Origin of the sequence: Bradyrhizobium sp. HKCCYLRH3059 (genome assembly GCF_051168035.1) — a bacterium.
Lineage (GTDB): Bacteria > Pseudomonadota > Alphaproteobacteria > Rhizobiales > Xanthobacteraceae > Bradyrhizobium.
On the sequence record NZ_JBNPUF010000004.1, the window covers coordinates 56508 to 166752 of the forward strand.

A 110245-nucleotide genomic window follows, 5' to 3' on the forward strand; every position below is an offset into this window, starting at 1 on the left:
CCGAGGAGGATCTCAAGCTGCGTGGCGAAGGCGACGTGCTCGGCATCCGCCAGAGCGGCCTGCCCGGCTACCGCATCGCGCGGCCCGAGGTGCATGCCCAACTGATCACCCAGGCCCGCGACGAGGCGCTGCGGATACTCAAGGAAGACCCGAAGCTGAAGGGCCCGCGCAGCGATGCGCTGCGCTGCCTGCTGTATCTCTACGAGCGCGACGAGGCGATCCCGCTGCTGACGGCGGGTTGATCAGCAGAAGGTGCATCAACAAACTCACCTGTCGTCCCGGCCTTGAGCCTGGACCCATAACCCCAGGGAGCAGTTTGAGGCAGGGTGGCGATTGGCTTTTTCGCACCTCACAACCGCCGCGGAGTATGGGTCCGGGTCTGCGCCACGATGGGCTATCGCGCGTCGTGGCTCGCACGGGACGACGAGCTGAAATCGTCTACTTCGTTTTGCAACTCTCGGCGAACGCCACCAGCTGCGCCGCGTCGGTGCCCTCGCCCTGCACGTCCGCCGCAATGTGCTCGAACAACCGCGCAAAGCCCTCGTAGATCAGAGCAGCCGGATGATCCTCGCCGAGGAACCCCGCGATCTCGCGCATTTCGGCGACCCAGCGATAGGCCTTCGGCAGCATGTCCGGCAGTGCGTTGGCGAGACGGGCCTGGACGTGCGGCAGGCTCAGCGCCAGCTCGTCGCGCAGCGCGTCGGCTGCGCCGGCGCGGGTGGCGGCCAGCACCATCGCGGCGCCGAGCCCTGTCAGTCCCTTGTTGATGCCGGCATAGGCCATCTTCAGCGCCGAAGCCGCGCCGATCGGCCCTTCGATCCGGCGCAGATCGAGCCCGAGTTCGCCCAACGCGGCGACATCGGCGGACGCCTCGCCGCTCACATAGAAGGCCGGTCCCTTCGTGCCGGGCTTCGGCGGCAGACCGATGATGGCGGCGTCGACCAGGCGCGCGCCCGACGACAGCACGATGTCCTCGATGGTCCGGATGGTCTCGACGTTGACGGCGTTGCAGTCGACGATGATGGGCTTCTTCGAATTCCGGTTGATGACCGTCGCGAGCTGCTCCGCCAGCGCCACAGCCTCGCCCGGCGGCACGATCGACAGGATGATGTCGGCATTGGCGATCTCGGCGTCGCTGGCGCCGACCATGCCGGATGCGGCCGCCCTCGCCCGCGTCGCCGCGCTGCGCTCCTCGAGCGACGTCAGGACCTTGCAGCCGTGCTCCACGAGACGGGCGGCGATGGCGCTGCCCATGGCGCCGGGCGCGATGACGGCAATGCTGGGAGGCATGATGACGCTCCGATTCCAACGATGGTCTCGAAGACTATGCGCACCCCATGACAAAATTGAAGGCACGAAAACGAAGGGCAGCCCTTCCGGGCTGCCCTCGCCTTGGCCGCAACGTCAACGCTCCCCTCAGAGCCCCCGAGAACGCTGACCGCCGCGGCAGACCTCAGAACGCAATCTTCAAGCCTCCGCTGCCGAAGAAATCGTCGCCACCCGTGCGTCCGATCGTGCGCGACACGTTCACCGTCAGCGCCACATTGCTCCAGAACGGCGCCACGACGCCGGCGCTCACCCGGCCGTAGACGTTGTGCGAGGTGCCGTTCGGAACCGTCCAGTTATTGACGATGACGGGCGCCGAGGTCGCGTTGTACTGAATCAGGCGGCCGTTGCCGATGATGTCGTCATCGAGCGTCAGGTTCAGGTACGGATTGATGACGTTGCCCTGCACCTGGAACGGGGTGCGCAGCTGCACGCCGACGCTGCCGATCAGGGTCTCGGCGGTCTGCGAGCCGACCGCGAGCGTGAGCGCAGGATCGCCGGTCTCAGTGAAGCCGTCGACGCGGGCGCGGGCATAGGTCAGCCCGCCGATCGGGCCGAGCTTCGCCGTGCCTGCATCGAACAGGTAACCGGCTTTGCCGGCCGCGACGAAGGTGGTGCCGCCGGGATTGGAGGTGATGGTGTCGACCACGCCCGGCCGCGTGTTGCGATAGTCCTGATGGCCGATCGTCGCCAGGCCCTCGGCAAACAGGCTGTTGCTGGCCCAGGCGCCGTAGAGGCCGAACTGATAGGAATTGGCATCCGTGGTGCCGGCGCTGTTGAACAGCCTCGCCTTTGGATTGGAATAGTCGAAGGCGGTACCGATCATGGTGTTCGCCGACAGCCGGTACTCGACGCCAATGGTGCCGCCGATGCTGTCGAGATTGAAGCCGTTCGAGGCGGCGCTGCCCTGGCGGTCGCTGACGCCACCATTGCCCTGCATGTAGAACGACCATGGACTGACCGGCGCGAGCGGCGGCGCCTTGGTGTAGGGCGGGCGGCCCATTGCCCCATAGGCGTTCATCGTCGACGGAGCAAAGCCCGCGGTCTCGCGGAACATGTCGAGCTTGCCGAACAGGGTCGAGGCGAAGCCCATCGCGGTGATCGACCCCACCTCGCCTTGCGGCGCGAAGGTCAGCGGCGCGTTGAGGCGGTTGACGATGTACTGCCCCAGCACCTCGAAGCCGTGTGACGTCAGGTGCACGCCATCGACGTAGAACAGATACTGGTTCTGCAGCGCAGGATTGCCGATGCAGGCGATCGGACAGGCGCCGACATTGGTGAAGCCATAGCGCGACGGATTGGCCTGGATCAGCGTGCCGATCAGTCCGGTGTCGACGTACTCGACACGCACGCCCGAACGCGCGACGCCAGCGAGCGACTGCTGCATCAGGCTGTTATAGGTCGTGCTGTAGGCCTTGCCGGCCGGGGCATTGGCGTTGCCAACGGCCTCCGGCAAGGTGCTGACATCGCCGGCCGTGAACACGATACTGCGCGCGCCGTCCCCGACCAGCGCGTTGATGCCGGCCATGGCCTGCTGGGCCGTGACGGCCGCGGCCGTCGGCGCGCCAGCGAGCGAGCCGCCGGCGCGGTAATAGGCCCGCGCATCGTTGCCGCCGACCGAGATCTCGACCAGGTCTGTCGACGAGATCCTGCCGGAGAAGCCCGTCAGTCCGCTCCATTCCTGGAAGAAGCCGGGAATGCCCGGCGCCACCACGTTGGTATCGCCCGCCATGGCGCCGCCGATCGCGTAGTTGAGCTGGGGAATGCCGAGCAGCGCCGAGGTCGTGTCGACGAAATTCGTGCCGCCGCTGAAGCGACCGGTGGGATAGAGCGGCAGCTTGCCGGCGCCGCCGGTGAAGGTCCAGAGATTGCCCGTGTCGGCGTAGCTGTCGCCAAAAGCCTGAATGCGCGTATAGGTGGTCTGGGCCGCTGCCGGCGCGGTCAGTTGCAGGGACGCCGCGGACAGCGCGACCGCACACAACAATGTCGTCCTACTCACAGGCATCCTACGCGCCTCCCCAACGCCCTACTTTTGTTTGCCCGATGTTTCCATGGTGACCATTCGAAACACCACCGCCCGCTGGTTGTAGGAACGACGACATCCGTGGCTGTGCTTTCCGCGCATCATCATGCAGTGCAAAGCGCCGCGATGCGCACGTTTGCCCGCTGGGCGGACCGGACCGCCACCGACCATGCTCACGAAGGCTGCTGACAGAATCTGGCAGAGGGCTCGGCTAGTCGTGTGGCTGAAGCGCCGCAACCGGCGCCGCCACCGGAGAGACGACGATGCCCGACTTCAATTTTCTGATCCTCTATGTCGACAACCCGCCGAGGAGCGCGGCCTTCTATGCGGATCTGCTCGGGCGGCCCGCGGTCGAACAATCGCCGACGTTCGCCATGCTGCCGCTGCGCGAGGGCGTCATGCTGGGCTTGTGGTCGCGGCACACGGTCGAGCCGCCAGCGACGGGCGCCGCAGGCTTCGGCGAGGTCGCGTTCGCGGTCGGCGATGCCGGCGAGGTCCAGAGGCTGCACGACGACTGGAAGGCGCGCGGACTTTCGATCGCGCAGGCGCCGACACGGATGGATTTCGGAACGACGTTCGTCGCGCTCGATCCGGACGGGCATCGCCTGCGCGTGTTCGTTGCGCAGGATGCGGCCTAGCTCTTCCGCGGTGGCTGGCCTTTCGCGCCAGTCGGCCTTTCAGCCTAGTCCGCCTTGGCCGGCTCGGGCTCGCGGTGCGGCGCTGGCTGCGCGGGTGCGTTGGCGAGGCGCGCGGCGTTGGCCATGTTGGCCAGCGCCGCGACCTTTTTCTGCTGGTCCGATCCCGGCTGCACCACGCCGCAGGACATGATCAGCGTCGCCGCGTCCTCGGCGCTCATGTCGACCTCGATGATCTTGCTCCGCGGCAGATAGAAGAAAAAGCCGGTGGTGGGGTTCGGTGCGCACGGCAAGAACACCGAGATCTGCTCGTCGTCACCGGGCAGCCGGCTCGAAATCTCCGCGCTCGGCGGCTGCGAGATCAGGACGATCGACCACATGCCGGGCGAGGGAAACTCGACCAGCCCGACACGGCGCAGGCTCGATCCCTTGCCCGAGAACAGCGTTTCGAACACCTGCTTGAGGCCGCGATAGATCGCGCGCACCGCCGGGATGCGGCCGAGCAGCCGCTCGCCGAGGTCGACCAGGGTGCGGCCGATCAGGTTGGCCGTCAGGAAGCCGAGCAGCGTCAGTCCGATCACGGCCACGATCAGGCCGGAGCCGGGCACGCCGAACGGCAGATAGGTCTCCGGACGATAGACCAGCGGCACGAACGGCCGGACCAGCCCGTCCACCCAGGTCACGAACCACCAGGTGATGTAGAGCGTGATGGCAACGGGACCGGCGACGACGAGGCCGGTCAGGAAATAGTTGCGAAACCGGAACATCAGCCCATGGTGGGGCGTCTCGGCGGGAGCATCGGCCAAGGGATCGGTCTCAGGCGGCAGGTCGTCGCGGGAACTCATGCGAACTTCCGGGTCGGATCAAATCTCACCTAGGGGTCTTAGCAGATTTTTGAAGGGCGAAGGCCCTCTTTCCGACACATGCGCGCTTTGCCGCTGACCTGTGGCCCGGCAGCCGGGCACCAAGTCAACGCGCAAGGCGTCGATTTTTCAATCCCTGCTGCGGCGAGGAGCCACTCATAAGGGCCAACGCGCCGCCCTAGGCGCTACGCAGCGGCAGGGCCAGCCCGACCGCCACGAAGATGCCGCCGCAGACCTGGTTGAAGCGTCGCCCGACCCGGACGAGCCATGGACGAACGCGGGCCGCGGCGCTGGCGATGGCGACCTCGGTCAGGAACTCGGTCACCGTATAGGTGACGGCCACGATGCCGAACTGTACCGCAAGGCTGCGCTCGGGGTCGATGAACTGCGGCAACAGGGCGCTGAAGAACAGCAGGCATTTGGGATTGGTGGCCGCGGTCAGGAAACCCTGGCGAAACAGCACCTGCCCGCTCGCAACGGCGGGCTCACTGCCGGCGTCGACCGCCACCGGCGGCGATCGCCACAGCTTGATGCCGAGCCAGGCGAGATACAGCCCGCCCACCCACTTCAGGACGACCAGCCAGGTGATGGAGGATTGCACCAGCGCGCCGATGCCGAACATGCAGAGCGCGATGATGAGGACGAAGCCGATCAGGCCGCCGGCGATCGTGAACAGCGTCCTGCGCCCGCCATGCAGCGCCCCATGGGTGAGAGCCAGCAGGCCGCTCGGGCCGGGCGTGAGCGAGATACCGATGCTCATGAGCAGGAACAGCAGCCAAGTGTCGAAAGCCATCGTGATCCCCGTGATGGAGCGGACCGCCGAGCACCGTCGGGGACATCGCCTGAAACTGATGTCGGATTGCGGATCAGATGGCAATACGGCCGAGTTTGCACGCTCGTGCCCCCCGTGAGGTGTGGGCGCGAAAAAAACGGTGTCGTCCCGGACAAGCCCGGCAACGCGATAGCGTTGGCGGGCGCAGATCCGGGACCCATAATCCCGAGAGGTCGTTTGAAGCAGGCTGGAGCCGCCGACGCTGCGAACCATTAAGCACGGTGGCTATGGATCCCGGCGTTCGCCGGGATGACAGCGAATGTGCAGATGCCGCGTCGCAACTTACGCCGAACTGGTTCTCAAGGCGATGCGAGAGCATCAGCCAAGAGAAACCCGCTGCTACTCCACCGTGACCGACTTGGCGAGATTGCGCGGCTGGTCGACGTCCGTCCCCATCACCACGGCAGTGTGATAGGCCAGGAGCTGGACCGGGATGGCGTAGACGATCGGCGTGAATGTCGCGGCCATGTCCGGCATGGTGATCGTCACTAGCGAGTCCACGGTCGCCTCCTCGGCGCCCTTGGCATCGGTCATCAGGATGATCTTGCCGCCGCGCGCGGCGACCTCCTGCATGTTCGACACCGTCTTCTCGAACACGCGATCATAGGGTGCGATGACGACGACCGGCATGGTCTCGTCGATCAGCGCGATCGGGCCGTGCTTGAGCTCACCGGCGGCGTAGCCCTCGGCGTGGATGTAGGAGATCTCCTTCAGCTTCAGCGCGCCTTCCAGCGCCAGCGGATAGGAGGTGCCGCGGCCGAGATAGAGCACGTCCTTCGACTTGGCGATCTCGCGGGCGAGCTTCTCGATCTGCGGCTCGGTCGTCAGCGCGGCCGCGATCAGACGGGGCACCTCGACCAGGCCGTGGACCAGCTTGGCCTCGTCGGCCTCAGAGAGTTCGCCGCGGCCGCGGCCGGCGGCGATCGCGAGCGCCGCCAGCACCATCAACTGGCAGGTGAAGGCCTTGGTCGAGGCGACGCCGATCTCGGGACCGGCCAGCGTCGGCATCACGATCTCGCTCTCGCGCGCGATCGTCGATGTCGGCACGTTGACGACGGAGAGCGTATGCACGCCTTGCGACTTGGCGTAGCGCAGCGCCGCCAGGGTGTCGGCGGTCTCGCCGGATTGCGAGATGAAGATGGCGAGATCGCCCTGGCGGAGCGGCGCCTCGCGGTAGCGGAACTCGGAGGCGACGTCGAGCTCGACCGGCACCCGCGCGAAGCGCTCGAACCAGTATTTGGCGACGAAGCCGGCGTAGCTCGCGGTGCCGCAGGCGGTGATCGAGATGCGCTGGATGTCCTTGAAGTCGAACGGCAGCCGCGCCGGCAGCATCACGCGCTCGGTGCCCATGTCGACGTAGCGTGCCAAGGTGTGGCCGACGACCTCCGGCTGCTCGTGGATTTCCTTGGCCATGAAGTGGCGATAGTTGGCCTTGTCGACCAGGAACGACGAGGCGCCGGATTTCAGCACCTCGCGCTTCACCACCGCGCCCGTTGCGTCGTGGATGATGCCGGCGTCGCGGGTGATTTCGACCCAGTCGCCGTCGTCGAGATAGCTGATCGTATCGGTGAACGGCGCCAGCGCGATCGCGTCCGAGCCCAGGAACATCTCGCCGTCGCCATAGCCCATCGCCAGCGGCGAGCCCTTGCGGGCGCCGATCAGGAGATTGCCGTGGCCCTTGAACAGGAAGGCCAGCGCGAATGCGCCCTTCAACTGCGGCAGCGACGCAGCCACGGCCTGTTGCGGCGTGTGGCCCTTCAGCAGATAGGAATTGACCAGATGGACCACGGTCTCGGTGTCGGTCTCGGACGCGAACTTGGCGCCCTGCTTTTCGAGCTCGGCCCGTAGTTCGCGAAAATTCTCGATGATGCCGTTATGCACTACGGCAACGTTGTCAGTCGCATGCGGATGCGCGTTGCTCTCGGTCGGTTTGCCGTGGGTGGCCCAGCGGGTATGACCGATGCCGGCGTGTCCCTTCAGCGGCTGCTGCCCGAGCCGCTTCTCGAGGTTCTTCAGCTTGCCCTCGGCGCGCCGCCGGTCCAGATGATCGCCCTCGAGCGTGGCGACGCCCGCGGAATCGTAGCCGCGATATTCGAGACGTTTCAGGGAATCGACGAGATGCTCGGCAACCGGCCCGCGTCCCAGGATCCCGATGATTCCGCACATCAGCGCCAGTCCCCAAATCGTCGAGAGAGATTCAAAAGCGTGGCATTGTCTTAACGAAAACGGCGCGCTTTCAGGTTCAATAATTATTGCGGATTGCGACAGGGTTAAGTGGGAGCCCTAACCGAGGGCCTGCAGGCAACTCCGGTTCGATGCGGAGGTCCAGTTCGGAGCGCACTTAACGCCAGGTCAACGCTTTTGCGCAGAGACTGTCGCGTCGGAGAGGACGCCATGACCTATAGCCGCCGCCCAACTGATCCCAAGGGCACCAGCCCGCTCAGCCTGTCGCATCCGACGTCCGGGAGCCATCTGGCGCACTGGCCGCCGCCGACCTTGAGCAACGAGCTCAAGCCGATGCCGATCAAGCACCGTACCAACGAGCCGGTCAAGCACGCCACCCGCCGCGGCTGGCGCCTGACGCGTGCGATGTTCGCCGAGTTCCAAGACGACGAAAGCTGACGTCTCAGCTCACTTCTTGTGGCGTTGCTTGGCATTCCGGAAGCGCGCCGCGGCGCCTTCGCGCGTCGTCTGCGGACTGCGCTCCAGCGCCAGCGCATCGTCGGGCACGTCGCGCGTGATTACCGAGCCTGAGCCGATATAGGCGCGCGCGCCGATGTTGATCGGCGCCACCAGCGAGGTGTTGGTGCCGATGAAGGCGCCCTCGCCGATGTTCGTCTTGTGCTTGTTGAAGCCGTCATAGTTGCAGGTGATGGTGCCGGCACCGATGTTGGAATTGGCGCCGACATGGGCGTCGCCGATATAGGACAGGTGATTGACCTTCACGCCCGCCTCCAGCACTGCGGCCTTGGCCTCGACGAAATTGCCGATCTTGGCGCCGTCGCCGAGCGACGTACCGGGCCGCAGCCGCGCGAACGGCCCGAGCAGGCTGTTGCGGCCGAGCTTGGATTGCACGATGTGCGAGAACGAATGCACCACGGCGCCGTCGCCGATCGACACGCCGGGGCCGATCACGACGAACGGCTCGATAGTCACGTCCTTGCCGAACGTCGTATCCGCGGCGAGATAGACGGTCTCCGGCGCGATCAGCGTCACGCCCGCATCCATCGCCGCGCGGCGCAACCGGGTCTGCATCACGGCCTCGGCCTCGGCGAGCTGCGCCTTGGTGTTGATGCCGCGCACTTCGTCTTCAGACGTCTCGATCACGACCGCGCCGAGCCCCTGCTCGCGCGCGATCGCCACCGCGTCAACGAGATAATACTCGCCCTTGCTGTTGGCGTTGCCGATCCGGTCGAGGATCGCGAGCGCGCGACGACCGTCCATCGCCATCACGCCGGCGTTGCACAGCGTGATCGCCCGCTCCGCTTCGCTCGCATCGGCCTGTTCGCGGATCGCGACCAGCTTCGATCCGTCGAGCAGCAGGCGTCCGTAGCCGGTCGGATCGGCGGCGCGAAAGCCGAGCACGGCGAGCGCTGCGCCCTGGGCCAGCGCCGCCCGCAGCCGCGCGAACGTCTCGGCCGTGATCAGCGGCGTGTCGCCGAATGCGACCAGCAGATCGTCTGCGCCGCGCGCGATCGCCTGCCGCGCCGCCAGCACCGCATGCGCCGTCCCCAGCCGGTCGCGCTGGACGAAGATATCCGCATCCGGGCGCAGGCGCCTGGCTTCCTTCTCGACCGCGTCGTGCCCCGGCCCCACCACCACCGCGATGCTGGCGCCATCCCCGTGCGGCGCCGCCGCCAGGACGTGCGCGAGCAGTGATTCGCCGGCGATGGGATGCAACACCTTGGGCACGCTCGTGCGCATCCGGGTGCCCTCGCCTGCCGCAAGCACGATGGTCAGACTGGATCGAGCGGTCATGAAACACCTGGGATGAAGGGAGCGCATAGGTCGCGCTGTCATAATGCGTTTTCTGCGCGGGGCAAACCGCACCGGCTAAAGCCCCTGGTGGTTTTCCTGTTAATGTTCGCTTCGTGATTCGATTAAGGCAGGTTCATGGCTAAGGACTCCCGCAAATCCGCCGGCGCAAATGCAGCTGAGAAGACGGGCACCACTCTGTCTGGACTGTTTGCCGACGAGAACGAGTTCGATCGCCGCGCGCTGTGGCGGCTCGGCTGGTGGGGGGCTGGCGCCGTCGGCGCCGTCGGCCTGGCCGTTTTCACCAATCAGGCCGCACAGGGATGGCGGCAGGACCGTGTTTCCGCGGCCGATCTGTCGCGCCAGGCGCAACTGCTGCAGTCGCTGGCCCGTGAGACTCAGGGCGAGGCGCGCCAGCTCGGCGCGGCCATCGAGACGCTCAACACCGATCGCGACCGGCTGTACGCGCGCGTGACGGTGCTCGAGCAGGGATTGGACTCGGTGACCGGCGCGCTGGCCAAGCAGAGCGCCCAGGCGACTGCGAATACCGCCCCCGGCAGCAAGGCGGCCCCCGCGCCACAGATCGCTGCCGTCGAGTCCCAGGCCCCGGTGGCGGCCGCGTCGGGTTCCCCGCCACCCGGCCCCTTGCCCGCATACGCGAACGCGTCGCCATTCATGCCGGTTCCCAACGGGGCGGCCGGAACCAGTCCAGCCCAGCCGAGTACCCTGCCGGCTGCCGCGAGCGCCGACAAGACGAAGCAGGAGCAGGCCAAGCCGATGTCGGCCGGGCTATCGGCGGCTTCGTCATCGCCGGTCTCTTCCGCCCCGTCGCCGACACCGTCAGCCTCGTCCGCATCGCCGGCTGCGACCGGTTCCAAGCCGACTGGTGGTGGCTCGGACCCGGCCGGCAAGCCGGCCGAGACCGACAAGCTCGCAAAAGCCGAACCCGCAGAGGCCGCCGGCGCCAAGGGCAGCGACAGCACCGACGCCGCGGTCACGGCGGTCCAGAAGACCGAATTCGCCGTCGATCTCGGCGGAGCCAACTCGCTCGGCGGCCTGCGGGCGCTGTGGCGGGATCTCGTGAAGACCCATGCCGACCTCGCCTTGCTCAGGCCGATCATCATCCTGAAGGAAGGCCGGAGCGGTCCGGGTATGCAACTGCGGCTCGGCGCCGGCCCATTGGGCGACGCGGCGACGGCGGCGAAGATCTGCGCGGTCCTCGCCGAGAGCCAGCGCGCTTGCGAGACCACCGTCTATGACGGCCAGCGCCTCGCGGTCCGCGAGGAGCCGGAGGCGGCCAAGCCGGCCGCTCCCGCGGCTGCCGCCCAGAAGCCGGTGCAGCGCCGGCGCACCTATCAGCCGCAGGCCCAGCAGCAGCGTCACGGCAAGCGCGAGGAGCCGCCGGCTGCGGCCGCGCCCGCACCGCCGCCGGCAGAGGCGCCCAAGCCCGAGCAGCCGTCGGCGCTGTCGTCGTTCTTCCGCCGCTCCTGAGGCTCGAATCGACGTGCGGCCAAAGCCGGTTGGGACGGATTGTGAAAGCAGTCCGCGAACCGGCTTTGCGGCTTGTCCGCACGTCCTTTCCGCAGCATAGTCCCGCGCATGAAAAAGACCCCGTTCCGCCTCTCGCCCTATCAGGTGCAATGGCTCCTGATCATAGGCTTCGTCACCGTCGGCTATGCCCTCTATCTGCGCTATCTGGCGATCGAGCTGTCGAGCGTCGCGCTCGCCTGCGACGCCGGCCTGCAGACGCTGGCCTGCAAGAGCCGGGCGGTTGCGACCACGCTGTTCAAGAATTCGGTATTCGGCGCCACCGCGCTGGTGATCGCGGTGCTGCACGTGATGCGGCCGTCGATCGTGCTGCTGACCGGCGGGCTGATCGCCGCCGGCCTCGGCATCGTGCTCTACAACATCGTGCTGTCGGGGCTGGCGATCGGCCTGCTCATCCTCGGCTTTGCGCGGCCCGCGCCCGCCACAGCGTGAACGCCAGCAGCAGATACATCGCGCAGGTCCACATCGCCTGCCAGTTGTCGCGGCCCTCGTTGTAGATCACGTAGACCGAGGAGATCGCGAGCAGGCCGGCGAAGCTGGCCTCGGCGATCGGCCGGGGACCCTGCGCCGGACGATTGCCGAGCAGCATCGCGAACGGCACCACCGCCATGGTCAGGCTGGCGAACGGGAAATCGCGGTAGCGCGGGTCGAACACGAAGCCGAGCGCCGTCTCGGCCGCAATCAGCACCGTCACGACGAGGACCAGGCCCAGCAGGTAGGTGATCTTCAACTGCTTGCGGCCGTCATTCGGTCCGAGCAGGTCGAGGAAGGTCGGCAACGGCCGCCCGGCCATCGTCGCATTGGCGCTGAGGATCGGCGCCAGGACGCCGGCCGCGAGCAGCGCCCCCCAATGCAGCCAGCCGCCGGCACCGAGACTCTCATAGAACATCTTGTCCGCGGCCATGCCGAACAGCACGCCCGCCGTCGTCGCGGAGATCCCGACCCCGACCCAGGCCGAGAGGTGCGGCGGCCAGGGCCGGCGCCGCACCGTCAGCCAGCCGGCCAGGAACACCACGAAGGACAGGATCATGCCGCCGCCCATCTGCAGCTTCCACAGCGGATAGTTGCTGACCGGTTCGCCCGGCGGATATTTCAGCGCCCGCGTATCGTCGCTGATCAGGCCCCAATAGCCGCCGACCGTGCCTTCGAGCTTGCGCTTCCACGGCTGGTCATAGGCCTCGATCAGGTTGACGCGGAAGTTCTCGCGCTTGGCGAGGCTGAGGATCTCCGACACCACGCGGGCCTGGTTGGCCCGCGACGGCAGCGCGCCCTCGCGCATGCGCCCCTCGCTCGGCCAGCCGGTCTCGCCGATCAGGATCTCCTTCCCCGGAAAGGCGACGCCGACCTGCTGGCGGATGGCGTCGACATGGGACGCGGCGAATTTCGCGCGCACCGGGATGTCCTCCCAATACGGCAGGATATGAACCGTGACGAAGTCGACGATGTCGTAGAGCTCGCGGTTGCGCAGCCAGAACTCCCAGACGTCGGCATAGGTGACGGGAATCGTGACCTGCGCCTTGACGCTGCGGATGGTCGCGGCCAGATCGGCTGATGTCATCTCGCCGCGCAGCAGCACCTCGTTGCCGACCACCACGGCCGTGATCACCTTCGGGTAGCGCTTGATCAGGTCGACCGCGATGCCAATCTGCTGCTGGTTCTTCAGCTTGTTGGAGCCGAGCCAGATGCCCTGGATCACCTTGATGCCGACGCGGGCGGCGATTCCCGGCACCTGGTCGAGACCGTTCTCGATCGAATAGGTGCGCACGCATTCGGAGATCTTGGCGAGCTGCACCAGGTCCTGCTCGATCTGCTCGGCGTCGATATGGGTGGTCGGATCCAGCGGGCTCTGCTGGCCGCGGAACGGCGCATAGGACACGCACTGCAGCTTCGAAGCTGGCTCGATCGGCGCGCGCGCGAGCATGATCGGCTGGGCCAGCCACCACCACGCGGCGGCGATGACACCCAAGGATATGAGCAGAAGCGCCAGCGGCGTAGGAAGGGATTTCAGTTCCGTGTCTCCAGGCAGGGTGGTGTCGATTACCCGGTCGGCGGCGATCTGCCAAGTAGGCGATCGGGCCCTCCGGCGCTCCCGGCGTACCTGCTCCACATCGCCCTTTTACGATGACGCGAGAAAGTTGGTACGTTGCTGGACAAAATCCGAGATTCCGGTCATTGGGAATCCCGGTTGACCCCGGCCGTCGCAACGTCGCAACCCAGATTGGGCCCCTGCGCAAGCGCCCGTTAGGAACGCTCTGCGACAGTCGGAATCAATCTCCCGCCGCAATCGGGGCTGATTTGATCGGCATCAACACTGCGTCCGTCAGGGGACGGCACGAAGGCAACAATCGGGGAATTTATGGGTCGACGCGTGCTCCACTCCAAGTTTTCGGTTTCGCGCCTGTCGGCGACTCTGGGCCTCGTGCTCCTCATCGGCGCGCCCGGCGCGCTCGCCCAGAGCGGCAGCGACCATCCCCAGGACCAAAAGCCGCAGGCGGCCAATCCGGCCGACGTGTCGAAGGAGAACCAGCGCAAGGCCGACGAATTCACCGAAGCGTCCCAGGCGCTCAGTGGCGGCCCGGCCGGCAATCCCGAATGCGTCTGGCTCGGCCGCCGCGTCGTCCAGTTGATGTACAACGACGACCTCGATACCGCCTTCCGCCACCTCGATCTCTATGACCGGTTCGGCTGTCCCGGCGGCCACGTTCAGGCCGCCTTCCGCTGCCTGACGCGTTTCATCCCGCAGATCGATCCGAAGGTGCCGAACTCGCTGAACAACCACGTCCACGGCTGCTGGATCAATCCGGACGCCAAGCCGCAGGTGGCTGCGGCGCCTGCGCCGGGCCCGGCCTCGACCCCGGCCGCGCAGGCTTCGCCAGCACCGACGCAGCAGCCCGCTCCCCAGGCCTCGCCCTCACCCGCGCAGCCTCCGGCGAAGTGACCGGCGCCTGAAGGCAGGCGGGACGCACGATCCCGACGACCGGACGCCATGCGCGGCTGCGGCATGACAGCGCTCCGATCACGTGGCAGGATACGGCCGAGATACGATCGAGGTCGTCGACGCGCGCCTGAGCTTCGCCCCGGTTCAGGCAACGTTCAGCAGGATTGGGCTCTGTTGGGATGACATATGATGTCGCGGCCTTCGGCTGTGACGGCGTGAGAATGATCGCCTTCGCCGCTCGTCGTCGGACGTCGCCCGCGAACGTGATCCCGGTAGCATCGCATACCCGAGATGGAACGGCGATCGACCGCTCCGCTTCACCGCTGACTTGATCCTAGGAATGGTTGCCCCTCCAATGCGTGCCGTTGTCGCCGTCCTGCTCCTCGTCACCGCTGTGCACGCCGCCCTCTGGGGACTGCTGCAGGACAAACAGGAGGCCCCCAGTTTTACCGGCCTGCTGCAGAGCGTCTCCTACGATCCGCATGAAGGAACCGGGGCTCCCGGCGCCAACACCGTGGCCTCGCCGGAACGCATCCGCGCCGACATGAAGAAGCTCGCCACGATGACGCGGGCCATCCGGCTCTACTCGTCTACCGGCGGCCTCGAGATCGTGCCGCCGCTGGCGGCGGAGGCGGGGCTGAAGGTGATGCTCGGCGCCTGGATCGACAAGGATCCGGACCGCAACGAGCGCGAGATCCAGTCGGCCATCACCCTTGCCCGCCGCAACAGCAATGTCATCGGCATCGTGGTCGGCAACGAGACCATCCTCACGGCGACCCAGAAGGTCGATGAGCTGATCGAGAAGATCAAGCGCGTGAAGAAGTCGGTCAACGTGCCCGTCACCACCGGCGACGTCTGGAACACCTGGCGCGACAACCCCGAGCTCGCGGCCAATGTCGACTTCATCGCCGCGCACGTCCTGCCCTATTGGGAATTCTTCACCGACGACCAGGCCGTCGATCAGGCGGTGGATCGCTATCAGCTCCTGAAGAAGCAGTTCACCGGCAAGCGCATCATGATCGCCGAGTTCGGCTGGCCGAGCCAGGGCTACAGCCGCAGCGGCGACGGCCGCGGCCCCGCCGTGCCGGGCCCGCTCCGCCAGGCCAAGGTGCTGCGCAATTTTCTGGCCCAGGCCGCCTCGATCGGCATGGAATACAACATCGTCGAGGCGATCGATCAGCCCTGGAAATATTTCGAAGGCGGCGTCGGCCCGTACTGGGGCGTCCTCAATGCCGCGCGCGAGGCGAAATTCGCCTGGACCGGCCCGATCGTGAATCCCGACTATTGGCAGCTCGCGACCATCGCGCTCCTGGTCGGCGTGCTCTTGTCGCTGCCGATCGTGCGGCTGCGCCAGCCGACCGTGCTGCAGGCGATGATGCTCGCCATCACGGCACACGGCGTCGGCGCCTGGGTCTCCAACGTCTTCGCCTATTGGAACGTGCACTATTTCGTCTGGGGCTCGACCTTCGCGCTGACGCTGGGCCTGATCCTCCTGGTTCCTCTGATCCTCATCGCGATGGCCCGCATCGAGGAGATCGCCGCGATCGCCTTCGGCCGCGAGCCGCAGCGCCTCTTGACCCGCGACAAGGTCGCGCAAGAGCGCGCCGCGATGCCGGAGGGCTATTGCCCGAAGGTGTCGATCCACGTGCCGGCCTATTTCGAGCCGGTCGACATGATGAAGCAGACGCTCGATGCGCTGGCCCGGCTCGACTACCCGAACTACGAGGTCGTGTGCATCATCAACAACACGCCCGACCCGGCGTTCTGGCAGCCGATCCAGGATCACTGCCGCATGCTCGGCGAGCGCTTCAAGTTCATCAACGCCGAGAAGGTCAAGGGCTTCAAGGCCGGCGCGCTGCGCATCGCGATGGAGCGCACCGCTGTCGATGCCGAGATCATCGGCATCATCGACGCCGACTATGTCGTGACGCCGGACTGGCTCTCCGACCTCGTGCCGGCCTTCGCCGACCCCGCCGTCGGCCTGGTGCAGGCGCCGCAGGAGCATCGCGACGAGCACCTGTCGCTGATGCACTACATCATGAACGGCGAGTACGCCGGCTTCTTCGACATCGGCATGGTTCAGCGCAACGAGGAGAACGCGATCATCGTGCACGGCACGATGTGCCTGATCCGGCGCGCGGCGATGGACATGGCCGGCGGCTGGTCGAGCGACACGATCTGCGAGGACACCGATCTCGGCCTCGCGATCCAGGAGCTCGGCTGGCAGACCCACTACACCAACACCCGCTACGGCCAGGGCCTCCTGCCCGACACCTACGAGGCGTTCAAGAAGCAGCGCCATCGCTGGGCCTATGGCGGCTTCCAGATCGTCAAGAAGCACTGGCGCCGCTTCCTGCCCGGCCACAGCCGGCTGACCTCGGACCAGAAGCGCGAGTTCTCGCTCGGCTGGCTCAACTGGCTCGGCGCCGAGAGCCTCGGCGTCGTGGTGGCGATCCTCAACCTGATCTGGACGCCGATCGTTGCCTTCGCCGGCATCGCCATTCCCGACAAGATCCTGACCATCCCGATCCTCGCCGCCTTCGTGGTCTCGCTCGCCCACTTCCTGATTCTCTACCGGCTGCGGGTGGCGGTGAAGCCGTGGCAGATGCTGGGCGCGATGGTCGCGGCGATGAGCGTGCAGTGGACGGTCAGCCGCGCCGTGGCGCAGGGCCTGATCACCGAGCACCTGGCGTTCGCCCGCACGTCCAAGGGCGGCCTGTCGCGGATGTCGATCGAGTTCCAGGCGTTCTGGGAGGCCGTGATCGGCGCCCTGCTCCTGATCGGCGCCACGATTCTGATCGTGACCAACACGCTTGCCATCACCGAGCTCTACATCTTCGCCGCCGTCCTGATCCTGGAGAGCCTGCCGTTCCTCTCAGCGGTCGCCATCGCGCTGCTGGAGATGTCCCGCATCAACTCCTTCGAGTTCTGGCGCCACGCCACCGTCCGCACCGCCGAGCTGATCGGCCTGCGCCCGGTCTGGGTGCCCGAGCTGGCCGGGCCCGGAATGCAACCGGCGCCGCTGAGCGCGGCGGCAACGAAGGCGGCGGATAAGGCGTAGCGCCGAGCGAGGCCTGCGGAAACGTAGGCCGCGTAGCCCGGATGAGCGGACGCCTGGGCCCGAGGGGGCGCAGGCGGCAGCGACATCCGGGGTCATCGCGACGGCCCGTGAGCCCCCGCAGGTCGCCTCCGCCGCCGCTCTCTCGAGCGCCGACGGCGTCTCATGACGGCGCCTCATGGCGGGCTACGGCACCGTCATCGCCGCGCCCGAAACGATCGTCGATCTCCCGTGGTTTCCCCCGCCCGCCCTATTGACCGGAACGGACCCACCCCCTACACAGCGCCCACGACAGCATGCGGCCCAAGGTCGGGGTTTTTTGCCGCCCCGATCTCATGCCGCAGTGAACCACGGCCACGCCTAAAGCGTTCCGATGGGGACCTGCCGACGATCCGGACAGTGACGGCCCTGCCGTCGCACCGCTTCTTGGAAGCGAGCGCGTAGCTCAGCCGGTAGAGCACGTGACTTTTAATCATGGGGTCCCGGGTTCGAGTCCCGGCGCGCTCACCAAGATCCCGAACGATCGAATAGTCAGCCTGGCAGACGCCTCCCTTGGCCACGTCGGCACATCGGTAAGACGATGCGTGGCCTGGATCGCCCGTAAGCGGCAGCCTGAATGCGTCTCGATCGGAACTCGATTTCATACTCGATGAGTCGAACGCCCTCGATCCTCACGCGGCTTTGGATCCTCAGTCATTCCCTTGGCTACGATGCTCGCGCGAAGCTGGCGGGACGTCTCCATGATCTCTTCCACCAAGGCGATGTCACGAAGAAGCTGCCCAATCACCGCGCGTCAGCTCGATCATGTCGGCACCTCCACGTCTGCCGGAATTGCAGTCTGCGCAACCAGGGTGCTAAGGTCGACAACCAAAGGTATCGCAAGTCATTTTCATCGAATTCCAGTAAGGCCTTTTTGGCTAGGCGTTCGCGCCAGTGGAGCCAGCATGTCTGCAAGCTATGGCGCCGTGATCAACCGGCTGCTCAACGGCGTCGGCTTCCAACTCATTCGCCAATCGACGCTCCATCAGCTGGTCTCGTCGGCCCGCAATGCCAGCGAGCAGGACAACGAAGCAGGACCGAACGACGCCGCCGAACTCGATCCCGCGCGATTGGGCAACGAAGGTGAGGATCAAGTCCCACCGGATTCGCAAGCCAGCGAACCGACCGAGACGGTATCGGCCAGCTATCTCCAGAACCTGCAGCGCGAGAGTTTGGCGCTTCGTGAGATGTCGACCGAGCTCATCAAACTCAAGCTGCAACTGGCCGGAGCGAACGACGGCACCAACTCGAGCGAGCCCTCGACTCCGGACGTTGCCGGCCCCCGGCTCTACACACCCGTATACGACTACGCCGGACTGCGAACCGATCCCGCGATCGTGCACAACCATGACTTCATGCGGGATCCCGGCTTCGTCGCCGCCTACGAACGAGGCGCCGCCGCCGAGGGCTATGAGCCTCGCTATTTCTGGCGGACGCATGTTGCACTGTGGTGCGCCAGCATCGGCGTCAGCCTTGGCGGCGATTTCGTCGAATGCGGCGTCTGTCGCGGCATGCTCAGCTCTTCGATTATGCACTATCTCGACTGGAACAACCTCCAACGTCGATTTTTTCTGTTTGATACGTTTACCGGTGTCGACGAGCGCCTCGTCACCGATGAGGAGGTCGCAAGCGGCAACCTCGGCTACTTCAGAGAGATGTACAAGACCGACATCTATGAGGATACCGTTCGCAACTTCTCCGAATACAACAACGTCGAAATCATTCGTGGCAGTGTCCCATCGAGCCTGTCGACCGTCGACATCAATGCCGTCGCTTATCTCTCGATCGACATGAACAACGTCACGCCCGAGATCGCGGCCATCGACCACTTCTGGAGCAAGCTCCAGCCCGGCGCCCCGGTTCTGCTCGACGATTATGGTTTCGTCCGCTACGAAGCCCAGAAGCGTGCATTCGACGCTTGGGCCTCTCAGCATGGCGTCGCCATTCTCGCGCTTCCCACAGGGCAAGGCCTGATCATCAAGCCGCCACCGGCGCCGGGGGCTGTACGCCGGAAGCGGCGCTTCATAGCTCCATTTTTGTGCACCGCCACCGTGAAGCGGTTTTTTGGGATGACGACGGCGTAAGGTTGTCCACATGCCGACTGGCTAGTTCGGCCAATCCAAGGCACAATCGAGCGTTGCAGTCCTTGATTTATTGAATTCGGGAAGTACGGTGACGGTGCACAATATTAGCCGTCGCCTTTCCCGAGGGGGCACCGATCGTTCAACTTGGTGCTCCGTCTTCGTAGTCCAGGGATATTTCGGCGCGTCATTTTTTCTGTATAGACAGCAGCCGTTTCTTTGATTTTGTGCACTCGCATTTGGCATCGCCGCTGATAGAGCTACAGTAGCAATCCGCTCTTTCGCCAGGATCGCAGCTAGTGCTACAGCTGCTTCCATTCGAGCACGACTGACTGCATGACTTTCCTTTTGGCGTAGGTGTGCTCACCTGCTTGTTGCTTTGCTGGGCCAGAATCCAAGTTTCAGCACGACTATTGACCGGCTCAGCCGCCGCTGTAATAGTCAGTGTCGCCGGCAGCAGCAGGATTGCGACGAGCATCATTCCAAAAGTACGCACTTTCGCCCCCGAGAGAATATACGAATTCCACCACCCACCATTTATTCGGCTTGCAGTTGCATCATTGATAGAGATCAAACTTCGATATCATCTTGATTTCAAATTCTCGTTACGGCAGACCAGAGCTTTCCATTAGTAAGCGACGACCGAAGTCCGGAATTACGGTGACAGTGCTGGACTGCCCCCCTGAAGTGAGACACGATAATCTCGGTGACAGAGCGGTTGCCACAACGTGCTATCGTGCTTTGTTTTGCGCGAACGCGGCTTCGAACTCAAGAGGCGATCGGTAGCCGAGCGCCGAGTGCAGGCGTCGCTTGTTGTAGACGTCCGCGATGAAGCGATCGATCCGGCGACGAGCGTCTTTGATGTCGGAGAACGCCTTGCCGTTAACCTCTTCGGCCTTGAGCGTCTTCATGAAGCTTTCAGCCTTGGCGTTGTCGAACGGGTTTCCAGGTCTGCTCATGCTGATCGTGATGTCACGATCCGCCAAGATCTGGCGATAGGCGATCGAGGCGTACTGCACGCCGCGATCTGAGTGATGGATCAGGCTGCCGCGCTCGGGCTTGCGGGTCTCGATTGCCTTTTCCAATGCCGAGATTGCGAGCGAGGCATCGAGCGTGCTCTCGAATGCCCAGCCAACCGCCTTGCGCGAGAACCCGTCGAGTATGACCGCGAGGTAGGCGAAGGTCGTGGCGAGATGGACGTAGGTGATGTCCGCGACCCAGATCTGGTCAGGAGCGGACGGCACCAAGCCACGCACGAGGTTCGGTACGACAACAATGTCCCTTGGCCGCTCTGCCAGCGGCTTCAGGAATGGCACCTTACGCTGCGCGAGAAGATTATCCTCGCGCATGAGTCTAAGCACTTTCTTGGCATTGACGACCATGCCTTTGCGCCTGATGGTGGCTGTCACGCGCCGGTAGCCGTAGAACGGATGCTTGAGGCAAATGCGTTGGATCTGGTCGCGCAACTCGCAGTCGGCCACCTCACGACTGCGTCTGTTGAGATGCCGGTAATAGGTCGCGCGCGGCAGACCGGCCAAGCGGCAGAGCCGTTGCACATCGGCATTGGAGTCCGTCGTCTCCGACGTCATGGCTTGGACGACTTCGACGATGCGGGTGCGGGTTTGCCTTGCGCTACCGGCCGCTCCAATGCGCGCAAGGCTTGCCGAAAAAAATCGAGATCCATCTGCTGGCGGCCGACCAGCCGTTCGAGTTCGACGATGCGGGCATTCGCCAGCGCCAGTGCGGACCGCTTGTCGTCGTAGGTTGCTGGAGCTTTGAGCTTCCGGGGGCCGGGCTTCGGTCCCGGCTTGCGGTTTAAGCCGTCGGGCCCTTGCGCCTTCCAGGCCTTGATCCAGTCGTGCAGGATCTTGCGCGATATCCCAAGCTCTCGCGCCACAGGCAGAACGCCTTCGCCTCGCTCGACACGCTTGATCGCCTTCAGCTTGTAAGCCGTCGGAACTGACGCTTCTTCCCTCTTGCTGCCACAGGTCATCCTCGGAATGCCTGTCACCGAGATTATCGTGTCTCACTTCAGGGGGGCAGTCCAGCACTGTCACCGTAATCCAATGAGGGGGATCAGCGCGAGGGCTCTCATGGCGTGAATGCCTGGCATTGATGTCGCTCCGCAGCATGGCGCCGGCGCGGGGATCGAACGCACTGTCGCCGCACCAACCGGCGATGTCATCACGATTCCGGGCCGGCATGTCCCGTTGATCTGAATGTCCTGACCATTCGGGCGACACCAGGGCGCACGAGGCAACCGGCGAAGATCCCCAGCAGGGCGGCGCCGGCGAGTTGATGATCCCATCGCGCCCCGGCATGCCCCATCGCGTTGACGAGCACCTTGTAGGCGATCAGGAACAGGACGGCGCTGAAGACAAATCGGCGCAAGAATTCTGACCAACGAGAAGAGTGTTCCGAACACCACGCCAACCAGAATGGCGGGCCAATAGGTCGTCAGCCATTCCGACATTCTGCTTCTCCGACCGAGTGCTTCTTGGAGCGGCCAGATTACGGTGACAGTGCACTAAACTTCCATCGACGTCAGGTAACGCGGCCGCACTGCCTTAGCCCCTCACCCGCTCACCGCAAACCCAAGCACCAGCTGCTTCGGGCTCTGCTTGAATTCCTTGATCACCGCGGCCCGGACCTTCTCCGACAGCTCCGACAGCGGCTTGGCGGTGTAGAGCTTGGGGAAGGTCACCATGACCGACGTCAGCGTGCCGTTGTTCCAGTTGAAGCCGACTGCGGGACGCACGCCGGTTTCGGCGAGGAGGTCGGCTTCGACAGCCCGGCTGTAGGCAAGTCCGTTTTGAACGGCGTCGACCATCCCGCAGCCGGCGAGGCATGCGATCAGGGGGATCAGCGCGAGGGCTCTCATGGTCGTACACTCCAGGGTTCAGCGGCCGGCGACGCGCCCTCGCCACGCATGGCGCCTGCCGAGGTTGCAGCGGCCGGCCAGCATGAATGCTGGCCACGGCCGGATCATGGCGCGACGGCGCAACGTTTTCCAGCTTGACGCGCCGGGACAGGTTAGACTGGCGTGAGCCATCCATGAAGGCGGACCATCGTCAGGCATTGGCGTGCATGGTGCTGATCGCTGTCCTGATGGTCGCGCTCCTGTCGGCCAAGTATCAAGTATGACGACTGCCGGTGGCGCGGACAGTCTGAGACCGAGTGCTTGCGGCAGGCCCGGGGACTGCCTCCGGTCGGGCGGCCTTGAGCGAGAATTCCGGTGCGCAAATTTGACCCCGCTACTTGGCGCGGCAGTTTCATGCACCGTCACCGCAACTGCCGTAACCGCCAATGACGAAAAATCCGCTCCCTTACCCGCCGGGGGCATCGGCCTCCAGCACGACCTTCGCCACGGGATAACGCCAGTCGTTCTTCGTGTTGTCGGCGGCGGCATCGATGCCTGCCACGATGACCGCACCAAGGATCCCGCCATTGACGCCGCTGGCCAGACGAGCCTGGCGCGTCGCATCGAAGGGTGCGACCGTGATCATTCGCTTTTGATAGCCGGGCTTTTGGCAGGTCACGGCAAGCGTGCTCGACTGTCCGCGATAGAGCGGCACGCGCACCTTCGCGGGGCTCGTCATGGTTGCGCTGAAACCGGAGGCTTCCAGTGAGCAGGAGGCCCCGGCCATCTCGACCTCGCCTCCTCCGCCGGGATTGTGAAAAGTTCGCACTTCCACAAGCTGGTCACCCGCGAACTCGGGCACGCTTGCGTCGGTTCGGCGCTTCGGCTCGTAGACGTCGATTCCTCGGCTGCCCGTGCTGGACCTGATGTCGGTCACATTGTTGACCGCAAGCGGCGCAGCACACCCGCCAAGGCACGCCCTCCAAGGATGGCCACCCAGGTGGCCATCCAACGCAAATAGTCCATTTGAGCCCCCACAGCACCCCTACTGTTGTTGACTAGCGGTAGCAGGGGCCGATCTGGGGAACAATAGCCGCAACCTTAGGGGGAATAGAGCGACTATCAAAAACCGATGACGTTGCCGACAGGACACAGTCGCTGTCGTCCCCCAGCATCAAATACGTCGGTGGTCATGTGTCAGACGATCGCCAGCGGCGGGAATTCAGGGTCATCAACATGACGCGGTTGCTCCGCCACGACCTTCCTCGCGATCAATGCCAAGGCGGCGCGTTCGGCACCCGCGCAGGTTGCGGTGACCGGTGGGCATTCCCGGATCATGGCGCGACGGCGCTGCGCTTTCCAGCAACATGTGCTGTGAGGATGCGCGGACAAACTTATTTCATCAGGCCGCTCAACACGATCACCTCTGTCCAGTCCGCTTCTGAAAAATATTCCTCTTCCATTTTTCCGAAATTCATGATTGACTGTCCCCATCCCGTGCTCCTCGAGAGGGGCGGATCGCGATCGTCACGGACGTTGGGCGCGGGATGCGGTGGCCGCAGGCGGGTCGCAGCGTGCTTGAGGCGCGCGGACGAACGACCCCGTGCGGACGTGAAATCGCGTGGTCCTGGCGCCCCGAAGCTGGCGCCAAGTCCTGGGGGTGATGATCCCCGAGGGCGACGGTGGCTATCAAGCCGGACACCGGGGAGATCGCGTATAAGCGTGAAGACCATCGCGCGGGGAATGCCGGGTTGATCCGGCTGAACCTGTGGTGACTGCCGCCTGCTTTTTCTTCTGCAGGCGGGCCATGGGTGAGGCCCTCACCCGGCATTCCCCGCGCCCTCTGTTTCATGGGGGCGAGACGACCGGCACAGCTCGGGCGCGCAAGGCGTCGCGACGATGGTTGACCGCGCCCACCTGCCCCGCCCCCCCCTGCAACGTGATGAGGTTCAGATGGTCAGGCCGATAGGTCGTCATGCGGCGGGACTGAGCGACGTCGCCCGTTGCGTCCCTGCGGTGCGGACGCGCGCGGCTTGCAATCACCGGCTGCCGGGAGTGCGCGCACGAACAGCAACAAGATCTTACATGGCGACATCCGACCTGCGCAAAAGCGCCGCGTCCGCGGCGTGTGTTCGCATGTGTGGCCGCCCCCGATCGAACCGATGGCGATCGTCGCGGTGCAGCCGCGATCGCGTCAACCGTATCGTGAGGAAGTCCCGATGTCGTCACCCACGCCAACAGGACGGCGGGCCATGCTCGTCCTGCTCGCCGTTCTCCTCCTCGGCAACATCGCCGCCATCATCGCCTGGCCGTCGCATTGCGGCACGAGCCCACGGCTCACGATCGGCGGGGTCATGCTCGCCGGCTGCGGCGAGGCCGACGCCGCCGGCCCTCGCCTCGAGGCGATGCAGCGGCCGCATCGGGCGTCCGAGCCGGTTGAAATGGCGAGGGCTCCCTGACATCGTGGCCATCACCCGTGTTCAGCGATCAGCAGCCCGCCGAGATCGAGCGCGGCGATGCGCCGAGGCTGCTGCCGCGCCTTGCGGGCTCATGCGCCTCGTCTCGCCTAAGGAGCTTTCCCGATGTCCTACGCCTTCCTCTTGACCTCGCTGATCGTGGTGGCCTCGCCCGGCACCGGCGTGCTCTACACGCTCGCGGTGGCGCTGACGAAGGGATCGCGGATGAGCGTCGCCGCGGCGTTCGGCTGCACGCTCGGCATCATCCCGGCGATGCTCGCTGCGATCATCGGGCTTGCCGCCGTGCTGCACACCAGCGCGCTGGCCTTCGCCGCGCTGAAATGGTGTGGCGTTGCGTATCTCTTGTACATGGCCTGGCAGACGCTCGGTGAGCGTGGCGCGCTCTCGGTGGAGGCCAAGGATGACGCGAAGGACGCGGCGCGCTCGGCCGGGCGCGTGGTGCTGACCGGCTTTCTGATCAACATCCTCAATCCCAAGCTGTCGATCTTCTTCCTCGCCTTCCTGCCGCAGTTCATCGCCGCGGACGAAGTGCATCCGCTCGCCGCCATGCTCGAGCTGTCGGGCACGTTCATGGCGATGACGTTCGCGGTGTTCGTGGTCTACGGGCTGTTCGCCTCGGCGGTGCGCGATCGCGTCGTCAGCCGCCCCCGGGTGATGGCGTGGCTGCGCCGGGCGTTCGCCGGCGGCTTCGCACTGCTCGGCGCGCGGCTGGCGCTGAGCGAGCGCTGAGGTGGTCGCGCTGGGGCGAAGCGGTCGCGGATGACGAGACAATCCTCAGCCACACGAAGTTGGTCAATTTGTTACTCGTCATGCCCGGGCTTGTCCCGCCTGCGCGGCCGAAGCCGCTTCGGCGCGGCGAAGGCCCGGGCATCCATGGCGTTCCAAGGACGCCGATCGACGTGGATGGCCGGGACAAGCCCGGCCATGACGGTGTGGAGCGAGTGCGCCACAAACCTTAAGCCGCGTACGCGACCGCACTCCGCCGTTAGGCGTACCATCAAAAAGCGAGACCCGCCTGAAGCCAATGGCTCCAGACGGGTCTCATCAGTTCAGCAGTTCACCCGGCAGAGATCAGCCGAACTGGTTCATCGTGTTGTGCGCGCCGCCGGCCTTCAGGGCCTTCTCGCCGGCGAAGTACTCCTTGTGGTCGTCGCCGATGTCGGAGCCGGCCATGTTCTGGTGCTTGACGCAGGCGATGCCCTGGCGGATCTCGGCGCGCTGGACGTTCTTGACGTAGCCCAGCATGCCCTGCTCGCCAAAGTACTCGCGGGCGAGGTTGTCGGTCGAGAGCGCGGCCGTGTGGTAGGTCGGCAGCGTGATCAGGTGGTGGAAGATGCCGGCGCGCTTGGCCGAATCCGCCTGGAAGGTGCGGATGCGCTCGTCGGCTTCCTTCGCCAGCGGGGTGTCGTCGTACTCCGCCTTCATCAGCTCGGCGCGGTTGTACTTGCTGACGTCCTGGCCCGCCTCCTTCATCGCGTCATAGACCTGCCAACGGAAGTTGAGGGTCCAGTTGAACGACGGCGAGTTGTTGTAGGCCAGCTTGGCGTTCGGGATCACCTTGCGGATGCGGTCGACCATCTTGGCGATCTGCTCGATATGCGGCTTCTCGGTCTCGATCCACAACAGGTCGGCGCCGTTCTGCAGCGAGGTGATGCAGTCGAGCACGCAGCGGTCCTCACCGGTGCCGGGACGGAACTGGTAGAGGTTGGAGGGCAGCCGCTTCGGACGCAGCATCTTGCCGTCGCGGTTGATGATGACGTCGCCGTTGCGGGCGTTCTCGGGCGTGACCTCCTCGCAGTCGAGGAAGCTGTTGTACTGGTCGCCGAGATCGCCGGGCTGGCTAGAGAAGGCGATCTGCTGCGTCAGGCCGGCGCCGAGCGAGTCGGTGCGGGTGACGATGATGCCGTCCTCGACGCCGAGCTCCAGGAAGGCGTGGCGGCAGGCGCGGATCTTGGCCAGGAAGACGTCATGCGGCACGGTGACCTTGCCGTCCTGATGGCCGCACTGCTTCTCGTCAGAGACCTGGTTCTCGATCTGCAGCGCGCAGGCGCCCGCCTCGATCATCTTCTTGGCGAGCAGATACGTCGCCTCGGCATTGCCGAAGCCGGCGTCGATGTCGGCGATCACAGGGACGACGTGGGTCTGGAAGCCGTCGATCTTGGCGATGATCTCGGTCTCCTTCGCCTTGTCGCCGGCCTTGCGGGCCGCGTCGAGGCTGCGGAACAGGTCATTGAGCTCGCGCGAGTCGGCCTGGCGCAGGAAGGTGTAGAGCTCCTCGATCAGCGCGGGCACCGAGGTCTTCTCATGCATCGACTGGTCCGGCAGCGGGCCGAACTCGGAGCGCAGCGCCGCGATCATCCAGCCCGAGAGATAGAGGTAGCGGCGGTCGGTCTTGCCGAAATGCTTCTTGATCGAGATCAGCTTCTGCTGCGCGATGAAGCCATGCCAGCAGCCCAGCGACTGGGTGTACTTGGTGCTATCATTGTCATAGGCGGCCATGTCGGCGCGCATCACGGCCGCGGTGTAGCGGGCGACGTCGAGGCCGGTCCTGAAGCGGTTCTGCAGGCGCATGCGCGCCACGGCTTCGGCGGTGACGCCGTTCCAGGTCGGGTTGGTCTCGAGCAGCGCACGCGCCGCCTCGACCTCGGCCTGGTAGGACGAGGGGCCCTGGAGAGCCTGGTCGTTCAGTCCACGCGGTTGAAAGTTCATGTCCGTGATCCCTTGGTTAAGGACAACCTGGGACCTGTTGTAAGCACCCGGCGCCGGCGGACCAGACATTGCGCGGAAAACTTGTCACACTTTACAAACTTCTCGTGTATAGCTGTAAGGAGATTACAAGACCGGAATTTGGCCATGACCACCGCCACGGCACGATCGATCTTCATGGGCCCGCGCCTGCGCCGGCTCCGGCGCGAGCTCGGCCTGACCCAGGCCGACATGGCCGCGGACCTCGAAATCTCAGCGCCTTACGTGGCGCTCTTGGAGCGGAACCAGAGGCCGGTGACGGCCGACATGCTGCTGCGGCTGGCGCGGACCTACAAGATCGACCTTGCCGATCTCGCCGGCGACGGCGGGGCCGACCACACCGCGCGGATGCAGTCGGTCCTCAAGGACCCGATGTTCTCCGACATCGACATCCCCGCGCTGGAGATCAGCGATCTCGCCGTCAGCTATCCCGGCATGACCGAGGCGTTCCTGCGCCTCTACACGGCGTATCGCGAGGAGCAGCTCGCGCTGGCCGAGCAGCGCGCTCCGGTGCCGGCCGGCAGCGCGCCCCGCGTTGGCAATGACGGCTTCGACGCCAACGATCCCGTCGCCGATGTCCGCCGCTTCCTCGCCGCCCGCCGCAACAACTTTGCCCAGCTCGACGATGCCGCCGAGCGGCTGGCGCAGGCCATCTTCCAGGGGGCGCCGACGGGGGCTCCGCAGGTCTCCGCCGGGCCGGCCGGCTTCATCGAGCGCTTTCGCGTCCGGCATAATCTCCAGGTCCGCTACATGCCGCCGAACGTGATGCTTGGCTCGCTCAGGCGGCTCGACCTGCACCGCCGGCAATTGCTGATCGAGGACTCGCTGGACAGCGCGAGCCTGAAATTCGAGCTCGCCCGGCAGCTCGCTTATCTCGAGCTCGACACCGAAATCGGCGCGGCACTCGAGGATGGCAAGTTCGCCAGCAAGACCGCCGAGCTGCTGGCGCGCCGCGCGCTCGCGGCCTACGCGGCGGCTGCGATCATCATGCCCTATTCGATCTTCGCCAAAGCCGTCGATGCCAGGGCCTACGATCTCGAGGCGCTGGCGCGGCAGTTCGGCACCAGCTTCGAGCAGACGGCGCATCGCGTCACCACCCTGCAGAAGCCGGGCGCGGAACGGATCCCGTTCTTCCTGATCCGCGTCGATCCCGCCGGCAACGTGTCGAAGCTGCTCGACGGCGCCGGCTTCCCGTTCGCCCGGCATGGCGGCGCCTGCCCGCTGTGGTCGGTGCACGGCATCTTCAAGACGCCGCGCCAGATCGTGACCCAATGGCTGGAGCTGCCCGACGGCCGCCGGTTCTTCTCGATCGCCCGCACCGTGACCGCCGGCGGCGGCTCCTATGGCGCGGTGCGCGTCGAGCGGGCGATTGCGGTCGGCTGCGCCGCCGAGCATGCGGGGCAGCTGATCTATACCCGCGACGGCCACGGGCCTGATGCCGACGCGCCGACCCCGATCGGCGTTGCCTGCCGGGTCTGCCACCGGCCGAAATGCGCGGCACGCTCCGCGCCGCCGATCGGGCGCGAGATCCTGCCGGACGATTTCCGGACGTCGTCGGTTCCGTTCGGGTTTTCGGCGGATTGAGCAGGGGATGGTCGTGGAACCAGGAACTGGTCGGTATGCCTGGCCGCGGGCGATAATCCATCGGATCGGGCTGCAAATCGTCCCGGGACGCCTGGGCCCTTGACGGAACAGCCATAAACCGGACAAAGATTGCGCCAAAATGTCGCGGCGGAGGTTGGCCATGAGATACGTCGACGGCGTTGTGATGTTCCTCAGCCTGTGGCTGCTGGCATCGATGGTTCTGGACGCCGTGACGCCGCCCGAGCTGAACTTCTACATGATCGGCCCGATCATTGCGCCGGCCGCGATCATCACCGGCTTCCTGTACTGGCTCCGCATCCCCTCCCGCGACTTCGTGCTGGCGTCCGCAGCCATCTGGATGGTCTGCGAGATGACGATGGAGATGGTCACCCCCAAGCCGCTGTCGCCGCTGCTGGCGGTGGCCGCCGTCGCGCCGCTGCTGGTGGCCGGCATCCTCCTGCACGTCCAGCACTGGCGCCAATCGCGCGGCCGCTTGCCACCGCCCGCTTCGACGCCGACGACCAATCTGCCAGGCTCCTCCAACGCGATGTCGAGCCGGCGGCCGTTCTGAGCCGCGCGACGCCGCGGCAATGGCGGATAGCGTGCAGATTTTCCGTTGTTCTACGGGATCGAATGTTTACGAGGAAATCAGAAACCCCCTCTTAAGTTCCGCGGGTCCATCTGTAGCCGACACACCAGCCGCACGGGGACCATGCTGAACGAACTTCTCGTGATCGAAGATGCCGACGTTCATCTGTCGATCCTGCGCAAGATCGCCGTGCAGGCAGGCTTTGCGACGACCGGCGTGAACTCGGTCGACGGCGCGATGAGCGTGCTGCGCCGGCGCAATTTCGAATGCATCACGCTCGACCTGAATCTCGGCGAGCGCTCCGGCACCGAGGTGTTGCAGCTGTTGGCGGACATCAAATCCCGCACCCCGGTGCTGATCATCAGCGGCTCCGACGATCAGACCCGCGACGTCACGGTCCGCGCCGGCAAGATCCTCGGCCTGAATGTCTATCCGCCGTTCTCCAAGCCGGTCGACCTCGCTTTGCTCCGACAGACGCTGCGCCAGATCGCCGCCGACACCGACCGGCAGCGCCTCGTCAAAGCCAGCATCCGCTAGCCCGAACGCACGCTCGTTTTCCCGCTTGATCCAGATCAAGGCGCCATACCTCTGCCGCTTGTTGGCTGCAGAGGGGCGAGCGGAAATGAGATGCGATGACGGCAGCGAATTCGGCCAGCGAAGCAGAAGCAGTTGTGAACGAGGCGACGCCCTATGAGCTCGTCGGCGGCGAAGCCGGCGTGCGCCGTCTGGCGGAGCGCTTTTACACCATCATGGACCAGGAGCCCGGCGCCAGCCGCATCCGCGCGATGCACGACGCCGATCTCGGTCCGATCAAGCAGTTGCTGTTCGAATTTCTCAGTGGATGGCTGGGCGGGCCAGCGCTTTATTTCGAGCGGGCCGAACATCGCTGCATCATGTCCGCGCACCGTCCGTATCCGATCGGCGACGCCGAGCGCGACGAGTGGATGACATGCATGCGCCGCGCGATGTTCGATTGCGACATCACCGGCGACATGTATGCGTTGCTGGATCAAGCGTTCCTGCGGATGGCGAATGCGTTCCGGAGCCGCAAGGCGAGCTGACAGGAACGCCCGTCAGCCCGACTTGGTGGCGGCCTCCCGCGCCAGACGCTCGGCCCTGAGCCGCTCGCGGTTGGCGTAAAAGGCCCGCTGGGCCGCCTCGTGATCGCGCATGGCCTGCTCGGCATCAGCCCTGCGGGTGGCGTCACGCGCCCGACGCTCTTCCGGCGTGAGGACGCGAGGCTGTCTGTCTGTGCTATCGTAAGGCATGGGCAGATAACGCCCAAGCGGCCGGGATGTTCCCAGCATACGATGGTTCAGTCCGACTTTCGTGGAAACAGCTGGTCGCGGATGTAGCGCGACGTCGGCGTCAGGCTGAGTCCGTAGGGCTTTTGCCACACCGCGCGGTCGATCTCCTTCTTGTCTCCGATCTCCAGGCGCCCTTTGGCATGCTTGGCGATGAAGATGGCGTCGCTCATCTTGCGACCCGAGCGCTTGTTTTTGGCGGTGACTTCCTTCCATAGCCGCAGCCGGCCGAGCTTGAGCTTGGGAAGCTCCTCCTTGATTTCGCGCTTCAGGCAGTCCTTCGCCGTCTCCTGCGCGCGTTTGCGGCCACCCGGAAACATCCAGCGCCCGTCGGCCCGGCGCCGGACCAGGAGAACCCTTCCGCCCTTGGCGGCAACCAGCTTGGACGCCTTGGTCATGGCCCCGGAGCTCTCACCTCTCGAACAGTGACGAACAATGAAGTGGAGTCTATCAAGATTCGCTCCAACTCCCGCTCCGGAGCTTTGCGGAGATTCGGCCAGAGCTCCGCAGCGGCCAACCAAGCTCACTGCAGCGCTCCGACCGTCGGCAGCGCTCAGTAGCAGGAGCGCGGATCGACCGCCACATACTCTCCCGACGGATATCGATAGTAGCAATTGCCCTGCGACAGATAGTAGCCTGGTCGCGCCGCAGCCGTAGCGCCGGCGATCGCGCCGGTGGCACCACCAAGCACGGCGCCCGCCGCGGCACCGCCCGCCTTGCCGGTGAGGATACCGCCGAGCACCCCGCCGATGATCGCGCCCCCGAGCGCGCTGGCGCCCGGATCGACTTCGGCCGGAGGCGGCGCCGGCTCGTAGGCAACCGGCGGGGGCGCCTCGTAGGCCGCCGACGGCGCATAGACCACATCGTCAGCATAGTCCTCCGACACGTAGGTCGGCGGCCCTTCCATGGGCTCGGGATAATAGTACCAGACGCCGCCGACGTCCCACCACCAGCCCGGGCGGCCGTTGTGAACCTCGTGCCGCCATCGGCCACCCTCCCAGCCGACGCGGCCGCGATAAGACTGCCCACCATAGTCGCGCACCGCGACCCGGCCGTGCGCATAACGCGCATCCGGTCCCCGCCCGGCCATCGCCGGACCAGGGCCCGGGCCGTGGCCCGCTGCGAAGCCCTGACCGGCTCCCGGCGGACGTCCCTGAGGGCCAACGGCAGCCCGCGGCGGTGCGCCCGGCTGTGCTCCCTGCGGCTGGCCGGCCATGGGGCCGGCTTGCCGCGGGATCTGGACATGGGGCTGGCCGGCCGGTTGCCCACCCTGGGTCGGCGCTTGGCGAATGACACCCGGCGGGCGGGCCTGGGGCGAATGCCCGGCGCCAGGACCAGCCTGGTCCTGGGTTTGCGCCCAGGCTTGGGCGGGGATCACGACCGCGGTCAGGATCGCGATCGCGGGCAGCCACCGTGTGCTCTGGTTGGACAACGTCATTCTCCCCTACCCTTGATCGCCCGCCGTCTGCGCTGGTTGCCGCGCACGCGGGGTGTGATGCGGATTGATGATCCCGGATCGCCGGCTTCGGCGTGGATGGTCCGGACACACCATAGTTTGCGCGACAAACGGGTAAAATCCCGACGATTTTGCGGCCAAGTCAACCTGCTGCCGTCAACCTGCTGCCGTCAGGTTAACCGAGACGCCGGCTGATTCGCCGCTCCGATCATGCAAACTCGCCGGCGCGGCCTTGCCGATCCGGTACGGGCAGATCGGCGGTCACCGGTCGGGCACGATCACATTGCAGTTGGTTCGTCCCGACATCAGGCAGTCCTGCATCCGGCTTGCGGAGGTCAGGCTGCGGGCCAGCCACAAGCCGAAGGCCACGACGAGCGCCGCGAACACGAGTGCCGCCACGGCGCCACGTCTATCCGGCCCCTGCGTACTCATCGCCGGTGCGCCTAGGCGGCACGCAGGCCAGCGGCCTCACCGTGCGGTTGCTGCTGCTGGCGCGATGCCGGCGAGATCGATTCGATCCGGGTACAGCTCGTCACCCAGAACAGCTGCCCGCATTCCCATTCGGAACCCAGCACACCGGCCGAAACGGGCCTCGGGCGGGCGAGGACCGCCGTCATCACGCATGCGCTGACCACGAGAGCGACGAGCGCGAGGCCGAGCGCCATGCGCCCGCGGCGAACAGAGGTCATGCCGGTCAACTCCGTTGGATGTCGCACCCGGGCGGTGCGCTGGTGCCCGCGAGGCGTGAAGCGACTCACGGCCGGCCGACCTGCGTCAGCGACGGGGATGGTTACATAGCCTCCGGCGAGCGCCATGCAAGCGCCAGGCAGGACGGATGTGGAGGAGCGGCGATAAAGCATTTGTCATCGACGCATGCGATCCTATACACACGGGCTCGCGTCGGCCTCCGCTCGTGTTCACGAACTCGTGGAAGAATTGCCTGGCGGCGCGTGCAGCCCCTGACCGACCACACCCTGATCGAACACCCAAATAGCGAAGTGACGACGTCTCCATGAGAGGATTCAAGGAACCTGGATTTGCCGATCGGCAGAAGGCCGCGCAGCAGGCCCGCCAGAGCATCGTGCAGAAGTTCAAATCGCAGCCGGGACCGGACGATCCCGAAGTCGTGAAGCGACGGCAGGAGCGCGAGGCCGCCGCCACCCGCCGCGAGCAGCAGCGATTGGAGCGCGAGGCCGCCAAGGCTGAGCAACAGCGTCTCGAGGAAGAGGCCAAGGCCGCCGAGAGTGCCCGGCTTGCGCGCGAGGCGGAAGAAGAAGCCGCCCGCTTGGCCGAGATGGAAGCTGAGCAGAAGGCGAAGCGTGATGCGCGCTACGCCGCGCGCAAGGCCCGTGGAAAGAAGAAGTAAGCAGCGACGCCGCCGCCACGAGACCTGCGTGTCGTCGCGTCCGGCATCGCGCGACTCCTCAATTCATCGGCGATGGGACTGATACGGTCGTCCCATCGCACGATGCCGTGCGAGACGAGCTAGTTCTTCTTCATCATGCCGTCGTCCTTCTTCATCCCGTCCTTGGACATGGCATCGTCCTTCTTCATGGCGTCTTTCGCCATCGAGTCCTTCTTCATGCCGTCGTGGGACATCGCGCCCTTTTTCATCCCATCGTCCTTGCTCATCTTGTCCTCCGCGAAGGCCGCCGGCGCGACGGCCACGTTGAACGCGAGGGCGGCAGCGGAGATACCGAGGATGAGGCGGCTACGATTGGTCATGATGATCGCTCCTTCGTATGACGGGGTTCGACGGCGACGGACGCGCCGTTCTTGGATATCGACGTTCCGATGAAGGCGATTGTTACGAGCGCGGGCGAGAATTTTGTTCGATCAAATTTGACTCGAATGCGTCCCGTTCCGGAATCGAGGACACAATTTTGCCCGGCAAGATCATGTTAGTACAACCGCGCAAGGGATTCACAGGCCGGTACGTGCGCCGCAGCAATATGTCGCTTCCCATGCATTTGGCCTCGAACGAACTGTCTAGTTCGGCTAGAGGTAAGCTCGACAGATTGGCTGGTATAAGTCACGCCAACGAACCGGGTCGGGAACCCAACCAGAAGTTGTTCAGGGGAAATCTCATGCTCACACGCCGTCATGTCATCGCATCCGCGCTCGCTGCGCCGGCCATGCTGCGTTTTGGAACCGGTACGGCCCACGCAGCAACGACGCTGAAGATCTCTCACCAGTTTCCCGGCGGCACCATTGACAAGGGCGATTTCCGCGACCGGCTCTGCCGGGTGTTCTCCGAAGAGGTTGCGAAGCGCTCCGGCGGCGAGATCGCGACCGAGATCTATCCCAACTCCTCGCTCATCAAGACCGTCGCGCAGTTCTCGGCCATGCGGAAGGGCGCGCTCGACATCAGCCTCTATCCGATGCCTTACGCCGGCGGCGAAGTGCCTGAGACCAACATCGCGCTGATGCCGGGTCTGGTCACGACCTACGACCAGGGCATGCGCTGGAAGAATGAGCCGGTCGGCAAGACGCTGAGCGATTTTCTGGCCGACAAGGGCATCATCCTGCTGACCTGGGTCTGGCAGGCGGGCGGCGTTGCCAGCCGATCGCGGCCGCTGGTGACGCCGGAGGACGCCAAGGGCATGAAGGTGCGCGGCGGCTCGCGCGAGATGGACATGGTGCTGCAGACCGCCGGCGCCTCGGTGCTGTCGGTGCCATCGAACGAAATCTACACCGCGATGCAGACCGGCGCCTGCGATGCCGGCATCACCTCGTCGACCAGCCTGATCTCGTTCCGCCTGGAGGAAGTGTCGAAGGCCCTGACCTCCGGCGCCAAGGCGTCGTACTGGTTCATGCTCGAGCCGCTGATGATGTCCAAGGCCTCGTTCGACAAGCTGCCGAAGAACCAGCAGGACATCCTCCTGGCGGTCGGCGCGGAGATGGAGGCGTTCGGGCGCAAGGGCGCGCAGGACGACGACATCGAAGTTGCCAAGGTCTACGAAAAGGCGGGCGCGAAGGTTGTGGAGCTCGATGTCCAGACCGTCAACAAATGGCGCGACATTGCCCGTGACACGGCCTGGAAGGACTATGGCGGCAAGTCTGCGAACTGCGCCAAGCTCCTCAAGCTCGCTTCCGACGTCGCGGCCTGATTGATGCACGCGCCCGTTATCGATACCGAGGCCACGACAGCCATCGGCGCCAGCGGTCCGCTGGCGCCGCTCCAGCGTGTTGTCTCGCTGCTCAATCGCATCATCGTGGTTCTGGCCGCGTTCGCACTGGTCGCGGCCTGCCTCATCCTGAGCTACAGCGTGGCGGGCCGTGCACTGTTCAAGGCCGCCAACTACTGGCAGGACGAAGCCGCCGTGTTCTTGCTCGTCGGCGCCACCTTCATGACTGCGGCCTATGTGCAGGAGCATCGCGGCCACGTCAGCATCGAAGCCTTCGTTGGGCTGATGTCGCCGCTCGCCAACAAGATCAGGCTCTGGCTGGTCGACGTCGCGAGCTTTTTGTTTTGTGCCTTCTTCACTTGGAAATCCTGGACCCTGACACATGAGGCCTGGGTCGATGGTCAGGTCTCGAATTCGATGTGGTCGCCGCCGCTGGCGATTCCTTACGGCCTGATGGCCGCCGGGATGACCCTGCTGTGCCTGCAGATGCTGCTGCAGATCGTGGCTCCGCTGACCGGAGCGCGTCGATGAGCGTGTTCGGGATTGGGGTTGCCTACGGACTCTCGACCCTGTTTGCGATGTTCGCGGGCATGCCGATCGCGTTCGCGCTCGGCGCCGTGGCCGTCGTGTTCATGGCCATCTACATGCCTGCCGCGTCGCTCGATACGGTCACGCAGAACGTCTACGAGGAAATGGCGTCGATCACGCTGCTGTCGATCCCGCTGTTCATCCTCAAGGGCGCGGCGATCGGCCGCTCCCGCGCAGGCCAGGACCTCTACTCGGCGCTGCATGCGTGGCTGCATCGCGTGCCCGGCGGATTGGGCGTCGCCAACGTGTTCGCCTGCGCGCTGTTCGCGGCGATGGCGGGATCATCCCCCGCGACCTGCTCGGCGATCGGCTCGGCCGGAATTCCCGAGATGCGCAAGCGCGGCTATTCCGGGGGCTTCGCCGCCGGCATCATCGCGGCCGGCGGCACGCTCGGCATTCTGCTGCCGCCCTCGATTACGATGATCCTGTTCGCGATCGCGGCGGAGAAATCGCTGGGACGGCTGTTCCTGGCCGGTATCGGCCCCGGGCTGCTGCTGGTGACCCTGTTCGGCGTCTATTCGGTGGTGCGCTTCCGGCAGGAATATGCGCGCGCGAAAGCCGTCTATGAGAAATCGGGCGCGTGGTCGGACATCCTGACCAAGGACGATTTTACGATGGCGCAGCGCTTCTCCGTGCTGCCACGCGTGATTCCGTTCGTGCTGCTGCTGACCGGCGTCATGGTCGCGCTCTATGGCGGCCTCGCCACGCCATCGGAAACAGCCGGTCTCGGCGGTATCCTCGCGCTCGTGCTGATCGCGATCATCTACCGCGTCTGGAGCCCGGCCGATCTCGCGCCCATCATGAAGGCGACGCTGCGCGAATCGACCATGCTGATGCTGATCATCGGCATGTCGCTGCTGTACTCCTACGTGATGAGCTACCTGCACATCTCGCAGTCGGTGGCGGAGTCCATCGTGGCGATGCACCTGCCGCGCTGGGAACTGTTGTTCGCGATCCTGCTGATGGTGGTCGTGCTCGGCTTCTTCCTGCCGCCGGTATCGATCATCCTGATGACTGCCCCGATCATCCTGCCGCCTCTGCGGGCAGCAAACTTCGACATCATCTGGTTCGGCGTGGTGATGACGATCGTGATGGAGATGGGCCTGATTCACCCGCCGGTGGGTCTGAACATCTTCGTCATCAGGAACGTCGCGCCGGACATCCCGCTGCGCGAGGTGATCTGGGGCACGCTGCCGTTCGTCCTGCTGATGATGGCCGCCGTGCTGCTGCTCTGCTTCGTGCCGCAGATCTCGACGGCGCTGCCGGATCTCGTGATGGGGCCGGATCTGAGCCGCTGACGCGGCCCGTGAATGGCGAATAGGCATTAGCGAATAGGGATCTAGCGAGTGGGCCCCCTATTCGCTACTCGCCATTCGCTATTCGCCTGTTCTTCGCGTTCAGCGCCGCTGCAACACGGCTGACGGGTGGCCGACCGAGCAGCCGGCTCATGTCGTTGGTGGCGGCCAGCAGTTTCGTCATGTCGACGCCGGTGCGGATGCCCATGCCTTCGAGCATGTAGACGACGTCCTCGGTCGCGACGTTGCCAGTCGCGCCCGGCGCAAACGGGCAGCCGCCGAGGCCGCCGGCCGCGGCATCGATGACGCGGACGCCCTCCTCCATGCCCGCATAGAGATTGGCCAGCGCCTGGCCGTAGGTGTCGTGGAAATGCATCGCCAGATGCGTCACCGGCACATCGTCGCAGACGGCGCGCAGCATCTGCTTGGCCTTGAGCGGCGTCCCGACACCGATCGTGTCACCCAGCGAGACCTCGTAGCAGCCCAGATCCCACAGCGCCTTGGCTACGCCGGCTACGGCCTGCGGCTTGATCTCACCTTCATAGGGACAGCCAAGCGCGCAGGAGACGTAGCCGCGCACCTTGATGCCGTCGGTCCTGGCGTGGGCGATCACCGGCTTGAAGCGCTCCAGCGACTCCGCGATCGAACAGTTGATGTTGGCGCGGGAGAAGCTCTCGGAGGCCGCAGTGAACACGGAAATCACCCTGGCGCCGGCGGCGCGCGCGGCCTCATAGCCCTTCACATTGGGCACCAGCACATGGAATTCGCCGGGCAGTGCAGCCACGCTGCGCATGACCTCGTCCGAGCCCACCATCTGCGGGATCGCCTTGGGCGAGACGAAGGCGCCGACCTCGACCGTGGTCAGGCCCGCCGCGACCAGCGCGCGGATGAAGGCGATGCGATCGGCGACGCTGATCGACATCTTCTCGTTCTGCAGGCCGTCCCGCGGGCCCATTTCGATGATGCGCACGCTCTCGCTCATGCCGACCTCTTCGGTTCGAGGATCAGGCGGACGGTTCGAGGTCCGCCAGTTCGACGCCTTCCTGCACGATGTCGCCGACCTTGCACTTGATCGCCTTGAGCCGGCCTGCGAACGGCGCCCGCAGGGTCTGCTCCATCTTCATGACTTCGAGCGTCAGGATCGCCGCACCCTTCTCCAGGACGGCGCCTTCCTGCGCAAGCAGCGCCACGACGGTCCCCGGCAACGGCGCCACGATCTTGTCCTCGCCGGCCTGCTCCTCGTCGTCACCGCCGAACGGATCGATCCAATGCAGATCGAAACGGCCGTTGCGGGTCCGCAGGTACAGCTCATGGCCCTCGATGACGGCCACCACATGGGATTTGACGCCGTCGCACACAAGGTCGAAGCCGCCGTCATCAGTCGGAAGTGCCGAGAACGAGGTCTCACGGCCCTCGATCGACAGGCGCTGCACGCTGGGACCATAGGCCAGCGTGGCGGTCCGCGGTTCATTCCCAGCGCTTTGGCGGAACGAGAACACGCGCTGCCGCAGCCCCACCGGCATCCAACCGGATGCGCGCCACGGCGAGCCTTGCTCCTTGGCCGCAGTCTGCTCGCCGATGAGAATGGCCGCGACGGCTGCACTGAGCTCGAGGTCGCCGGCCACCGCCCCCGACGGGGTCAGATGTGTCAGATGGCGCTCGATGAAACCGGTGTCGATCGCGTTCGCCACGACGTCGGGATGCGTTAGCAGCGACGACAGGAACGGGATGTTGCTGACGATACCTCGGACGTCGGTGTCCTCAAGGCCGCGGTTGAGCCGCTCGATCGCGACCTCGCGGGTCGGCGCCCAGGCGATCATCTTGGCGAGCATCGCGTCGTAATAGGGCGAGACCACATCGCTCTCGCGATAGCCGGCATCGATGCGCAGGCCGCCGGTTTCAGCGGGAAGCCGCCAGGTCTTGATCGTGCCGACCGAGGGCATGAAATTCTTGGCGGGATTCTCCGCGTAGACGCGTGCCTCGATGGCATGGCCATGCAAGCGGATCTGGTCCTGCGTCAGCGGCAGCGCGTCGCCGAAGGCGACGCGCAACTGCCATTCGACGAGATCGACGCCGGTGATCAACTCGGTGACGGGATGCTCGACCTGCAGGCGCGTGTTCATCTCTATGAAGAACACGTCGCGGCCGTCGGAGACGAACTCGATGGTGCCCGCCCCGACATAGTTGACCGCGCCGGCCGCGCGACGCGCCGCGGCGCAGACCGTCTCCCGCTGCTCCGGCGTCAGCGTCGGCGACGGCGCCTCCTCGATCACCTTCTGGTGCCGACGCTGCAAGGTGCATTCGCGCTCGAACAGCGACACCAGATTGCCGTGGCTGTCGCCGATGATCTGCACCTCGATGTGGCGCGGGTTCTGGACGAATTTCTCGATCAGCACACGGTCGTCGCCAAACGCCGCCTTGGCCTCGCGCTTGGCGCTGGTGACGGCATCAGCGAGATCGCCGGCTGCATTGACCACGCGCATGCCGCGGCCGCCGCCACCGGCGGAGGCCTTGATCAGAACGGGAAAGCCGATCCGCGCGGCTTCATTGGCGAGCGTCGCCTCGTCCTGCGCCTCGCCGTGATAGCCGGGCACCAGCGGCACGCCGGCCTGCTCCATCAGGAATTTGGAGCCGGACTTGGAACCCATCGCGGTGATCATCGCGGCCGTCGGCCCGACGAACACCAGGCCCGCGTCGAGACAGGTCTGCGCGAATTCGGCGCTCTCGGACAGGAAGCCATAGCCGGGATGAACCGCCTCGGCGCCTGTCTGCCTCGCAGCCTCGATCAAGCGCTCGATGTTAAGATAGGAATCGCGGGCGCGTGCGGGGCCGAGCAGCACCGCCTCGTCGGCGAGCGCGACATGCAGCGCGTTTCGATCCGCCTCGGAGTAGACCGCGACGGTCTTCAATCCCATCGCGCGTGCCGTGCGGATGACGCGCACGGCGATCTCGCCGCGGTTGGCGATCAGGAGCTTGCGAAAACGACGATACAATCCGGGACGAGCCATGATCACATCCTGAACAGGCCGAATTTGGTCGGCTCGACCGGGGCATTGGCGGCGGCAGACAATCCGAGCCCGAGCACAAGGCGGGTATCGGCGGGATCGATCACGCCGTCGTCCCACAGCCGCGCCGTCGCGTAGTAGGGATTGCCCTGGGCCTCGTATTGCGCACGGATGGGGCTGCGGAATTTCTCTTCCTCTTCCGCAGGCCAGCTCTCGCCCTTGGCCTCGATGCCGTCGCGGCGGACCTGGCTCAGCACCATCGCGGCCTGCTCGCCGCCCATCACCGAGATGCGCGCGTTCGGCCACATCCAGAGGAAACGCGGCGCATAGGCGCGGCCGCACATGCCGTAATTGCCGGCGCCGTAGGAGCCGCCGATCACCACGGTGAACTTGGGAACCGACGCGGTCGCGACCGCAGTCACCAGCTTGGCGCCGTCACGGGCGATACCGCCGGCCTCGTATTTCTTGCCGACCATGAAGCCGGTGATGTTCTGCAGGAACACCAGCGGAATGTTGCGCTGGCAGCACAGTTCGATGAAATGCGCACCCTTCAGCGAGCTCTCGCTGAACAGGATGCCGTTGTTGGCGATGATGCCGACCGGATGACCCCAGATGTGGGCGAAGCCGCACACCAGCGTCTGGCCGTAGAGCTTCTTGAACTCGTCGAACTCCGAGCCGTCGACCACCCGCGCGATGATGTCGCGCACGTCGAACGGCTTGCGGCCGTCGACCGGCACGACGCCGTAGATCTCTTCCGCCGCATAGCGCGGCTCGCGCACCTCGCGCATATTCAGCGCGCTGCGCGCGCCCGGCGGCTTCAGCGTGCCGACGATGCGACGCGCGATACCGATCGCATGGGCGTCGTTCTGTGCGTAGTGATCGGTGACGCCCGACTGGCGTGAATGCACGTCGGCGCCGCCCAGTTCCTCGGCCGTGACGACCTCGCCGGTCGCCGCCTTCACCAGCGGCGGGCCGCCAAGAAAAATCGTGCCCTGATTGCGCACGATGATGCTCTCGTCCGACATCGCCGGCACATAGGCGCCGCCGGCGGTGCACGAGCCCATCACGATCGCGATCTGCGGGATGCCTTGCGCCGACATCTGCGCCTGATTGTAGAAGATGCGGCCGAAATGCCGCTCGTCCGGGAAGATCTCGTCCTGCAGCGGCAGGAACGCGCCCCCGGAATCGACCATGTAGACGCAAGGAAGGTTGTTCTGCCGCGCGATGTCCTGGGCGCGCAGGTGCTTCTTCACCGTCATCGGGTAGTAGGTGCCGCCCTTGATGGTGGCGTCGTTGGCGACGACGACGCATTCGCGGCCGGCAATGCGGCCGATGCCGGTGACGATGCTCGCCGAATGGACGTCGCCGCCATAGAGCCCGTGCGCGGCCAATGGCGACAGCTCCAGGAACGCCGTTCCAGGGTCGAGCAGCAGGTCCACACGCTGACGCGCCAGCATCTTGCCGCGCGACAGATGCCGCTTGCGCGAGGCCTCGCCGCCGCCCTCGGCGACCTGCCCCAGCTTCGTCCTGAGGTCGGCGACCAGCGCGCGCATGGCGTCGGCATTGCGGGCGAAATCGGAGGACGATGGATCGATCGTGGAGTGAAGCGTCATGACCGGCGTCTTCGTTGCGAGGCTGGAGGGGGAAGCCGTGGGAGCACGCGTCAGAGCGGTCGCGGCCGTTCAGGCCGCTGAGAGCCCGGGTGTACCATCTTTGCCCGCATGCTGTCCTCCCTGCCCGTCGGCGGCCCGGTCTGCGGCCGTCCGTCCTTCTCGAATTAAACGATCATACGTTTTTAAATTCTATTCTCAAGCGGATTGTTGTAGGGTCCGGGGCGAGCAGCATTTGCTTGAGACCACGGAATTTTCAGACTTCACTACGGGCCCCTCCCGTGGCGGATCCGCCGCGATCGGCACCGGGACGGTCCAGCGAGGACGAGATGGCGCGCACGATCGGGTCACATGGTCCGACGACGATGGAGGCGATCCGCAAGGCCGGCCTGCGGCTGATCTTCCAGCACGGCTATGAGGCCATGAGCCTCCGCCAGCTCGCCGCCGAGGTCGGCATCCAGCCAGGCTCGCTCTACAATCACATCAGCACCAAGCAGGAGCTGCTGGCGGAGCTGATCCAGGACCACATCAACAATCTCCTGCGCGAGCTCGACCAAGCGCTGCGCGACACCCATGGCCCCGTCGAACGCCTGCGGGCGTTCGTCGCCTTCCACGTCAGCTATCACATGACCCGGAAGCGCGAGGTCTTCATCGCCAATTCGGAGCTGCGCAGCCTCGATCCCCGCAACTATGAGGCGGTGGTGGCGCTGCGCGGCGCCTATGAGCGCCGGCTGGCCGACATCCTCGGCGACGGTGTGGCGCAAGGCGTGTTCGACGTTGACGACATCCAGGTCGCGACCTTTGCCATCATCGCGCTCCTGACCGGGCTGTGCAGCTGGTACCGTCCTGGCGGCCGGCTCACCAGGGAGGCGATCATCGCGGCCCACGAGAAGCTCGTGCTCTCGGGCGTCATGCCGCGCATCACCGGGCCTGATCAGGCCGGCGGTGGCCGGCCTGATCACCCGACCGGCTGAACGGGCCGCGCCGATGGCTGGCAGCCCGGAGCTTGACGCGATCGATCGCAGGATCCTGGCGGAGCTCCAGGCCGATGGCCGGATCCGCATCAACGAGCTCGCCGATCGGGTGGGGATCTCGCATCCGAACTGCCTGCGCCGGGTGCGGACGCTGCGCAGCAGCGGCGTGATCAAGTCCATCCGCGCCAGCATCGATGAACGGTCGCTGGGCTATGAGGTGGTCGCGTTCGTGTCGATTCAGCTCGACAGCCAGCACCAGACGGCGCTGGAATCGTTCGAGGCCGCGATCGTGACGTTGCCCTGGGTCCAGCAATGCTGGCGGCTGTCGGGAGATGCGGATTTTCTGCTGAAATGCGTGTCGACCGGGGTCGAAGGCATGAGCCGCCAGCTCCGCCAGTTCGCCGCCCTGCCCGGCGTCCGGGCCATCAGGAGCTTCCCGGTGCTCGGCCTGTCCAAGGACGCTCCACTGCCCATCCCCGGCGGGCCGCCTCAAACAGGGTGAACGGATGACGGCCGGGCCGGCCCCTCAATGCGTCCAGGGCTCGCCGCGGCGGAACGAGAAATTGTCGGCATAGGCGATCTGCCGCTTCACCGGCTCCTTCGGCTCGATCACCTGATAGGGAATGCCCTTGCGCTCGCAATAGGCGATCGCCTCGTCCTTGGTGTCGAAGCGCAAGGTGACCTGCTGCTTCATGTCCGAGGAGGACGTCCAGCCCATCAGCGGCTCGACCGAACGCGGCTGCTCCGGCTCATAATCCAACTGCCAGTCCCGGGTCTTGGCCTTGCCCGATTGCATCGCGTTCTTGGCGGGCTTGAAAATGCGTGCGGTCATGGCTGGAAGAGCCCCTGGAAGCTGCGTCGTCATGCGTTTGGCGGAAACGGCCGGGATGGGGTACAGGCAAGCGTCGGCACGGAACGGTGATTCCCATCCTGGACATGACCGTCTATCGTGCCCCGTATAGTCATTCTGCCGTCCCGTGACAATCTCGGTCGACTGCCACGGCGCCTCTGCTCCCCGAACGCTTTCCATTCAAAACAGTGCGTTGAAGCGGCCATGAAAATCAATGCCACGCTGCCCGAGCGAGGGCGCGACCTTCGGCTCGACCTGTTTCGCGGAATCGCCAACTGGGCGATCTTTCTCGATCACATCCCGGACAACGTGGTGAACTGGCTCACCACGCGGAATTACGGCTTCAGCGACGCCGCCGACCTGTTCGTGTTCATCTCCGGCTATACCGCCTCGTTCGTCTATGCGCGCATGATGATCGACCGCGGCTTCATCGTCGGCGCCACCCGGCTGTTCAAGCGGGTGTGGCAGCTCTACGTCGCCCACATCGTGCTGTTCGTGATTTATATTGTGGCCATCAGCTATCTGGCGACGCGGTTCGGCGTCTCCGAGATCATCGACGAGTTCAACGTCGCAGGCCTGGTCGACCACGCCAGCGATACGCTGGCCCAAGGACTGATCCTGAAGTTCAAGCCGGTCAATCTCGACGTGCTGCCGCTCTACATCGTGCTGATGGGCTTCTTCCCGCCGGTGCTGTGGATGATGCTGCGCCAGCCCGACCTGACCATGATCGCCTCGATCGTGCTTTGGCTCGTGGCGCGACAGATGGGCTGGAATTTCGCGGCCTATCCGGCGGGCACCTGGTACTTCAATCCGTATTGCTGGCAGGTGCTGTTCGTGTTCGGCTCCTGGTGCGCGCTCGGCGGTGCCCGCCGCTCGATGGGCATCATCATGGCGCCGGCCACGCTGTATTTCTGCATCGCCTATATGGTGCTCGCCCTGGTCATGACGATGGCCGGCCGCTTCCCCGAGCTCGGATCGATGTTTCCGAACTGGCTCTATTCGGCGTTCAATCCCAACGACAAGACCAATCTCGCGCCGTACCGCTTCCTGCATTTCGTGGTGATCGTCATTTTGGTCATCCGGTTCGTGCCGAAGGAATGGCCGGGCCTGGAGTGGAAGGCGTTCGATCCCCTCATCGTCTGCGGCCAACAGTCGCTGGCGGTGTTCTGCGTCGGCGTGTTCCTGTCCTTCATCGGCCACTTCACCCTGATGCTGAGCTCAGGTTCGCTGCTGGCGCAGATCCTCGTCAGCGCGGCGGGCATCGCGATCATGACCACCGTGGCCTACTACATCTCCTGGTCGAAGCGGCAGGACAAGCCGCTGCCGAAGCCGCCTGCGCCGAAGTAAACCCCGCGCATCAGGGGCGCGGGGGCGGTCCCGCGTCCGTTGACCTGCATCAAGCCGGCCACGATCGGGCTCGCTAAGGTTTGCTTCACAACGAGTGCCGCCTTCCGCGGCGCGCGTTCCATGGCGAACGCGCAAGGCCGCCACGCGGCGATTTGCTGACAAGGACCAGAATATGCCGACCCATTTCCATGCCGTCGTGTGGCTCGATCACAGCGAGGCCAAGGTGTTCCATATCGGACTGACCGGTGCCGACGAGCTGACGCTGCATCCACACCTGCAGACCAAGCACCTGCACCACAAGGCCAACGAGATCGGCAGCGGCCACGCGGCGCCCGACAAGAATTTCCTCGAGGAGGTCGCGCACGCGCTCGATGACGCCGGCGAGATCCTGATCATCGGCCCGGCCGGCGCCAAGACCGAGCTTGCCAAGTACCTGCACGAGAAGCATCCTGCGGTCGGAAAGCGCATCGTCGGTGTCGAAGCTGCCGATCACCCGACCGATCGCCAGATCGTCGCCTATGCCAAACAGCACTTCAAGATGGCTCCGCCCCGCGTGGCGACGGGCACTGCCGGCTAAGTATAGCCTTTCTCCCGTCGCAGGGTCCGTTCGATCATGGACATGCTGACGCCGGACCGATCCAACGCCATTGCTGCCCCGCCGGCCGTCGATCGCGGCCGGCGTCGTTTTCCGTGGCGCGGCCTGCTCTCGATCATCCTGCTGTTCGGCGCGCTGGCTGGGCTTGCCGCATGGTGGCTGCGTGGACCGCTGATCGCGACCGCCCGCATCACCCGCGGCACGGCGGCCGAGATCGTGTATGAGACCGGCGCGGTGGAGCCGGAGACGTGGTCGCGGAGCACGCCCCTGGTCCGCGGCCGCATCGTCGAGCGCTGCCGCTGCGAAGGCAAGCTGGTCAAGGCCGGCGACGTGCTGGCGCGGCTCGACGACAAGGAGGCGCTGGCCACCTTGAACGATCTGCGCGCACAGGAGGAATTCCAGCGCCTCGAATTCGAGCGGCAGACGCAGCTACTGGCACGCGGCGCGGCCACCTCGCAAGCGTACCAGCGCTCCGAAAGCGATCTCGCCCGCATCCGCGCCCAGATCGCGGCCCAGACCCAGCGCCTCGACTACTTCAAGCTGGTGGCGCCGATGGACGGCGTCGTCCTCAAGGAGGACGGCGAGGTCGGCGACATGGTTGATCCCGGCACCATCCTCTACCGCGTCGGCCTGGAGAAGCCGCTCTGGGTCGTCGCCGACGTCAACGAGGAGGACATCCCCCGTGTCCAGGTCGGGCAGAAGGCGCTGCTACGCGCCGATGCGTTCGGCAACCAGGCCCTGCCCGGGACGGTGAAGCAGATCACGCCGGCGGGTGATCCCGTGGCCAAGACGTTCCGCGTGCGGATCGGCTTGCCCGACAACACGCCGCTGCGCGTCGGCATGAGCGTCGAGGCCAACATCGTCAGCCGCGAGACGGGTGACACGCTGCTCGCGCCGGCCAATGCCGTCGTCAACAACAGCCTCATGGTGATCGATGGCGGCCGTGTGCACCGGCGCGCGGTGCGGATCGGCATCCGCGGCTCCGCGGCGGTCGAGATCCTCGACGGCGCCCGCGAGGGCGAGCTGGTCGCGGCGCCGGCGACCGCCGACATCAAGGACGGCGAGCGGATTCGCGTGATCGAGCCCGAGACGTCCGTGCCATGAGCCTCGTCCTGACCATCGCCTGGACCCATGTGCGCCGCCGCGCCCGCCAGACGCTGGTCGCGATCGCCGGCGTCATGACCGGCGTGGCGTTTTCGGTGATGATGGCGGCGATGATGGAGGGCTCCCAGGACGACTTCATCCGCACGCTGGTCGACGCGCTGCCGCACATTTCGATCACCGACGAACTGCGCCAGCCGACCCGCCAGCCGGCCGACCAAGTCTATGCGGCGGCCGAATATCATCGATTGACCCCGAATATCCGCCGTCCCGGCATCAAGAACCCGATGGCCACCATCGCCTCGCTGCAGGGCTGGGTGCCGGGCGCGCTGACGGCGTCGGTGCAGTCCAAAGCCGTGCTGCGCTTCGCCGGCCGCAACCTGACGGTCGCAATCATCGGCATCGATCCGCGCACGGAGGGCCAAGTCTCGACGCTGGCGAGCCACATGCGGCAGGGCAACCTCAATTCGCTGTACCGGTCCTCGCACGCGATCCTGCTCGGCGACCGGCTCGCGGCCAAGATCGGCGCGCGGGTGAACTCCAACATCACGCTCGCCTCGGCCCAGGGCATCAGCATGAACGCGACCGTCGTCGGCATCTTCCATTCCGGCTTCCGCGGCACCGACGAGACCACCGGCTACGTGCTGCTGCGCACCGCGCAGATCCTGGAGCGCCAGACCGGGATCATCAACGAGATCCGCGTCCGCACCAACGATCCGATGCAGGCGCGCCTGATCAGCGAGCGCATCGGCGAGCAGACCGGCTACAAGGCGGTCTCCTGGCAGGAGGCGCAGGAGGACCTGCTGGCGGCGATCACGCTGCGCAACGTGCTGATGTACACCATCGTCGGCGCCATCCTGCTGATCGCGAGCTTCGGCACCTACAACATCATCTCGACCATCACCCACGAGAAGACCCGCGACATCGCCATCCTCAAGTCGCTCGGCTTCCGCGACCGCACGGTCCGAACCATCTTCATCGTCGAGGCGCTGTTCATCGGCCTGACCGGTGCCGCCCTCGGCTGGGCGCTCGGCTACCTGCTTACCCGCGGGCTGGCCTCGCTCGAGTTCAAGACGCCGTTCTCCGACTACAATCATCTGCCCGTGCTGTATTCGCTGAAGCACTATCTGCTGGCGGGCGCGGTCGCGCTGATCTCCAGCGCGGTCGCCGGCTACTTTCCGGCCCGCGCCGCGGCGCGGTTGCATCCGGTCGACATCATCCGGGGGGCGACGTGAGCCCGCCCCTGATCGAGGCGCGGCAAGTGACGAAGGTGCTGCCTGGCGAGGTGCCGGTGACGCTGGTCGCCGACATCGATCTCGTGATCCATCCGCGCGAGCTCATCGCCATCACCGGACCGTCGGGCTCGGGCAAATCCTCCCTGCTCTACCTGCTTGGCCTGCTCGACCTGCCGAGCCAGGGCGACGTGCTGATCGACGGCCGCTCGACGACCGGCATGAGCGAGGATGAGCGCGCCGAGGTGCGACTGTCGCGGCTCGGCTTCGTCTTCCAGTTTCATTTCCTGCTGCCGGAATTCTCGATCACCGAGAACGTCGCGCTGCCGATGCGCGCGCTGGCACGGCTGTCGCCGCGCGCCATCACCCAGCGCGCCGAGGAACTGCTGGCGTCGCTTGGGCTGGCCGAGCATCTGCGCAAGACGCCGGACAAATTGTCGGGCGGCCAGCGCCAGCGCGTGGCGGTGGCGCGCGCGCTCGCCAACGATCCGCCGGTGATCCTCGCCGACGAGCCGACCGGCAGCCTCGACACCGCCGCGACCGCGCAGGTGTTCGGCATCCTGCGCGATCTGGTCACGCTGCGCGGCAAGACTGTCGTCGCGGTCACGCACGACCTCAACCTCGCCGCCCAGATGCAACGGCGCGTGCACATCATCGACGGCCGGCTGGCGCAGGACGAGTTGGCGCGCTGATCCACCCGCCGCGACCTCGGCACGGTCGACGCGCGAACCGCCTCCTGCGCCTGATTTGATTTAGCGCAAAGACGCGAGATTTCGATTCAGAGGATGCTGACGACCAGCGGATGTTCCTTCCCCGGATTCACCCGCACACTTCGGATGCTCCCGGGTTTTGCCGCTGCGGGAGCATCCGAATTTTTTTGGCCAGGCGCGCTCGCGGTCGCTCGTGCCGATTGACGGCCGGCGGCCTGGCCGAAATCCTTCTCGCTATCGTGAGCGTCGAGCCGGAGTTCGCACCAGCAATTGGCCTCACCCGGGAAGCCGCGCCGCTGCGGAGATGGTCGGGGCAGCTGGATTCGAACCAACGACCTGCAGTACCCAAAACTGCCGCGCTACCAGGCTGCGCTATACCCCGATGGTCTCAAGGACGATTGTCCTCGAGGACCCGTCACTACACGGTCGCGGCCTCCGCAGCAAGACTGCGGCCCGTCCGTGAAGATGGAGCCGGCATGAAAAACGGCCCCAGGAAACGCCGTTCCGGGGCCGTCAAATGCGGTGGTCGCAGGAAGCATCCGCTCAGTGCGAGGACAATGCCGGCGAGCCCGTCTCGGGGTGGATCTCGGCCGCCATCATGCCCTTGGAGCCGGGCCCGTAGCGGACCAGCACCCATTGGCCGGGGCGCAGCTCGGTCATACCGTAGCGGCGCAGGGTCTCCATGTGGACGAAGATGTCCGGACTCCCTTCCCCGCAGGTCACGAAGCCGAAGCCGCGCAGCCGGTTGAACCACTTGACCTGGGCTCGCTCCAGCCCGCTGGTCGGCGTGACCGTCACATGGGTGCGCGGCGGCAGCATCTGCGCCGGATGGATCGCCGTCGACTCGTCCATCGAGACGATGCGGAAGGCCTGGTAGCCCTTGGAGCGCTGCACGCACTCCACCACCAGGCGAGCACCTTCATAGGCGGTCTGGTAGCCGTCGCGCCTGAGCACCGTGACGTGCAGCAGCACGTCCGGCCAGCCATTGTCGGGAACGATGAAACCGTATCCCTTCGAGGCGTCGAACCATTTGATGACACCGCTGATTTCGACGAGGTTCTCGCCAAGACCGGTCATCGCATCGATTGCCGAGTCGCGCGCGACGCCGGTTTGATATTCCGCCCCGAGCCGGGTTGGTGTCGATACACCAACGACCGGCACCCCAAGCTTCTTGGACTCAAATCCGTCCGACCCCATAACCCCGGACCTCACATATGAATTGTGAGCCGCCACCCCTGCAACGGCGCCCTCATACACGTGCTCACCACCTATACCCACGATGAGTCACGCGAATCTCTCGAATCAAAGATAACATTCCCTCGTGCCGCGCATAGATAAAAATCGGTTTCAGTGAGGCATATGAACAGAGATGCCGACAAAAATGCATCAATTTCCGTTCAATTACGGACGAACGATCCGAGTACTTCGCCGATGTCGTGGTGGATAACGAGGTCTGCAACGTCGTCCTGATCGGTCGGTTCCCGGTTGATGATCACGAGTTGCGCGCCAGCCCGCTTTGCCATCAATGGAAAGCCCGCGGCCGGCCACACAACCAGCGATGAGCCGATCGCGACGAACAGATCGCAGTGCTGCGCGAGTTCGCTGGCACGCTGCATTTCATGCTCGGGCATCGACTGACCAAAGGATACCGTCGCGGTCTTCACCGGCTCCGCGCATTCGGGGCAATCCGGCGCGGCACCGTCGGCCTCGAAGCGCTCGCGCACCCAGTTGAGCTCATAGCGCTGCCCGCATCCGATGCATCGCGCGTAGGTGGTGTTGCCGTGCAGCTCGATGACGTGATCCGGGGCGAAACCGGAGTCCTGGTGCAGGTTGTCGATGTTCTGAGTGATGACGGCCGGAATTTTCCCCGCACGGTAGAGCGACGAAAGCGCCAGGTGGCCGCGGCCGGGCCGCGCCGCGGCAAACGTCTCCTGCATCGCGAAGCGCCGCCGCCAAGCCTCGTCCCGCGCCTCCTGGCTGGCGACGAATTCGTCGAAATGGATCGGCCGGTTGCGCGTCCATAGACCGCCGGGAGAACGGAAATCCGGAATGCCCGTCTCGGTCGATATTCCAGCACCGGTGAAGGGGACGATCACCCGCGCCGCAGCGATCATGTCTCCCAGGCGGTTCACCCCGTCGTGCAGATCGGATGCAATCATCAGCGGCGGCCCCGAAGCATGAAACCTCGCATCATCATTGTCCTCCCTTCATAGCACGGCAAGCTGGCCCCCGCCTCTGGGCGTGTCCGGCTCGGCTGCGTCGTTGCGCCACTCCGCATCCACCGGAACCGGTCGTGAACGACGCAACTGCAAGCAAAGCGAGTCAGATTGTTTCGTGTCTACCGGAAGACGTTGGCGTTGCTCGCCTTCCGTCCCCAGCAAAACGCGCGAGCCGCCTGCAGCCGGGGCCGACCGTCCGCAATCACGCCCCAATCGGACATCCACATCGCGCCAGCGATTCGCCAGGAAGTTTGTCACGCGTCTCAGGGCGAGGCTCGCCGGATAGCGACCGGAGCAGAGAGGATCCGTGAGGCAGAACGAGACGCCGGACGACCGCCGCGCGAAGGAGCGCGCCGACATCACCGCAAGGATTGCACGGTTCAAGTCGACCCAGGAGAAGTTCGCGCGCGAACGCGAGGAATATGCCCGCTTGGCGTGGAAGAAGGCGCAGCGCGGCGAGGCCGCGGAATAGCAGGGATGAAAAAAGAGCCCGGAGGCTTTCGCCGTCCGGGCTCTCCTTGTCACGACTGGCGCTTACCAGTGATGACGCCAGTGGTGGTAGCGATGATAGTACGGTCCGCCGTAATAGGCATACGGCCCGGGCGCGTAGACGTAACGCGGGCCGTAGTCGTAGTAGTCGTAGCCGTAGCCCGGACCATAGTAATACGGGTGCGAGGCCGCGATCGCGCCGGCAGTCAACGCTCCCGCCGCGAGGCCGAATGCGAGACCCGGGCCGATGCCGCGCGCCTGTGCCGGTGCGGGTGCCGCGAGTGCGGTGATGGCGACGGCGCCCGCGGTCGCCAGAACAGCCAATGTCTTTCTCATGATCGAATGTCCTCCAATTCCCATGCGTCCAAACAACGCAGATGCGGGGGAGTTGGTTGCAGCCCGGCTCACCGCCGCGCGCGTTGGAACCGTGACCGTCGCCACACGTTCACCGCCATGAGGGAAATCCCCGATGGCATCCTGGCTGGAACTTCTGTTCAACATCATCGGCTATGGCGGATTCGTCGTGCTTGCGTCCTGTCATCCCAGGACCGAGGCGGCCGGTGCGGCGCCTGAAATAGCTGCGGACGACAGAGCGGATCTGACCGGCGAGCGCCGCTGAAGCCGAGCTTTGCGGGCGAGCGCCGGGCCTTCATCCACAGCCGATCCAACGCTTATCCACAGCTCCTCGCCTGGGCCCTTCGGATCGCGGATCAACGGCTTGCTGCGCCATATCCACCGGCTTCTCCCCAGCGCGCGCGACGGCGCTCCCGCGCAGGCCGGAGGGCGTACGGGCCGGTCAATCTTCCCGCAAAGACCTTTGAACCTTCCTGCGCCTCCCCGAGACACATCAGTACTGGGGATTTCAGGGCCCAGTTTCGAGGGTGGCGCCACGCGACGAAGATATTCCGTCGCGCTGGCGCTGCTGTCGTTTTTCGGGCCCCCCGCGGTGCCAACCTTCGCGGTCCGGGGACGCCGGCGCTTCGGCGACCGCAACACTCAGCCGCGCTGCAACCACACAGCCCGCAACGAAAAAGGCCTCCTTTTCAGGAGGCCTTTGACGTGATCACGACCGTGACTGACGGTTCAGATCAGGCAACCGCGTCCTTGGCGGCCTTGACCGGGCGGGCGCGCACGATCTTGCGGGCCGGCTTGGCCTTGAACATCATCTCTTCGCCGGTGAAGGGGTTGGTGCCCTTGCGCGCCTTCACGGCGGGCTTCTTGACGACGACGAACTTGGCGAAGCCCGGCACCAGGAACACGCCGTTCTTCTTCAGCTCCTTGTGGCCGACGTCGGTGAGCGTCTCCATGACGTTCTTGACGTCGCGCTTGGACAGCTCGGTCGAGGTCGCAATCTTCTCGATCAGTTGCGACTTGGAAAGTTGGGTAGCCATCGTATCTCCTTGTGATTGATACCGGTGAATGACGTGACGACTGCGCGGCTATCAGCGCATTGCTGCGCAGACTGGTCGGGGCTTTCTGGCTGCATTGCACAGCCGGGACTTCAGTCGTCTAGTGGCGTATCACCCCGCGATTTTCGGGATTCTCCTGCATTTCAAGGGGCCCCGAAGCACCCACAGCGGCGCCAAAATTCCAACGGAGCGCGCAGAAGTCAAGCTGCGATGGCGATCGAACGGAGCAAGCGATTCATTTTCCCCTATATTTCCAGGCATTTTCGACGGTCCTGCGTGATTTTGGCCGCACATTGCAGGGGAAACATGCTGAAATCCCTGCATGCGGTCGCATCGCGCTCGTTCATCCATGCCGCGAATCACTGCCAAAACAGCGATTCGCTGGCATACGGAGGGGCTCTCGCAACACCGCGCAGCCCCGTCGAATGCGTCGTCGCGCGCACCGCACATCCGAGCGAGCCGGCGCCGCCGCAGCATCAGGCTCGATACACGGGCGGGCGAATTGCTGCTATGGATCGGCGTCCGCAGGCGGCCGTTGACCATCCGCTTCGAGTTCAGGGAGAGAAGACACGATGCGTTATCTCCACACCATGCTGCGCGTGCGCAATCTCGACGCCGCGCTCAAATTCTATTCCGATGCGCTCGGCCTCAAGGAGGTGCGCCGGATCGACAACGACAAGGGTCGCTTCACACTGGTGTTTCTCTGCGCACCCGAAGATGAATACCTGCTGAAGAGCCTGCCGCCGACGCGTGGCGCCCCGCTGGTCGAGCTCACCTACAATTGGGACGAGGAGAGCTATGGCGAGGACCGCTTCTTCGGCCATCTCGCCTATGAGGTCGACGACATCTACGCCACCTGCGACCGGCTGATGAAGCTCGGCATTACCATCAACCGGCCGCCGCGCGACGGCAACATGGCCTTCATCCGCTCGCCCGATCTGCACTCGATCGAGCTGTTGCAGAAGGGCGAGCCGAAGGCGCCGGCCGAGCCCTGGCTGTCGATGCCGAACACCGGACATTGGTGAGTCATTCGCCTTCATGATCCAGCCGGAACATCGTGGCCACCCTCGCGTTGTCGCTCCGATCGATGGAGAGGATACGAGGAGGCCGAGATGGGTCGAGGACTTCTATTGTGGTTGTTGGGCGTGCCGATTCCGGTGATCATTCTGCTCTGGCTGTTCTTCGGCCACTGATCGCCGCGAACGATGCGTTCGTCGGAAAAGCCCCGCTTCGAGCGGGGCTTTTTGCGTAACATGCGCTAACGATGACGCTCGCCCAGAGAGGAGCCGAACGTGTCCGCCGACGACAGACTGACGATCTGGGGCCGCCCCAATTCGGTGAACGTGCAGAAGGTGCTGTGGTGTCTCGCCGAGCTCGATGTCGCTTATGACCGTATCGACGCGGGCATGCAGTACGGCCGCAACAACGAGGCGGACTATCTCGCAATGAATCCGAACGGCCGCATCCCGACGCTGGTCGATGGCGATTTCGTGCTGTGGGAGAGCAACGCGATCATGCGCTATCTCTGCCTCGCTTATGGCGACGGCACGCCGCTTTATCCAACGACGCCACAGCACCGCGCCGCGGTGGAGCGCTGGCTGGACTGGACGCTGTCGACGGTGCAGCCGATCGAGCGTCCGCTGTTCTGGGGCTTGGTGCGAACGCCGCCGGAGCAGCGCGACATGGCCGCCTTGCAGAAGGCGGCCGACGACGCCGCGGCGATGTGGCGCATCCTCGACGCGCATCTGACCACGCGCAGCCACGTCGAGGCCGAGCATTTCACGCTCGCCGACATTGCGCTTGGCGCCTATGCCCGGCGCTGGTTCGGAGTCGAAGGTGTCGTCAAGCCGGAGCTGCCGAGCCTCGCGCGCTGGTACGGACAGATCGCGCAACGCCCGGCCTTCATCCGCCACATCGCGCCGCCGCTGTCGTGAGCACCTCAGCGGCTGGTCGAGGTGCCCATCTCGACGCGCAGGGCGCCGCCGACCTTCACGCAGGTATCGGTTCCCTCGACGCGTACGAAGTTGGCGCCGTAGGACGCGCAGGGATTGCTGGTGGCGGCGCCTGAACGGGATGCGGCCTTATTCGGTCCAGCCGCCTTCGGCCCGGGAAGCGATGGCGCAAGAAGCGACGACCCCGGCGAGCCGGCGGCTGCCACGGTCACGGCGGCGAGCACCGCGAGGGCGCCCAGGATGAGAGATCGACACATGCCGCTTGTTAGCGCGTCTGCCGCAGCGAAGCGACACCGGCCGTCTATTTGCCGATGAACTTGACGCCGACCGAGGCGCCGCGGCGCCACACCACCCGGCACTGGCGGCCCGTTCTTGCGTCGCGCGCGAAGGCGAGCCGGATGGTCGCCGGCAGCGCCGCCGCGTCCTGCAGGGTCAGCTTGGCGCCGGCGCTGGAAATGTCCTGAACCAGGCAATGGCGCACGGCGAACCCGCCATCCAGCGTGATCCACGCCGGCTGCTTCATCGATTTGCGGGCTTCCCGCTTCTTGGGCGCGGCCATCATCCTGCTCCTGCTCGCCCGTTGCAGTACGGCAAGGACCCTAATGGACGGTTGACCGGACCCCGACTGCGCGTGCGATTCATCGCTGCAGAACCTCGCGCCGACCGCGTCTCGGCGCAAACCGTCCGTTTCAAGATCGAAGATGGAAGGAAAGCCGGCGCGGAGTGGCGCTCCCTAGCGGAATCGAACCGCTCTCTCCACCGTGAAAGGGTGGCGTCCTGACCGATAGACGAAGGGAGCAATACGCACGATGCCAGAGGGCACGAGGCCCCGGTGCCATCGCCGCTTGCACGTTTCGGTAAAACCTTCAGCAAATCAGCCGCTTGAGGCGATGATCTGCGAGGTCGGCTGAACCACCGACGGTGATTCCGTGCCGCGCGCCGAACGTATAGAGGCGTTTCGCCGGCCGGGCAAGCCACCCCGTGGCGGTGTTTCCGGTCTCTTCCCGCGTGCTCAACGGGCCGCAAACAGCGGAGCGATACCGTCCGTGTCGATGTAGACCACGCCGTCCTCGACCTTGACCGGATATTGCGCCAGCGCGCTCTCCGGCGGGTGGAGCGGCGTACCGGTGAAAGCATCCCACGTCCAATTGTGCACGGGGCAACTGAGCACGCGGCCGTCGAAGCCGGCCTCCTCCATCGGCGCCGCCGTGTGCGGGCAGACGCCCTGGAACGCTTTGAGCTCGCCATTGTCGGGCCAGGCAAGGATGACGAGCTGGGCGTCGGCGATGACGAGGCGCATGCCGCCTTCGTCGATGGTGTCGGCCTTGCAGACGCGGGTGAACATTCGCTGGCCTCATGCTCCATTGCGACCATCGCAATCGAAGGACCACGAGCAAAACTCGTTCCGCGGACCGCGCTGTGCCCGCGAGCCCGACAAGACCAAGCCCGACAAGACCGTGGCACCCTTCTTGCTGCCCTTCCCGGCATCTCTCGTCGAACGAGCCATCGTGTCGCAAAGGCGACAGACCGCTCGGCGGCGAGTTGCGGCGGAGTGCGACATGACCGACATGACCGAGCTGAGAACACGCAAGGAGCCGCTCAATCTCGCCATCGTGCATGTCGATCCCGACGCCTTCATCGCCAACCTCATGGCTTGGCTCGAGATCACCACCTTCATCAAGGCGCAGCGCGTCGGCGAGGCCGCGGTGCCTGCCGACGGCAAGACACCCGCATTGTCGGCGGCGCAATTGCAGAACGGCGGCGTCCACGAGGTCGGCAACGACGCGCTGTTCGCCTTCGCGATGACGGCGTCGCTGAAGGGCGACAAGGCCGCGGTCGACAAGGTCGAGACCGCCTTGCTCGACGGCATGGGCAAGGATTTTCCCGGCTCGTTCGCGCTGTGGCACTTCCGCGCCACGATCGATGCGCCGACCACGCTCGACGATTTCGTCGGCCAGGCCGGCAAGAAGATGCTGACAGGCGATCTGCCGCCACCGCCGCTGCGCGCCAAGGAATATTGGAGCGCCGGACTGCGCTTCTTCGAGAAGGCGCGCAAGTCGAACTTCGTCCACGAGATCATGTATCCGCTGGCGAAATGGACGCGGGCGCGCTGGACCGAGACGGCGGAGAAAGGCGTCGCCTTTCTGCATCACATCGAGGACAACGTCCCGGTGCTGCGCGAGGTGCTGGAGGAGCCGCGCAACGACCAGGCGTTCATCGCCAATGTCCTGCTGAAGCTCGCGCCTGCCGTCGATATGGAGTTGAACGAGGAATATCAGGGCTTCCTGCGCTCGCTGGCGCGGCGCAACTGACGCAAGGGTGCGGTGTCATTCCAGCCGACCCGCCCACGCAAAAAGGCCGGCGGGCGTTACGCCGCCGGCCTCTTGTCGCGACTGCCGGCTCCGGCCGTCCGGTTCCGTCGCATTCCTGGGGTATGCGAACAGGGTCGCGCGATCTGGTTAATGATAGGTTAACGCGCGTATACCGGAATAACCACGATCATGAACTACAACCATGATCCCGGGTTTGCGTTCCGGCCATGAACCAGCGCGGGGACCAGCGAGCGGCGAGATCGGACAAGACCGTCAGCTCAGTTGCAAGGCGCGCTTCGTCTCACGGCGCAGCGCCTGCTCCTGGCAGCCCGACAGCCGGACGAGTTCCTGGGGATACATGTCATAGCCATGGCTGCCAAAGGCACTCTGCTGCGCCATCGGGACCTGCGCAGGCGTTCGGGCCGCATCTGCCCCTGCCCCTGCATTCGACGAACCTCGGACCGGATCGAGCCCAGTGTTCAAAGCGGCCATAGCCAGCTCCGCGAAAGAGTGCCTGCCCCCACTGGAACTATAGTCCACCGGTCGCGGGGCGCAATTGGGCAAAACGCCATCAGCCGGCGGTGGCGCGCGCCTGCTCCGCCTCCTGTTCCCAGCGCAGGATGGTCCGCTCGAGATTGTGGAATTTCTCGGCGACGTCGCCGTCGAACAGCGGGTCCTTGCGGTCCGACATGCGGGCGTCGATATCGGCCCAATCCTCCGCCTGAAGGGCGCGCAGCGCCGCCGGAAACAGCAGGGTCTCCTCCTTGCGCAGATGCTCGCGCTGGCTGTCGATGAACTCATGCACGGCGGCGTGGAAGCTCTCGCGCAGGATCTCCTGGTCCGACAGCACCGCGTTCACGGCGTCGGCAAAGCCGCGCAGCCGCTGCGCCTCGGTCTCGTGCTCGTCGTCGACGTCGCCATAGGCTGCGGCCGCGGCAGGGTCGCGTTCGCGCAGCTTGCCGAAGATCATCTCCTCCTTGGGATGATGACAGCGCTGCGGATAGTCCTCGAAATAGGCGATGATGCTCTGCAGGATGTCGTAGTCCGGCCGCCGATTGTGATCGAACAGCTCCAATTCGTGCTCGAGCACCGAGAGAAGCTTCTCGAGATTCTCGTGCTCCTGCAGCAGCGCTTCGATGATCCTTGCCATGGCCGCCCTCGCCTGTGCGCCGGCTGGGCCTTGCCGAACCGGCATTTTCCCTGAACGCAACAGACTACGCCCGCGCGAGCGCGGGCGGCATTGCGGCAGATCAAACTGACAGACCGATGTGACAGGTCAGCGGAAACGGCTCACTCCGCGGCCAGCGCCTGCGGCGCCCGCGCAAGGCCGAGCCGGTCCCAGACGTCGACCAGCGCCTCGGCCAGGGCGTCGATCAGGCCGTCATCATGGTAAGGCGATGGCGTGATGCGCAGCCGCTCCAGGCCGCGCGGCACGGTCGGATAGTTGATCGGCTGGATGTAGATGCCGTGCTCGGACAACAGCAGGTCGGACGCCGTCTTGCACTTCTCGGGATCGCCGACATGCACCGGCACGATGTGGGTGTCGGACGGCATGACCGGCAGGCCCGAGGCGTTCAGCACGGCCTTGAGCCGCGCCGCCCGGTCCTGGTGCCGGTCACGCTCCCACTGCGAGGTCTTGAGATGGCGGATCGCGGCGGTCGCGGCGGCGCAAACCGGCGGCGGCAAGGCGGTGGTGAAGATGAAGCCCGGCGCATAGGAGCGGACGGCGTCGATCAGATTGGCATTGGCGGCAATGTAGCCGCCGAGGCAGCCGAAGGCCTTGGCGAGCGTGCCCTCGAGGATGTCGATGCGGGCCATCACGCCGTCGCGCTCGGCGATGCCGCCGCCGCGCGGGCCATACATGCCGACCGCATGGACCTCGTCGACGTATGTGAGCGCGCCATAACGCTCGGCGAGATCGCAGATCCGGTGCAAGGGCGCGACATCCCCATCCATCGAATACAGGCTCTCGCAGACGATCAGCTTGGGACGGTCGGGATCGGCCGCCCGCAGCAGCTCTTCGAGATGGGCGAGGTCGTTGTGCCGCCAGACCTGCTTCTCGCTCCCGGCCTTGCGGACGCCCTCGATCATCGAATTGTGGTTGAGCGCGTCCGACAGCAGCAGGCAGTTCGGCAGCAGTTTTGCGATGGTCGAGATGCCGGTCTCGTTGGAGACGTAGCCCGAGGTGAACACCAGCGCGGCTTCCTTGCCGTGGAGATCGGCAAGCTCGCGCTCGAGCTCGATCAGCGGATGGTTGGTGCCGGCGATGTTGCGGGTGCCGCCGGCGCCGGTGCCCATGCGCGCGGCGACGTCGACCATGGCGCCGATCACCTTCGGATGCTGGCCCATGCCGAGATAGTCATTGGAGCACCAGATCACGACATCCTTTGGCCCCTCCGGCGAATGCCAGATCGCGCGGGGGAAGCGGCCGGCGAGGCGCTCCAGATCGGCGAAGACGCGATAGCGCCGTTCCTGGTGCAACTGGTCGAGGGCACGGTCGAAATAGCTGTCGTAGTTCATCACCTGATCCGTCCTTCCCCTGCCCGCGTCCCGAACCTGCGTTCCGGCGCGCCCTTGGAGGCCTGTTCGGGGTCGGACCAAAGCGCAATCCGTCGCGTCCTTCGTTGATCCAGATCAGGGATCGCGCACGATGCCGGGCATCCGGATGCCGCTCGCCGCGGTCCGCGACGCCCCCCCGGAGGCGTTCAGGCGCGCAGCGGATTCTCCGCATCGGCAACCTCGAGCCGCAGCGGCGCACCGGTGTCGAGGAAGGCGGACAGAGCTGCCTCGTACGGCGCGGGGTCGAGACCGCGCGCGGAGAGCCATTGCGGCTCGTAATAGGTTTGGCGATAGCGCTCCCCGGAATCGCAGATCAGCGTGACCAGTGAGCCGCTCTGTCCATCCTGCCGCATCTCGGCCGCCAGCCGGCAGAGCGCCAGGAAGTTGGTCCCGGTCGAGCCGCCGACCGGCCGGCGCAGCCGCCGCGTCAGGACGTTCATCGCCGCGACCGAGGCGGCATCCGGCACCTTCATCATGCGATCCACGACCCCCGGCACGAAGGATGGCTCGCAGCGCGGACGGCCGACGCCCTCGATCAGCGACGGCCGTTCGCACGTCCGGGCGCTGTCGCCGTTGCAGAAGGCGTCGAAGAAGGCCGAATGCTCGACATCGGCGACGCACAGCCGCGTCGGGTGCCGGCGGTAGCGCAGATAGCGGCCGATCGTCGCCGACGTGCCGCCGGTGCCCGCGCCCATCACGATCCATTCCGGCAGCGGACGGCGCTCGCCCTGCAACTGGTTGAAGATCGACTCGGCGATGTTGTTGTTGCCGCGCCAGTCGGTAGCGCGCTCGGCGAAGGTGAACTGGTCCATGTAATGGCCGCCGAGCCGGCTCGCGAGCGCGGCCGCCTCGGCATAGAGAAACCGGCCGTCATCGATGAGATGGCAATTGCCGCCGTAATGAGTGATCGCGGCGATCTTCTCTTCCGAGGTGGTGCGCGGCATCACCGCGTAGAACGGCACGCCGATCATCTGCGCGAAATAGGCTTCCGATACCGCTGTCGACCCGGAGGAGGCCTCGACCACGGGCGTGCCTTCCCGGATGTGGCCGTTGCAAAGCGCATAGAGAAACAGCGATCGAGCCAGCCGATGCTTGAGGCTCCCGGTCGGGTGGGTCGATTCGTCCTTCAGGTAGATGTCGATGCCGGCGAGCGCGGGCACGATCAGCCGGATCAAGTGCGTGTCGGCGGTCCGGCACTGGTCGGCCTCGATGGCCGCCACGGCGTCGTCGACCCAGCCACGGCGATAGCGTGGACCACAGGCTCTGTCGGAAGCTGACCAAGACGGCGAATTCATCGCGGCAACCGACCATGATCCCTTCGCCGCATCAAGCCCGCCCGGCCGCCCATGCCGAGCAAGCTGGGGGCAAATGGCAGTTCGGCGCCGGCTGCCGCGCCTTGGCACCGCAACGGAGCGAAAGGGCTTCGCGTTTGCGCCAGCGAAAAACGCTCGCATCGCTTGCAACTCATGGAATGCACGCGCGAATTTCGGAAGAATTTTTGAATGACGGCGAGAATGGTCAAATATTTGCACGCTTTTGCGGCCAAGCTGGGCATCATCGAATGGCACGACCGAGTCGAGCCTGCATCACGGGCGACCCAAGCCTGCTCCGAGGGGCACCATGAGAGTTCTTTCGATTGTTCTGGTTGCGTGCGCGATCAGTCAGGCCGCTTTCGCTGAAGGTCTGGAATGCCGGCGTGTGGCCGACCCGACACCACGATTGAGCTGCGTGGAAACGCCGACGACCGCCCAGGCGCCAACCACCTCCCGCACCGACGCCTGGACCCCGGTCGAACCGCGCCAGGAGGCCCCGGTGCGCGGCGGCGATGCGACGGCGCCGAGAGCCTCCCGGCCCCGTTGAGACCAGCCGGGCGGCAGCCGACGGCGGCTGCACTCGGCCCTGCAGCGGTCCCTCCCCCAATCGAGCCCCCGGACGGGGTTCTTTCCCTTGAAGGGCGGCTCATTCTGCCGACATGTAGATCTTGCCGTGCGGCCACGGACCGATGTCAAATCCATTCTCCGCGCGGGTGGTGGAGGGTCGGTTCGGCCCCGCCGCATTGGATGATCGGAGACCATGGCTTACTTGCCATCGCAAATGAACCTTCTCGAAGCCCTCGCGACCGTGATCGGCACCGCCGCGATCGCGCCCGCGCTGCTGATCCTCTGGCTGGTGGTCGCCGCCGGTGACAATTCAGGCCCTCCGCTCAAGATCTGGACCGCCTTCCTGCTCGGGGCAGCCAGCGTGCTCCTGCTCGGCATTATCAGGACGCCGTTCCAGCATGTCGGGCTGACATTGGAGAATCCCTGGATCGCCCAGGCGGTCCGGGCCCTTTTTGGCGTCGCCTTGCCGGAAGAGCTCGCCAAGGTCGCGGTGATCGCCGCGCTGTGGTCGCGGCGCCGGCAGGTCGGCAATGCCATGGACACGGTATTCTACGGTGCCGCCGTCGGGCTCGGCTTCGCGGCTTACGAGAACCTGGCTTATCTCGTCCAGCATGCCGAGATGTGGCGCTCGCTGGCGGTGCTGCGCAGCGTGCTCACCGTGCCGTTTCATGGCGCGCTCGGCATCATTGCCGGTGCCTATCTCGCGATCGCCCGCACCAGTACGGCGCTTGGCGCCAACCGCCACAATCGCGAAGGGGCGCGGCTGTCGAGCTGGGCGCTGGTGCTGGCCGCACCCGTGATGCTGCATGCGGCCTTCGACTATCCATTGCTGTTGCTGCAGCGGGCATCGACCCTCGACACCGCCGCGCGCCTCTGGCTCGGCGGCATCAGCGTGCTGATCGGGTTCTCGTCGATCGCCCTTGCCGTGCGGCTGGTGCGCCGGGTCGCCCATCACCACACGCCGCGCACCGAGGTGGCGCGGGCAAGGCTGAGCCAGCTGCGCAGGATGTGGGCGCTGCTCCTGCTCGGCGGCGCCGCCGGCTTCGTCGGGCTCGGATTCGTGCTGACCTCCATCCGGCATTGGCTGCTCAACCCTGACCGCAATGTCGCCGCGGTTCTGGTTCCCCTCGGTCTCACCGCGATCATCGTCGGGATGGCCCTTCTGATTGTCACAACGACGATCTATGTTTTCGGTCGCAACCGGATTCGGACGACGGCATAATCCCGGCATCGCGGGGCCGGCAGAGCAACCAAATGCGCATTGCGCGCTTGTCCGGGCCGCAGGTCCTCACCATGTGCGTGGGCAGGCGGCCGCGGCGTTAAGCGCGTGAGCTTGCCCGGAGTGACGATCATGACCCTTCCCCAGGATACGATTCCGCCCGAGCTCGAGCGCATGAAGTCGCAGATGGGCGCAGCCGTGCGCGCGCATTGGAAGGCCTTCCTGATCGAGGGCATCCTGCTCGCCGTTCTCGGCCTGCTCGCGATGATCCTCACCCCGCTGGCAAGCCTCGCAGTCACGATCTTCCTCGGCTGGATGTTCCTGATCTCGGGCATCGCGGGACTCGCGCTCACCTTCTGGGCCCGCGGCATGCCCGGCTTCTGGTGGTCGCTGTTGTCGGCAGTGCTCGCCATCGTCGCCGGAGTCATCCTGGTGGCGCAGCCGGTCCAGGGGACGGTGACGCTAACGATCGTGATCGGCGTCTATTTTCTCGCAGAAGGCGTCGCTACCATCATGTATGCGCTGGAGCACCGCCGCGAGCTGTCCGGGCGCTGGTCGTGGCTGGCAATCTCGGGCGTGGTCGACATCGCGATCGCCGGCATCATCATTTCCGGTCTGCCCGGCACGGCGTTGTGGGCGATCGGTCTGCTGGTCGGCATCAACCTGCTGTTCGGCGGGCTGTCGATGATCGGCATGGCGCTCGCCGCGCGCAACGGTTGACGCCGGAGGGCTCGATTTTCGGGATGACAAGCGGCCGCGCGGCCGCTATAGGATGGGCATGATCAACGCCGCCACCAGCTTTTATTGGTACTTTAGCTACGACAGCTCGCTGGCGGCGGGAGGATCGCGCTCAATCTGACACATTGCAGCAAGATATCCGAACGAGCCGCCAGACCTGGCGGCTTTTTTATTGCCGGCAGGTGCCCACCCAAGAGACCCAGGAGCCCGCCGTGCTGAGCACCACAGACGATCTTCGTATCAAGGAAATCAAGGAATTGAGCCTGCCGGCGGAGGTGATGGGTGAAATCCCCCGCACCCTCACCGCCACCCGTGTGGTGATGGCCGCCCGCAATGCGATCCATGCCATCCTGACCGGCAGCGACGACCGCCTGCTGGTCATCGTCGGCCCCTGCTCCATCCACGATCCCGACGCGGCGGTCGACTACGCCGGCCGCCTCGCCGCCTTGCGCGAGCGCCTCGCCGACCGCCTCGAAATCGTGATGCGGGTCTATTTCGAGAAGCCGCGCACGACCGTCGGCTGGAAAGGCCTGATCAACGATCCCGGCCTCGACAATTCCTTCGACATCAACAAGGGCCTGCGGCTCGCGCGCAGCGTGCTGTCCGCCGTCAACAATCTCGGCCTGCCGGCGGGATGCGAATTCCTCGACATGACGACGCCGCAGTACATCGCCGACCTCGTCGCCTGGGCCGCGATCGGCGCGCGCACCACCGAGAGCCAGATCCACCGCGAGCTGGCCTCCGGCCTGTCGTGCCCGGTCGGCTTCAAGAACGGCACCGACGGCAACATCCGCATCGCCGCTGATGCGGTCAAATCCGCGGCCCACCCGCACCATTTCATGGCGGTGACCAAGGGCGGCCGTTCGGGGATTGCGGCCACAACCGGCAACGAGGACTGCCACATCATCCTGCGCGGCGGCAGCGGCCCCAATTACGACGCCGCCCATGTCGAGCAGGCCGCGGCCGAGCTGATCAAGTCCGGACTGCCGGCGCGGCTGATGATCGACACCAGCCATGCTAATTCGAGCAAGAAGCCGGAGAACCAGCCGCTGGTCGCCGCCGACGTCGGCCGCCAGCTCGCCGCAGGCGAGCAGCGCATCATGGGCGTGATGATCGAGAGTCACCTCATCGCGGGACGCCAGGACGTCAAGCCGGGCGTGGCACTGACCTACGGCCAGAGCATCACCGACGGCTGTATCGGCTGGGACACGACGGTGGAGGTGCTGGAGCAGCTCGCCGAAGCCGTCGCCGCCCGGCGTGCGGCGCTTCGCAACTCCCCGCGTGAGCGCTCGGCGTAACACTCACGACCGATCAAGCGGCGCGCGTCGGGCGCGCCGCAGATCGCGCTCAGCAGCCGCGGCAGATGCCCTTGATCTTGCGATCGAGCTCGCGGTCTTCCTTGGTCGTGCCGCTCATCGAATTGTCCTCGGCCTGCTCGGCCTTCGGCAGGTCGCTGGGGCGCACCTGACGATGGCCGACCGGCGCCTGCGGCGGCATGCCGCTCTTCGATCCGGTGCCGGCGGAGGAGCCGCTGCCGCTCTGCGCCAGCGCGATGCCATCGGTGACGGCCATCAGGAGCCCCATCGCGATCGCAAATTTCTTCATGTTGCTCCTCCGTGTCAGCGGAATCGGCAGGACACTTCATCCCGCGGCGGGCGGATAGAGGTGCGCCTCACCGCAATAGTCAATCACACGATAGCGCGTTTGCGCAGCTGCCGCATGATCCTGCTCAACAGTTTCATCCGCAGTGAGGTATTGCGGCCCCACCGGCGCCTTGCCGTAGCCGCCGGGGATGTCGAGCACGTAGTCGGGCTGGCACAGGCCGGACACCCGGCCGCGTAGCGTTCGAATCAGCGCCTGCCCTTGCGCCAGCGTGGTGCGCAGATGCGCCGTGCCCGGCGCGAGGTCGCCATGGTGCAGGTAATACGGCTTGATGCGGGTCTCGACGAAGCCGCGCATCAGCGCCTCCAGGGTCGCCGCGTCATCATTGACGCCGCGCAGCAGCACCGACTGGCTGACCATGGGAATGCCGGCCTCGATCAGCCGCGCGCAGGCCGCGCGCACCGGCGGACTCAATTCGCGCGGATGATTGGCATGCAGCGCGATCCAGGTCGTTGCGCCCGGCGCCTTCAGCGCGTCAACCAGCGCCGGCGTGATGCGCTGGGGATCGGCGACCGGCAAACGGGTGTGGATACGGACGATCCGGACGTGATCGATGCCGGCGAGATCGGCCATGATCTCCTTCAGCCGCCGCGGCGACAGCATCAGCGGATCGCCGCCGGTGAGGATCACCTCCCAGATCTCGTCATGTGCGCGGATGTAGTCGAGCGCCGCGCGATAGGCCTCCTCCGACAGCGCATTGTCCTTGCCGGGCCCGACCATCTCGCGACGGAAGCAGAAGCGGCAATACACCGCGCAGACATGCACCAGCTTGAGCAGCACGCGATCGGGATAGCGGTGCACGATGCCCGGCACCGGCGCATGCGAATCGTCGCCGATCGGATCGCCGCGCTCGCCAGGCGCGGCCTTCAGCTCATCCGTGCTGGGCACGAACTGGCGCGCGATCGGATCATTCGGATCGTCGACGTCGATCAGGTCGGCGAGATGCGTCGTCACCGCCACGGCATAGCGCTGCGCCACGCGCGCCAGCGCCGGCTGGTCCGCCGCGTCAGCCAAGCCCTGCGCGACGAGATCCTCGGCGCTGCGCAACGTGGTCGGACGTTCGATCCTGTTCATCGCTCACCTGCCGGCGGCGTCCACACCACCTGATCGATCCTGGTGGTGCCGGCCGCCAGCATCACCAGGCGGTCGAAGCCGAGCGCCACGCCGCTCGCCTGCGGCATCGCGGCCACGGCGGCGAGGAAGTCCTCGTCGAGCGGATAGCGCTCGCCATAGCGGCGCTCCTTCTCGGCCATCTCCTGCTCGAAGCGGCGGCGCTGCTCGGCGGCGTCGGTGAGCTCGCCGAAGCCGTTGGCGAGCTCGACGCCGCAGGCGTAGACCTCGAACCGCTCGGCGACGCGGGGGTCGGCCGCCACCCGCGCCAGCGCGGCCTCCGGCGCCGGATATTCATGGAGCACGGTGAGCCGACCCTGCCCGAGATGCGGCTCGACATGTTCGACCAGCACCTTGCTGAACAGGTCCGACCAGGTGTCGTCGTCGCTGATCCGGATCTTGCCGGCGGCGGCCTGGGCCAGCGCCCCACGGTCGCCCGCACCGTCGCGGATGGTCGCGAGCAGGTCGATCCCGGCATGGCGCGCGAACGCGCCGGCAACCGTCAGCAGCTCTGGCTCGGCGAAGGGATCCGCGGTGCGGCCACGAAAGGCGAACCGCCGGATTCCGGTCGCCTGAGCCGCATGGGCGATCACCACGACCGTGTCGGCCATGATCGCGTCGTAGGGCACCTCCGCCCGATACCATTCCAGCATGGTGAATTCCGGCAGGTGCAGGTCGCCGCGCTCGCGGTCGCGGAACACACGGGCGAACTCGAAGATCCGCCGCTCCCCGGCCGCCAGCAGCTTCTTGCAGGCGAATTCCGGCGAGGTTCGAAAATACCGCCGGTGCCGGGTTCCGTCCGGCGCCGTCAGGTCGGTGCGCGGTGCGTGCAGATGGGTCTCGTTGCCCGGCGACACCTGCAGGATGCCGGTCTCGACCTCGGTAAACCCCTGCTCGTCGAACCAGGCCCGCAACGCCCTGGTGATGGCGGCCCGGGCGAGCAGGAACGGCCTGACATCGGCGTGCCGCTGCGGCGACCACCAGGGCGAAGGCGCGGGCTCCCGGGACATCAGGAGGTCGCCCGTTCGGGCCGCAAAAGACTGGCAACCCCGGACAAAATCAGTATGTTGCCGCCCGAAACCGCATTCCGCGTCGCGTGGCGCCCCGGCTTGGTCCGGCGCCCCCTTTTCAGTGTCAGGAAAACAGCTTTGAAAGTCATCGCCAGCTCTATTCGCAAGGGTAACGTCATTGAGCAAGATGGAAAGCTCTATGTCGTCGTGACCGCCGAGAACATCCATCCCGGCAAGGGCACCCCGGTCAGCCAGATCGAAATGCGCCGAATCAGCGACGGCGTGAAGATCTCCGAGCGCTTCAAGACCACCGACCAGGTCGAGAAGGCTACGATCGAGGAGCGCAACTTCACGTACCTCTACGAGGATGCGGACGGCTTCCACTTCATGAACCCGGAGACCTACGACCAGGTCCAGGTGCCGAAGGACGTGGTCGGCAACCAGGCCGCCTATCTCCAGGAGAACATGACGGTCAAGCTGTCGATGCACGACGTGGTCCCGGTGGCGATCACGCTGCCGCAGCGCGTCACGCTCGAGGTCGTCGAGACCGAGCCGGTCACCAAGGGCCAGACCGCGTCGTCGTCCTACAAGCCGGCGGTGCTCTCCAACGGCGTTCGCACCGGCGTGCCGGCGCACATCACGGTCGGCACCCGCATCGTCGTCATGACCGAGGACGGCTCCTACTGCGAGCGCGCCAAGGACTGAGGCATCTCGAGGATCTGACGCCGGGGGGCGCGGGGGGATTTGGGGGCACGGGTCATCACACTCATCGCCGCCCTGGCGGCGATCATCACGCTGGCCGCGCCGTCCACGACGCGCGCGGCCGATGACTTTGCTCCGCCCGCCCTCACCATCAACCGCGCCGACTGGCGCGCGGCGCTGGAGCAGCTCCGCTCCGAACTCAACGCGGCGCCCGAGGTCGCTGCCGACTTCGCTCTGTCCGCGCACCGGAGCAGCGTTTCGGCCGGCGATGCGCGGCGCAGGCCCGCGCTGGTCCAGCTCAACGGCGTGACCTCGACCATCTTCACGGGGATCGGACGCAGTCCGGTCCCCGTTTTGCTGCCGTTCGACGCCACGTCCTATCTCGCCGCGCGCCGCAGCGCCGCCATCGCGGCGCGCGATCTGCCGCGCTATCAGGCCGACTTCCAGACCGACCTGTTCGATGCCGGCCCGTCGGGCTACGACGCCGTGTTCTCGCTGCCGCCGGAGATGACCTCCGGCCTGCCGCCGCGCGTCTTCGCAAAGCCGGTCGAGATCCAGATCACCGGCTCGCTCCTCACCTACGATGTCGCCGATCCCGCCGGCGGCAAGGGCGAAGGCGTCAAGGCGCTGTCAGCGCAATATCCCGATCTGCGCCGCTTCATCCGCGAGGGCTATGTCCGCTACGCCTTCACGCGTTTCGGCGTGCCCTATGTGGTCTCGATCCAGTGCCTGGACAGCGCGCCGCGGCCGCGCCGGCTCGCCTGCCGCGAGGCCTATCCCATCGCCGAGCGTTTCCTCAAGGCGCTGCGCATCGCCGGCGGGAGGCCGTCGCGAATCCCGCCGGAGATCGCGCCGCTCGCCGCCGAGCGCCCGCTCACGCTGGATACCGATTTCACCTATCGGCCCGTTGGCGACATCGTCGCCAACAGCGGCGGACGCGGCCGGAGCGGGCGGGCCGACCGCACCGTCTATTCGCAGATCCGCTATCCGCTGGATGCGCCGGCCTATGTGCATTCGCAGTCGTTCGGCCGCCGGCGCGCGAGCGACAAATTCGACCAGCCATGGAGCCAGTATCCCTGGCGCGACAATTTCTGCGAGGCGCGCAGCTTCAACGTCGGCCAGTGCGCCAGCGGCTTCGGCCATCAGGGCCAGGATCTCAGGCCGGGCGCCTGCCCGGTGCGCCGCGACGGCGCCGACGGCTGCAACCCGTGGCGGCAGCGCGTGCTCGCCGTGCGCGACGGCGTCGTGATCCGCTCGACCCGGCAGCAGGCCGTGACGGTGCAGGTCAACAGCGGCACCGAGCACATCCGCTTCCGCTACATGCACATGAATCCCGCGGCGATGGATGCCGACGGCCTGCTCAACGGCCGCAGCCTTCGCGAGGGCGAGCCGATCGGCGTGGTCTCGAACTATCTCGACCATCCCAACGGCACCACGCGCCATCTGCATTTCGACGTCCAGTTGTTCACGCGCGACGGCTGGATCTGGGTCAATCCCTACGTGACGCTGATCACAGCCTATGAGCGCCTGATCGGCGGCCGCGGCCGCGAGGTCGGGCTGGAGGAGATCGCCGCGTCGCCGCCGTCGACGACCGGCGCACTCGGATCGTCACCGCTCGGACCAGCGGCCGACGCCGCCGCGGCGCGCGACCGGAACTGATCGCCGGCGAGCCCGGAACCGGGACCCACCGCTCCGGGTTGTCTGGTCAGGAGGATCGCAGATGATGACAGCCAACCCGCATCGCAGAGCCGGACCCGCGCTCGTTTCAACCGCGATTGCGCTGCTCTGCGTGGGCGCGCTGACGATGCTGGTGCGCGACCGCTGGCATCCGCCGGAAATCAAGTCCGCCGAGGCGGCACGGCATTCGATGACCGGCCAGGTCGCCCGCGCCGCCGGCGCGCGCGTGATGCCGACCGACCCCAGCCTCGCGGTCGAGCCGAAGCCGGAAGGTCCCCAGCGGGCGCAGCCGGCGAATCCGTTTTGAGCGCAGCCCCCTTGCTGATCAGTTCGAGCTGACTGCAAGCGGCATGTGTCTCTTGCAACTCCAAGGAGACGGCCAAGGAGCAAGAAGTCATGCCGACCACTTGTCCTCTTCGCGGCGGTGCTCCTCGGCGTTGAGACGATCCGCAATCTCTTGCGCCATCGCCTCGTTCTTCGTCGTTGCGATCGGCTTGCCGTCCTGGCGCTGCACGCGCTCCTTGTCGGCTTCCAGCGGAAAATCCTCCGGCTTGAGCGGTTCGTCCGTCCCGGTCATGCGCGCCTCCTCTGCCTCCCGCGTATAATCCGCCGGGCCGTGCTGCGGTTCCGGACAACTCACGAAGCCGCCCGCACCGGCCGCTCCGCCGGCGTCCAGCGGAAGGCGACGCCATAGCGATTCCAGAGATTGATCACGCCGACCGCCGACGTCAGGAACACCAGCTCCGTTTCCGAGAATTCGGCCCGGGCCTGAGCATAGACCTCGTCGCTGACGCCGCCCTGCAGCGTGGTCAGCGCCTCGGTGAACGCCAGCGCCGCGCGCTCGCGGGCCGAGAATTGCGGCGCCTCGCGCCACACCACGACGAGATTGATCTTGTCGGCGGACACGCCGAGCTTCTCGGCCAGCAGCACATGATGCTGCACGCAGAATGCGCAGCCGTTGATCTGCGACGCCCTGATCTTGACGAGTTCGAGCAACTGCTTGTCGAGGCCGGCCTTCGCCGCCTGCTGACTCACCGCAAGGATGGCATCGTAAAGCTCCGGCGCCTGGCTCCGGAACGCGGTGTACTCGCTTCGCGCATGTGACATGGGCCTGTCTCTCGTGTTATCAGATGTCTGACAACTTATCAGGGCTCTGATGATATGCGCAAGGCACCGGAATTGACGACCGCGCGAGCGCCGCGAAAGGCCGGCCCCGCGCGTCGGCCCAGGAGTCAAACCCGGACTCGACCCAGGACGGCGGCCCGCCCGCCATCGCCCGGCGAGGGCAAGCGCGGCGAGGATGGCTACCTCGCCTATCTGCTGCGCCAGGCGCAGGCCGCGGCGCGGCTGTCGCTCGACCGCGCGCTCATCCCAACCGGGCTGACCCATCCGCAATTCGTGGTGCTGACGATGCTGAAGGCCTATCCCGGGCTGTCCGGCGCCGACCTCGCCCGCGTCGCGCTGCTGACGCCGCAGACCGTCAACGTGATCATCGGCAATCTCGAACGCGACGGCGCCATCGAGCGCACGCCGCATCCCGTCCATGGTCGGATGCTGCGATGGAGCCTGACGCGCCGCGGGCTGGCGCTGTTGGCCAAGGCGCGCCGGCAGGCCACCATCATCGAGCGCAGGCTTGCCCGCGGCTTGAAACGGAGCGAGCTCGCGACCATCCGCCGCTGGCTGGCGCACGTCGCCGCCGACCTCCACGGCGCCTAGCGGGTTCCCGCCGCTCCCAAGGCTTTGCCGCGCCCCGCCCTTACCGGGTAGACTGGCGCCATGACCCAGCCCGATTCCATGACCCGCCGCGCCTTGCTCCGCTCCGGCTTTGGCGCTGCCGCGCTGCTCGTCCCCGCGCTGCCGGTAGCGGCTGCCCCAGCCGAATTCGAGACCTGGCGCGACGGCTTTCGCGCCCGCGCGCTTGCCAAGGGCATCTCGCAGGCCACCTGGACCCGCGTCATGGCACGGCTCGAGCCCGACATGACCGTGTTCAAGGAGATGCGCAACCAGCCGGAGTTCAAGGAGCAGCTCTGGCAATACATCAACCGTCGCGTCTCCGACTGGCGCGTCATCAACGGCAAGATCGCGCTGCAGAAGAACGAGGCGCTGTTCGCCCGCATCGAGAAGGACTTTGGCGTCGAGCGCGGTACGCTTCTCGCGCTGTGGGGCGTCGAGTCCGCGTTCGGCGATCCCCTGGTGCAGCAGAACCACATGCGCCCGGTGTTTCCGGCGCTCGCCGCGCTCGCCTGGAACGAGCCGCGGCGCAAGGCCTATTGGGAGACCGAGCTCACCAATGCGCTGAAGATCGTCGACCACGGCTGGAGCACGCCGGAGGAGATGCGCGGCTCCTGGGCCGGCGCCATGGGTCACACGCAATGGATGCCCGAGGTCTGGCTCAATGTCGGCTTCGACTATGACGGCGACGGCAAGATCAACCCGTTCGGCCGGCCCGACGACGCGCTCGGCTCGACCGCGCGCTATCTCGTCAACCGCGGCAAATATCACCGCGGCGAGCACTGGGGCTACGAGGTGCGCGCGCCCGGCAACATGTCTGGCAGTCGCAGCTATGCGGCGTGGCAGGCGGCCGGCGTCACCCGCGCCGACGGCCAGCCGTTCCCGCAGCCCAATGCGTCAGCGCAGCTCTGGATCCCGGTCGCAGGCGGCCCCGCCTTCCTGCTCGGCCCGAACTTCTACTCGGTGAAGTCCTACAATCCGGCCATGAGCTACGCGCTCGCGATCTGCCATCTCGGCGACCGCATCCTGGGGGCACCGCCGTTCCTGCAGCCCTTCCCCGGCTCCGAGCGCGCGCTGACCTTGGCCGAGGTGCAGGAGATGCAGAAGCGCCTGACCGCAGCTGGCTTCGACACCGGCGGCACCGACGGCCGCGTCGGCAACGACACCATGAAAGCGATCCGCGACTTCCAGGCCAAGGCCGGTATCACCCCCGCCGACGGCTATGGCGGCTTGAAGGTGCTGGCGAAGCTCAGACAGGGCGGGTAAGCGCTCGCACTCCAGTGCGCAAACCACCTCTACTTTTATTTTTTTGTACGAGCCATTTTTGATTGCCGCATGCCCACCGCCTCGACAAAATGGCTGCGTCACAATCCATTTTCATGAGCACGGACAATTCCATGAAGGCAATCGATCGACCATTCACAAAGATCATAAACGGCATCACCCAGTTCGTAATCCCCGTATTCCAAAGAGACTACAGTTGGACCGAGACGCAGTGCGAGCAGCTTTGGAAGGACTTGGTTGCGATCGCCGCCGATCCCAGCGAGCGTGGACACTTTCTAGGGTCTGTCGTTTATATTTCGACAGGCGATTCTTCTGCAGGCTTTACGCGGTGGCTTCTTGTGGATGGACAACAGCGCGTAACAACGTTGATTCTGCTCCTTGTTGCGCTACGCGATCATATAAAGGAAAGCAACTGGAGCGGGGCAGACGAAGGCCCAACCGCCAGACGAGTGGATGCGTATTTTCTTAAGAACCTTCAGGAGGACGGTCCACGCCACCATAAACTCGTACTAAGACGGCGTGATCAAGCCACGCTTCGCGCCCTGCTCGACGAAGCCGAGTTACCAGCCGACTCATCAGACCGAATCCGCGACAACTACGAGTTCTTTAAGGAACAACTCAAGTCTTCTGATCCAGATACCGTATATCGAGGCATCGGCCGACTGATCATCGTTGACGTGACGTTGGATAGAGGGGTCGACGATCCACAGCTGATCTTTGAGAGCTTAAATTCGACAGGCATGGACCTTAGTCAGTCCGATCTAATCCGCAACTTTATCCTGATGCGCCTGCAAGAGCAGGACCAGACCCGCTTCTACGACCAGTATTGGTGCAAGATCGAAAATCTATTTCGCGGGTCCGAAAAAACCTTTGATGCTTTCGTCCGCGATTTTCTAGCTCTACATACACAAGCAAGTAAACAAGAAAAGACCGAGAACATATATTCAGCGTTTAGGCGAGAATTCAGCTCCATCGGAACAGATACGTTTGCGCTAGGCACGTTTTTGCAGAAGCTTCTAACGTTTGCTCGATATCATGCAGCCTTTAGTATCGGGACCGACACGCCCGGTCCGTTGAAACAGCCCTTTTCTAACTTACGCAAGCAGGTCGATGTACCCGCCACGTTGATCATGCGCCTTTATGCGTGTCACGATGCAGGGAGCTTAGTTGAATCCGACTTCGTTAGAGCCGTCGAATTGCTTGATAGCTACGTCTTTCGCCGTGCAATTTGCGGCGAACAAACCCGAGGTTACTGGCAGGTTTTTGCGAACCTGGCCTATCGTATCGATCCATCCCGCCCACTTGAATCTCTTCTGGTCGGCCTGGCATTGCAGCGTGATGCATATCGATTTCCCGACAACGAAGAATTCAGGAACGCCTTGGAAGAACGGGATATTTACGGAAAGCGCGTCTGCTTCGATCTCCTTGATAGACTAGAGAATAATAGGAACAGAGAGCCGACCGACACGAGTGGATATTCGATCGAACATGTAATGCCTCAAAATCCGAAGCTCTCGCTCGAATGGCGCAAAATGCTCGGAGACAACTGGCGCGAAATCCAGCGCCAATGGGTTCATCGCCTTGGGAATCTAACTCTCACCGGGTACAACAGCACTTATTCCGATCGCCCCTTCGCCGAAAAGAAAACGATCAGAGGCGGATTCGAGGAAAGCTCAGTTCGACTCAATCGGTTTATCCGAGATCAGTCCGTCTGGACATCTGAAGAAATGGAGAAAAGAGGAAAGAAGCTAGCAACGGAAGCACTTTCTATCTGGCCTTCCTTGACCGTCGACCAGCGCCTGGTTGACATTGCAAGAGAGAAAGAAATGAGAGCGCAATCGTTGCAGCAAGATGTGGGCAAGATACCCATGACTCAGCACGCGAAATACTTATTCGACGTTCTTCGTACGAAACTCAAAGAAATCGATAACAACATTATTGAGTTAGCTGAGGATAAATCTATTAGCTATCATGGACCCGACTTCTTTCTCGAAGTTTTGCCAAGAAAAAATCGGCTGACATTATTGCTCAACCTTGAATTTAATGAAGTGGATGACCCCCTATCAATTGCGCGAGATACGTCGGAATTTAAATTTATCGTGAATGCCGTTTACGAGGGAGGAGTTTTGGTTTCAGTTTATGATCTAGACGACATCGAAAAGTCTCTACCGATTATTAGGCAAGCGCGGGAGCGAAGTTAGCCCACGAACCCTGATTTGTTGCGACGGGTCCGAACTTCTGCTCGGTCAAATCTTACAATCCAGCGCCATTGTTGCAGGCAGCGAGATACCCAACCTGATGTCAACACGCGCAGGCGTGATCACGGCTTGGCCGTCGCCTCGCGGTGGCCGGACCTCGACGCCCGCGCCTTGGGCTGCGACGCGCTCGCCGCCTTCACGCGGATGCGCACCGAGCCGCCGCCCTTGGACTGTTCCTCGATCTCGAAGCCGCCCGTCTTGCGCACGAGGTCGCTGAGCTTGCGGCAGCCATAGGTGCGTGGATCGAAGTCGGAGACCAGGTTGGAGAGCTGCTTGCCGACCTCGCCGAGCGCGACCCAGCCGTCCTCGCTCTCCATCTGCGTGATGACCTTCTTGATCATCGGCGTCGCCGCGCTGATCGGCAGCAGCGACTTCGGCGCCGCAGCGCTGTCCGCGTCCTTGCTGCTCGCCGCGTCGCTGCGCAAATTCTCCGTGTAGATGAACCTGCGGCAGGCCTGCCGAAAGCTCTCCGGCGTCTTCTGCTCGCCGAAGCCGAACACGTCGATGCCCTGCTCGCGGATGCGCGCCGCCAGCCGGGTGAAGTCGCTGTCGGACGACACCAGGCAGAAGCCGTCGAAGCGTCCGCTATGCAACAGGTCCATCGCATCGATCACCAGCGTGATGTCGGAGGCGTTCTTGCCGGTCGTGTAGGCGAACTGCTGCTGCGGCACGATCGCGTGGCGCGCCAGCGTATCGGCCCACGGCCTCGAGCGCGGGCTGGAGAAGTCGCCATAGATCCGGCGCACGCTCGCCTCGCCGATCTTGGCGATCTCCTCGAACAGCCCGTCGACGATCTTGGCGGAGGCATTGTCGGCGTCGATCAGGACGGCCAGACGCGGCGAGCGGGGTTCGGACGGCATCAGATGGTCCTTGAGTAGGCCTTGGTCTCATTCCTTATACGCGGACCGACGTCCATTCGAATGATTTTCTTGAGGCGAATGACGGGACTCGCGATGCGCGACAGGGCGCGGCCACGCGAGGCGCGGCGTGCAGAGGCCACAGAGATATGCGCTGCTGCGCCCCCCACCATTCGTATACGAACAAATTCCGGGTTCCCGGCCTGTTCTGGCGATCGTTTTCACCTTCCCTTAATTTGGGTCGCACAACGATGCGCCCACCCAACGATGGGATCTGCGGCAGATGATCAAGGAAGGCACTTATTCGGCCTGGTTCAGGACCCCCAAAGGCCAGGGAACCGGGATCGTCGAGCTGGTGGGCGGCAAGGTGTGCGGCGGCGACACCGTGCTGAGCTATGCCGGAAGCTACGAGGCCCATGGCGATCGTTTCACCGCCATCATCAGGACGAAGCGCCATGCCCCGGGACAGCCGTCGTTGTTCGGCCCGGACGAGCTGACGCTCAGCCTCGAAGGATGCTGCAGAGGCACGCCCGTCACGTGCACCGGTTATGCCGCGGAAGCACCCGACGTGCCGTTCGAGGCGTTGCTGCTGTTCTCGGCGTCCGACGACGCCCCATCTCCGCCCGCGCCCCGGCCGACGGCAAAATTCAGTCCCGATCATCTGCCGAAGCCGTCCTGGCGCTAGCATCCGACGCGATTGACGTCATCCTTTCCCCTGGGAACCGAACGCCTACGCGGTCGCAGCGGCAGCTTGCGTTCGGCCACGATCCGCACCGGCGGAAACACGACGCAATCAATCGCATCGGAGGTTGATCGCCAGGGCCATCGACGTCCTGCTCAAGGAACCGACGCGCTGATCTTGCCGACGAGATCGAGGAAGCGCTGCGTTCGGACGCCTGTCCGATTCACGGCCAGATCGACCAGCTCGACGACCACCAGGTGCTTCGAGGGAACGACCACGATCTGCTGTCCGCCGTAGCCGGAGGCAAAATAGCCGCTGATGCCGGATCGGACGCTGCTGAAGGTCCACCAGAGATAGCCGTAACCCCGTCCGGGCTGCTCGGTGTCCGAGAGACGGCTGGTCGATTCCGTCACCCATGTCGGCGGGATCAGTTGAGCCCCATTCCAGCGTCCGCCGTTCAGGAACAGCAGGCCAAACCTCGCCAGGTCTCGCGCGCTCATCCGAAACACATAGGCCGGATGCGACGAGGAGGCTTCCTTCACGTACACGCCGTCTGCGGCGGAGAAATCCTCCATCCCGATCGGCCGGCCGATCCGTCTGTCGAAGCTTGCGAACACGTCGTCGACGGACTGCCGATAGATCGTGCCGAGCGCGTTGAAATCCCAGTTGTTGTAGTACCAGAAACTGCCCGGCGGATGGCTCTCGCGCGCCGGCCGCCTCTGCTTCATCTGCCCCGTCTCATAGGACGCGAGATGATAGACCCCGGAGCGCGCCATCAGTAGCTGACGCACCGTCGCGGTCTGCTCGGCCGGCGAAAGCCCCGGCGGAACGTCGTCGATCTCGAGCGCGGCAAGCGTGCTGTCGAGGTTGATCCGGCCGGCTTCGACGGCGATGCCATACAACGCGCTGAGCAGACTCTTGCGCACGGACCGGACATTGACCTTCGCACCGAGATCGCCGAACGAGGCAACAATGTCGTCGTCCCTCACGACCATGATCGCTGTCGGCTTCTGTTCGACCGCAAACTCCTGCACCTCGCGTGCGATCGGTGCAGACCAGGGCGTCTCGTCCGGGCTTGCCGTCCGCCAATGCAGTCCCGGCTCGGCCTGAGCCCAGGACCAACCCATCGCAAGGATTGCCAGCACGGCAAGCGGACGTCGCATTGGCACGTTCATTCCCGTCTCGACAAAACCGATGTCGAGAATGCTAGAGCAAGACCGACGGACGGTACAGAGGTCACCGGCCATCGATGTCTCTGTCTGCATGGCCGCGGATCTCCACTGCTCGATGACGCAACATGCCCCGTTGCAATTTTTTTATTTTCACCCGCAGCATCAGCCAGATGGCCGCCGCAGCCAGCCCCGCCCTCAAACTTTCCGCTTGCTTTTGTTCCGAAAATCGGAAATAACATCCGCATCCCGTCCTCATGAGAGGGACGTTTCGCGATCGTCATGAACGTGGAGGGCGGGATGCGGTGGCCGCGATCGTGTTGCAGCGTGCTCGATGTACGCGGACGAACGGCAGGTTGCGGACGTGAAATCGCGTGGTCCTGGCGCCCCGATGCTGGCGCCAAGCTCTTGGGAGATGATGATCCCGGGGGCGACGGTGGCTAACAAGCCGGACACCGGGGAGATCGCGTATAAGCGTTAAGACCTCCGCGCAGGGAATGCCGGTTGAAACGGCTTTGCCTGTGGTGACTGCCGCCTGCTTTTTGTTTGCAGGCGGGCCATGGGTGAGGCCTTCACCCGGCATTCCCTGCGCCCTCTTTCATCGGGAGGGTCCTTGACGATGCATCACTCGGGCGCGATGGCGCGGCGGGATGTGAAATCATGCGCGCATTATGGGAAGCGCGACGGCCGTCATACTCCGATGTCGTCCCGGCCTCCGCGCCGGGACCCATACCTACCGGGAGCAGTTCGAGGCACGATCGAGGTGGGCATCTCGTTCTCACAACAACGGCTGCGGCATATGGGTCAGGATCGGCGCTTCGACGACGCACGCAGCTTGTCCGGGACGACTCGTCGATGTTGCTCTACCTGATCATCGCCGGCCCATGGTCCGGCACGGCGACATCGAGCACGCGCAGTTGCACGCGCTCGACACCCTGGTAGCGGTCGACGGTGAGGGTGCCGGCGACGTGCAGGATCTGGCCGCGATGCTGAACCAGGGCGTTGCCGAGCTTCTGGCCCACGCTGCGGAATGCGATCGCATTCACGGCGGCGCCGTCGCCGGATTTGAAGCGCAGCTTGAGATGCGCCTGCCCGACCTCGTCGGCGTAAACCAGCTGATGCGACGGCAGCGCCACGATGGGCTCGGGATTGCCGCTGCCGAAGGGACCGGCGCGATTGAGCGTCGCGACCAGCTCGGGTGTCGCGGCGCGCGCGCTGATGGCGCCGTCGATCAGGATCTCGTTGACGTGACGTGCGTCGGCGACGTCGGCGGCGAGCGCGCTTTCGAGAAAGGCGCGAAACTCGGCCAACCGCTCCTTGCGCAAGGTGACGCCGGCGGCCATCGCGTGCCCGCCGCCCTTCATAAGGATGCCCTGCTCCACGGCGTGGCGGACGGCCTTGCCAAGATCGACGCCCGGAATCGAGCGGCCCGACCCGGTGCCGATGCCGCCCGGCTCGAGCGCGATCGCAAACGCCGGCCGGGCAAACTTTTCCTTGAGCCTGGATGCGACCAGCCCGACCACGCCGGGATGCCAGCCTTCGGATGCGGTCACGATGACGGCGCCCTTGTCCTCCAGCCCGAGCGAGGCCAGCGCCTCCGCTTCGGCCTGCGCTTCGGCCTGCTGCTCGATGATCCGGCGCTCGCTGTTGAGCCGATCGAGCTCGGCGGCGATGCGCGCGGCTTCGGAGATATCGCTTTCCAGGAGCAGGCGCACGCCGAGATCGGCGCGGCCGATGCGCCCGCCGGCATTGATGCGCGGTCCCAGCATGAAGCCGAGATGCCAGGCTTCGGGCGGACCGTTGAGCCGGGCGACATCCATCAGCGCGGTGTGCCCGACATGGTCGCGCCGGCGCATCGCGATCAGGCCCTTGGCGACGAAGGCGCGGTTGAGCGCGATCAGCGGCGCGACGTCGGCGACGGTGCCGAGCGCGACGTGATGCAGCATGCTGAGCAGATCCGGCTCCGGGCGCGTGCTGCTCCAGAAGCCGCGGCCGCGCAGCTCGCGATTGACCGCAACCAGCGTGACCAGCGTCAGCCCGACCGCGGCGAGATAGCCGAGGCCGGAAAGATCATCCGGCCGGTTCGGATTGACCAGCGCCTCGACCTCCGGCAGCTCCTCGCCGCATTGATGGTGATCGATCACCACCACGGACATGCCGAGCCGCCGCGCCTCCGCCAGCGGCTCGAGGCTGGTGGTGCCGCAGTCGACCGTCACGAGCAGCGTCGCGCCCTTGCCGGCGAGCGCCCGGATGGCGTCGACGTTCGGGCCGTAGCCTTCGAAGATGCGGTCGGGAATGTGGATCAGCGGATCGAGCCCGCAATGGCGCAGATGCCAGGCGAGCAGCGCCGCCGAGGTCGCGCCGTCGACATCGTAGTCGCCGAAGATCGCGACCTTCTCGCCCTTGACCGCGGCGTCGGCAATGCGCTGCGCCGCCGCCTCCATCTGCGTCACCGTGAACGGATCCGGCATCAGCTTGCGGATGGTCGGATCGAGGAAGTCGTTGACCGCGTCGATCTCGACGTCACGCCCGGCGAGCACGCGCGCTAGCATCTCGGGCAACTGATAGCGCTGCACCATCGCAAGCGCGCGCGCCGCGCCGCGCGCATCCAGCCGGTCGCGCCACAATTTGTTGGTCAGCGACAGCCGCACGCCCAGGAACGCCTGCGGGGCGCTCAGGGGCAGTGCAAGGGCGGATGGTGCCATGATGCGCGGGGCCTCGCTTGCAGCGCAGCGATTCGAAATGGACGCAGTCGAATCTACAGCAACTGGCCTGCCTCAGCAGGTTCCATCCATGAAACCCACCAGAATCGTCCCAGAACTTGGCGGAACTCACAGGAAATCAGGGAAATGCCGCCATATACGGCTGGTTGCCTAAAATTAGAGCTGCGTTCGATGGAGTGCATTAAACAGCCATTAGGCGAACTCCGTAACATTTCAATCAATTATTACGTCCGATTTGTCCGCCCTCTTCGTGCCGACCAGGAGGCGCGGCAACATGGAGTTCATTGCCGATGCTGACCGCGCCCGAGTTGAAGACGCAGCCCTCCGCCGCTCCGGCACAAACGACTCCCAAGGATGACGAGACCGACGTCTCGGCGCTGATCGCGCGGCTCACCGGCGAGGTCAATCAGATCGCCTGCGAGAAGACCAAATCGATCCAGCAGATCACCAACCAGATGAAGATGCTGGCGCTGAACGCGCTGATCGAGAGCTCGCGGGTGGGCGCGCAAGGCGCAGGCTTCGCCGTGGTGGCCCAGGAGGTGCGCGCCGTCGGCCAACTCGTCGAGACCATCGCGCGCGAGCTGGAGGGCCAGCTCACGACGCGCACCGGCAATCTGAAGAGCTCGATCGAGCGCATGACCGAACGCGCCCGCGGCGAGCGCATGGTCGATCTGGCGCTGAACGCGATCGAACTGATCGACCGCAATCTGTATGAGCGGACCTGCGACGTCCGCTGGTGGGCGACCGACTCCGCCGTGGTCGATTGCGCCGCCGCGCCCGATGCCGCCCGCGTCACGCACGTCTCCGAACGGCTCGCGGTGATTCTCTCCGCCTACACCGTCTATCTCGATCTGTGGCTGTGCGATCCGAGCGGCAAGGTGATCGCCAACGGCCGCGCCGACCGCTTCAACGTCGTCGGCCAGAGCGTCGCCGACACCAAATGGTTTCGCGAGGCGCGGGGCTTGCGCTCGGGCGACGACTACGTCGCCGGCGACGTCGAGTGCCAGCCGCTGCTCGGCAACGCCCAGGTCGCGACCTATTGCGCCTCGGTGCGCGAGGACGGCAAGGCGCATGGCAAGCCGCTTGGCGTGCTCGCGATCCATTTCGATTGGGAAGCGCAGGCGCGCGCGATCGTCCAGGGCGTGCGCGTCAGCGAGAGCGACAAGGCCCGCGTGCTGCTGGTGGATTCCAATCTGCGCGTGATCGCATCCTCGGACGGTCAGGGCATTCTCAGCGAGCGCGTTTCACTGAAGCTCGATGGCAAGCGCAGTGGCTTCTATCAGGACATCTCCGGGCGCATGGTCGCGTTCCACGCCACGCCCGGTTACGAGACCTACAAGGGGCTCGGCTGGTATGGCGTGATCGTGTCGGGCGCGTGAGGCAGGGCGATCAGCAGCCGAGCCGGTCGGCGATGCCGTTGAAATCATCGGCGACGATGTCCCAGGCGCCGGTGGCGTCGAAGTCGCGGCTCTGCAGCGGGCCGTATTCGGTGGGGCGGGCGACGAAGGCGGTCTTCAGTCCGTAGCGTTGCGCCGCCTCGAGATCATTGTTGTGCGCGGCGACCATCATCACCTCGCCGGGCGCAAGACCGAGCAGACGCGCGGCGCCGAGATAGGTTTCGGGGTCGGGCTTGTAGTGCGCGAACAGCTCGGCGGAGAGCACGAGGTCCCAGGGCAGACCCGCGAACTTCGCCATGTTGGTGAGCAGCGCGACGTTGCCGTTGGAGAGCGGCGCGATGATGTATTTGGACTTCAGCCGGGTCAGCCCGGCGACGCTGTCGGCCCACGGATGCAGCCGGTGCCAGCCACGGGTGAGATGATCGAGATCGGCTTCGGTCAAGCCGGTGATGCCGAGCTGGGCGACGAGCGTCTCCAGCGAGCGCCGGTGCAGCACGTCGAGGATGACGTAGCCGCGCTCCGGATGCCTGCGGACCTCGTCCATCGAGCCGACATAGAGCCCGCGCCAGCCATCGACCAGCGCGGTCCAGTCGCCCTGGATGCCGCGGGTCTTCGACCACGCGGTGAAGTCGTTGATCAGGCTGGTGCGCCAGTCGACGACGGTGCCGAACACATCGAACACCAGCGCCTTGACCATGGACAGGTCGGACATGCTGAGTCGCTCTCCAATTTCGTCATTCCGGATGCGCGCACAGCGCGCAGACCCGGAATCTCGCGCCACGATCTCGAGATTCCGGGGTCACGCTCCGCGTGCCCCGGAACGACTGTGCTGGATCAGTCGAGGTGGAACTTCGCCAACTGGCGATGCTCCGCGCGGATGTAGCGCACCGTGCCGGTGACCGAGCGCATCACGACGGTCTCGGTCTCGATCACGCCGTCCTTGCGGAACTTGACGCCGGAGAGCAGCGAGCCGGTAGTGACGCCGGTGGCCGCGAACAGACAGTCGCCGCGGGCCATGTCCTCGATGCCGTAGATCATCTTGGGATCACCGACGCCCATCTTGTGGGCGCGCTCGCGCTTCTCCTCGGTGTCGAGGATCAGGCGGCACTGCATCTGGCCGCCAATGCAGCGCAGCGCCACCGCGGCCAGCACGCCTTCCGGCGCGCCGCCGGTGCCGAGATACATGTCGACGCCGGTGTTGTCGGGATCGGCACAGTGGATCACGCCGGCGACGTCGCCGTCAGTGATCAGGCGCACCGCAGCGCCGGTCGAGCGGACGCCCTGAATGATGTCGGCGTGGCGCGGACGGTCGAGCACCAGCACCGTGATCGCGCCGGGCTCGACGCCCTTGGCCTTGGCGAGCCGGCGCACGTTGTCGGCCGGCGTCGCGTCGATGTCGACGACGCCCTTGGCGTAGCCGGGGCCGACCGCGATCTTCTGCATGTAGACGTCGGGGGCATGCAGCAGCGTGCCGCCATCGGCCATCGCCATGGTCGCGATCGCGCCCGGCATGTTCTTGGCGCACAAGGTCGTCCCCTCGAGCGGGTCGACCGCGATGTCGACCTTGGGCCCGGCATTGAGGCCGACCTTCTCGCCGATATAGAGCATGGGCGCCTCGTCGCGCTCGCCCTCGCCGATCACGACCGTGCCCTCGATCGGCAGCTTGTTGAGCTCGCGGCGCATCGCATCCACGGCCGCCTGGTCGGCCGGCTTTTCCTGGCCGTGGCCGCGCAACCGCGCCGCCGACACCGCCGCCCGTTCGGTCACGCGCACCAGCTCCAGCGTCAGGATGCGCTCGAGCAGCAATTGTTGCGGGACAGAAATCTGCGTCGACATCGATCAACTCCTCAAGACGTCAAGGCGGACATCCGCCATCAAAATCTACCGCTCGCACGCCGTCCCCCTGGGCGGCATCCGGGTCAGGCGGTCGGCACGAACGGCCGCTCCCCGCCTGTCTATTCTCCCGGTTTGAGCATGAACCTATACCAAACGCCACGCGTTTGTTTGAGCAGGGACAAGTGGTTCCCTGGGCATCATGCGCTAGTTCTTCTCGATCCGGATCACCTGCGGCTTGCCGCTGATGACCTTGTCGCGCTGCACCGCCTGGAGCGCGCGATGCACGGCGTCCTCGTGTGTCGCATAGGTGATCAGGATGACCGGCACCGGCGCAGACTTGCCGGCCGTCTTCGCCGGCTCGCTGCCATTGGGATGGCGCTGCACGATCGATTCGATCGAGATCTTCTGCTCGGCGAGCCGGGTGGCGATGGTCGCGGCCGTGCCGGCGTGGTCACGCGCCATCAGGCGGATGTAATAGCCACCCTCGTGCCGCTCCATGGGCGCCTTCTCGGTCGCCTGCAGCCTGTCGACCGGACGCCCGAACGGCGCGGCGCGGATGCCGCGCGCGACGTCGGCAATGTCGGCGACGACGGCGGACGCCGTCGCGGCGCCCCCTGCTCCCGGACCGACCAGCGTGATCGGCGGGATACCGTCGCCGTCGATCGTGACCGCGTTGGTGACGCCCATCACCTGGGCGATCGAGGAGGATTTCGGCACCATCGTCGGGTGCACCCGCTGCTCGATGCCCTTGGCGGTGCGCACGGCAACGCCAAGCAGCTTGACGCGGTAGCCGAGCTCCGCCGCCGCGCGCAGGTCCTCCGGCGCGATCGAGGAGATGCCTTCGACATAGACCGAGTTCTGCGCCACCTGGGTGCCGAAGGCGAGGCTCGCCAGGATCGCGAGCTTCTGCGCGGTGTCGTGGCCATGGATGTCGAACGACGGATCGGCCTCGGCATAGCCGAGACGCTGGGCGTCCTTCAGACATTCGTCGAACGACAGCCCCTCCTGCTCCATCCGAGTCAGGATGTAGTTGCAGGTGCCGTTGAGGATGCCATAGACGCGGCTGATGCCGGTGCCGGTGAGCCCTTCGCGCAGGGTCTTGACCACCGGAATGGCCGCGCCGACGGCGGCTTCGAAGTTCAGCGCACCGCCATGCTTCTCGGCCGCCTTGGCGAGCTTCAGGCCATGCTTGGCGATCAGCGCCTTGTTGGCCGTCACCACCGACTTGCCGGCCTTGAGAGCGGTGTCGATCGCCGACAGCGCGGGATCGCCGGCACCGCCCATCAGCTCGACCAGGCAGTCGATTTCGGGATCGCTCGCCAGCGCGATCGGATCCTTGGCCCATTTGATCCCGGACAGATCGATGCCGCGCTTCTTGGCCTTCGACCGCGCCGTCACGGCGACGACCTTCACCGGGCGCCCCGTGCGTTCGGTGAGCACGCGTCCCTCACGCTCGATGAGACGAACGACCTCGACACCCACGGTGCCGAGGCCCGCGATGCCCACTCTCAGGGGTGCGACCATGGAATCAAAGAACCTGTCGAAAGGAAAGTACGGGAGGGCTCAGCGCCGGTTGGCGATGGGAACGACGTTGTGCAACGTTTCGATCCCGCTTTCAAGGAAGCGGCGGACGCCGCGCGCGGCCTGCCGGATGCGCTGCTCGTTCTCGACCATCGCGATGCGGACATAGCCTTCGCCATGTTCGCCGAAGCCGACGCCCGGCGACACCGCGACGCCGGACTTCTCGACCATGAGCGTCGCGAACTGCATGCTGCCGAGGCTCTTGAACTTCTCTGGCAAAGGCGCCCAGGCGAACATCGACGCCTCCGGCGACGGGATCTCCCAGCCGGCCCGGCCGAACGCCTCGACCAGCGTGTCGCGGCGCTTGCGGTAGACGTCGCGCATCTCGCGAATGCAGTCGTCGGGACCGTTCAGAGCAGCCGTGGCCGCGACCTGCACCGGCGTGAACGCACCGTAATCGAGATAGGATTTCACGCGCGCGAGCGCCGCGATGATGCGCTCGTTGCCGACGGCAAAGCCCATGCGCCAACCGGCCATCGAATAGGTCTTCGACATCGAGGTGAACTCGACCGCGACATCCATCGCGCCAGGCACCTGCAGCACCGACGGCGGCGGGTTCTTGTCGTCGAAATACACCTCGGCATAAGCGAGGTCCGACAGGATCAGGATCTCGTGCTTCTTCGCGAATGCGACGAGGTCGCGATAGAAGTCGAGGCTCGCGACATAGGCGGTCGGGTTGCTCGGATAGCAGACGATCAGCGCAAGCGGCTTCGGGATGGAATGAATGATCGCGCGCTCGGCCGCCTCGAAGAACTGCGGCGTCGGCTCGGACGGCACCGACCGGATCACGCCGCCCGCCATCAGGAAGCCGAAGGCATGGATCGGATAGCTCGGATTCGGGCAGAGAATGACGTCGCCCGGCGCGGTGATCGCCTGCGCGACGTTGGCAAAGCCTTCCTTGGAGCCGAGCGTCGCCACGATCTGGGTGTCGGGATTGAGCTTCACCCCGAAACGGCGATCGTAATAGGCTGCCTGCGCCCGGCGCAGTCCGACGATGCCGCGCGAGGCCGAATAGCGGTCGGTCCGCGGCTTGCCCAGGGTCTCTCTGAGCTTCTCCAGCACGTGCGGCGGCGCCGGCAGATCCGGATTGCCCATGCCGAGATCGATGATGTCGGCCCCGGCGTTCCGCGCGGCCGCCTTGGCCCGGTTGACCTGCTCGAACACGTAAGGCGGCAGACGGCGGATGCGATAGAAATCTTCCATGGGTCTCTCGGCTCCGGCAACCGGGGGCGGATTCGCCAGCAGAGCTGGCGCTGCGGCGGCGCACGCCATGCCTTGAAACCGGTGCTGGATCAGGAGCTTAGCACGGGCTCGCGGCTTGGCTGGCAACGACACGCGGAGGTGTTGATTCCGGTTGTTTTATCATGGCCGCCGCGCCGCGCCAGACAATTACGCCGCTCCGGGCGTCCGATCGCCCAGCCCTTGTCCCTGGCCGATCATTTGGGCCTGGTGCTGGTGCCCGCCGAGGCTTGGCGGTCGCGCGCCGCGAGCAGCTCCTTTTCGATCTTGTCGCGCTCCTGCGGCGAGATGATCGGCGCATCGCGGTCGCGCGGCACGTCGTTGACGGGCAGATACCCGCCCGGCTCCTTGGGCCGGGCGATCGCATCCGCGTCGAGCGAAGGCATGTCCGCTATTGGACTGGAGCACCCGGCAAGCGCGAGCGCGCCGAACACAACGAGCCCCGCAACAAGGGCGCGCCGTCCCGAACTCCAGCCTCGCCCCTGCGTCCCCACGCGCACGTCCCTCAGCCCCCAACTTCCAGTCGACGGTCCCCGGCCCGACCGCAACGCGGCGCATTTTGCCGCAGCACAACCAATTGTCACTCGAAACGTGACCGGCTTGAACAGGAATTTCATCCAGCTACGTGATCATGATGTCGGAAGCGAGAGATTTTTTCGCAGCGCAACAATCAGAAATCGAATTTGCCGCAAACTCGCGGATTATTGATCTCGCTCGGTGACGAAACGGTCCCGACGCGATAGTGTGATCCAGCCATGACCGACGTTCAGAACAGCAGCAATCCAGAAAAAACATTCGATGCGGAAGCGTTCGCGATGAACATCGCGAAAGCCATGGAAAGCAGCGGCAAGGCGCTCTCGGCCTACCTGAAGCCGCGCGAGACGGGCGAAGTTCAGGACCGGCCACCAACCGAATTGACCGAAGTCGTCAAATCCTTCACCGCCGTCGCCGACTACTGGCTGTCGGACAAGGATCGCGCCAGCGACATCCAGACCAAGATCGCCAAGGGCTATCTCGATTTGTGGGGCTCGGCCGCGCGCCGTCTCGCCGGCGAAGACGTACCCCCGGCCATTTCGCCCTCCCCGCGCGACAAGCGCTTCGCCGATCCGGAATGGAAGTCGAACCAGTTCTTCGATTTCGTGATGCAGGCCTATCTGCTGACGACGCAGTGGGCGCAGGACCTTGTCCACAATGCCGAGGGCCTCGATCCGCACACGCGCAAGAAGGCCGAGTTCTACGTCAACCAGATCACCAATGCGCTGGCGCCCTCGAATTTCGTCCTGACCAATCCGGAGGTGCTGCGGCAGACGGTAGCGTCGAGCGGCGATAATCTTGTGCGTGGCATGCAGATGCTCGCGGAGGACATCGAGGCCGGCAAGGGCTCGCTGAAGATCCGCCAGTCCGACCCGGCCAATCTCGAGGTCGGCGTCAACATGGCGACGACGCCGGGCAAGGTGATCTTCCAGAACGAGATGATGCAGCTGATCCAGTACGCGCCGTCGACGGAGAGCGTGCTGCGGACGCCGCTCCTGATCGTGCCGCCCTGGATCAACAAGTTCTACATCCTCGATCTGCGCCCGGAGAAATCCTTCATCAAATGGTGCGTCGATCAGGGCCTGACGGTGTTCGTGATCTCCTGGGTCAATCCCGACAAGTCGCTCGGGACCAAGACCTGGGAGGACTACATGAAGGAAGGCCCGCTCACCGCGATGGACGTCATCGAGAAGGTGACGGGCGAGATGAAGGTGCACACGCTCGGCTATTGCGTCGGCGGAACCATGCTCGCGACGACGCTCGCCTGGCTGGCCGACAAGCGCCGCCAGCGCGTGACCTCGGCGACCTTCCTCGCCGCACAGGTCGACTTCACCCATGCCGGTGATCTCCTGGTGTTCGTCGACGAGACCCAGATCTCGGCGCTGGAGCGCGACATGCAGGCCTCGGGCGTGCTCGAGGGCAGCAAGATGGCGATGGCCTTCAACATGCTGCGCTCGAACGACCTGATCTGGTCCTATGTCGTCAACAACTACCTGAAGGGCCAGCCGCCGCAGGCATTCGACCTGCTGCACTGGAACTCGGACGCCACGCGGATGTCGGCGGCGAACCATTCCTACTACCTGCGCAACTGCTATCTGGAGAACCGGCTGACGCAGGGCACGATGGTGCTGGACAACACGCTGCTGGATCTCTCCAAGGTGAAGGTGCCGGTCTACAACCTCGCCACCCGCGAGGACCACATCGCGCCGGCCGACTCCGTGCTGTACGGATCGCAATTTTTCGGCGGTCCGGTGAAGTACGTGCTTTCGGGCTCGGGCCACATCGCCGGCGTCGTCAATCCCCCCTCCTCCGGCAAGTATCAGTACTGGACCAATGACCAGATCCACGACATCTCGCTGAAGGACTGGATGAAGGGCGCGCAGGAGCACAAGGGCTCGTGGTGGCCGGACTGGCGCGAATGGCTGAGCCAGCTCGATCCGGAAGAGGTGCCCGCGCGCGGCGTCGGCAGCGAGGCCTATCCACCGCTCGAGGATGCGCCGGGCTCCTATGTCCGCGTCCGCGCATAGCGCGATCCGCCGCGATTGACTATAAACGCTCCGTCCCGCCGGGACGGGACGGGAATCAGTTGAGGGGATCTCGATGACGCGCGAACTGTTCTGGCTGACGCTCACGGTCATTCTGACCGGCCTGCTGTGGGTTCCCTACATCCTGAACCGCTGCCAGGTCCGCGGCCTGACGGGCGCGATGGCCAACCCCTCCCGCAACGACAAGCCGCACGCGCCATGGGCGACCCGGCTGATGTTCGCGCACGACAACGCGGTCGAGAACCTCGTGATCTTCGCGCCGCTGGTGCTGATCCTCAACGCGATCGACTATTCGACCAAATGGACCGTGCTCGCCTGCGCCGTCTATTTCTGGTCGCGCGTCGCCCACGTCATCGTCTACGCGATCGGCCTGCCCGTATTTCGCACCCTTGCGTTCGTCGTCGGCTTCATCGCCCAGGCCGTCCTGGCGCTCGCGATCTTCGGCTGGCTCTAGGCCTGTCGGCTAGGGAAGATTGTCCCGCAGGAAGATGTCGATGCGGATGCGCTCCTGATCCGGGCTGATCGGCTCGCCCGAGCAATGCGCGAGCAGGACCCGCGCAGCCGAGCGCGCCTCGTGGCCGGGATCCTGGTTGATGATGGCGTCGCACGTGCCGCGGACCAGGAACCGCCTGGTGTGCTGGGTCAGCTCATGGGTGATCCAGACCACCTCCCGGGCGCGGCCGGATGCCTCCAGGGCATCGGCGATGCCACGGTTGCCGGCGCCACAACAGTAGATGCCGCGCAGATCCGGATGGCGCGCGAGCAGCGCGGCGGTCAGCTCCCGCGTGCGCTCGCTCTCATCGCGGCCTTCGATGGCCGGAAGCGCGAGCAGGTTCGGGTACTCGCTGGACAGGATCTGGTGAAAGCCGAATTGCCGCTCGGCGTGATCGCGCAGCGACAATGATCCCGCGATCACGGCAACCGTCCCCTCGCGACCGCCGAGATAGCGCCCCATCAGCGTGGCCGCCGTCCGTCCCGCGGCAGGGTTGTCGATGCCGACGTAGTGCAGGCGGCGCGAGCTCGGGGCGTCCGAGACCAGGGTCACCACCGCGACGCCGCGCGCGGTGAGCTCGTCGATCGCGGCGCGCACTCTGGGGTGATCGAGCGCGATGACCGCAACGCCCTGATAGGCCGGCGACAGGTTCTCCAGCGCACCGGCCAGCACGTCAGGATCGAACACGTCGACGTGGAGGATATCGATGAAGCCGCGCTGGCCGGCCAGCCACTCTGCCGTGCGCTGGACCTGCTCGGTCAGGATGGTCATGAAGCTGTTGCCACCGATCGGCAGCACGAAGGCAAAGCGGAAGCTCTGGCCGCGCGCGAGCCGTGCCGCTGCGACGTCGGCGCGATAACCCAGCTTGGCAACAGCGGCCTCCACCCGGGCAACGGTCTTGGCACGCACGCCCTCGCGCCGGTTGATGACGCGGTCGACGGTGGCGAGCGACACGCCCGCCGTCCGCGCGACGTCCTCCAGCGTGGCCCGGACCGGTAACGGGTTCGCGTCAGCCGTCACTCGCGCGCCGCCCATAGCATGCCGCGGGTCATCAACGTCCGGATCTCCGGCACGTCGAGCTCGTAGGCACGGTGACCGAGGGAGGAATAGAACACCCTGCCCGCGCCGTAACGCTTCTTCCAGACCACCGGCATCACCACCCCCTCGATCCATGGGGCGTGCTCTCCGGTGAAGGTCGTGGTCGCCAACACCTCGTTGGCCGGATCGACGTGCATGTAATACTGCTCGGAACGGTGCTCGAAACTTGTCAGGCCCTTCATGATGGGATCGTCCGGCCTGGTCAAGTCGACCCGGTAGTCGATGATGTTGCCGGGATGGGCGACCCATTGCCCGCCGCACAGGAACTGGTAGTCGACCGAATCGCGGAAGGCATCGCACATGCCGCCATGATGGCCGGCGAGCCCAACGCCGCTGCGCACCGCCGCGCAGAGGTTGAGCGCTTCCGCCTTCTCGATCTTGGACATCGTGTAGATCGGGATGATCAGCGACAGATCGTGGATCGCAGGATCTGCGAACGCGGCCGTCGTGGTCTCGATCCGCACCTCGAAGCCTTCCGCCTTGAGCCAGCCGCGGATCATCGAGGCACAGAGATCGGGGTCATGTCCTGGCCAGCCGCCCCATACAATCATTGCCTTGCGCATGTCTCTGTCCTCAGTCGATCTGTCCGGTGTCGCGTCCAACAGGCAACATCGCCGGCCGCTCCACGCGGCTCTCGATCTTGACCCGCCGCCCTTCGCTTGCGGAGGTCTGGAACGCCTCCATGACCTCCAGCACGTGGAAGGCGAGCGCACCGCTGGCCCGATGCGGCCGGTCGTTCAGGATCGCGGTCGCCATATCGGCCACGCCGATGGAGCGGAACTCGCCGTCGACGTGACCATGCGTCAACGGCATCGTCTGCCAGTCGCCGCCGGTCTTGGCGACCTGCACCTCGCCGCCGAAGCGGTTGGGGTCCGGCACCAGCATGCTGCCCTCGGCGCCATAGATCTCGATGGGCGCGTGCCGGTGCTTCGGAACGTCGAAACTCATGGTGACCGAGACCACCGCCCCGCTCTCGAACTCGAGCGTGCCCGCGACGTGGGTCGCGACCTCGACCGGGATCAGCGTGCCGTTCATCGGCTGGCTGGTGACCAGGCGTTCGGATCTCGGGCGCGCGGTCGAGCCCATCACGCTCGCGACCGGGCCAAGCAACTGCACCAGATCGGTGATGTAGTATGGGCCCATGTCGAGCATCGGGCCGCCGCCGCGCAGGTAATAGAAGCCCGGCGCCGGATGCCAGCGCTCATGGCCGGGACAGCCGAAGAACGCGCTGCCCGCGACAGGCGTGCCGATCGCGCCGTCGTCGATCAGCTTGCGCGCGGTCTGGTGGCCGCCGCCGAGGAACGTGTCGGGCGCGCAGCCGACCCGCAGGTTCTTCTGCGCGGCAAGCTCGATCACCTTGCGGGCTTCCGCGACGTCGATTCCGAGCGGCTTCTCGGAATGAACGTGCTTGCCGGCATTCAGCACGGCGAGACTGACGTCGGTATGGGCGAGCGGCACGGTGAGATTGATGACGATCTCGACGTCATCGCGCTTCAGCAATTGATCGACCCGCATCGCCGGCAGGCCGAAGGCTGCGCCCTGTCGCTCGGCTGCGTCGCTGCGCATGTCGGCGAGCGCCTTGATGTCCAGAACGGGGAAGCGCTGGGCCGCCTTCAGATAGGCGGTGCTGATGTTGCCGCAGCCGATGATGCCGATGCCGACTTTTCTCATTGGGGTCTCCGTGAGGTCCCGTTCATCCCTTGACCGCGCCCGACGTCAGGCCGGCAACGATGTGCTTCTGCGCCAGGAGGAAGAGGATGATCGTTGGCAGGATGGTCAGGGTGATGAAGGCGAGGATCAGGTGCCACTCGGACGAATACTCGCCCTGATAGACCATGATGCCGAGCGGCCATGGATACAGCGCATCGGTGTTGAGCATCACCAGCGGCAGCAGATAGGCGTTCCAGCTGTTGACGAAGGTAATGGTGCCGACCGTCGCCAGGATCGGGCGCGACAATGGCAACGTCACGTAGCGGAAGAATTTGATATAGCTGCAGCCGTCGACCAGCGCGGCCTCGAGCAGCTCGTAGGGGATGTCCTTGAAGAAGCGGCGCAGCAACAGCACGCTCATGGCGAGGCTGAAGGCGACCTGCGGCAGCGCGACGCCGAAATAGGTGTCGAGCAGCCCGAGATCGCGCACCTTGATGAACAGCGGCAACACCGCGGTCGCCGCCGGAAACAGCAGGCCGAGCGTCAAATAGCTCAGCAGCATCGAGCTGCCGTAGAATCGGACATGGGCAAAGGTGAAGGCCGCCATCGACGCGACGATGAGAGTCAGAACGACCGTCAGCGTGGAGATGATCAGCGAATTGCGCAGGAGCTGCCAGTAGCGCCCGGAGAACAGGATATCGGCATAGTTCTGCCACGCCCAGTGCTGCGGCAGGCCGAACGGATTGACGCGCAATTCCCCGAGCGACTTGAAGCCACCGAGCAGCGTCGCAAGCAGCGGCACCAGCACGAAGATGGCGACGATCGCGAGGAAAACCGTCTTGAACAGCACGGCGGGATCGAATGGTGCCCGGGTCGTCTCCACCTTATTCATCGCGCATGAACCATCGCTTGTAGGTGAAGGCAAAGGTGACGCAGATCACGAACAGGATGACGCCGATGGCGCTGCCATAGCCCACCCGCATCCGGGAGATGCCGTTGTTGTAGAGAAAGCTCACCATCGTATTCGAGGAGTCGGCGGGCCCTCCGCGCGTCAGCGGCATCACCAGGTCGAACAGCTGCAGCGAGCCGACGATGGCGAAGAACACCGAGAGCCGAATCGTCGGGTAGAGCAAGGGAATGACGATGTGGCGCAGGCTCTGCGACCGCGTCGCACCGTCGATCCGGGCGGCCTCGATCAGGCTCTTGTCGATGCTCTGCAGCGCCGCGATGAACAGCATCATGTGGAAGCCGAAATACTTCCAGACGATCACGATCAGCACCGCCAGCATCGCCGTGTCGGTCGAGGCCAGCAGATGCGGCGGCTCGGCGCCGAAGCTGCGCCAGATCGACGCGACCAGGCCATAATCGCCGTCATAGACGAAGCTGAAGATCAGCCCGGTCGCGATCTCGGCGAGGATATAGGGCATGAAGAACAGCATGCGCAGCGCCACCGCGCCGCGGAACCGCTCCGCGAGCATCAGGGCCAGCGTCAGCGCCAGCGGCAACTGGACACACAGCGAGACCGCAATGATCAGGCCGTTGTTGCGCAGCGCGAGCCAGAACGCGCGCGTCTCCAGCACGAAACGATAGTTGTCAAAGCCGATCCAATGGGTCGGCCTGCCGAACCCATTCCAGTTGAAGCCCGAGTACCAGGCGGCCTCGCCGATCGGCAGCACCACGAACAGCGTGAACAGCAGCAGCGCCGGCGGCAGGAACAGGATCAGGACGGTGAAGCGGCCGTCCCAGCTCGGGCCGCCCACCGCGCGCGTGGAGAGCGATGCCGGCGATACACCCATCGCCGGCGAACTCGCGATCGGACGTGCCACGTCAGTTGCCCTGCTTCCGCGCTGCCTCGATCGCCTTGGCGGCCTCCTGCGGACTCATGCTGCCGCCGGCGATCTCCGCGGAGACATCGTTGACGACGCGACCGACGGAGGGGCCGAGGCTCTGGTCATAGAAGTTCTGGTGATAGTTCGATTTGGCCAGATTGGACGCGATCAGCTTCATGAAGGAATTGTTGAGGCCGGCGTCCGCGCCCTGCACCACCGGGATGATGAAATTTCCCGCCGCCAACCGTGTCTGGACGTCCTTGGAGATGAAGTACTTCAGGAAATCGACAGCTTCCTTGGGCGAGCCCTTGGTGACCAGCCAGCCGGTGATGCCGCCGAGCGTATCCGTCGGCGCGCCCTTGCCGCCTTGCACGACCGGAAAATCGAACCAGCAGATCTTGTCTTCGCTCAAGCCGACCTTGTCGGCGGCGAGCGCCCGCTGCAGATTGTAGACGGAGCTGATCGCGAGCGTCATCGCCGCCTTGCCATCGCCGAAATAACCGACGGCCTGCGGGTTCTTGAAGCCAAGAAAGCCATTCTGGAACGGCTGGAGATCGACGAGCTGCTTGAACAGCTCGCCTGATTTGACGAAGGTGTCGCCGGCAAAGCCGCCATTCTCGCCGCGCAGCGCCGCGTCGAATGCCGGCTTGCCGCCGATCCGCACCGCAAGATGCGTCCAGTAGAAATGCAGCGGCCATTTGTCGGCGCCGCCGACCACGATCGGGGTCACGCCGGCCGCCTTCAACGTCTTCACGGCGCTCAGCAGATCGTCCCAGCTCTTGATCGCCGTGGGATCGACCTTCGCCTTGGCCATCAGCTCCTTGTTGCAGACGAAGCCGACCTGCGACAGCGAGATCGGAAGGCCGTAGACGTGGCCGCCATCGGTGAATGCCGCGAGCGCCGCCGGAGTCACGCTGTCGCTGTAGCCTTTCACCTGCTCGGTGATGTCCTCGAGCACGCCAGCCTCGATCTGCGCCTTCAGGACACCGCCAGCCCAGCTGTAGATGATGTTCGGCCGGTCCTTGGACTGCAGGATGGTCGGCAGCTTGGCCTTGTAGGCCTCGTTTTCGAGGAACTGCATCTCGATCTTGACGCCCGGATGCGACGCCTCATAGGCGCGGGCCACCTCCTCCCAGATCTTCACCTGGGCCGGATTGACCTCGATATGCAGCCATTTCACGGTGGTATCGGCGCTCGCGACGGTGGCCCAGAGCAGGCATGCGGCAGCGGCGAGTCCCAGCTTCGCGAGCAGTCTCATCACAATCCTCCCAACCGTCTTCTTTGTTGCGGTAATCCTGTCCTCATTTTTTGAGGTGCGCAACTGAAATTCTGACAGAGCAAACCTCAAACGTGTTCGCATTTGCGAACAACTTCACGAGTAGACAGAGAGATTGCTAATTGGGCTGAGCAAGACTCGGCGGGCAGCCGCACGCGCCTTTCGCCTGGAAAAGGCGGAGCGGGCGTCTGCCGCACCGCGAAGGATATGCTGGAGATCGCCTGACGCTCAGGTGCAGCGCGCCTTGAAATTTGCGGCGACAAGCTTCGCCATCACGTCGTTGAGATGCGCCTGGTCGCGCGTCTCGATCACCAGCTCCAGCAAGGTCGCCTTGGCCGGCAGGTCCGAGAACGTTCGCTGATGCGACACCTCGATGATGTTGGCGCCGGCATCGGCGAGCAGCGTCGACACGGCGGCGAGTTGTCCGGGACGATCGACGATGTCGATCGACAGCTGTGTCAGCCGCCCCTCGCGCGCCAGCTCGCGGGTGAGCACCGAGGCGATCAGTCGGGTGTCGATGTTGCCGCCGCTCAGCACCAGGCCGACATTGCGGCCGGCAAACTGCGCGGGATGCGCGAGCACTGCGGCGAGACCGACGGCGCCGGCGCCTTCGACCACCGTCTTCTCGATCGAGATCAGCGTGGCGAGCGCACGCTCGATCTGCGGCTCGTTGACCAGCAGGATATCGTCGACGAGATGGCGGATGATCTCGGTCGTGATCCGGCCCGGCGATTTCACCGCGATGCCCTCGGCGAGCGTGTCGCCGCGCATCGGCAGCTGACTGCTGCGGATGGCGTTGTACATCGACGGATAGAGTTCGGCCTGAACGCCGACGATGCGCAAGCCCGGCTTGATTGCGCGCGCCGCGACCGCCATGCCGGAGATCAGCCCGCCGCCGCCGATCGGCACCACGAGCGTATCGAGCTCGGGGACCACCGCGAGCATCTCCAGCGCCACCGTGCCCTGCCCTGCGATGATCAGTGGATCGTCGTAAGGATGGATCATGGTCATGCCGTGCGCCGCGCCGTGCTCCCTGGCGAACGCGCCCGCCTCCTCCAAGGTGGCGCCGGAAATCACGACCTCGGCGCCGTGCCGCTTGGTGTTCTCCACCTTCACCATCGGCGTGCCCACCGGCATCACGATGGTCGCGGGAATGCCGAGACGCCGCGCGTTATACGCGACGCCCTGCGCGTGGTTGCCGGCCGACATCGCGATCACGCCGCGTTCGCGCTGCTCGACGGACAGCGCATTCAGCCGGTTCAGCGCGCCGCGCTCCTTGAACGACGACGTGAACTGCAGGTTCTCGAATTTCAGCCAGACGTTGCAGCCGCAGATCTCGCCGAGCGTCCGGCTCTGGTTGCAGGCCGTCGCGAGCACGGCGCCACCGATGGTCTCGGCGGCGGCCCGCACATCGTTGACGGTGACGGGCAGCGCGTTCAGATCAGTGGCGGTCATGGGTCTGCCCATTCCTCAGCGTGCGTCATTGCACGCGATGCCGGCGGCGCGCCGACCTCGCATGATGTTGCCGATCGTGCCGGCGCGTCTACGGCCGGACGATCCAGATCGGTCTCAGCTCCCGAGATCGGGCAGTCCGAGCATCAGCCGCATGTTCTGCACGGCCGCGCCCGAGGCGCCCTTGCCGAGATTGTCGAGCCGCGCCACCAGCACCGCCTGGTGATGCTGGTCGCTGGCGAAGACGTAGAGCTCGAGCTTGTTCGTCTCGTTCAGCGCCTCCGGCTCGAGCCGGCCGCTCTTGGCCGCCGCGCCATCGAGCGGCATCACCGAGACGTATTTGCTGCCGGCATAATGCTTCGTCAGGGCCGCCTGCAGGTCCGAGCCTGACGGCTTGCCCGGCAGTGTGTCGAGTTGCAGCGGCACGGAGACCAGCATGCCCTGCCGGTAGTTGCCGACGGAGGGAATGAAGATCGGCCGCCGGGTCAGCCGCGAATAGAGCTGCAGCTCAGGCAGATGCTTGTGCTCGAGGCCGAGACCGTACAGCTCGAAGTTCGGCGCGGTGCCATTCTCAAAGGCCGCGATCATCGTCTTGCCGCCGCCGGAATAGCCGCTCACCGCGTTCACCGTGACCGGATAGTCCTGCGGCATCAGTCGGGCATCGACCAGCGGCCGCAGCAGCGCGATGCCGCCGGTGGGATAACAGCCGGGATTGGAGACCTTGCGCGCATTCCGGATCTTGTCGGCCTGGTCGGCGGCGAGCTCGGGAAAGCCATAGGCCCAGTCCGGCGCGACCCGGTATGCGGTCGACGCGTCCAGCACCTTCGGCGCAGAGCTGCCCATGCCGTCGATCAGCGCCACCGTCTCCTTGGCCGCATCGTCCGGCAGGCAAAGGATGACGAGATCGACCTCGGCCATCAGCGCCCGCTTGGCCGCCGGATCCTTGCGCTTGTCCTCGGCGATCGTCTTCACGACGATGTCCGGCTGGTGCCGGAGACGCTCGGCGATTCCCAGGCCGGTCGTTCCCGAGCCGCCGTCGACGAACACGGCGCGTGTCGCAGTCCCGGAGGCGGCGTGAGCTTTCGGCACGTTGCTGTCGATCACGGTCATGACACGCTCCTTAGGTCTGGGTTTCGCCGGCAAAGGCCTGGGGCCGCGCCTGCCGCATGAGAGAGGAAATCTGTTGCGAGCCAATGTCGGGCTGCTCGCCGAGCCTCGTCGCGATCGTCGCGTAGTCGGCCTCGGACTTGTGCTGGTTGAGCTTGAAGCTGCCTTCGACCTGATCGATCGTCATGACGATGCCCACAATCGCCTTGCGCATCGCCTCGAGGCGTCCCGCCGTCATCTTGTCCGAGGTCCAGGGCTTCTTCGGCAGCAGCCGCTGCTCGAACTTCGCACTGACCTCATCCGTCTGCCGCGCGAGCTCGGCCTCCGACAAGATCCGCGCCGTACCGGTCAGATGCACGGCCTGATAGAGCCAGGTCGGCACCTGGTCGGGCGACACATACCAATCGGCGGAGACGTAAGCATCGGCGCCGCTGACGGCCAACAGCCAGGGCGTCGTACCGTCGGCGATCCTTGCCAGCGGATTGCCGCGCGCGACATGGAAGAACGCCTGCGGCGTGCCATCGTTCAAGGCGCCCAGGTGAAACGGTACCGGTGACGCGATCGGCTTTGTGCCGTCCCACGCGCAGACCATGCCGAAGCCGCGCGCGTCAGCGAAGCCGAGGCTCGCGGCGCGATCGGGCTTGAAGGGCGGTGGCGTGTACATCGGAAACTCCTGCTGGACGAAGGAGCCGCCTGATCAATCGCGCTGCAAGGAGAAAGTCTGCCGCGGGATCGGATCCGGCGGCAGGGGCTGTGATCTAGACGCAGATCATCGCCCGTACCGCGGAGGTACGACGGCGCATTTCGGCGATCATGTGGGTCGCTGCGTTGATCATGGGGGCAGGCCTATAAGGCTGCCGGGTTCCTGCGTCAAGCTCGCAAGTCGGCCCGGCGCGTTCAGGGCTGGCGTCAGACCGCATGCCACAGCCATTCCATGATGCGCCCGATGATGTCGCCGAACAGCAGCAGCACCGCCGACCACACCAGCGCCGACACGAAGTTGGCGATCTGGAACACCATGTAGGGCATCTCGAAAATGCCCGCCGCCAGCGGCACCGATGCGCGCAACGGGCCAAAGAACCGGCCGATGAAGATGCTCGGCACGCCCCAATCGCGCACGAAGGCCTCGCCGCGCGGCAGCAGCTCCGGGTAGCGCGACAGCGGCCACATCTGGGCGACGCGGTCCTTGTAGCGGTAGCCGAACCAGTAGGAGACCCAGTCGCCGAGCGCGGCGCCGATGCCCCCGGCCAGCCATATCGGCCAGAAGCTGATCCCGGTGGCGCCGATCAGGGCGCCGATCGCGACCAGGGCGCCCCAGGCGGGAATCAGGAGCGAGACGAAGGCCAGGGACTCGCCAAAGGCAAGCAGCAGGACGATCGGAGCAGCCCAGGCCTGATGGTCGCGCACGAAGTCGGCAACCGCGCGGCCAAAATCTTCCATCTGCTCGACGCCTTTCTGCTCCGCGGCGCTTAAGTGCTTGAAGGCCTTCGCGGTTCCATGGCGCAGACTGGTACGCCACCGAACCCGCCCACTTCAAGTCACAACAACCGGCTGAACCGCGTGAACAGCGGCGATCCGACGTTCGGAACCGGCCAAGACGTGGCGGGCCGGTGAACGTCGTTGTTTCCCGGGGTCATTGTTTTATGCCGGTCCATGGCATAGTCAGGCCCAACGATTCGTTCCATCTTGCGCACACGCAACATCAGATTCCATGGGTAAGCCGTTGAAATCAGCTGCAAAAGCCAAGGCCAAGAGCGTCACGGACCCGTTGGCGGCGTTCGCCGCCAAGGGCAAGGCTCCGGCCAAGCCAGCCGCCCGCTCGGCGAGTGCCGAGGGCGATTACACTGCCCGTGACATCGAGGTCCTCGAGGGCCTGGAGCCGGTGCGGCGCCGCCCCGGCATGTATATCGGCGGCACCGACGAAAAGGCGCTGCACCACCTGTTTGCCGAGGTCATCGACAACTCGATGGACGAGGCGCTGGCCGGCCACGCCACCTTCATCGAGGTCGAGCTCGACGCCGAAGGCTTCCTCACCGTGACCGACAACGGCCGCGGCATTCCTATCGATCCCCATCCCAAATTTCCGAAGAAGTCGGCGCTCGAGATCATCATGTGCACGCTGCACGCGGGCGGCAAGTTCGATTCCAAGGTCTACGAGACCTCGGGCGGCCTGCACGGCGTCGGCATCTCCGTGGTGAACGCGCTGTCGACCCGGCTCGAGGTCGAGGTCGCCCGCAACCAGAAGCTCTACCGCATGGTGTTCGAACGCGGACATCCCAAGGGCAAGCTCGAGGAGGTCGGCAAGGTCGCCAACCGGCGCGGCACACGGGTGCGTTTCCAACCCGACCCGACCATCTTCGGCGCCAAGGCGACGTTCAAGCCGCAGCGCCTGTTCAAGATGGCGCGCTCGAAAGCCTATCTGTTCGGCGGCGTCGAGATCCGCTGGAAGTGCGATCCGTCGCTGCTGAAGGGCATCGAGGACGTCCAGGCCGAGGCGACGTTCCATTTCCCCGGCGGTCTGAAGGACTACCTGGCCGCAGCGATCCATGCCGACACGCTGGTCCATCCGGATATCTTCGCCGGCAAGTCGGGCCGCACCGGTGGCCATGGCGGCTGCGAATGGGCGGTCGCCTGGACCGCCGATGCCGACGGCTTCCTGTCCTCCTACTGCAACACGATTCCGACGCCGGACGGCGGCACGCACGAATCCGGCATCCGCAGCGCGCTTCTGCGCGGCCTGAAGGACCACGCCGAGCGCGTCGGCCAGGGCAAGCGATCGGCCAACATCACCTCCGAGGACATCATGGCGGGCGCCGCCATCATGCTCTCGGTGTTCGTGCGCGAGCCGGAATTCCAGGGCCAGACCAAGGACCGCCTCGCCACGGCAGAGGCCCAACGCATCGTCGAGCAGGCCGTCAAGGACCCGTTCGACCACTGGCTGTCCGGCAATCCGGTGCAGGCCAACCGGCTGCTCGATTTCGTCATCGAGCGCGCCGAGGAACGCATCCGCCGCCGGCAGGAGAAGGAGACGGCGCGCAAGACCGCGACCAAGAAGCTGCGCCTGCCGGGCAAGCTCGCCGACTGCACCGACGCCGGCACCGAAGGCTCCGAGCTGTTCATCGTCGAGGGCGATTCGGCCGGCGGCAGCGCCAAGCAGGCGCGCGACCGCAAGAAGCAGGCGGTGCTGCCGCTGCGCGGCAAGATCCTCAACGTCGCCTCCGCCGGCAAGGACAAGCTGACCGCCAACGCCCAGCTCGCCGATCTCGTGATGGCGATCGGCGCCGGCACCGGCACGTCGTATCGCGAGGAGGATCTGCGCTACCAGCGCATCATCATCATGACCGATGCCGACGTCGACGGCGCCCACATCGCCTCGCTGCTGATTACCTTCTTCTACCGGCAGATGCGGCCGCTGATCGACGAGGGGCATCTCTACCTCGCCGTGCCGCCGCTCTACCGGCTCACCCATGGCAGCAAGACGTTCTACGCGCGCGACGATGCCCATCGGGACGAGCTCCTGAAGCGCGAGTTCAATGCCAACGCCAAGGTCGAGATCGGCCGCTTCAAAGGTCTCGGCGAGATGATGCCAGCCCAGCTCAAGGAAACCACCATGGATCCGGCCAAGCGCACCCTGCTGCGCGTGGTTCTGCTGGCCGAGGATCGCGACGGCACCGCCGACTCGGTCGAGCGGCTGATGGGGACCAAGGCAGAGGCCCGCTTCGCCTTCATTTCGGAAAAGGCCGAATTCGCCAGCGACGAGCTGCTCGACGTCTAGCTTTTGACCCGATTTCACGCCTCGATTGCAGGTTCCATTGGCTCGCGCGAGCCTGCAATCGACCTTTCCAATCAGAGGGTTACGAGAATCCCGAGCATCCCGCAGCGCACTTTCCCCTCCGGTGTGCTCAACCTGCAACAGCTTTTGGGCACCAATCGGCTATAGTTCGGGCACATCTGGCGAGGGAATCGCCGCCGCAACCCGGCACCTGCGACACGACGATCTTGGGGAATTGGATATGAAGAAGTTTTTGCTTGCTGCCACTGCGCTGGTTGCGATCACGGGTGCCGCCTCAGCTGCTGATCTGGCGGCTCGCCCCTACGTGAAGGCTCCGATGATGCCGGTGGCGCCGAGCTGGACCGGCTTCTACATCTTCGGTGGTGCCGGCGGCGGCATCTGGGATGCCGACTCGCACACCAACTTCAACGGCGTGCCTGTGACGATCGATCAGCGCGTCGGTGGCGACGGCTGGTTCGGCACCGTCGGCGCCGGCTACGACTGGCAGTTCAATCCGTCCTGGGTCTTCGGCGTGTTCGCCGATGGTCAGTTCGGCAGCATGCGCGGCACCGTGCAGGATCAGATTGCGCCGGCCCTCACTGGCCGCATCAAGATGCAGGATGCCTGGGCCGCGGGCGCTCGCATTGGCTATTTGGTTGCTCCGAATGTCCTGTCGTACGTCAATGCCGGTTACTCCGGATCGCATTGGTCGGGCACTGGTCTGACCACCCTCACCGGTGCTGCCTCGGGCTTGCATACCGACTCGTTCAACCGGAACGGCTGGTTCGTCGGCGGCGGCGTCGAGAATAACCTGAACATCTTCGGCATCTCGGCGCCGGGCTGGTTCATGAAGACCGAATATCGCGCGGCCTATTACGACCGCAAGGATATTGCCGTCCGCTTCGATGGCACCAATGCTCTGAGCACGGACTCCGTCAGCTTCAAGCCGTGGGTGCAGACCATCAGCACCTCGCTGGTCTACCGCTTCAACTGGACCGGCCCGGTCGTCAAGTACTGAGCCGAACGCACTCGGTCTTTCAATAATTCTGCGAAAAGCCCCGGTTGATCCGGGGCTTTTTGTTTTTGGCTCGGATATTGGCGGCTGGAGCCGCTGGTCATCTGCCGCGCCGGCCGCTAGCCTCCTCGTCACAAAACTTCACAAAAAAGACGGCAGCAGCGTTTCCGATGCTGTGACGCGGTCGACGAGGGAGGACATGGTCATGCGGAAATTCCTGATGATCGGCGGCCTGCTTCTGCTCGCCATCGGCCTGCTCTGGGTCGGTCAGGGCACCGGGGTGGTGGCATGGCCGCGGACGAGCTTCATGATCAACCAGCTGCAATGGGCCGGCTATGGCGTCGGCATGGGTGCACTCGGCCTGGTGATGATCTGGCAGGGCACCTGCTGACGTCTGACAACAACGACATGGAGACACGACATGGCGGGCCGTTTCGACCTGAGTGGCAAGGTTGCGATCGTGACGGGAGGCAACGGCGGAATCGGCTTGGGGATGGCGCGCGGGCTTGCCGATGCCGGCGCCGACATTGCCGTGGTCGGCCGCAACGAAACCAAGTCACGGGCGGCGGTGGCTGATCTCGCCGGTCGCGGCGGCCGTGCCATCACCGTCACAGCCGACGTCAGCGACAAGGACGACGTCGCCGCCATGGTCGCGCGCGTGACCAGCGAGCTCGGTCGCATCGACATCCTCATCAACAATGCCGGCATGAGCATCCGCAAGCCGCCGCACGTGCTCGAGCTGGAGGAGTGGCAGCAGGTGATCGACACCAATCTAACCAGCGCGTTCCTGTGCTCGAAGGCCGCCTACCCGGCCCTCAAGGCGAACGGCGGCGGCAAGATCATCAACATCGGCTCGATGCTGTCGATCTTCGGCGCCAGCTTCGCGCCGGCCTATGCGGCCAGCAAGGGCGGCATCGTGCAGTACACGCGCGCCTGTGCCTGCGCCTGGGCGCCCGACAACATCCAGGTCAACGCGATCTTGCCGGGCTGGATCGACACCGACCTGACGCGCGCGGCGCGCAGCCAGATCGACGGCCTGCACGACCGCGTGCTGGCGCGCACGCCCGCGGCACGGTGGGGCGACATCGACGACTTCGCCGGCATCGCGACGTTCCTGAGCTCGCCGGCCTCGGACTTCGTCACCGGCACAGCCATTCCCGTCGATGGTGGCTATTCGATCATGGCCTAGCCGAGGCCTCAGCGTCGAAAGCTCTTGATCTCGGAGACGCTGCCGTCGCGATAGGTCAACTCCACCGAGACGAACTTCGTCGCTGGCGGCAGCTTCAAATAGGGCGTGGCGTTGGAGGGAATCGCAATGGGATCGCGCATGTCGCAGCCGGGCATGTTGAGGACCTTGTCCGGCACCGCCGTGTCGATGCCGACGCGGACCTCGCGGATGGCGCAGCGATACGACATCAGGTGCGTGTAGTAGACCAGGAGACCGTTGAACTCGCGGAACGACAGCCAGCTCGTCGCGGTCATGTCGAGGATCTTGCGCTGGTCATGCACCAGCGCGGCCTCCGGCTCGAAGCGGATCGGGAACGGTCCCTGCATCTCGCCGGATGCATCGACATAGCGGACCTGGATTGTGCCCGCGGGCGCATCCGCCGGCAGCTGGATCGAGGGATTGGGCATGCGCTTGCGCGTGCGCGGATCGAGCACGTCCATGAAGCCGGTCTCGCGAAACTCTCCTGCCTCACCCATGCGCCAGGAAATGCCGAGCGTCGGATCGGCGATCGAGAACGTGACGGTCCAGCCGCCATTGTGGCGCGAGAACATCGCAATCGGTGCGTTCAGGCTCTCGTTCGCCGGCGGAATGCGCGGCGCCGAGACGGGAGGCAGCGCCGCCAGCTTCTGCTGCGGCTCGGCCGGCTTGTCGGCTGCAGCCGGCCCCTTCGCCATGCCGTTGAGAAAGACATCGTCGACCATCTGGTCGAAATAGACCGGAATCTGCTTGTGCCGCACGGTCTCGGCGAGCTCGCTGACCAGCCGGCGGGTGCGTTGCGCCACCTGCACCAGATTGACGCCGGGCTGCGTCAGCTCCTTGGCGAAGGTGCGCGTGAACACCGAGTTTGGATTGACGTCATCGTTGGAGAGCCGGTCGAGCGCGGTCTGGCGCGGACCGGCCGAGAACACTGAGAATACGCCTTCCGGCAACTGCGTCATCGGCGCTAGGCCCCCCCCGCCCGCCACCGCGCGCGTGCCCGAGCGCTCGAACGGATTGTTGCGGCAGGCGTCGAACACCAGGATCGAGGTGCGCGCCTTCTTGTTCTGCAGCCGCTCGATGACGCGGTCCGCGAGGATCGAGGCGTCGCGTACCAGCTCTTCCTGGCCTTCGGTGGCCGCGGGCACGTCGGTCGGCAACAGGAAGTTCTGACCGGCGATTTCGAAGCCGTGACCGGCATAGAAGAAGAACGCAGTGTCGCCCGGCTCGACGGCGTTGTCGAACGCCAGCAGTGTCTGGCTGAACTGCTGGCGATTGAGATTCTCCGCGACCATGACATTGAAGCCGAGCTGCTTCAGCGTGTCGCCCATCGTCCGCGCGTCGTTGACGGCCTTCTGCAGCTTCGGCACGAAGCGGTAGTCGTTGTTGCCGATCACGAGCGCAACGCGCTTCTCGGCACGCGCGGCGGCCGGCGCCAGAACCACTGCCAGCATCGCCAGCCCGCACGCCAGCCACGTCCGCATCGATCTCATCGTTCGTCCCTGCCCTCATCGCGTGGGCTGCCGCCCTCGGATAGTCGACGGCACCGCGCCACCGGTTCATGCCCGGCGGCACACGCGGCTGCTCCCCTGCCGAACACACGCCGCAATTCCGTCGACAATTCGACCAGAGCGCTTTCCGCGGCCGGCCGTAGGAAGCTTCGGAGCACCCGAATACGACAGCTCGACGACAGGTTGCCTGCAAATAATGCAAAAACATTAAGCTTTTTCGGTACTTCGCTCCCCTCTTCCATTGACTTTGCAGAATTCGCCCCTATCTTCCGGAGCAGCGCGGCCGGATCGCATCCGATTCCTGAGAGATTGACCGCGGGTCGGCGTTAGTCAGAAAACCCCCAGCTTCGTTAGAGCATGCCGTTTCGGGGTTGAGCGCGACCACAGCCTTTTACCCTCGATTCCTAACGGCGGCGTCGAATAGAGGCCCCGTCGCCTATCGGCGCGTGACATAGAGGCTCGATGTCTTTTTCCAATCTCGGCTTGTCCGACAAGGTGTTGGCTGCAGTTGCGGCCACTGGTTACACCACCCCGACCCCCATTCAGGAACAGGCGATTCCTCATGTGCTGGCGCGCCGCGACGTGCTCGGCATCGCCCAGACCGGCACCGGCAAGACCGCCGCTTTCGTCCTGCCGATGCTCACGATCCTCGAGAAGGGCCGCGCCCGCGCCCGAATGCCGCGCACCCTGATCCTGGAGCCGACCCGTGAGCTGGCCGCCCAGGTCAAAGAGAACTTCGATCGCTACGGCGCCGGACAGAAGCTCAACGTCGCCCTGTTGATCGGTGGCGTCTCCTTCGGCGACCAGGACGCCAAGCTGACTCGCGGGGTCGACGTGCTGATCGCCACGCCAGGTCGACTGCTCGATCATACGGAACGCGGCGGATTGCTGCTCACGGGCGTGGAACTCCTGGTCATCGACGAAGCCGACCGCATGCTCGACATGGGTTTCATCCCCGACATCGAGCGCATCTGCAAGCTCGTCCCCTTCACCCGCCAGACCCTGTTCTTCACCGCGACCATGCCGCCGGAAATCCGGCGCATCACCGAAACCTTCCTGCACAACCCGCAGAAGGTCGAGGTCTCCAAGCCGGCCACGACCGCCGTTACCGTGACCCAGTTGCAGGTCCCATCCGGACGCGAGGCGCATCAGAAGCGCGAGGTGCTGCGCAGGCTGTTGCGGAACGCCAAGGATCTCAACAACGCGATCATCTTCTGCAACCGCAAGCGCGACGTCGCCATCGTTCACAAGTCGCTGCAGAAGCACGGCTTCAGTGTTGGCGCCCTGCACGGCGACATGGACCAGTCGGCCCGCACCGCTGCGCTCGATCAATTCCGCAAGGGCGAACTGCCCTTGCTCGTCGCCTCCGACGTCGCCGCACGCGGCCTCGACATTCCCGAAGTCAGCCACGTCTTCAATTTCGACGTGCCGCATCATTCCGACGACTACGTTCACCGCATTGGCCGTACCGGCCGCGCCGGACGGACCGGCACGGCAATCTCGATCGTGGCCCCGGCCGACCAGAAGTCGATGGTCGCCATCGAGAAGCTGATCGGACAGGGCATTCCGACCATCGAGGGTGACTACGAAGTGCAGGAGTCCTCGGGCGACGAGGATACGCGTGAGCGACGTCCGCGTGACGCCGCGCGTCGCGGCAGCCGCGGCAAGGCCCGGGAGCGCGATGCGGCCCCGCGCGAGCGTGATCCAGCCCCGCGGGAGCGCGAGCCGCGCGCGGCAGCTCCGCGCGCCGCACAGGCAAATTCTCCTCGGCCTGCGCCGAGCGCTCGCAAGGAACAGCCTCGCAACGAACAGCCTCGCAATGAAGCGCGGCGGCCGCGGCGCGACCACGACAACGAGCCCGCCGATCACTCACATCTCCCCGCCTTCCTGCTTCGCCCGGTGCGGGCACCGCTTCCCTGAGCGCGGGCACAAGATTCCGGGCTGCTCCCCCATGCGGTCGCCCGGAACATCAGCCGCTGCATTCGTAGACCTGACTTAAGTCGACAGCGCTGAGCTCTCGGCGAGGCGTGCGTCGACCGAACAGTTCCAGCCCGCGTCAGCAAGTTTCCAGCAGCATCCTATGTAGCTCATTGAACATATGAGCTGCCGTTCCCGTATCCACGGCGCGGCGCATCCGGGACTCTACGGCCGTATTTACCCCTGGTTCACAAACGTCCTTTAGCTTGCCCGGCATTGTTTATTTCATTGCTGTGACGACGACGGCGACGCGGGCGATTGGGGGGAACCTGTGGTGGTCAATGCGCTTGACGAACACGAACGCACGATAGGCTTCGCCGAAGTCGCGCTCAGCCAGATCAGAACGCTCCGCCATTCGGCCAATCCGCGCAATTACGAGGTCTGGTACGTCTACGCGACGGGCTACAACGCACCGCTGAACGAGATCATCAACGAGACGCTTTCGCGCAACGGCAAGCTGTCGCAGTCCGATCTCGATCAGCTCTACGACTCCTACCTCGCGCAGCTCAAGACGTCGGATCGCATCGACAAGGTCGGCGCGCGCGTCGTCGGCGAGATCGACGACCTGGTGAACATGCTCACCGATGCTCTCGGCAGGACGGCGAGCTACGATGCGAGCCTCGCGGGCGCCGATCAACGACTCGCATCGGCCACCAGCCGCGAGCAACTGGTCGACATCATCGAGGCGCTGGCCCATTCGACCAAGCAGATGCGCGAAACCAACCGGATCCTCGAAGAGCGGCTGACGCTGTCCAAGGACGAGATCAGCGGGCTGCAGCACAGCCTGGAGGTGATTCGGGCCGAGAGCCTGACCGATCCCCTCACCGGCCTCGGCAATCGCAAATATTTCGACCGGATGATCGAGACGACGGTGCAGTCGGGGCTCGCGACCGAGCAGCCGCTGTCGCTGTTGATGTTCGACATCGACCACTTCAAGTCCTTCAACGATTCCTACGGACATCTCACCGGAGACCAGGTACTGCGCCTGGTCGGGATGACCCTGAAGCACGCCATCAAGGGCCAGGATATCGCAGCGCGCTACGGCGGCGAGGAGTTCGCCGTCGTGCTGCCCAACACCTCGCTACAGCACGCGCTGACGGTGGCCGATCACATCCGCCGCGCCGTCACGGCAAAGGAGCTCAAGAAGAAATCAACGGGAGAGATTCTCGGACGTGTGACCATCTCGGTCGGCGTATCCGTGCTGCGGGCCGGCGATGACACCGACGCCCTGATCGAGCGCGCGGACGCCTGCCTCTATGCCGCCAAGCGCAACGGCCGCAACAAGGTGGTATGCGAGAACGATCCCGAATACGCGACGACGACGCGAGGTCAGGTCGCCTGACGGCAAGGTCGCCAGCGACGCATATGGAGCATCAGCGTGTTCGCGATGATGCTGCGCGCGACGTCTGCCGGCCCCGCGCCACTGTCGCGCTGCGTGTTTTGCGACCGGCGGGACGCTTGTCTGCGCTCTTGTCAACGCTCTTGGCCACCTTTCCCGTCTTGGCCGGCTTGGTCTTTTTCACTGCCGGCCTGGTTGGTCCAGGCTTCGCCCCACCCCGGGTCGGGACCAGTCCGTTGCCCCGCGCCGCCCGCTTCTTGCTGGTCCGCTTGCTCAAGGCCGCCCTCTGGGCCGCTGCGAATGCATCTCTCGCCCAGACCGCGAACTCGTCGGTGTCATCGAACAGATGTGCCGGCACCTGCCAATACGACCGCACCGTCATGGTCCGCGCGCGGGTCTCGTAGGAAAACGGCTTGGATCCGGCCTCCTCGAATCTGGCAAAGCTGGTTTCGTCAGCACGGAGATAAAGGCCGCTGCGCAGCGCAAGCGCGAAGTTGATGCCGTCGGCGGAGATGCCGAAGCCGGAGAACATCCGCCGGATCGTGACCGGACCGAAGCCGGCGAACAGATCGATCAGGAATTCGCGGTCCATCGCTCCAGCTCCCGCCAACACCCCACGTGCTCGCCTGGAGTTTTCGGTCGGGAAGGTGGCGCGTGTCAATGTCCGGAACGCGACAGCTCCGGAGCCGCACTGGCTGGAAGCGGACGATCAGACCTCGGCCGGCTTGAGCTGCACCGACTCGCCGCAGCCGCAGGCGCTGATCTGGTTCGGATTGTTGAAGACGAACTGGGCCTGCATCTTGTCAGCCTGATAGTCCATCTCGGTGCCGAGCAGAAACAGCACGGCCTTGGGATCGACCAGGATCTTGACGCCCTTGTCCTCGACGACCTCGTCGGTCGGCCGGATATCATGGGCATACTCGACCGTGTAGGACTGACCGGCGCAGCCGCCATTCTTGACGCCGACACGCAATCCGATGATCTCGGACTCGGCGCGATCGGTGAGCTCACGGATGCGCTTGGCCGCCGCATCGGTGAGCCGCATCACCTGCGGGCGGGGCCGCGGCTTGGGCTTGGCAACAGGCGCTGTCGAATTCGTCGTGCTGGTCATGGCGTCATCCCGGCGGGGTATGTGATCCGCCCTTACTATTCAAACTTCGTGCCCGCTCGTCTCACCACATGTTCAGGACGAGCCGGGCCTCGTCGCTCATCCGGTCCGGCGTCCATTGCGGCTCCCAGACGATGCTGACGTTGACGACGCCGACACCCGGGACGCTCGCGATCGCGTTCTCCACCGTGGTCGGCAGCTCGCCCGCCGCCGGACAGTTCGGCGTCGTCAGCGTCATCATCACGTCGACGCTGCGGTCGTCCTTGATGTCGACCTTGTAGATCAGGCCGAGCTCGTAGATGTCGGCCGGGATCTCCGGATCGAACACCGTCTTCAGCGCCGCGATGATCTCGCTGGAGAGCCGCTCGGTCT

The 110245-nt window shown here is 65.3% G+C and carries 110 protein-coding genes and 3 tRNA genes (2 of these 113 only partly in view); 50 read left to right on the top strand and 63 right to left on the bottom strand.

The features are described 5' to 3' along the window. A protein-coding gene (gene recG, locus ACQR13_RS14075; protein WP_434862914.1) for an ATP-dependent DNA helicase RecG crosses the window boundary here: on the top strand, window positions 1–242 show its final stretch. It extends 1861 nt beyond the left edge of the window; only the last 242 of its 2103 coding nucleotides appear in the window; its start codon lies off the left edge, out of view; it ends in the stop codon at window positions 240–242. 196 nt (window positions 243–438) lie between these two features. Here recG and ACQR13_RS14080 read toward each other — a convergent pair whose 3' ends face one another. Both ACQR13_RS14080 and ACQR13_RS14085 read right to left on the bottom strand, forming a co-directional pair. Beyond that, window positions 439–1290, bottom strand: a complete 852-nt coding sequence (locus ACQR13_RS14080; protein WP_315751604.1) for an NAD(P)-dependent oxidoreductase — start codon at window positions 1288–1290, stop codon at window positions 439–441. Window positions 1291–1453: 163 nt separating this feature from the next. Then, on the bottom strand, window positions 1454–3331 hold the full coding sequence (locus ACQR13_RS14085) for an autotransporter domain-containing protein (RefSeq protein ID WP_434862915.1): 1878 nt from the start codon (window positions 3329–3331) through the stop codon (window positions 1454–1456). Window positions 3332–3612: 281 nt separating this feature from the next. On the opposite strand from ACQR13_RS14085, the gene ACQR13_RS14090 reads away from it, so the two are divergent. After that, window positions 3613–3987 (top strand): VOC family protein, encoded by a 375-nt coding sequence (locus ACQR13_RS14090; RefSeq protein ID WP_315751606.1) that lies wholly within the window; start codon window positions 3613–3615, stop codon window positions 3985–3987. Window positions 3988–4031: 44 nt separating this feature from the next. Here ACQR13_RS14090 and ACQR13_RS14095 read toward each other — a convergent pair whose 3' ends face one another. The 3 genes from ACQR13_RS14095 to glmS all read right to left on the bottom strand — a co-directional run bounded on the left by ACQR13_RS14095 (window position 4032) and on the right by glmS (window position 7845). Next, the gene (locus ACQR13_RS14095; RefSeq protein WP_316170506.1) at window positions 4032–4829 is read right to left on the bottom strand and encodes a DUF502 domain-containing protein; all 798 of its coding nucleotides are present in this window, start codon (window positions 4827–4829) and stop codon (window positions 4032–4034) included. A 196-nt stretch (window positions 4830–5025) separates the two neighbouring features. Then, on the bottom strand, window positions 5026–5640 hold the full coding sequence (locus ACQR13_RS14100; RefSeq protein ID WP_434862916.1) for a LysE family translocator: 615 nt from the start codon (window positions 5638–5640) through the stop codon (window positions 5026–5028). Between the two features lie 378 nt (window positions 5641–6018). Next, entirely contained in the window at window positions 6019–7845 is a 1827-nt protein-coding gene (glmS, locus tag ACQR13_RS14105; RefSeq protein ID WP_434844244.1) for a glutamine--fructose-6-phosphate transaminase (isomerizing), read from the bottom strand. Between the two features lie 228 nt (window positions 7846–8073). Here glmS and ACQR13_RS14110 point away from each other — a divergent pair, with 228 nt between their 5' ends. Beyond that, the gene (locus tag ACQR13_RS14110) at window positions 8074–8301 is read left to right on the top strand and encodes a hypothetical protein (protein ID WP_315712023.1); all 228 of its coding nucleotides are present in this window, start codon (window positions 8074–8076) and stop codon (window positions 8299–8301) included. Between the two features lie 9 nt (window positions 8302–8310). Here the strand turns inward: ACQR13_RS14110 and glmU are convergent, their stop codons facing one another. Beyond that, complete coding sequence (gene glmU / locus ACQR13_RS14115; RefSeq protein ID WP_434862917.1) at window positions 8311–9657, bottom strand: bifunctional UDP-N-acetylglucosamine diphosphorylase/glucosamine-1-phosphate N-acetyltransferase GlmU; 1347 nt, start codon at window positions 9655–9657, stop codon at window positions 8311–8313. Window positions 9658–9792: 135 nt separating this feature from the next. Between glmU and ACQR13_RS14120 the strand changes: the two genes are divergently transcribed. Further along, entirely contained in the window at window positions 9793–11145 is a 1353-nt protein-coding gene (locus ACQR13_RS14120; protein ID WP_434862918.1) for a hypothetical protein, read from the top strand. Between the two features lie 108 nt (window positions 11146–11253). Then, a complete protein-coding gene (locus ACQR13_RS14125; protein ID WP_284416120.1) occupies window positions 11254–11634 on the top strand; it encodes a hypothetical protein in 381 nt (126 codons plus the stop codon). On the opposite strand, the gene ACQR13_RS14130 is transcribed toward ACQR13_RS14125, so the two are convergent. Further along, window positions 11594–13123, bottom strand: a complete 1530-nt coding sequence (locus tag ACQR13_RS14130; RefSeq protein WP_434862990.1) for a beta-(1-6) glucans synthase — start codon at window positions 13121–13123, stop codon at window positions 11594–11596. The genes ACQR13_RS14125 and ACQR13_RS14130 overlap by 41 nt on opposite strands. A 435-nt stretch (window positions 13124–13558) precedes the next feature. Here ACQR13_RS14130 and ACQR13_RS14135 point away from each other — a divergent pair, with 435 nt between their 5' ends. From ACQR13_RS14135 to ACQR13_RS14150, 4 genes are all read left to right on the top strand, one after another. After that, window positions 13559–14140, top strand: coding sequence for a beta-1-3, beta-1-6-glucan biosynthesis protein (locus ACQR13_RS14135; protein WP_434862919.1), 582 nt, complete (start codon window positions 13559–13561; stop codon window positions 14138–14140). A 355-nt stretch (window positions 14141–14495) separates the two neighbouring features. Further along, the gene (locus ACQR13_RS14140) at window positions 14496–17201 is read left to right on the top strand and encodes a glycosyltransferase (protein WP_434862920.1); all 2706 of its coding nucleotides are present in this window, start codon (window positions 14496–14498) and stop codon (window positions 17199–17201) included. Window positions 17202–17632: 431 nt separating this feature from the next. Further along, window positions 17633–17708: transfer RNA gene (locus ACQR13_RS14145), tRNA-Lys, on the top strand. A 434-nt stretch (window positions 17709–18142) separates the two neighbouring features. Beyond that, window positions 18143–19321 (top strand): TylF/MycF/NovP-related O-methyltransferase, encoded by a 1179-nt coding sequence (locus tag ACQR13_RS14150; RefSeq protein ID WP_315751615.1) that lies wholly within the window; start codon window positions 18143–18145, stop codon window positions 19319–19321. 728 nt (window positions 19322–20049) lie between these two features. Here the strand turns inward: ACQR13_RS14150 and ACQR13_RS14155 are convergent. The 5 genes from ACQR13_RS14155 to ACQR13_RS14175 form a co-directional block, all read right to left on the bottom strand. After that, window positions 20050–20907 carry an IS3 family transposase gene (locus tag ACQR13_RS14155; RefSeq protein ID WP_315751616.1) on the bottom strand — a complete coding sequence of 286 codons (858 nt, stop codon included), beginning with the start codon at window positions 20905–20907 and terminating at the stop codon, window positions 20050–20052. Further along, a complete protein-coding gene (locus tag ACQR13_RS14160) occupies window positions 20904–21329 on the bottom strand; it encodes a helix-turn-helix domain-containing protein (RefSeq protein WP_316172328.1) in 426 nt (141 codons plus the stop codon). Before ACQR13_RS14160 ends, ACQR13_RS14155 begins: the two co-directional genes overlap by 4 nt. A 564-nt stretch (window positions 21330–21893) precedes the next feature. Next, on the bottom strand, window positions 21894–22199 hold the full coding sequence (locus ACQR13_RS14165) for a hypothetical protein (RefSeq protein ID WP_315751619.1): 306 nt from the start codon (window positions 22197–22199) through the stop codon (window positions 21894–21896). Window positions 22200–22644: 445 nt separating this feature from the next. Further along, entirely contained in the window at window positions 22645–23115 is a 471-nt protein-coding gene (locus tag ACQR13_RS14170; RefSeq protein WP_434862921.1) for a hypothetical protein, read from the bottom strand. 260 nt (window positions 23116–23375) lie between these two features. Further along, the gene (locus tag ACQR13_RS14175; RefSeq protein WP_434862922.1) at window positions 23376–23672 is read right to left on the bottom strand and encodes a hypothetical protein; all 297 of its coding nucleotides are present in this window, start codon (window positions 23670–23672) and stop codon (window positions 23376–23378) included. A 758-nt stretch (window positions 23673–24430) separates the two neighbouring features. On the opposite strand from ACQR13_RS14175, the gene ACQR13_RS14180 reads away from it, so the two are divergent. Both ACQR13_RS14180 and ACQR13_RS14185 read left to right on the top strand, forming a co-directional pair. Then, entirely contained in the window at window positions 24431–24637 is a 207-nt protein-coding gene (locus tag ACQR13_RS14180; protein ID WP_315751621.1) for a hypothetical protein, read from the top strand. A 123-nt stretch (window positions 24638–24760) separates the two neighbouring features. Beyond that, window positions 24761–25384 carry a LysE family translocator gene (locus ACQR13_RS14185; RefSeq protein ID WP_315751622.1) on the top strand — a complete coding sequence of 208 codons (624 nt, stop codon included), beginning with the start codon at window positions 24761–24763 and terminating at the stop codon, window positions 25382–25384. A gap of 342 nt (window positions 25385–25726) precedes the next feature. Here the strand turns inward: ACQR13_RS14185 and ACQR13_RS14190 are convergent, their stop codons facing one another. Beyond that, the gene (locus ACQR13_RS14190; RefSeq protein WP_315751623.1) at window positions 25727–27364 is read right to left on the bottom strand and encodes an isocitrate lyase; all 1638 of its coding nucleotides are present in this window, start codon (window positions 27362–27364) and stop codon (window positions 25727–25729) included. Between the two features lie 144 nt (window positions 27365–27508). Here ACQR13_RS14190 and ACQR13_RS14195 point away from each other — a divergent pair, with 144 nt between their 5' ends. The 4 genes from ACQR13_RS14195 (at window position 27509) to ACQR13_RS14210 (ending at window position 30634) form a co-directional block, all read left to right on the top strand. After that, window positions 27509–28984, top strand: coding sequence for a helix-turn-helix domain-containing protein (locus tag ACQR13_RS14195; RefSeq protein ID WP_315712042.1), 1476 nt, complete (start codon window positions 27509–27511; stop codon window positions 28982–28984). Between the two features lie 160 nt (window positions 28985–29144). After that, a complete protein-coding gene (locus tag ACQR13_RS14200; protein ID WP_315712044.1) occupies window positions 29145–29555 on the top strand; it encodes a hypothetical protein in 411 nt (136 codons plus the stop codon). 141 nt (window positions 29556–29696) lie between these two features. Then, window positions 29697–30110 carry a response regulator gene (locus ACQR13_RS14205; RefSeq protein WP_315712626.1) on the top strand — a complete coding sequence of 138 codons (414 nt, stop codon included), beginning with the start codon at window positions 29697–29699 and terminating at the stop codon, window positions 30108–30110. 95 nt (window positions 30111–30205) lie between these two features. Continuing rightward, window positions 30206–30634, top strand: coding sequence for a group II truncated hemoglobin (locus ACQR13_RS14210; RefSeq protein WP_315712045.1), 429 nt, complete (start codon window positions 30206–30208; stop codon window positions 30632–30634). Window positions 30635–30646: 12 nt separating this feature from the next. Here the strand turns inward: ACQR13_RS14210 and ACQR13_RS14215 are convergent, their stop codons facing one another. The 5 genes from ACQR13_RS14215 to ACQR13_RS14235 form a co-directional block, all read right to left on the bottom strand. Continuing rightward, window positions 30647–30841, bottom strand: a complete 195-nt coding sequence (locus ACQR13_RS14215; protein WP_315712046.1) for a hypothetical protein — start codon at window positions 30839–30841, stop codon at window positions 30647–30649. 47 nt (window positions 30842–30888) lie between these two features. Next, window positions 30889–31275, bottom strand: a complete 387-nt coding sequence (locus ACQR13_RS14220) for an NUDIX hydrolase (protein WP_315712048.1) — start codon at window positions 31273–31275, stop codon at window positions 30889–30891. 155 nt (window positions 31276–31430) lie between these two features. Further along, window positions 31431–32315: a hypothetical protein gene (locus tag ACQR13_RS14225; protein WP_409998647.1), complete on the bottom strand. Its 885-nt coding sequence runs from the start codon at window positions 32313–32315 to the stop codon at window positions 31431–31433. A gap of 279 nt (window positions 32316–32594) precedes the next feature. Beyond that, window positions 32595–32765 carry a hypothetical protein gene (locus ACQR13_RS14230; RefSeq protein WP_315751625.1) on the bottom strand — a complete coding sequence of 57 codons (171 nt, stop codon included), beginning with the start codon at window positions 32763–32765 and terminating at the stop codon, window positions 32595–32597. An 11-nt stretch (window positions 32766–32776) separates the two neighbouring features. Next, entirely contained in the window at window positions 32777–33022 is a 246-nt protein-coding gene (locus tag ACQR13_RS14235) for a hypothetical protein (protein WP_315712050.1), read from the bottom strand. A 323-nt stretch (window positions 33023–33345) separates the two neighbouring features. Here ACQR13_RS14235 and ACQR13_RS14240 point away from each other — a divergent pair, with 323 nt between their 5' ends. Next, window positions 33346–33699: a DUF6481 family protein gene (locus ACQR13_RS14240; RefSeq protein WP_315751626.1), complete on the top strand. Its 354-nt coding sequence runs from the start codon at window positions 33346–33348 to the stop codon at window positions 33697–33699. Window positions 33700–33818: 119 nt separating this feature from the next. On the opposite strand, the gene ACQR13_RS14245 is transcribed toward ACQR13_RS14240, so the two are convergent. Further along, window positions 33819–34058 (bottom strand): pentapeptide MXKDX repeat protein, encoded by a 240-nt coding sequence (locus tag ACQR13_RS14245; RefSeq protein WP_315755521.1) that lies wholly within the window; start codon window positions 34056–34058, stop codon window positions 33819–33821. A 362-nt stretch (window positions 34059–34420) separates the two neighbouring features. Between ACQR13_RS14245 and ACQR13_RS14250 the strand changes: the two genes are divergently transcribed. The 3 genes from ACQR13_RS14250 to ACQR13_RS14260 are packed head-to-tail and all read left to right on the top strand — an operon-like array spanning window position 34421 to window position 37347. Next, window positions 34421–35443, top strand: a complete 1023-nt coding sequence (locus ACQR13_RS14250; RefSeq protein WP_315712055.1) for a TRAP transporter substrate-binding protein — start codon at window positions 34421–34423, stop codon at window positions 35441–35443. Between the two features lie 3 nt (window positions 35444–35446). Continuing rightward, entirely contained in the window at window positions 35447–35992 is a 546-nt protein-coding gene (locus tag ACQR13_RS14255; protein WP_315751628.1) for a TRAP transporter small permease, read from the top strand. Then, window positions 35989–37347, top strand: coding sequence for a TRAP transporter large permease (locus ACQR13_RS14260; protein WP_315712058.1), 1359 nt, complete (start codon window positions 35989–35991; stop codon window positions 37345–37347). The genes ACQR13_RS14255 and ACQR13_RS14260 overlap by 4 nt, the downstream gene beginning before the upstream one ends. A 64-nt stretch (window positions 37348–37411) precedes the next feature. Here ACQR13_RS14260 and ACQR13_RS14265 read toward each other — a convergent pair whose 3' ends face one another. The 3 genes from ACQR13_RS14265 to ACQR13_RS14275 are packed head-to-tail and all read right to left on the bottom strand — an operon-like array spanning window position 37412 to window position 41962. Beyond that, a complete protein-coding gene (locus ACQR13_RS14265) occupies window positions 37412–38326 on the bottom strand; it encodes a hydroxymethylglutaryl-CoA lyase (protein WP_315751629.1) in 915 nt (304 codons plus the stop codon). Window positions 38327–38348: 22 nt separating this feature from the next. Then, window positions 38349–40352 carry an acetyl/propionyl/methylcrotonyl-CoA carboxylase subunit alpha gene (locus ACQR13_RS14270; protein ID WP_315751630.1) on the bottom strand — a complete coding sequence of 668 codons (2004 nt, stop codon included), beginning with the start codon at window positions 40350–40352 and terminating at the stop codon, window positions 38349–38351. 2 nt (window positions 40353–40354) lie between these two features. Beyond that, the gene (locus tag ACQR13_RS14275; RefSeq protein WP_315712061.1) at window positions 40355–41962 is read right to left on the bottom strand and encodes a carboxyl transferase domain-containing protein; all 1608 of its coding nucleotides are present in this window, start codon (window positions 41960–41962) and stop codon (window positions 40355–40357) included. 326 nt (window positions 41963–42288) lie between these two features. Here ACQR13_RS14275 and ACQR13_RS14280 point away from each other — a divergent pair, with 326 nt between their 5' ends. Together ACQR13_RS14280 and ACQR13_RS14285 are read left to right on the top strand one after the other, a co-directional pair. After that, window positions 42289–42933 (top strand): TetR/AcrR family transcriptional regulator, encoded by a 645-nt coding sequence (locus ACQR13_RS14280; RefSeq protein ID WP_315712062.1) that lies wholly within the window; start codon window positions 42289–42291, stop codon window positions 42931–42933. A 13-nt stretch (window positions 42934–42946) separates the two neighbouring features. Beyond that, window positions 42947–43435: an Lrp/AsnC family transcriptional regulator gene (locus ACQR13_RS14285; protein WP_315712629.1), complete on the top strand. Its 489-nt coding sequence runs from the start codon at window positions 42947–42949 to the stop codon at window positions 43433–43435. Window positions 43436–43459: 24 nt separating this feature from the next. Here ACQR13_RS14285 and ACQR13_RS14290 read toward each other — a convergent pair whose 3' ends face one another. After that, window positions 43460–43765, bottom strand: coding sequence for an ETC complex I subunit (locus ACQR13_RS14290; RefSeq protein ID WP_315751632.1), 306 nt, complete (start codon window positions 43763–43765; stop codon window positions 43460–43462). A gap of 222 nt (window positions 43766–43987) precedes the next feature. Here ACQR13_RS14290 and ACQR13_RS14295 point away from each other — a divergent pair, with 222 nt between their 5' ends. The 5 genes from ACQR13_RS14295 (at window position 43988) to ACQR13_RS14315 (ending at window position 48750) form a co-directional block, all read left to right on the top strand. Then, complete coding sequence (locus ACQR13_RS14295) at window positions 43988–45130, top strand: OpgC domain-containing protein (protein ID WP_434862923.1); 1143 nt, start codon at window positions 43988–43990, stop codon at window positions 45128–45130. A gap of 172 nt (window positions 45131–45302) precedes the next feature. After that, entirely contained in the window at window positions 45303–45707 is a 405-nt protein-coding gene (locus tag ACQR13_RS14300) for a translational machinery protein (protein WP_315712066.1), read from the top strand. 42 nt (window positions 45708–45749) lie between these two features. Beyond that, window positions 45750–46829, top strand: coding sequence for an efflux RND transporter periplasmic adaptor subunit (locus tag ACQR13_RS14305; RefSeq protein ID WP_434862924.1), 1080 nt, complete (start codon window positions 45750–45752; stop codon window positions 46827–46829). Next, the gene (locus tag ACQR13_RS14310; protein WP_434862925.1) at window positions 46826–48061 is read left to right on the top strand and encodes an ABC transporter permease; all 1236 of its coding nucleotides are present in this window, start codon (window positions 46826–46828) and stop codon (window positions 48059–48061) included. The genes ACQR13_RS14305 and ACQR13_RS14310 overlap by 4 nt, the downstream gene beginning before the upstream one ends. Beyond that, window positions 48058–48750, top strand: a complete 693-nt coding sequence (locus tag ACQR13_RS14315) for an ABC transporter ATP-binding protein (protein ID WP_315751635.1) — start codon at window positions 48058–48060, stop codon at window positions 48748–48750. The genes ACQR13_RS14310 and ACQR13_RS14315 overlap by 4 nt, the downstream gene beginning before the upstream one ends. Window positions 48751–49073: 323 nt before the next feature. On the opposite strand, the gene ACQR13_RS14320 is transcribed toward ACQR13_RS14315, so the two are convergent. The 3 genes from ACQR13_RS14320 to ACQR13_RS14330 form a co-directional block, all read right to left on the bottom strand. Next, window positions 49074–49150, bottom strand: a tRNA-Pro gene (locus tag ACQR13_RS14320). 161 nt (window positions 49151–49311) lie between these two features. Further along, window positions 49312–49965, bottom strand: a complete 654-nt coding sequence (locus ACQR13_RS14325) for a cold-shock protein (RefSeq protein WP_315712071.1) — start codon at window positions 49963–49965, stop codon at window positions 49312–49314. A gap of 200 nt (window positions 49966–50165) precedes the next feature. Continuing rightward, window positions 50166–50927 carry an SIR2 family NAD-dependent protein deacylase gene (locus ACQR13_RS14330; protein ID WP_315751637.1) on the bottom strand — a complete coding sequence of 254 codons (762 nt, stop codon included), beginning with the start codon at window positions 50925–50927 and terminating at the stop codon, window positions 50166–50168. A gap of 367 nt (window positions 50928–51294) precedes the next feature. Here ACQR13_RS14330 and ACQR13_RS14335 point away from each other — a divergent pair, with 367 nt between their 5' ends. Beyond that, window positions 51295–51459, top strand: a complete 165-nt coding sequence (locus ACQR13_RS14335; protein WP_434862926.1) for a hypothetical protein — start codon at window positions 51295–51297, stop codon at window positions 51457–51459. Between the two features lie 62 nt (window positions 51460–51521). Here the strand turns inward: ACQR13_RS14335 and ACQR13_RS14340 are convergent, their stop codons facing one another. Next, window positions 51522–51812, bottom strand: a complete 291-nt coding sequence (locus ACQR13_RS14340; protein WP_315712074.1) for a hypothetical protein — start codon at window positions 51810–51812, stop codon at window positions 51522–51524. 133 nt (window positions 51813–51945) lie between these two features. On the opposite strand from ACQR13_RS14340, the gene ACQR13_RS14345 reads away from it, so the two are divergent. Continuing rightward, the gene (locus ACQR13_RS14345) at window positions 51946–52095 is read left to right on the top strand and encodes a hypothetical protein (protein ID WP_315751638.1); all 150 of its coding nucleotides are present in this window, start codon (window positions 51946–51948) and stop codon (window positions 52093–52095) included. A 469-nt stretch (window positions 52096–52564) separates the two neighbouring features. On the opposite strand, the gene ACQR13_RS14350 is transcribed toward ACQR13_RS14345, so the two are convergent. Then, a complete protein-coding gene (locus ACQR13_RS14350) occupies window positions 52565–52867 on the bottom strand; it encodes an HU family DNA-binding protein (RefSeq protein WP_172109121.1) in 303 nt (100 codons plus the stop codon). A gap of 590 nt (window positions 52868–53457) precedes the next feature. Between ACQR13_RS14350 and ACQR13_RS14355 the strand changes: the two genes are divergently transcribed. Beyond that, window positions 53458–53910 carry a VOC family protein gene (locus tag ACQR13_RS14355; RefSeq protein ID WP_315712076.1) on the top strand — a complete coding sequence of 151 codons (453 nt, stop codon included), beginning with the start codon at window positions 53458–53460 and terminating at the stop codon, window positions 53908–53910. A gap of 267 nt (window positions 53911–54177) precedes the next feature. Continuing rightward, a complete protein-coding gene (locus tag ACQR13_RS14360) occupies window positions 54178–54819 on the top strand; it encodes a glutathione S-transferase family protein (protein ID WP_315712077.1) in 642 nt (213 codons plus the stop codon). A 5-nt stretch (window positions 54820–54824) separates the two neighbouring features. Here ACQR13_RS14360 and ACQR13_RS14365 read toward each other — a convergent pair whose 3' ends face one another. The 4 genes from ACQR13_RS14365 to ACQR13_RS14380 form a co-directional block, all read right to left on the bottom strand. After that, window positions 54825–55094, bottom strand: a complete 270-nt coding sequence (locus tag ACQR13_RS14365; protein ID WP_316173691.1) for a porin — start codon at window positions 55092–55094, stop codon at window positions 54825–54827. A gap of 44 nt (window positions 55095–55138) precedes the next feature. Further along, window positions 55139–55396, bottom strand: a complete 258-nt coding sequence (locus ACQR13_RS14370; protein ID WP_315826902.1) for a PilZ domain-containing protein — start codon at window positions 55394–55396, stop codon at window positions 55139–55141. Window positions 55397–55561: 165 nt separating this feature from the next. Further along, window positions 55562–55636 (bottom strand) — tRNA-Glu (locus ACQR13_RS14375). Between the two features lie 213 nt (window positions 55637–55849). Beyond that, window positions 55850–56182, bottom strand: a complete 333-nt coding sequence (locus ACQR13_RS14380; protein WP_315712080.1) for a Rieske 2Fe-2S domain-containing protein — start codon at window positions 56180–56182, stop codon at window positions 55850–55852. Window positions 56183–56396: 214 nt separating this feature from the next. Here ACQR13_RS14380 and ACQR13_RS14385 point away from each other — a divergent pair, with 214 nt between their 5' ends. Then, a complete protein-coding gene (locus tag ACQR13_RS14385) occupies window positions 56397–57149 on the top strand; it encodes a hypothetical protein (RefSeq protein WP_315826901.1) in 753 nt (250 codons plus the stop codon). A 273-nt stretch (window positions 57150–57422) separates the two neighbouring features. Here ACQR13_RS14385 and ACQR13_RS14390 read toward each other — a convergent pair whose 3' ends face one another. From ACQR13_RS14390 to ACQR13_RS14405, 4 genes are all read right to left on the bottom strand, one after another. Continuing rightward, window positions 57423–57548 carry a hypothetical protein gene (locus ACQR13_RS14390; protein ID WP_315712083.1) on the bottom strand — a complete coding sequence of 42 codons (126 nt, stop codon included), beginning with the start codon at window positions 57546–57548 and terminating at the stop codon, window positions 57423–57425. 172 nt (window positions 57549–57720) lie between these two features. Beyond that, window positions 57721–58299: a hemerythrin domain-containing protein gene (locus tag ACQR13_RS14395; protein WP_315712084.1), complete on the bottom strand. Its 579-nt coding sequence runs from the start codon at window positions 58297–58299 to the stop codon at window positions 57721–57723. A 140-nt stretch (window positions 58300–58439) separates the two neighbouring features. Next, complete coding sequence (hemA, locus tag ACQR13_RS14400) at window positions 58440–59669, bottom strand: 5-aminolevulinate synthase (protein WP_315751643.1); 1230 nt, start codon at window positions 59667–59669, stop codon at window positions 58440–58442. A 185-nt stretch (window positions 59670–59854) separates the two neighbouring features. Then, a complete protein-coding gene (locus ACQR13_RS14405) occupies window positions 59855–61003 on the bottom strand; it encodes a PLP-dependent cysteine synthase family protein (protein ID WP_315712086.1) in 1149 nt (382 codons plus the stop codon). 778 nt (window positions 61004–61781) lie between these two features. On the opposite strand from ACQR13_RS14405, the gene ACQR13_RS14410 reads away from it, so the two are divergent. The 3 genes from ACQR13_RS14410 to ACQR13_RS14420 all read left to right on the top strand — a co-directional run bounded on the left by ACQR13_RS14410 (window position 61782) and on the right by ACQR13_RS14420 (window position 64843). Continuing rightward, window positions 61782–62810 (top strand): PrsW family intramembrane metalloprotease, encoded by a 1029-nt coding sequence (locus ACQR13_RS14410; RefSeq protein WP_315751644.1) that lies wholly within the window; start codon window positions 61782–61784, stop codon window positions 62808–62810. Window positions 62811–62939: 129 nt separating this feature from the next. Beyond that, window positions 62940–63527, top strand: a complete 588-nt coding sequence (locus ACQR13_RS14415; RefSeq protein ID WP_315712090.1) for an HdeD family acid-resistance protein — start codon at window positions 62940–62942, stop codon at window positions 63525–63527. A 230-nt stretch (window positions 63528–63757) separates the two neighbouring features. Next, entirely contained in the window at window positions 63758–64843 is a 1086-nt protein-coding gene (locus tag ACQR13_RS14420) for a 3-deoxy-7-phosphoheptulonate synthase (protein ID WP_315751645.1), read from the top strand. A 49-nt stretch (window positions 64844–64892) separates the two neighbouring features. On the opposite strand, the gene ACQR13_RS14425 is transcribed toward ACQR13_RS14420, so the two are convergent. The 3 genes from ACQR13_RS14425 to epmA are packed head-to-tail and all read right to left on the bottom strand — an operon-like array spanning window position 64893 to window position 67327. Continuing rightward, a complete protein-coding gene (locus ACQR13_RS14425) occupies window positions 64893–65150 on the bottom strand; it encodes a hypothetical protein (protein ID WP_315712092.1) in 258 nt (85 codons plus the stop codon). 36 nt (window positions 65151–65186) lie between these two features. Continuing rightward, on the bottom strand, window positions 65187–66281 hold the full coding sequence (locus ACQR13_RS14430; RefSeq protein ID WP_315751646.1) for a lysine-2,3-aminomutase-like protein: 1095 nt from the start codon (window positions 66279–66281) through the stop codon (window positions 65187–65189). Next, window positions 66278–67327, bottom strand: coding sequence for an EF-P lysine aminoacylase EpmA (gene epmA / locus ACQR13_RS14435; protein WP_316225451.1), 1050 nt, complete (start codon window positions 67325–67327; stop codon window positions 66278–66280). The genes ACQR13_RS14430 and epmA overlap by 4 nt, the downstream gene beginning before the upstream one ends. 138 nt (window positions 67328–67465) lie before the next feature. On the opposite strand from epmA, the gene efp reads away from it, so the two are divergent. The 3 genes from efp to ACQR13_RS14450 all read left to right on the top strand — a co-directional run bounded on the left by efp (window position 67466) and on the right by ACQR13_RS14450 (window position 70013). Beyond that, window positions 67466–68032: an elongation factor P gene (gene efp / locus ACQR13_RS14440; RefSeq protein ID WP_315712097.1), complete on the top strand. Its 567-nt coding sequence runs from the start codon at window positions 67466–67468 to the stop codon at window positions 68030–68032. A gap of 39 nt (window positions 68033–68071) precedes the next feature. Further along, window positions 68072–69688: a M23 family peptidase gene (locus ACQR13_RS14445; protein ID WP_434862927.1), complete on the top strand. Its 1617-nt coding sequence runs from the start codon at window positions 68072–68074 to the stop codon at window positions 69686–69688. A gap of 61 nt (window positions 69689–69749) precedes the next feature. Then, a complete protein-coding gene (locus tag ACQR13_RS14450; RefSeq protein WP_315712100.1) occupies window positions 69750–70013 on the top strand; it encodes a hypothetical protein in 264 nt (87 codons plus the stop codon). Between the two features lie 87 nt (window positions 70014–70100). Here ACQR13_RS14450 and ACQR13_RS14455 read toward each other — a convergent pair whose 3' ends face one another. Beyond that, the gene (locus ACQR13_RS14455) at window positions 70101–70283 is read right to left on the bottom strand and encodes a hypothetical protein (RefSeq protein WP_315712101.1); all 183 of its coding nucleotides are present in this window, start codon (window positions 70281–70283) and stop codon (window positions 70101–70103) included. A 59-nt stretch (window positions 70284–70342) separates the two neighbouring features. Further along, window positions 70343–70813 (bottom strand): carboxymuconolactone decarboxylase family protein, encoded by a 471-nt coding sequence (locus ACQR13_RS14460; RefSeq protein ID WP_315751649.1) that lies wholly within the window; start codon window positions 70811–70813, stop codon window positions 70343–70345. Window positions 70814–70867: 54 nt separating this feature from the next. Between ACQR13_RS14460 and ACQR13_RS14465 the strand changes: the two genes are divergently transcribed. The 3 genes from ACQR13_RS14465 (at window position 70868) to ACQR13_RS14475 (ending at window position 74922) form a co-directional block, all read left to right on the top strand. After that, complete coding sequence (locus ACQR13_RS14465; RefSeq protein ID WP_315751650.1) at window positions 70868–71422, top strand: MarR family winged helix-turn-helix transcriptional regulator; 555 nt, start codon at window positions 70868–70870, stop codon at window positions 71420–71422. A 60-nt stretch (window positions 71423–71482) separates the two neighbouring features. Continuing rightward, window positions 71483–72703 carry a lytic murein transglycosylase gene (locus ACQR13_RS14470; RefSeq protein ID WP_316202035.1) on the top strand — a complete coding sequence of 407 codons (1221 nt, stop codon included), beginning with the start codon at window positions 71483–71485 and terminating at the stop codon, window positions 72701–72703. A gap of 131 nt (window positions 72704–72834) precedes the next feature. After that, entirely contained in the window at window positions 72835–74922 is a 2088-nt protein-coding gene (locus tag ACQR13_RS14475; RefSeq protein WP_434843000.1) for a GmrSD restriction endonuclease domain-containing protein, read from the top strand. Between the two features lie 119 nt (window positions 74923–75041). On the opposite strand, the gene ACQR13_RS14480 is transcribed toward ACQR13_RS14475, so the two are convergent. Further along, the gene (locus ACQR13_RS14480) at window positions 75042–75839 is read right to left on the bottom strand and encodes an NYN domain-containing protein (protein ID WP_316202037.1); all 798 of its coding nucleotides are present in this window, start codon (window positions 75837–75839) and stop codon (window positions 75042–75044) included. A 280-nt stretch (window positions 75840–76119) separates the two neighbouring features. Here ACQR13_RS14480 and ACQR13_RS14485 point away from each other — a divergent pair, with 280 nt between their 5' ends. Further along, on the top strand, window positions 76120–76521 hold the full coding sequence (locus ACQR13_RS14485) for a hypothetical protein (RefSeq protein ID WP_316192595.1): 402 nt from the start codon (window positions 76120–76122) through the stop codon (window positions 76519–76521). A 152-nt stretch (window positions 76522–76673) separates the two neighbouring features. Here ACQR13_RS14485 and ACQR13_RS14490 read toward each other — a convergent pair whose 3' ends face one another. Both ACQR13_RS14490 and recJ read right to left on the bottom strand, forming a co-directional pair. Continuing rightward, the gene (locus ACQR13_RS14490; protein ID WP_315712112.1) at window positions 76674–77681 is read right to left on the bottom strand and encodes a serine hydrolase domain-containing protein; all 1008 of its coding nucleotides are present in this window, start codon (window positions 77679–77681) and stop codon (window positions 76674–76676) included. Window positions 77682–78550: 869 nt separating this feature from the next. After that, entirely contained in the window at window positions 78551–80392 is a 1842-nt protein-coding gene (gene recJ, locus ACQR13_RS14495; protein ID WP_315826890.1) for a single-stranded-DNA-specific exonuclease RecJ, read from the bottom strand. A gap of 308 nt (window positions 80393–80700) precedes the next feature. Between recJ and ACQR13_RS14500 the strand changes: the two genes are divergently transcribed. Further along, window positions 80701–81789 (top strand): methyl-accepting chemotaxis protein, encoded by a 1089-nt coding sequence (locus ACQR13_RS14500; protein WP_315751656.1) that lies wholly within the window; start codon window positions 80701–80703, stop codon window positions 81787–81789. A 10-nt stretch (window positions 81790–81799) separates the two neighbouring features. On the opposite strand, the gene ACQR13_RS14505 is transcribed toward ACQR13_RS14500, so the two are convergent. The 5 genes from ACQR13_RS14505 to ACQR13_RS14525 all read right to left on the bottom strand — a co-directional run bounded on the left by ACQR13_RS14505 (window position 81800) and on the right by ACQR13_RS14525 (window position 86849). Beyond that, window positions 81800–82519: a haloacid dehalogenase type II gene (locus ACQR13_RS14505; protein ID WP_315751657.1), complete on the bottom strand. Its 720-nt coding sequence runs from the start codon at window positions 82517–82519 to the stop codon at window positions 81800–81802. A 122-nt stretch (window positions 82520–82641) separates the two neighbouring features. Then, window positions 82642–83643: a class II fructose-bisphosphatase gene (gene glpX / locus ACQR13_RS14510; protein WP_315712118.1), complete on the bottom strand. Its 1002-nt coding sequence runs from the start codon at window positions 83641–83643 to the stop codon at window positions 82642–82644. Window positions 83644–83847: 204 nt separating this feature from the next. Then, the gene (locus ACQR13_RS14515) at window positions 83848–85167 is read right to left on the bottom strand and encodes a homoserine dehydrogenase (protein ID WP_315712119.1); all 1320 of its coding nucleotides are present in this window, start codon (window positions 85165–85167) and stop codon (window positions 83848–83850) included. Between the two features lie 39 nt (window positions 85168–85206). Continuing rightward, window positions 85207–86427, bottom strand: a complete 1221-nt coding sequence (locus ACQR13_RS14520) for an LL-diaminopimelate aminotransferase (RefSeq protein ID WP_315712121.1) — start codon at window positions 86425–86427, stop codon at window positions 85207–85209. 233 nt (window positions 86428–86660) lie between these two features. After that, window positions 86661–86849 (bottom strand): hypothetical protein, encoded by a 189-nt coding sequence (locus ACQR13_RS14525; RefSeq protein ID WP_315712122.1) that lies wholly within the window; start codon window positions 86847–86849, stop codon window positions 86661–86663. A gap of 369 nt (window positions 86850–87218) precedes the next feature. Between ACQR13_RS14525 and ACQR13_RS14530 the strand changes: the two genes are divergently transcribed. Together ACQR13_RS14530 and ACQR13_RS14535 are read left to right on the top strand one after the other, a co-directional pair. Then, window positions 87219–89024: a PHA/PHB synthase family protein gene (locus ACQR13_RS14530; protein ID WP_316164782.1), complete on the top strand. Its 1806-nt coding sequence runs from the start codon at window positions 87219–87221 to the stop codon at window positions 89022–89024. A gap of 73 nt (window positions 89025–89097) precedes the next feature. Next, entirely contained in the window at window positions 89098–89496 is a 399-nt protein-coding gene (locus tag ACQR13_RS14535; protein WP_315751659.1) for an MAPEG family protein, read from the top strand. Window positions 89497–89505: 9 nt separating this feature from the next. Here ACQR13_RS14535 and ACQR13_RS14540 read toward each other — a convergent pair whose 3' ends face one another. The 10 genes from ACQR13_RS14540 to ACQR13_RS14585 form a co-directional block, all read right to left on the bottom strand. Continuing rightward, complete coding sequence (locus ACQR13_RS14540) at window positions 89506–90555, bottom strand: LacI family DNA-binding transcriptional regulator (protein WP_434862928.1); 1050 nt, start codon at window positions 90553–90555, stop codon at window positions 89506–89508. After that, on the bottom strand, window positions 90552–91196 hold the full coding sequence (locus ACQR13_RS14545; protein WP_315712128.1) for a ThuA domain-containing protein: 645 nt from the start codon (window positions 91194–91196) through the stop codon (window positions 90552–90554). The genes ACQR13_RS14540 and ACQR13_RS14545 overlap by 4 nt, the downstream gene beginning before the upstream one ends. Window positions 91197–91206: 10 nt before the next feature. Then, window positions 91207–92304, bottom strand: a complete 1098-nt coding sequence (locus ACQR13_RS14550) for a Gfo/Idh/MocA family protein (protein ID WP_315712130.1) — start codon at window positions 92302–92304, stop codon at window positions 91207–91209. 22 nt (window positions 92305–92326) lie between these two features. Next, a complete protein-coding gene (locus ACQR13_RS14555) occupies window positions 92327–93175 on the bottom strand; it encodes a carbohydrate ABC transporter permease (protein WP_315751660.1) in 849 nt (282 codons plus the stop codon). Next, complete coding sequence (locus tag ACQR13_RS14560; protein WP_315712132.1) at window positions 93168–94109, bottom strand: carbohydrate ABC transporter permease; 942 nt, start codon at window positions 94107–94109, stop codon at window positions 93168–93170. The genes ACQR13_RS14555 and ACQR13_RS14560 overlap by 8 nt, the downstream gene beginning before the upstream one ends. A gap of 1 nt (window position 94110) precedes the next feature. Further along, window positions 94111–95370, bottom strand: a complete 1260-nt coding sequence (locus tag ACQR13_RS14565) for an extracellular solute-binding protein (protein ID WP_315751661.1) — start codon at window positions 95368–95370, stop codon at window positions 94111–94113. Between the two features lie 246 nt (window positions 95371–95616). Further along, complete coding sequence (locus ACQR13_RS14570; protein ID WP_434862929.1) at window positions 95617–96843, bottom strand: threonine ammonia-lyase; 1227 nt, start codon at window positions 96841–96843, stop codon at window positions 95617–95619. Window positions 96844–96957: 114 nt separating this feature from the next. Continuing rightward, a complete protein-coding gene (gene argC, locus ACQR13_RS14575) occupies window positions 96958–97950 on the bottom strand; it encodes an N-acetyl-gamma-glutamyl-phosphate reductase (protein ID WP_315712138.1) in 993 nt (330 codons plus the stop codon). A 10-nt stretch (window positions 97951–97960) separates the two neighbouring features. Beyond that, window positions 97961–98611 carry an FMN-binding negative transcriptional regulator gene (locus ACQR13_RS14580; protein ID WP_315712139.1) on the bottom strand — a complete coding sequence of 217 codons (651 nt, stop codon included), beginning with the start codon at window positions 98609–98611 and terminating at the stop codon, window positions 97961–97963. 245 nt (window positions 98612–98856) lie between these two features. Continuing rightward, entirely contained in the window at window positions 98857–99387 is a 531-nt protein-coding gene (locus tag ACQR13_RS14585; protein ID WP_315712141.1) for a DedA family protein, read from the bottom strand. Between the two features lie 271 nt (window positions 99388–99658). Between ACQR13_RS14585 and parE the strand changes: the two genes are divergently transcribed. The 4 genes from parE (at window position 99659) to ACQR13_RS14605 (ending at window position 103923) form a co-directional block, all read left to right on the top strand. Then, window positions 99659–101722 (top strand): DNA topoisomerase IV subunit B, encoded by a 2064-nt coding sequence (parE, locus tag ACQR13_RS14590; RefSeq protein WP_315751665.1) that lies wholly within the window; start codon window positions 99659–99661, stop codon window positions 101720–101722. A gap of 238 nt (window positions 101723–101960) precedes the next feature. Next, window positions 101961–102737 (top strand): outer membrane protein, encoded by a 777-nt coding sequence (locus ACQR13_RS14595; RefSeq protein WP_316170478.1) that lies wholly within the window; start codon window positions 101961–101963, stop codon window positions 102735–102737. 202 nt (window positions 102738–102939) lie between these two features. Then, window positions 102940–103125, top strand: coding sequence for a hypothetical protein (locus ACQR13_RS14600; RefSeq protein ID WP_315712631.1), 186 nt, complete (start codon window positions 102940–102942; stop codon window positions 103123–103125). Window positions 103126–103155: 30 nt separating this feature from the next. Beyond that, window positions 103156–103923 carry an SDR family NAD(P)-dependent oxidoreductase gene (locus tag ACQR13_RS14605; protein WP_315712145.1) on the top strand — a complete coding sequence of 256 codons (768 nt, stop codon included), beginning with the start codon at window positions 103156–103158 and terminating at the stop codon, window positions 103921–103923. A gap of 8 nt (window positions 103924–103931) precedes the next feature. Here ACQR13_RS14605 and ACQR13_RS14610 read toward each other — a convergent pair whose 3' ends face one another. Continuing rightward, window positions 103932–105431, bottom strand: a complete 1500-nt coding sequence (locus ACQR13_RS14610; RefSeq protein WP_434841019.1) for a caspase family protein — start codon at window positions 105429–105431, stop codon at window positions 103932–103934. 480 nt (window positions 105432–105911) lie between these two features. On the opposite strand from ACQR13_RS14610, the gene ACQR13_RS14615 reads away from it, so the two are divergent. Further along, window positions 105912–107369, top strand: coding sequence for a DEAD/DEAH box helicase (locus ACQR13_RS14615; protein ID WP_315712146.1), 1458 nt, complete (start codon window positions 105912–105914; stop codon window positions 107367–107369). 331 nt (window positions 107370–107700) lie between these two features. After that, complete coding sequence (locus ACQR13_RS14620) at window positions 107701–108768, top strand: GGDEF domain-containing protein (RefSeq protein ID WP_315751668.1); 1068 nt, start codon at window positions 107701–107703, stop codon at window positions 108766–108768. A gap of 31 nt (window positions 108769–108799) precedes the next feature. Here ACQR13_RS14620 and ACQR13_RS14625 read toward each other — a convergent pair whose 3' ends face one another. The 3 genes from ACQR13_RS14625 to ACQR13_RS14635 all read right to left on the bottom strand — a co-directional run. Then, entirely contained in the window at window positions 108800–109357 is a 558-nt protein-coding gene (locus ACQR13_RS14625; RefSeq protein WP_316202041.1) for a TfoX/Sxy family protein, read from the bottom strand. 117 nt (window positions 109358–109474) lie between these two features. Next, entirely contained in the window at window positions 109475–109876 is a 402-nt protein-coding gene (locus tag ACQR13_RS14630; RefSeq protein ID WP_315712149.1) for a HesB/IscA family protein, read from the bottom strand. Window positions 109877–109937: 61 nt separating this feature from the next. Next, window positions 109938–110245 carry the 3' portion of an SUF system Fe-S cluster assembly protein gene (locus ACQR13_RS14635; RefSeq protein ID WP_316203582.1) on the bottom strand. The gene runs 64 nt beyond the window's last position, so only the last 308 of its 372 coding nucleotides appear in the window; its start codon lies off the right edge, out of view; its stop codon occupies window positions 109938–109940.

Excerpts from the sequence above, each read along its gene's own strand:
- ACQR13_RS14340 (WP_315712074.1), bottom strand. The coding sequence starts at position 51,812 with ATGAGAAAGACATTGGCTGTTCTGGCGACCGCGGGCGCCGTCGCCATC.
- ACQR13_RS14325 (WP_315712071.1), bottom strand. The coding sequence starts at position 49,965 with ATGGGGTCGGACGGATTTGAGTCCAAGAAGCTTGGGGTGCCGGTCGTT.
- ACQR13_RS14135 (WP_434862919.1), top strand. The coding sequence starts at position 13,559 with ATGGGTCGACGCGTGCTCCACTCCAAGTTTTCGGTTTCGCGCCTGTCG.
- ACQR13_RS14230 (WP_315751625.1), bottom strand. The coding sequence starts at position 32,765 with ATGAGTACGCAGGGGCCGGATAGACGTGGCGCCGTGGCGGCACTCGTG.
- ACQR13_RS14585 (WP_315712141.1), bottom strand. The coding sequence starts at position 99,387 with ATGGAAGATTTTGGCCGCGCGGTTGCCGACTTCGTGCGCGACCATCAG.
- ACQR13_RS14405 (WP_315712086.1), bottom strand. The coding sequence starts at position 61,003 with ATGAATTCGCCGTCTTGGTCAGCTTCCGACAGAGCCTGTGGTCCACGC.
- ACQR13_RS14455 (WP_315712101.1), bottom strand. The coding sequence starts at position 70,283 with ATGACCGGGACGGACGAACCGCTCAAGCCGGAGGATTTTCCGCTGGAA.
- ACQR13_RS14505 (WP_315751657.1), bottom strand. The coding sequence starts at position 82,519 with ATGTCCGACCTGTCCATGGTCAAGGCGCTGGTGTTCGATGTGTTCGGC.
- ACQR13_RS14490 (WP_315712112.1), bottom strand. The coding sequence starts at position 77,681 with ATGCGACGTCCGCTTGCCGTGCTGGCAATCCTTGCGATGGGTTGGTCC.
- ACQR13_RS14270 (WP_315751630.1), bottom strand. The coding sequence starts at position 40,352 with ATGGCTCGTCCCGGATTGTATCGTCGTTTTCGCAAGCTCCTGATCGCC.
- ACQR13_RS14195 (WP_315712042.1), top strand. The coding sequence starts at position 27,509 with ATGACCACCGCCACGGCACGATCGATCTTCATGGGCCCGCGCCTGCGC.
- ACQR13_RS14265 (WP_315751629.1), bottom strand. The coding sequence starts at position 38,326 with ATGAGCGAGAGCGTGCGCATCATCGAAATGGGCCCGCGGGACGGCCTG.
- recJ (WP_315826890.1), bottom strand. The coding sequence starts at position 80,392 with ATGGCACCATCCGCCCTTGCACTGCCCCTGAGCGCCCCGCAGGCGTTC.
- ACQR13_RS14175 (WP_434862922.1), bottom strand. The coding sequence starts at position 23,672 with ATGGGGACAGTCAATCATGAATTTCGGAAAAATGGAAGAGGAATATTT.
- ACQR13_RS14470 (WP_316202035.1), top strand. The coding sequence starts at position 71,483 with ATGACCCAGCCCGATTCCATGACCCGCCGCGCCTTGCTCCGCTCCGGC.
- ACQR13_RS14545 (WP_315712128.1), bottom strand. The coding sequence starts at position 91,196 with ATGCGCAAGGCAATGATTGTATGGGGCGGCTGGCCAGGACATGACCCC.
- glmS (WP_434844244.1), bottom strand. The coding sequence starts at position 7,845 with ATGTGCGGAATCATCGGGATCCTGGGACGCGGGCCGGTTGCCGAGCAT.
- ACQR13_RS14395 (WP_315712084.1), bottom strand. The coding sequence starts at position 58,299 with ATGGCAAGGATCATCGAAGCGCTGCTGCAGGAGCACGAGAATCTCGAG.
- ACQR13_RS14165 (WP_315751619.1), bottom strand. The coding sequence starts at position 22,199 with ATGAGAGCCCTCGCGCTGATCCCCCTGATCGCATGCCTCGCCGGCTGC.
- ACQR13_RS14425 (WP_315712092.1), bottom strand. The coding sequence starts at position 65,150 with ATGAAGAAATTTGCGATCGCGATGGGGCTCCTGATGGCCGTCACCGAT.
- ACQR13_RS14370 (WP_315826902.1), bottom strand. The coding sequence starts at position 55,396 with ATGGCCGCGCCCAAGAAGCGGGAAGCCCGCAAATCGATGAAGCAGCCG.
- ACQR13_RS14345 (WP_315751638.1), top strand. The coding sequence starts at position 51,946 with ATGGCATCCTGGCTGGAACTTCTGTTCAACATCATCGGCTATGGCGGA.
- ACQR13_RS14235 (WP_315712050.1), bottom strand. The coding sequence starts at position 33,022 with ATGACCTCTGTTCGCCGCGGGCGCATGGCGCTCGGCCTCGCGCTCGTC.
- parE (WP_315751665.1), top strand. The coding sequence starts at position 99,659 with ATGGGTAAGCCGTTGAAATCAGCTGCAAAAGCCAAGGCCAAGAGCGTC.
- ACQR13_RS14415 (WP_315712090.1), top strand. The coding sequence starts at position 62,940 with ATGACCCTTCCCCAGGATACGATTCCGCCCGAGCTCGAGCGCATGAAG.
- ACQR13_RS14080 (WP_315751604.1), bottom strand. The coding sequence starts at position 1,290 with ATGCCTCCCAGCATTGCCGTCATCGCGCCCGGCGCCATGGGCAGCGCC.
- ACQR13_RS14310 (WP_434862925.1), top strand. The coding sequence starts at position 46,826 with ATGAGCCTCGTCCTGACCATCGCCTGGACCCATGTGCGCCGCCGCGCC.
- ACQR13_RS14180 (WP_315751621.1), top strand. The coding sequence starts at position 24,431 with ATGCTCGTCCTGCTCGCCGTTCTCCTCCTCGGCAACATCGCCGCCATC.
- ACQR13_RS14290 (WP_315751632.1), bottom strand. The coding sequence starts at position 43,765 with ATGACCGCACGCATTTTCAAGCCCGCCAAGAACGCGATGCAATCGGGC.
- ACQR13_RS14480 (WP_316202037.1), bottom strand. The coding sequence starts at position 75,839 with ATGCCGTCCGAACCCCGCTCGCCGCGTCTGGCCGTCCTGATCGACGCC.
- ACQR13_RS14485 (WP_316192595.1), top strand. The coding sequence starts at position 76,120 with ATGATCAAGGAAGGCACTTATTCGGCCTGGTTCAGGACCCCCAAAGGC.
- ACQR13_RS14460 (WP_315751649.1), bottom strand. The coding sequence starts at position 70,813 with ATGTCACATGCGCGAAGCGAGTACACCGCGTTCCGGAGCCAGGCGCCG.
- ACQR13_RS14255 (WP_315751628.1), top strand. The coding sequence starts at position 35,447 with ATGCACGCGCCCGTTATCGATACCGAGGCCACGACAGCCATCGGCGCC.
- ACQR13_RS14215 (WP_315712046.1), bottom strand. The coding sequence starts at position 30,841 with ATGCCTTACGATAGCACAGACAGACAGCCTCGCGTCCTCACGCCGGAA.
- ACQR13_RS14475 (WP_434843000.1), top strand. The coding sequence starts at position 72,835 with ATGAAGGCAATCGATCGACCATTCACAAAGATCATAAACGGCATCACC.
- ACQR13_RS14515 (WP_315712119.1), bottom strand. The coding sequence starts at position 85,167 with ATGGTCGCACCCCTGAGAGTGGGCATCGCGGGCCTCGGCACCGTGGGT.
- ACQR13_RS14615 (WP_315712146.1), top strand. The coding sequence starts at position 105,912 with ATGTCTTTTTCCAATCTCGGCTTGTCCGACAAGGTGTTGGCTGCAGTT.
- ACQR13_RS14295 (WP_434862923.1), top strand. The coding sequence starts at position 43,988 with ATGAAAATCAATGCCACGCTGCCCGAGCGAGGGCGCGACCTTCGGCTC.
- ACQR13_RS14300 (WP_315712066.1), top strand. The coding sequence starts at position 45,303 with ATGCCGACCCATTTCCATGCCGTCGTGTGGCTCGATCACAGCGAGGCC.
- ACQR13_RS14190 (WP_315751623.1), bottom strand. The coding sequence starts at position 27,364 with ATGAACTTTCAACCGCGTGGACTGAACGACCAGGCTCTCCAGGGCCCC.
- ACQR13_RS14100 (WP_434862916.1), bottom strand. The coding sequence starts at position 5,640 with ATGGCTTTCGACACTTGGCTGCTGTTCCTGCTCATGAGCATCGGTATC.
- ACQR13_RS14630 (WP_315712149.1), bottom strand. The coding sequence starts at position 109,876 with ATGACCAGCACGACGAATTCGACAGCGCCTGTTGCCAAGCCCAAGCCG.
- ACQR13_RS14275 (WP_315712061.1), bottom strand. The coding sequence starts at position 41,962 with ATGACGCTTCACTCCACGATCGATCCATCGTCCTCCGATTTCGCCCGC.
- ACQR13_RS14355 (WP_315712076.1), top strand. The coding sequence starts at position 53,458 with ATGCGTTATCTCCACACCATGCTGCGCGTGCGCAATCTCGACGCCGCG.
- ACQR13_RS14185 (WP_315751622.1), top strand. The coding sequence starts at position 24,761 with ATGTCCTACGCCTTCCTCTTGACCTCGCTGATCGTGGTGGCCTCGCCC.
- ACQR13_RS14260 (WP_315712058.1), top strand. The coding sequence starts at position 35,989 with ATGAGCGTGTTCGGGATTGGGGTTGCCTACGGACTCTCGACCCTGTTT.
- ACQR13_RS14090 (WP_315751606.1), top strand. The coding sequence starts at position 3,613 with ATGCCCGACTTCAATTTTCTGATCCTCTATGTCGACAACCCGCCGAGG.
- ACQR13_RS14110 (WP_315712023.1), top strand. The coding sequence starts at position 8,074 with ATGACCTATAGCCGCCGCCCAACTGATCCCAAGGGCACCAGCCCGCTC.
- epmA (WP_316225451.1), bottom strand. The coding sequence starts at position 67,327 with ATGTCCCGGGAGCCCGCGCCTTCGCCCTGGTGGTCGCCGCAGCGGCAC.
- ACQR13_RS14305 (WP_434862924.1), top strand. The coding sequence starts at position 45,750 with ATGCTGACGCCGGACCGATCCAACGCCATTGCTGCCCCGCCGGCCGTC.
- ACQR13_RS14200 (WP_315712044.1), top strand. The coding sequence starts at position 29,145 with ATGAGATACGTCGACGGCGTTGTGATGTTCCTCAGCCTGTGGCTGCTG.
- ACQR13_RS14625 (WP_316202041.1), bottom strand. The coding sequence starts at position 109,357 with ATGGACCGCGAATTCCTGATCGATCTGTTCGCCGGCTTCGGTCCGGTC.
- ACQR13_RS14605 (WP_315712145.1), top strand. The coding sequence starts at position 103,156 with ATGGCGGGCCGTTTCGACCTGAGTGGCAAGGTTGCGATCGTGACGGGA.
- ACQR13_RS14205 (WP_315712626.1), top strand. The coding sequence starts at position 29,697 with ATGCTGAACGAACTTCTCGTGATCGAAGATGCCGACGTTCATCTGTCG.
- ACQR13_RS14465 (WP_315751650.1), top strand. The coding sequence starts at position 70,868 with ATGCGCAAGGCACCGGAATTGACGACCGCGCGAGCGCCGCGAAAGGCC.
- ACQR13_RS14385 (WP_315826901.1), top strand. The coding sequence starts at position 56,397 with ATGACCGACATGACCGAGCTGAGAACACGCAAGGAGCCGCTCAATCTC.
- ACQR13_RS14285 (WP_315712629.1), top strand. The coding sequence starts at position 42,947 with ATGGCTGGCAGCCCGGAGCTTGACGCGATCGATCGCAGGATCCTGGCG.
- ACQR13_RS14520 (WP_315712121.1), bottom strand. The coding sequence starts at position 86,427 with ATGGAAGATTTCTATCGCATCCGCCGTCTGCCGCCTTACGTGTTCGAG.
- ACQR13_RS14500 (WP_315751656.1), top strand. The coding sequence starts at position 80,701 with ATGCTGACCGCGCCCGAGTTGAAGACGCAGCCCTCCGCCGCTCCGGCA.
- ACQR13_RS14150 (WP_315751615.1), top strand. The coding sequence starts at position 18,143 with ATGTCTGCAAGCTATGGCGCCGTGATCAACCGGCTGCTCAACGGCGTC.
- ACQR13_RS14130 (WP_434862990.1), bottom strand. The coding sequence starts at position 13,123 with ATGCTCGCGCGCGCGCCGATCGAGCCAGCTTCGAAGCTGCAGTGCGTG.
- ACQR13_RS14120 (WP_434862918.1), top strand. The coding sequence starts at position 9,793 with ATGGCTAAGGACTCCCGCAAATCCGCCGGCGCAAATGCAGCTGAGAAG.
- ACQR13_RS14570 (WP_434862929.1), bottom strand. The coding sequence starts at position 96,843 with ATGACCGCCACTGATCTGAACGCGCTGCCCGTCACCGTCAACGATGTG.
- ACQR13_RS14555 (WP_315751660.1), bottom strand. The coding sequence starts at position 93,175 with ATGAATAAGGTGGAGACGACCCGGGCACCATTCGATCCCGCCGTGCTG.
- glmU (WP_434862917.1), bottom strand. The coding sequence starts at position 9,657 with ATGACCGCTCGATCCAGTCTGACCATCGTGCTTGCGGCAGGCGAGGGC.
- ACQR13_RS14610 (WP_434841019.1), bottom strand. The coding sequence starts at position 105,431 with ATGAGATCGATGCGGACGTGGCTGGCGTGCGGGCTGGCGATGCTGGCA.
- ACQR13_RS14580 (WP_315712139.1), bottom strand. The coding sequence starts at position 98,611 with ATGTACACGCCACCGCCCTTCAAGCCCGATCGCGCCGCGAGCCTCGGC.
- ACQR13_RS14525 (WP_315712122.1), bottom strand. The coding sequence starts at position 86,849 with ATGCCTTCGCTCGACGCGGATGCGATCGCCCGGCCCAAGGAGCCGGGC.
- ACQR13_RS14530 (WP_316164782.1), top strand. The coding sequence starts at position 87,219 with ATGACCGACGTTCAGAACAGCAGCAATCCAGAAAAAACATTCGATGCG.
- ACQR13_RS14390 (WP_315712083.1), bottom strand. The coding sequence starts at position 57,548 with ATGGCGCAGCAGAGTGCCTTTGGCAGCCATGGCTATGACATGTATCCC.
- ACQR13_RS14280 (WP_315712062.1), top strand. The coding sequence starts at position 42,289 with ATGGCGCGCACGATCGGGTCACATGGTCCGACGACGATGGAGGCGATC.
- ACQR13_RS14140 (WP_434862920.1), top strand. The coding sequence starts at position 14,496 with ATGCGTGCCGTTGTCGCCGTCCTGCTCCTCGTCACCGCTGTGCACGCC.
- ACQR13_RS14125 (WP_284416120.1), top strand. The coding sequence starts at position 11,254 with ATGAAAAAGACCCCGTTCCGCCTCTCGCCCTATCAGGTGCAATGGCTC.
- hemA (WP_315751643.1), bottom strand. The coding sequence starts at position 59,669 with ATGAACTACGACAGCTATTTCGACCGTGCCCTCGACCAGTTGCACCAG.
- ACQR13_RS14595 (WP_316170478.1), top strand. The coding sequence starts at position 101,961 with ATGAAGAAGTTTTTGCTTGCTGCCACTGCGCTGGTTGCGATCACGGGT.
- ACQR13_RS14330 (WP_315751637.1), bottom strand. The coding sequence starts at position 50,927 with ATGATTGCATCCGATCTGCACGACGGGGTGAACCGCCTGGGAGACATG.
- ACQR13_RS14410 (WP_315751644.1), top strand. The coding sequence starts at position 61,782 with ATGGCTTACTTGCCATCGCAAATGAACCTTCTCGAAGCCCTCGCGACC.
- ACQR13_RS14365 (WP_316173691.1), bottom strand. The coding sequence starts at position 55,094 with ATGTGTCGATCTCTCATCCTGGGCGCCCTCGCGGTGCTCGCCGCCGTG.
- ACQR13_RS14085 (WP_434862915.1), bottom strand. The coding sequence starts at position 3,331 with ATGCCTGTGAGTAGGACGACATTGTTGTGTGCGGTCGCGCTGTCCGCG.
- glpX (WP_315712118.1), bottom strand. The coding sequence starts at position 83,643 with ATGTCGACGCAGATTTCTGTCCCGCAACAATTGCTGCTCGAGCGCATC.
- ACQR13_RS14550 (WP_315712130.1), bottom strand. The coding sequence starts at position 92,304 with ATGAGAAAAGTCGGCATCGGCATCATCGGCTGCGGCAACATCAGCACC.
- ACQR13_RS14245 (WP_315755521.1), bottom strand. The coding sequence starts at position 34,058 with ATGACCAATCGTAGCCGCCTCATCCTCGGTATCTCCGCTGCCGCCCTC.
- ACQR13_RS14220 (WP_315712048.1), bottom strand. The coding sequence starts at position 31,275 with ATGACCAAGGCGTCCAAGCTGGTTGCCGCCAAGGGCGGAAGGGTTCTC.
- ACQR13_RS14430 (WP_315751646.1), bottom strand. The coding sequence starts at position 66,281 with ATGAACAGGATCGAACGTCCGACCACGTTGCGCAGCGCCGAGGATCTC.
- ACQR13_RS14225 (WP_409998647.1), bottom strand. The coding sequence starts at position 32,315 with ATGACGTTGTCCAACCAGAGCACACGGTGGCTGCCCGCGATCGCGATC.
- ACQR13_RS14240 (WP_315751626.1), top strand. The coding sequence starts at position 33,346 with ATGAGAGGATTCAAGGAACCTGGATTTGCCGATCGGCAGAAGGCCGCG.
- ACQR13_RS14350 (WP_172109121.1), bottom strand. The coding sequence starts at position 52,867 with ATGGCTACCCAACTTTCCAAGTCGCAACTGATCGAGAAGATTGCGACC.
- ACQR13_RS14250 (WP_315712055.1), top strand. The coding sequence starts at position 34,421 with ATGCTCACACGCCGTCATGTCATCGCATCCGCGCTCGCTGCGCCGGCC.
- ACQR13_RS14210 (WP_315712045.1), top strand. The coding sequence starts at position 30,206 with ATGACGGCAGCGAATTCGGCCAGCGAAGCAGAAGCAGTTGTGAACGAG.
- ACQR13_RS14155 (WP_315751616.1), bottom strand. The coding sequence starts at position 20,907 with ATGACGTCGGAGACGACGGACTCCAATGCCGATGTGCAACGGCTCTGC.
- ACQR13_RS14095 (WP_316170506.1), bottom strand. The coding sequence starts at position 4,829 with ATGAGTTCCCGCGACGACCTGCCGCCTGAGACCGATCCCTTGGCCGAT.
- ACQR13_RS14565 (WP_315751661.1), bottom strand. The coding sequence starts at position 95,370 with ATGAGACTGCTCGCGAAGCTGGGACTCGCCGCTGCCGCATGCCTGCTC.
- ACQR13_RS14450 (WP_315712100.1), top strand. The coding sequence starts at position 69,750 with ATGATGACAGCCAACCCGCATCGCAGAGCCGGACCCGCGCTCGTTTCA.
- argC (WP_315712138.1), bottom strand. The coding sequence starts at position 97,950 with ATGACCGTGATCGACAGCAACGTGCCGAAAGCTCACGCCGCCTCCGGG.
- ACQR13_RS14535 (WP_315751659.1), top strand. The coding sequence starts at position 89,098 with ATGACGCGCGAACTGTTCTGGCTGACGCTCACGGTCATTCTGACCGGC.
- ACQR13_RS14380 (WP_315712080.1), bottom strand. The coding sequence starts at position 56,182 with ATGTTCACCCGCGTCTGCAAGGCCGACACCATCGACGAAGGCGGCATG.
- ACQR13_RS14600 (WP_315712631.1), top strand. The coding sequence starts at position 102,940 with ATGCGGAAATTCCTGATGATCGGCGGCCTGCTTCTGCTCGCCATCGGC.